Source organism: Nonomuraea phyllanthi (assembly GCF_006334985.2).
GTDB classification, from domain to species: Bacteria; Actinomycetota; Actinomycetes; order Streptosporangiales; family Streptosporangiaceae; genus Nonomuraea; species Nonomuraea phyllanthi.
On sequence record NZ_VDLX02000009.1, the window covers coordinates 169,229 to 282,198 of the forward strand.

Genomic DNA, 112,970 nt, shown 5'->3' on the forward strand with positions numbered 1-112,970 from the left:
CGGTGTCGAGGTGCAGGTGCGCTGGCTGGGCGACCGGCGCCCGCTTCCCCCGGAGATCGACGTGTCCGCCTACCGCATCATCCAGGAGGCCCTCACCAACGTGGTCCGTCACTCGAGCATCCCCTCCTGCCAGGTTTCCGTCGACTTCGCCGGTGACGAGGTGATCGTCGAAGTGCTCGATCCTGCCCCTGGGCCCGCGTCCGATCCCGCCTCTACGTCGGACCTCGCCTCCGCGTCCGACCACGCACCCATGCTCCAGTCCGGCTCCATGCCCGACCACGCCCTCATGCCCGACCGCGCGCCCATGCCCGACCACGCTCCTCGCCCCATGGCCGCCTCCGCCGCTGCGTATGGCGCCGGGGGTGATCGGGGCATCGGTCATGGCTCCAGGTCCTCGGGTCGGCGGCGTGGGGGAGGCCGTAAGGCGGCGGATCACACGGCCAGGGCTGGATATGGGCTGGCCGGGATGGGGGAGCGGGTCGCGCTCTTGAACGGTGCCTTCTCCGCAGGGCCGCGCCGGGGAGGCGGCTTTCGCGTGCTGGCCCGCCTGCCCGTGCCGGGACCGGTGCCATGACGGTCCGCGTGCTGCTGGCCGACGACCAGCCGCTGATCCGCACCGCTCTGCAACTGGTCATCACCGACGCCTCGGATCTCGAGCTCGTCGGGGAGGCGGGAACGGGTGCGGAGGCGGCCCGCCTGACCGAGGAGCTGCGCCCCGACGTCGTGGTGATGGACATCCGCATGCCCGGCACCGACGGCATCGAGGCCACCCGCCTGATCAACCAGGGCTCCACCGGCGCCCGCGTCATCGTGCTGACCACGTTCGACGAGGACGACTACGTCTACGGCGCGCTGCGTGCCGGCGCGTCCGGGTTCCTGGTCAAGGACATGGCCCTCGACGACATTCTCGCGGCGATCCGGGTCGTGGCCGCCGGGGACGCGCTGATCGCGCCGAGCGTGACCCGGCGCCTCATCGAGGAGTTCGCCGCCCGCCCGGGGCCTTCCGTCCCGCGCCGGCGCCCGCTCGACGGGATCACCGGCCGCGAGCGCGAGGTGCTGACCCTCATCGCCCGCGGCCTGTCCAATGCGGAGATCGCCGCCGACCTGGTCCTCAGTGTCGCCACCGTCAAGGCGTACGTGACGAGGCTGCTGACGAAGCTGCAGGCCCGTGACCGGGTCCAGCTGGTGATCATCGCCTACGAGGCGGGCCTGGCCTCACCCGGTCAGCAGCCCCCGGACTCGTAGCCGGCGCTGGAGCGCGCCGTCCGCGAGGGTTCGGCACGCGCGAACCGCGCCCGAGCGCCGAACGTGGTCACTGGTCGGTGGGTTCGCGCCACCGGTTGGTGATGGGCAGGCGGCGGTCGCGGCCGAAGTTCTTCGGCGTGATCTTGGGGCCGGGCGGATACTGGCGGCGCTTGTACTCGGCCAGGTCCACGAGCCGGATGATCCTCGTGACCAGCGCCGGATCGTGCCCCGCCGCGATGAGCTCGCGCGAGCCCATGTCCTTCTCCACGTAGTCGTCCAGCAGCCGGTCGAGGATCTCGTACGGCGGCAGCGAGTCGGTGTCGCGCTGGCCGGGCCGCAGCTCGGCGCTCGGCTCCTTGGCGATGGAGTTCTCCGGGATGGGGGCCTTGGCGTCGAGCAGGAACCAGGGCAGCGAGTGGGCGTTGCGCCACTTCGACAGCTCCCACACCATGGTCTTCGGCACGTCCTTGATGGGCGCGAAGCCGCCGGCCGAGTCGCCGTAGAGGGTGGAGTAGCCGGTCGCGAGCTCGCTCTTGTTGCCGGTGGTCAGCACCAGGTGGCCGTGCTGGTTGGACAGGCCCATGAGCATCATGCCGCGGACCCTCGCCTGGAGGTTCTCGGCGGCCAGGCCGGACAGCTCGATCTCCTTTTCGAAGGCGTCGACGACGTTGGCGATGGGCACCATCCGGGCGTTGACGCCCTGCCTGCGCACCAGCTCCTCGGCGTCGGTCACCGAGTGGTCGGAGGAGTAGCGCGACGGCATGAGCACGACGTGCACCCGGGAGGGGCCGATCGCGTCGGAGGCGATGGTGGCGGTCAGCGCCGAGTCGATCCCGCCCGACAGGGCCAGGATGATCGACTGGAAGCCGTTCTTGGCGACGTAGTCGCGCACGGCCAGGACCAGGGCCGCGTACACCTCGGCGTGCGGGTCGAGGCGCTCGGCGATGGTGGCGGGAAGCGGCGGGCGGGGCTCGGCGGGGGTGACGGAGAGCACCTGGCGCTCCACCGTGATGGTGGTGCCGTCACCCGCGTCGTACGGGAACGCGCCCGTCTCTGCGTCCGAGACCGGCAAGTCGAGGTCGACGACCAGCAGCTCCTCCTCGAACTGCCCCGCCCGCGCCACCAGCGCGCCCGAGCCGTCGACCACGATCGAGTCGCCGTCGAAGACCAGCTCGTCCTGCCCGCCGACCTGGTTGGCGTAGGCCAGTGCGCAGCCGGCCTCGCGGGCCCGGCGCGCGCACAGCTCCAGGCGGACGTCGTCCTTCTCCTTCTCGTACGGCGACGCGTTCGGCACGACGAGCAGCCCGGCGCCGGCCTGCCCCACGACGGACACGGGACCGCCCTCCTGCCACAGGTCCTCGCACACCGCGATCGCCACGTCCACGCCGTGCAGCCGGAAGATCGGCAGCCGGTCGCCGCGCACGAAGTAGCGGTATTCGTCGAACACGCCGTAGTTGGGCAGGTGGTGCTTGGCCGTGCGGGCGATCACCTCACCGCCGTGGAGCAGGGCGGCCGCGTCCAGAGGGGCGCCCTTGGGCTGCCCGACCCTGGGCGCCAGCCCCGCCCGGTCGACGTAGCCGGCCACCACCGGCAGCTCGCCCAGGCCCTCCTCCTGGAGCCTGCGCGCCACCTCTTCCAGGGTCCGGATGCTCGCGTCCACGAAGGACGTGCGCAGCACCAGGTCCTCGACGGGGTAGCCGGTGAGGAACATCTCGGTGAAGACCACGAGATCGGCACCGCGCTCGGCGGCGTCGCGGGTCCACTTGACCAGCCGGTCGGCGTTGCCGTCGAGGTCGCCGACGGCCGGGTTGGTCTGTGCGAGGGCGATGCGGAGGTGTGCCACGCCGCCAAGCCTAGTACGGCCGGATCTTTATCCTCAAAGCGACGAAAAGGCTGCCCCATGAATCAGGGGTGGGACCCGCCCCCGGAGGCACGCCTCAGCGGCGCCTGATCGCCGGCCCGAGCAGCAGCATGCCCGCCGCCGAGACCATCCCCACCCCGCCGATCGTGAACCACAGCGGCCCCATCCCGATCGCCAGCAGCGGCCCGCCGAGCAGCGGCGCCAGCACCGCCGCCAGCGACCACGCGAACCCGAACAGCCCGGAGTAGCGCCCGCGCAGCTCCGGCGGCGCCAGCGCGGCCACGATCGTGCCGGCGATGCCCGCCTGGATCACCTCGCCGACCGTCCAGACCGCGACCGTCGCCGCCAGCCCGAACGTGTCGTGCACGAACGCGGTCATGGCGAACCCGAGCGCCATCACCGCCACGCCCAGCGCGAACGTGCGGGACGGGTCGAGGCGCCCCAGCCGGCCGGACACCAGCGGCTGGACGACGACGATCAGCACTCCGTTGAGCGCCATGGCGAGGCCGAACTGCCCCGTCGACAGCCCCACGACGTTGGTCATCGCCACCGGCAGCATGGACATCGTCTGGGAGTAGACCAGCGCCTGGGCCAGCGTCACCAGCGTGAAGCCCACCATCACCCGGTCGCGCAGCACCACGCCGAACCCGCCGGCGGACTCCCGGGCCGGCGGCCTGGTCTCCGGCACGGCCCGCCACACCAGGACGGCGAAGACCACGCTCGTCAGCGCGTCGATCCAGAACAGCCAGACGAACCCGAGCCCCGCCAGCCGCCCGCCGGCCGTCATGCCCACCGCGTAGCCGAGGTTGATCCCCCAGAACAGCAGCCCGTACGCCCGGGGCCGCTCCTCGGGCGAGACCAGGTCGGCGACCAGGGCGTTGGAGGCGGGCCGGTAGATGTCGAGCACGAGCCCCAGCACGAACATGGAGGCCACGATCGACGGCAGCGAGGTGCTGTAGCCGAGCGCCAGCATGGTCGCGGCCGTGGCCAGCATGCCGCCCGCCAGCGTGGCCCGGCGCCCGATCCGGTCGGTGAGCACGCCCGCGAGCAGCTGCGACAGCAGCGAGCCCGCCCCGAACACCCCCATGACCAGGCCCGCGGCCGTCACCGACAGGCCGCGGCTCTGTGTCAGGTAGACGCCGGTGAAGGGCATGACCATGGTGCCCAGGCGGTTCACCAGCGTGCCGCCCCACAGGGCCCAGAACGGGCGGGGCAGCCCGGCGAACTTCGAGCGCAGGAAGGAGGAGCGCTCGGCGGTTGTGCTCGTCACCTGACACAGCTTGAAGGTTCGGCTTGGCGACCGCGAACGATTTAGTGCACGCTAAAAGCATGTCGCTGGCATGGGTGCTGAAACCGGAGGACGTCGCCCGGATCCGATTCGCGTTCTCCCCGATGTGGGAGCTGGTCGCCAGCCTGCGCACGCTGCAGGGGCCGGCCAGGCAGTCCATCCACCTGCCCTGGCTCAAGGCCGTGCGCCCGCGCCTCGCGGAGCTCGACCTGGCGGAGCTGTTCGCGCTCGTGCCCCCGACCGGCTACATCGCCGACTTCGTCACACCGCCGCCCGACACGCCCATGCCGGAGTTCGCCGCCGAGCTCGAACGGGTCAGGAGCGCCGATCCCCGGCAGGCCCGCGCGGAGGCGGCGCGGGTCGCGGGGCCCGGCCGCGGCGGGCTGGAGCGGTTCCTCGCCGACCCCGAGGCGGGGGTGGCCAGGGTCGCGGACGCGCTGGAGACGTACTGGGAGGCGTGCTTCGCGGAGTTCTGGCCGCGCGTGTACGCGCTGCTGGAGCGCGACGTGCTGCGCCGGTCGCGGCAGCTCGCCCAGGGCGGCGCGCGCGAGCTGTTCGCCGGGCTCGCCCCGGCCGTGGAGTGGACGGGGGAGCGGCTGCTCGTCGACAAGCCGTGCCTGCCGGGCGAGCTGCACGGCGACGGGCTGCTCCTGGTGCCGAGCGCCTTCTGGTGGCCGTCCGTGGCCGTGATGGGCGAACCGTACCAGTCGATGCTGGTCTATCCCGTGCTCGGCGTGGGCACGTTGTGGGAGCAGGGGCCGCCGCCCGCGCCCGGCGCGCTCGCCGCGCTGATAGGCCGCAGCAGGGCGCAGATCCTGCTGGCGCTCGCCGAGCCCGCCACCACCTCCGCCCTGGCCACGCGCATGGCGCTCACGCCCGGCGCGGTCAGCCAGCACCTCGGGGTGCTCAGCGGCGGCGGGCTCGCGGTCGGGATGCGCGTCGGCAAGCAGGTCGTCTACCGCCGCACCGCCACCGGCGACACGCTCGCCGGCCAGGCGTGACCCAGACCGGCCACCCGTGATCCAGACCGGCCACCCGTGACCCGAATGGGCCACCCGTGACTCACACAAGCCACTCCTGACTCACACCGGCGGCGCCGGTCAGGCGTAGCGTTTCGACTCCAGCAGCCAGTCGAGGTGGGCGCGCGGCGCCGCGAGGTACGCGCACGCGACCTTGCTGACGTCGCGCGCCTCCTTCGGCGCCAGGTCCTCCAGCGGCAGCCGCCTGGCGGCCTTGTGCATGTCCTGGCAGCGCCCCGTGATCCGGTCGAGCACCCAGGCCGTCGCCTCCCGCTCGCCCAGCCCCAGCTGCCGCATCGCCAGCACCACGAAGTTGTGCACGTCGCCGCGCTCCTTCGGCCGCGAGGCCACGTCGTTGCACCAGGCCGTGACGTCGCTGCAGGCGTCCACGAGCTGCTGCCACGGCTCGCACTCGTGCACCCACGCCGGCACCTCCACCCGCAGGCACGGCTCGACCAGGTCGTAGAGGTACGGCCCCACCGTGCCCCTGCGCAGCGCCGGGTACTCCTCCAGCGTCGGCATCCGGCCCGCCGCCCGGTTGTCGGCCTCGGTGCGGCAGGCGTCGTGCTGGCGCTGCAGCCCGACCGCGAACCTCGCCCGCCACCGGTCGCTCATCCGCGCGCTCGTCACCCGCCACAGGTCCGCGAACGCGGCCTCCAGCGGGTGCCGCGCCGCGCCCCTGAGCATGCCGTCGAAGATGTCCAGCGGGCACGAGCCCTCGTCCAGCTCGTCGTCCAGGTGGAACAGCCACGTCAGCCACTGCGCGAACAGCGCCGCAGCGGCCGCGTCGAACTCGGCGAACGCGCGGCCCGCCATCCGGTGGTAGCCCACGCCCGGGGCGGCGCGCAGCCCGGTCCTCCTGGCCCAGTCGATGACCGCGGCCTCGATCGCGTACACGGCCGGGTGCATCCTGCACGGGGCCGCCATCGCGGGCACCCGCTCGGTGAGCGGGAGCAGCGCCATCGCGGCCGAGCCGCCCCTGCGCGGCAGCGGCAGCAGCGAGGTCAGGGCGGAGCGCAGCCGGGTGCGCACCGTGGCGAACACGGTGCCGCCGGTGGCGGCGTTCAAGGCGGCGGAGGTCTCCGCGGCGGTCTTCACGGCGTTCTTCACGTCGCTTTTCACGTCGCTGCTCACAGCGGGCCGAAGAGCCAGTTGCCCGCGGCGTTGGGGTCGTCGCTGCGGTAGTAGTCGGCGGCGGCCAGGACCAGCTCGTCCACCGTCAGCGCGCCCCGGCCCGTCCGGTCGAGCCGGTCGAACGCCTCGTCCACGTCGTCGTAGGCCACGCCGAACGCGCTCAGCATCGTACGGAACTCGCCCGGCCCGATTCGGCCGTCCCCGTCGCCGTCGCACAGCTCGGCCACCGCCATCGTCGCCGGCCTGAACACCGCGTCGTACTGGTCGCCCGTGACGAACGCCGTCACCATCCCGGTGCGGAAGTCCTGGCGCGCGATGCTGAAGTCGGCGTCGCGCTCCAGCGCCCGCGACAGGGCCGACCAGATCTCGTCGAAGCCGTCGACGAGGCTCGCCCCGGTGACCGAGGTGGGGGACTCCCCGAAGCCCACCAGGATGCGGGCGCCCAGACCCAGCAGGTCCTCACGCTCGACGACGCCGTTGCCGCTCGCGTCGATGTGGTCGAACGCCCGATCGAGTTTGTGATTGAGCAGGTCGATAGCCACCAATGCCTCCCCCGAGACTGACTGCGTGATCACATTAAGTCGGGGCGGGGGGCTTTGTCAGCGAGGCTCGCACCGGCGCACCCCGTAACGTGTGCGAAACACGGGCACGGCATCCTGGTAGAAAGAGCCGTACTGTCGATAGAGGGGACACCGTGGACCGCCAGCAGGAGTTCGTGCTCCGCACGCTCGAGGAACGCGACATCCGGTTCATCCGGCTGTGGTTCACTGACGTGCTCGGCTTCCTCAAGTCCGTCGCGATCGCCCCCGCCGAGCTGGAGGGCGCGTTCGCGGAGGGCATCGGGTTCGACGGCTCGGCCATCGAGGGCTTCGCCCGCGTCTACGAGTCCGACATGCTCGCCAAGCCCGACCCGGCCACGTTCCAGATCCTGCCCTGGCGCAGCGAGACGCCGGGCGCGGGGCGCATCTTCTGCGACATCCTCATGCCCGACGGCTCCCCCTCGCACGCCGACCCGCGCTGGGTGCTCAAGCGCACGCTCGCCAAGTGCGCCGACATGGGCTTCACCTTCTACACCCACCCGGAGATCGAGTTCTTCCTGCTGAAGAACCGCCCCGAGGCGGGCCGCCGCCCTGAGCCGATCGACTCCGGCGGCTACTTCGACCACACGCCCCACAGCGCCGGCCACGACTTCAGGCGCCAGGCGGTGCTGATGCTGGAGTCGATGGGCATCTCCGTCGAGTTCAGCCACCACGAGGGCGCGCCCGGCCAGCAGGAGATCGACCTGCGCTACGCCGACGCGCTCACCACGGCCGACAACATCATGACCTTCCGCCATGTCATGAAGGAGGTCGCGCTGGAGCAGGGCATCTGGGCCTCGTTCATGCCCAAGCCGTTCACCGAGCACCCGGGCTCCGGCATGCACACGCACATGTCGCTGTTCGAGGGCGACAGGAACGCCTTCTACGAGGCCGGGGCCGACTACCGGCTGTCCAAGATCGGGCGCTCGTTCATCGCCGGGCTGCTGCGGCACGCCGCCGAGATCACCGCCATCACCAACCAGTGGATCAACTCCTACAAGCGGCTCTGGGGCGGGGCCGAGGCCATCGCCGGCCAGGGCGGCGAGGCGCCCTCCTACGTCTGCTGGGGCCACAACAACCGCTCGGCCCTGGTCCGGGTGCCGATGTACAAACCGCACAAGGGCGGCTCGACGCGCATCGAGTTCAGGTCGCTCGACTCGGCCTGCAACCCGTACCTCGCCTTCGCGCTCATCCTGGCGGCCGGGCTGAAGGGCATCGAGGAGAGCTACGAGCTGCCCGCCGCGGCCGAGGACAACGTCTGGACGCTGACCAGCGCCGAGCGGCGCGCCCTCGGCATCCAGCCGCTGCCCGGCTCGCTCAACGACGCCATCTCGGTCATGGAGCAGAGCGAGCTGGTCGCCGAGACGCTCGGCGAGCACGTCTTCGACTTCTTCATGCGCAACAAGCGGGCCGAGTGGCGCGAATACCAGCGGCACGTCACCGAGTTCGAGCTGGGGCGCTACCTGCCGGTGCTCTGAGCGTCGCGCAGGTCGCCCGCGTCGAACACGATCTCCCGCAGCAGGTCGGCGCCCGCCCGGTCCACCACGTACGCGCCCGCGGCGGGGGCGGGATCGCCGCTCTTCACCCTGCCCACCAGGCCGTCCCAGTTGCGCCGGTGGCGGGCGAACGTCGCCGGCGCGACCACCCTGCCCCTGGCCCGCTGCCCCGCCAGCGCCACCTCCGGCGGCGCGTCGAGTAAGAGCAGGTGCAGGCTCGCCCGCTGCCCGCGAGCCAGCCAGGCGAAGCCGCGCAGCACGTACGGGCCGCAGCCCCGGTTGTGCGCGACGACCGCGTGGCCGCGGGCCAGCGCCGCTCGGATGCGGCTGAGATGAGTGACGAAGATCACGCCGCGCCGCAGGGGGCGCGGGAGCCAGCCGAGCCGGCCGTACCAGTGCCGCTTGGCCTGGAACGTGTCGATCACCGTGACCGCGCCCACGGTGACGGGCAGGCTCTCCGTGCCGCGCAGCCCGTACAGGCGCCGCAGCAGCGTGGTCTTGCCCGCGCCGGGAAGCCCCGTCAGGACCACCAGGGACCCCGGCGGATACCGCAGTCTCGCCCCCTGCACACCCTCACCCCCGCCTCGTTCTCCTGCTCGTTTTCTACAGCCTCCGCGCGGTGGGCGAGCACGGACGCGGGCCGTGCGCGGGCAGTATCGGCGGATTGGTCGCGGGCCGTGGGAAGGCGGGATAGGGTACGTCCCGACGCCTTGATCGGCCTCACTCCACGCGCGCGTCCGGAGTGAGGCCGATTTTCGTTGCCGCGGCAGGGGGTGCGGGAAGTTCCTGATCCCTTCGAGGCGTTATGACGAGTGCCGATCAGCGTCAGGACCCCCAAGATCTGGCGAAACCGGGAGTCCAGTAAAATCGGTCCGCTCCTATTGACATTTATGGACTTCTCGCCGTATGCGGCGATATTGGAGGATGTGGCATGACGACGGCTGCCCTGCAGACCGTGTTGACCGTTCCCCAGCGCTTCCGGGGGCCCGCGGGCATCGCCAACGGCGGCTGGATCGCCGGCACCATGGCGGAGGCGCTGAACGGTGGCCGATCAGCCGTCGAGGTCACGCTGCACGCCCCCACCCCTTTGGAAACCGAGCTGCGCCTGGAGCACGTCGCCAACACCGTCTCCCTCTCCGACGGCGACAAGCTGCTGGTCGAGGCCATCCCCGTGGCCGAGGACCTGGAGGGTCCGGGCTTCGTGCCGTTCAACGACGCCGCCCGCGCCGAGGCGGGGTTCGTGGGCCTGAAGGCACACCCGTTCGCCGAGTGCTTCGCCTGCGGCCTGCGCGAGCCGGGCGACGGCCTGCGCATCTTCCCCGGCCCGGTGGAGGGCACCGACCTGGTGGCGGCCGGGTGGCGGGTGCCGTTCACGGTGACGGGCGAGGACGGCGTGCCCGCCTCGATCGTCGGCGCGGTGCTCGACTGCATCACCGGCTGGGCCCACTTCGGCCCCGGCGAGACCGCGCTGCTCGGCCGCATCGCCGTGCAGATCCACCGCCCGGTCACCCCCGGCGGCCGCTACTCCGTGGTGGCCCGCCCGACCGGCCGCGACGGGCGCAAGATGTACGGCCAGAGCGCCATCTACGAGATGGACGGCACGCTCGTCGCCGCCGCCCGCGCGACCTGGATCGCTCCACGCTGAATGCGCTTCGTCCGGCGGTGACGCGGGTGGCGACGGCCGAGACGGAGCGGTCGTCGAGCAGGATCGTCCTCCGGCACCGCGTCCGCGCCGACTCTCCAGTGACGGATAATTTGCCTGATATGCGTATTACCGTGATCGAGCACGAGGCCGAAGCCGGCCTCGGATACCTCGCCGGGTGGCTGGGGCTGCCCTGTGACGTCGTGCGGCCGTACCTCGGCGAGGAGATCCCCGCGCGCCCGGCGGACGGGCTCATCGTGCTCGGGGGCGCGGCGGCGGCCTGGGAGGACGAGCGCAGCCCCTGGCAGCCCGCCACCCGCGACCTGCTGCGCCTGGCGGTCGCCGAGAGCGTCCCCACGCTGGCCGTCTGCCTCGGGGCGCAGCTGCTGACCATGGCCTGCGGCGGCACGGTCGAGCGGGGCGCGAACGGGCTGGAGGTGGGCGCGTGCGAGGTGGTCCCGCTGCCCGCCGCCGCCTCCGACCCGCTGCTGGCGGGCGTCGGCACGGCCGTGGCCGTCCAGTATCACCAGGACGCCATGACGCGGCTGCCGGACGGCGCGGTGCCGCTGATGACCGGCTCCCGGTACGCGAACCAGGCCTATCGGCTCGGGTCGGCTGCCTGGGCGGTCCAGTTCCATCCGGAGGCCACGCCGGAGATCTTCGCCTCCTGGACCGCCGGCTCGGGCCTGGAGGGGGCCTCGGAGCTCAACGCCGGGGTCAAGGCGGCGGAGGGCGCGCTGGTCGCGACCTGGCGGCCGGTGGCGCAGGCGTTCGCCGCGGTGATCGCGGCCCGCGCCCGCACCTGAACCCGCGCCCGCGAGGCCGTACTACGGCCGGCTCCCGCCGGGTGGGGGAACCTGCCTGGAGGCGCGCGCACGGGGGCGGGTGAGGCAGCGGGCCAGGAGGTGCACGCCGCCCGCCACCGCCGGGAACGCCGCGAGCCCCGCCCAGCCCGACTCGCCGGCCCGCACCGGCACCCCGGCGGTGCGCAGGCGCCGCCAGGCCCACGCCGTGAACGGGAGGACGACGAGGGGCGAGGTCACCAGCCCGGGCGTGTACCGCCGTGCCGCCGCGGCCTGCGCCAGGTGCACCACCCCGTGCGCCCCGAACCCCAGCAGCGCGGCCTGGAAGACGGGACTGCGCCCGCCCGTACGCGCCCCCAGCGCCGAGGCCCCCGCCATCACCCCGCCCATGAGCCCGATGGCCACGGTGGCGTGCCGTTGCGACACCTCGGGGAACCAGGGCCACCGCTCGTGGGCCTGGCGCGTCCAGCGCGCCATGGTCGCCAGTTCCTCCGCGTCGTGCACCGCCCACGCGGCGAGCAGGCCCCACGTGACACCGGGTGAAACCATCCGAAAGCACCTCCTCCGAAACACAACGCAACGTTGCGTTCCTATTGTACGCCGGAAGTGGCTGTCAAGATGGAGGGGTGCCCAGGATCGAATCCACCGCCGCGAGACTCGCCAAGCTCGGCTTCGCCGACGGCGCGAGAGCGGCGCAGCTCGTCCGCCAGGCGGGAGCCGAGATGGACGACCTCCTGGAGCTGCTGGTCGACGTGGCCGACCCGGACCAGGCGCTGGTCTCGCTGACCCGCCTGGCCGAGCGCGACCCCGCAGTGCTCGGCGCCGTTCGCGAGGACGAGCGGCTGCGCGCCCGGCTGCCGGCCGTGCTGGGGGTCAGCGCCGCCCTCGGCGAACATCTGGTGCGCCACCCCGGCCACGTCGCGCTCCTCGCCCGGCCGCGACTGGGCGACGCGCGAGCCGAGCTGCTGCGCGCCGTCGGCGCCGTGCCCGGAGAGGCTCTCGCGCCCGAAGCCGCCGCAGGCGCCGCGCCAGGTGACGACCTCGTGCCCGGAGACGCGTCCGGGGCCGTGCCCGGAGACGCGTCCGGGGCCGTGCCCGGGGACGGCATCGCGCCGGGAGAGGCCGCCGGAGCCGCCCCCGCGCCCGGGGAGCCGCGCTGGGTCGCCACCGCCGACGACCCGCTCAACGCCCTCCGCGTGGCCTACCGGGGCCGGTTGATGCATCTGGCCGCGCGCGACCTCACGGGCGAGGCCTCGCTGTCGGAGGTCATGGCCGAGCTGTCCGACCTGGCGGGCGCCGCCCTGGAGGCCGCGCTCGCCATCGCGCGGGCCGAGGTGGACGAGGCCGACGTACGCCTGGCCGTCATCGGCATGGGCAAGTGCGGCGCCCGCGAGCTCAACTACATCAGCGACGTGGACGTCATCTTCGTGGCCGAGCCGCGCGAGGGCGCCGACGAGGCCAAGGCGCTGCGTACGGCGACCCGGCTGGCCCAGGCCATGATGCGGGCCTGCTCCACCACCACCTCCGAGGGCTCCCTGTGGGAGGTCGACGCGGGCCTGCGGCCGGAGGGCAGGTCGGGGCCGCTGGTGCGCACGCTCGGCAGCCACCTGGCCTACTACCGGCGCTGGGCCAAGACGTGGGAGTTCCAGGCGCTGCTCAAGGCCCGGCCGGTCGCGGGCGACGCCGAGCTGGGCGCGGCCTACGTCGAGGCGGCCAACGACCTCGTGTGGTCGGCCGCCACCCGCGACAACTTCGTCGAGGACGTGCAGGCCATGCGCCGCCGCGTCGAGGCGCACGCGCGCTCGGAGGGCGACCGCCAGCTCAAGCTGGGCCCGGGCGGCCTGCGCGACATCGAGTTCGCGGTGCAGCTGCTCCAGCTCGTGCACGGCAGGCTCGACCCGCTGCTGCGGCGCAGGGCCACGCTGCCCGCGCTGGCCGCGCTGTCCAGGGGCGGCTACGTCGGCCGCGACGACTCGCGCGGCCTGGCGGAGGCGTACTCGTTCCTGCGCCAGGTCGAGCACCTGCTCCAGCTGCACCGGCTGCGGCGCACCCACATCGTGCCCACCGGCGAGGAGGACCTGCGCCGGCTCGGCCGGGCGCTCGGCATGCAGGCCGACCCGGTGGGGGAGTTCACGGCGAGGTGGCGGCGGCACGCGATGGAGGCGCGGCGGCTGCACGAGAAGCTGTTCTACCGGCCGCTGCTGCAGGCCGTGTCGCGGCTGCAGGAGGCCGAGGCGCGGCTGCCGGCGACGGCGGCCCAGGCGCGGCTGGAGGCGCTCGGCTACGTCGATCCCGCCGGCGCGCTGCGCCACATCGCCGCGCTGGCCTCCGGCGTGTCCAGGCGGGCGGCCATCCAGCGCACGCTGCTGCCCGTCATGCTCGGCTGGTTCGCCGACACGCCCGACCCGGACGGCGCGCTGCTGGGCTTCAGGCAGGTGAGCGACAAGCTGGGCACCACGCCGTGGTATCTGCGGCTGCTGCGCGACGAGACGGCCGTGGCCGCCCGGATGTCGCGCGTGCTCGGCACCAGCCGCTACGCGACCGGCCTGATCCTGCACGCGCCCGACGCGGTCGCGATGCTCGGCTCCGACGCGGAGCTGGCCGTGCGCTCGCGCGAGTCGCTGGCCAACGAGGCTTCGGCGGCGGTCTCCCGGCACGGGGGCGACCCGGAGAGCGCCGTCGCGGCCGTGCGGGCGCTGCGGCGCAAGGAGCTGTTCCGTACGGCGGTGGCCGACATCTCCGGGCTCATCGACATCGAGACGGTCGGCGGCGCCCTGTCGGCGCTCAACGACGTGACCCTGCAGGCCGCGCTCGACGTCGCCCTCGCCAAGGCCCCTGACGTCACCGGGTTCGCCGTCATCGCGATGGGCCGGCTCGGCGGCATGGAGTGCTCCTACGCCAGCGACGCCGACGTCATGTTCGTGCACTCGCCGCTGCCCGGGGTGGCCGAGCGGGAGGCCACCGACGCCGCCTTCGCCGTGGCCAACGAGGTGCGCCGGCTGCTCGCGCTGCCCGCCCCCGACCCGCCGCTGGTCATCGACCCCGACCTGCGCCCCGAAGGGCGGCAGGGGCCGCTGGTGCGCACGCTGGCCTCCTACCGCGCCTACTACGCGCGCTGGTCGTCGCCGTGGGAGTCGCAGGCGCTGCTGCGGGCCAGGTTCTCGGCGGGCGACCGGGAGCTCGGCGCGCGGTTCGTGTCGATGGTCGACGAGCTGCGCTACCCGGCGGGCGGGCTGCACGACGACGCGGTGAGGGAGATCCGGCGGCTCAAGGCCCGCATGGAGGCCGAGCGCCTGCCGCGCGGCGCCGACCCGGCCCTGCACACCAAGCTGGGCCCCGGCGGGCTGTCCGACGTGGAGTGGGTGGCCCAGCTGCTCCAGCTGCGCCACGCGGGGGAGCTGCCGTCGCTGCGCACCACCCGTACGCTGGAGGCCCTGCGCGCGGCCGTGGGAGAGGGCCTGCTCGCCCCGGCCGACGAGGCCGTGCTGGCCGAGGCGTGGCGCTTCGCCTCCCGCATCCGTGACGCGATCATGCTGGTCAAGGGCCGGCCGGGCGACAGCGTCCCGCGCGACTCCGGCGAGCGCAAGCTGATCGCCCGCACGCTCGGCTACCCCCCGGACGGCTCCGAGGACTTCCTCGACGATTACCGCCGCGTGACCCGCCGCGCACGCCAGGTGGTGGAACGGGTCTTCTACGGGGCTTGATCCGGCACCGCCCGCGGGTGTATCAAGGCCCGCGTGTTATCCGTATACGTGGATCTGGCGCTCGGCCTGACGGTGTCGTTCCTGCTGCTGTCGCTGCTGGTGAGCGGGCTCAACGAGGCGGTCGTGCGGCTGCTGTCCATCCGCAGCAAGTTCCTGTGGGCCTACCTCAGGGACACCATGGACGGCTCCGACGCCCAGGGCAGGTCATGGCTGCCGGCGAACCCGGGCGAGGTCTTCGCGGCGCTGCCCTTCACCCGCGACCCGCGCCCACAGCACAGCGACCAGCCCTCCCCGGCCCAGCCGGGCGAGCTGCCGGAGCGCGAGGACAAGGCCGAGGACGCCATGGTCAAGCTGCTCTACCAGCGCGTCCAGGAGATCGACCACCCGAAGTCCGGCCGTACGAGCATCGCGAACATCCCCCCAGGGCGGTTCGCGGTGGCGCTGATGGAGCTGGCCGCGAGCGAGCCGGACGGCGTCGAGGGGTTCCTGGGCAAGCTCAGATCCATGGGCAGCCCTCTCTACGGCCACCTCAAGGGCGTGTGGGAGACGGCGCAGCGCGACCTCGACCGGTTCAGGCAGGGGGTGGAGACCTGGTTCGACGGGGAGATGCAGCGGCTGTCCATGCTCTACAAGCGCTACGTCAAGTGGGTGGTCGCCGTGCTCGGCCTGCTCGTGACGCTGGTGTTCACGATGGACGGGCTGGAGTACGCCAAGACCCTGCTGCGCGACAACGCCCTGCGCGCCTCGGTGACGGCCGTCGCGGGGGCCGGGCCCGGCGCGTACGAGGAGCTGAAGGCCCGCTGCGGCGGGGACGACCCCGTGCGGTGCGTCACCGAGACGCTCAGCCAGCCGGCGCTCGTCACGATGGTCGACCACGCGCTGGTCAGCGTGTCGTTCCCGGCGGAGGGCGATCCCGTCGTGCGCTGGAACGGCGGCGCCTGGTGGGACCGGATCACCACGCCGAGCCACTGGCCGGGCTTCCTGCTGACGTACGTGGCGCTGCTGTTCGGTGCGCCGTTCTGGTGGGACGTGCTGCGGCGCGTCACCGGCCTCAGGTCCCGGCGCTGAGCCGCGCCCGGGTACGGAGGAAAGCCCTATCGTGGGTCGGATGGAGACGCAGCGTTTGATCATGCGCAGATGGCGCGAGGAGGACAGGGAGCCCTTCGCCGCCATGAACGCCGACCCGGAGGTCATGGAGCACTTCCCGGCGCCGCTCACCCGCGCGGAGAGCGACCACTTCGTCGACAGGATCGAGGAGGAGTTCGGCAAGCACGGCTTCGGGCTGTGGGCGCTGGAGGTGCGTGAGAGCGGCGAGTTCATCGGCTTCACCGGCCTGATCCGGCAGACGTTCGACGCGCCGTTCCTGCCCGCGTGGGAGATCGGGTGGCGGCTCGCGCGGCCCGCCTGGGGGCAGGGGTACGCGACCGAGGCGGCCAGGCAGGCCGTCGGGTACGCCTTCGGGGAGGCGGGGCTGGACGAGATCATCTCCATGACGGCCGAGCGGAACACGCGCTCGCAGGCCGTGATGAAGCGCCTCGGAATGACGCACCTGGCGGACTTCGAGCACCCGCGGCTCCCCAAGGACAGCCCCCTGCTGCCCCACGTGGTCTACCACCTCGAGCGCCCCTAGCCGTACCGCTCTCAGGTGCTCATCGCGTAGAGGACGTCCCGCAGGGCCGGCTCGCGGCCCCGCAGCCAGACCAGCCGCAGCGCCAGGGGCGGCGCGTCGGAGTCGAGCGTCACGAGCGCGCCGGAGGCGAGGTCCGGCTCCAGGACGAAGTCCGGCAGCAGCGCGCTGCCGAGCCCCTGCCTCGCCCACTCGCGGGCGGTGGCGATGCTGGTCAGTTCCCTGCGCGGCACCTCCGCGCCGAACGTCCGGTCGGCGGCCAGCCGGATCGAGCAGCCGGGCGCGCTGACCAGCAGCGGCTCACGATCGCCGTCCGGGGCCGCGACCAGCGACAGCTTGACCTCGCCCACGTCCACGAAGTCCAGGTGGCCGGGCTCCACGGCGGAACCACCGCCCCCAACTCCCGTCCCCGCACCGGTCCTTGTCTCCGCACCGGTCCTTGTCCCCGCACCGGCTCCCGTCCCCGCGCCGGCCCGGGCTCCGGCCGCGGCTCCCGCTCTGGTTGGGCCTTCGGAGGTGGAGCTCTGGGTGGGGGCGGGCGGCAGGGGGAAGCCCAGGCCGCCGATCCGCAGGCCCGTGTCCAGCAGCAGCGCCGCGTCCAGCTCGCCGCTCGCCAGCCCCGCCAGCAGCGGCTGCCGGGTCAGCGAGCACACGTCCACGTCCAGGTCGGGGCGGCGCTCCGCCAGGCGGCGGATCACGGCCGGCAGCCGGGCCGCGGCCAGCATCTCCAGCGCGCCGATCCGCACCCGGCGCCGCTGCCCCGTGACGGCACGGCGTACCTCGTCGGCGTGGTCGAGCAGCCCCTGCGCCCGGGCCAGCAGCGCCGCGCCCGGCCCGGTCAGGCGCATCCCCTGGGGCGTGCGCTCGAACAGCGCCACCCCTAGGCTGCGCTCCAGCCTGCGCACCTGCTCCGACACCGACGCGGGCGCGAGGCCCAGGCTGTTGGCCGCGCCGGTGACGGTGCCCGCCCCCGCCACGGCAACGAACCCCCGCAACTGCCGCAAATCCATAAATGTCAGCATACGGTTTTCCCGAACGCCCCCTGAGGCCGCGCCTGTTGAGCGGACATGCGGCGTTTCAGCAGGCTGAGCCGCATGATGTTCGGATTCTCCCTCGCCTACTTCCTCGTGATCCTCGACACGACCGTGCTGACGATCGCGCTGCCCGACCTGCGCGACTCGCTCGGCGGCTCGCTGGCCGGGCAGCAGTGGGCGGTGAACGCGTACACGGTCGCCTTCGCCGCCTCGCTGCTCGTCGGGGGAGCGGTGGCCGACCGGTACGGCGCGGCCCGGATCTTCAAGGCCGGCGTGGCGGCGTTCGGGGTGATCTCCCTGCTGAGCGCCGCGGCGCCGCACCTCGGCGTGCTCATCGGGCTGCGTGCCCTGCTCGGCGTCGCGGGGGCGCTGTGCACCGGCGGCTCGCTCGGCCTGCTCGGCCAGCTCTTCCCCGACCCGGCCGCCCGCGCCCGCGCCACCGGCCTGTGGGCGGCCATCACCGGCAGCGCTCTCGCCGCCGGACCGCTGCTCGGCGGCCTCCTCGTGGACTTGTCCGGCTGGCGGGCCGTCTTCCTGCTCAACCCGCCCATCGCGTTGATCAGCCTGCTCGTCATGCGCCGCGTCGGCTCGCCGCGCGGCCACCGCGAGATCGACTGGCGGGTGCAGGCGCTGGCCTGCGCGTTCCTGGGCCTGGTCGCGGAGGCGTTGATCGACGCGTCGGCGGTGGCGGGCGTGCTGGGGGTGGCCGCCCTCGCGGCGCTGGTGCTGGCGGAGCGCCGCAGCCACGCGCCCGCCCTGCCCGGCGGCCTGCTCGCGGCCACCTGGCCGGAACTGCTCGCGGGCGCCGCGGCCAACTTCGCCTTCTCCGGCGCGCTGTTCGTGCTGACCCTGCTCCTCCAGGACACCCGCCACCTGGCGCCGATGGCGGCCGGGCTGGCGTTCCTGCCGATGACGATCCCCATGACCGTGAACCCGCTGCTCACCGGACGCCTGGTGGCCCGCTACGGCCCCCGCCCGCCGATCGTGGCCGGTCTCGCCCTGCTCGCGGCCGGCCTGACCGGCGTCGCGCTCACGGACGCGCTGACGCTGTGGCTGCTGGTGACGGGCTTCGGGCTGTCGTTCGTGCTGCCCGCGCTGATGGCCGGCATGGTCAACAGCGCGCCGCCCGGCACGGCGGGCACGGCGGGCGGCGTCCTGAACGCCTTCCGCCAGGTCGGCGCCACCCTCGGCGTGGCGGTCATGGGCGTCGTCGGCCGGCCCCTGCTGGTGGCCGCGCTCCTGACGGCGCTGACGCTCGCCGCCTACGCCCTGGCCGCCCGGCGCGCCCGCACCCCCATCCCGGCCTGAGGCGACCGGACGGGCTCGGGGCGACCGGACGGGCTCGGGGGGACCGGACGGGCTCGGGGCGGCCGGGCGGGCTCGGGGCGGCCGGGCGGGCTTGAGGGCGGCCGTGACGGGCCTGAGGCGGCCGGAGGGGCCTGAGACGGCCACACGGGGGCGCGGCGTCCCGCCATCCCGGGCTTGAGGCGGCCCGAGGGGAGTACCGTGGGCCGGTACCGACGCCCAGGCCACGACGACGAGGTGACCGTGCACTTCCAGCATGCGAGCGACATCTGGCGAGACTTCCCCGGGCTCGCGCCGGGGGCGATCTTCGCGGCCGGTCTCACCGGGGACGTCTCGGCCGATGAGCAGGTCGCCCGCTTCGGCGAGCTCGCCGCCAAGCGGCTCGCCACCGCCTCGGAGGGCGAGCTGCCCGAGGTCCAGGCGTGGCGGCGGGCGTTCTCGGCGATGGGCCTCAAACCGACGCAGTACCGCTGCGCGTCGGAGTCGCTGCTGCGCCGCTTCAGGAAGGAGGGCGCGCTGCCGCGCCTGCACCCCCTGATCGACCTGTGCAACGCGGTCTCCCTCGCGTACGCGATCCCGGTGGCGGTCTTCGACGTCTCCCGGATCTCCGGGTACGTCGAGGTCAGGCGCGCGGCGGGCGACGAGACGTACCTGACCTTCGCCGGCGGGACCGAGCACCCGCCGCCCGGCGAGGTGATCTTCGCCGACGCGGACGGACGGGCGCACGCCCGCCGCTGGACCAACCGCCAGAGCGGCCACTCGGCCGTCCGCGACACGACCACGGACGTGCTGATCGTCGCCGAGGCCCTGCACGACACGGCGGGGAAGGACGTCGAGTCCCTCACGGCCGCGCTCGCGGCCGAGCTGAGCGCCCTCTGGCCGGTGACGCCGCGCTCCGCCCTGCTCACCCCGGCCGAGCCCCGCTTCACGTTCGCGACCTGACACCCGCCGGAGCGACCGGCCGCCTCGATACGTGATCCGCCTGAGCGGTCACGCCAGGGACTTGCGCATCGCGGTGCAGATCGTCTCATGACGCCTGATCACACCGTCCGGCCCCTCTTCGTCCCATGCTTCCGGTTTCCGGCCATGGGCGACGTAACCGAGTCGCTCGTACAGGGCGCGGGCGCGAGGGTTGCTCTCCTCGACGCTCAACTCCGCCCGATGCAACCCTCTGGCAAGAATGCGCTGCTCCGCCGCACGAATCAGGAGAGTGCCGATGCCGCAGGACTGCAACGCGGGATGCACGGCCAGCTGCCACAAGGTTCCCGCTCCGGGATTCGCCTGATAGTCGACCCCGCCGATCGCCACCGGCATGCCGGACGGAGGGCACACGGCCAGGTAGTCCACATCACCGCGCCGCGCGCGTTCCAGCTCCTGTGCGACCTGCGCCAGGTGCAGGCTCGTCCCCGACCACGAACACCATTCGAGGTCCTCCTGGGTCAGATCACGCACCGACAGCCTCACGACGACCTCGGCCACTCCAGCACCTCCTGCCGCTCAGCGTGACCGGCCCATGGGGCGCGGGCAACAGGATTTCCAGGAGGGGGCTCCGATGCTTCCCGTACGTGTCGACCGGCCCCGCGCCGGCGCGCACCTACTTCCAGCGCGAGCTGCGGCAGCCGGGGGTGGTCAACCGGCTGTCGCCGGCTGGTGCAGCATGCCGACGCGCTGCGGGCGGCGGCCGTCGGACACGCCGGTCGTCTGCCGCGGGGACCGCCGTCGAGAGCCTGAAGACCGAGATGGCCATGTGGGGGCTGCTGGAGGTCCGCAAGGGCGGCTCTCCCGGGAATGCGTCGCGGTCTGCGGGCGGCTGCGGGAGCTGCGCGACAGGGCGGCCGGGGTGGACGAGCGGCATCACCTGACCGCCGGTTCCTCGTACGGGATGCGGTTGAGGTGGAGCACCTCGCCCAGCGTGCCCCACTCGTCGCCGCCCAGCTTGGTCAGCGGCCGCAGCCGCCCGGAGTCGGGCCGGCCGTTGACGAGGTACTCCTCGTGCACCGACGCGAGGAAGACCCTGCCGAACACCAGGGTGGAGTTGCCCATGCGCAGCGTGGTGTGGGAACGGCACTCCAGGACCACGGGGGAGGCGGCCACGCGGGGCGGCCGGACATGGCGGCTGGGCTCGCCTTCGATCCCGGCGAACTCGAACTCGCTCACGGTTCGTGGGAAATCGGTGGCGGTGTCGCGGACCAGGCGCAGCAGCGGCTCGGAGGCGAAGTTGACGACGAACTCCCCGGTGTCCTCGACGTTGCGCAGCGAATCCTTGCGGCCGATCGAGGTGAACTGCAGGATCGGCGGATCGGTGCTGGCGATGCTGAAGAAGGAGTGGGGGGCGAGGTTCGTCACCATTCCGTCGGGTGTGACCGTGGAGACCCATGCGATGGGACGCGGAACGACGACCGAGGTGAGGAACCGGTAGAAACTCGCCCCGCCCAGGGCCTCGGGATCGAAGTCGACGCGCATGCCGTTCAGTATTCATCGCGCTCACAGCGTGTAGTGGGTGCCACGCGGAGCCATGGGCCGCACGGCGAACGGCCGGCACCGCAGCAGGCGACGTTTGCCTTGGTCAAGGTCGAACCCCGATGCTGAGCCACAAGCGATGCCAGGATCGTGTCGCCGGAGGCGCAGGTGTTTCTCGAGGAAGGACGAGGCCGGGATGCGGATCGGCGTGCGGAAGGGAAAGTGGCCGCTGCCGGGCACGGACGCGCCCAGGCCGGCGGCAGAATGGGACGCTCTGGTGCTGGGCGCCGACGAGTTCGGTACGTGGCTGTTCAGCGGGGAAGGCGAGGTCCATCGCAAGGCCGACGGCACGTCGGTGGTGCTGCCCAGCGATGGCGTGCAGTTACTTCCACGCACTGGCTGGTGGGCGGCGTGGTGGTGGCGTGACGACCGCTGGATCAGCGTCGACATCTGCACGCCGCCGACTCTGGGCGAGTCGGGGTGGAGTTACACAGACCTCGAACTGGACCTGGCGCGGCTCGCGGATGGCACCGTCCTGCTGGTCGATGAGGAGGAGTTCGAGCAGACCGTGGCCGAGTGCATGGTGCCTCAAGCCGTCGTCACCGCGGCCCGAGCTGCGGCATCCGATCTCCAGACCAGGCTGGCGTCTGCTACCGAGCCCGTTGTCCTCGCGGGGTGGGAGTGGCTGGAGCGGGCTTGATGAGCCGGGTCCCCGGACCGTATGGGGCCGCGGGAAGACGTCATCGCCCCCACCAGCGCAGGCGGCCCGGCACCGATTCACGGTGCCGGGCCGTTCTGTTCCGGCTGACATTGCTCGGCAACGACAACTGACGAGAGGCTTTCCTCCGCTCAGCGCCCGTTTCCCGGAAGATCGCCGAGCCCGGGGAACCGCGCCGTCACACGTCGTAGTACATCTCGAACTCGTGCGGGTGCGGGCGCAGCCGGATCGGGTCGACCTCGTTCTCCCGCTTGTACGACACCCACGTCTCGATCAGGTCGGGCGTGAAGACGCCGCCCTCGAGGAGGTAGTCGTGGTCGGCTTCCAGGGCGTTGAGCACGTCGGTGAGCGAGCCGGGCACCTGCGGGATGTTGCGGGCCTCCTCCGGCGGCAGCTCGTAGAGGTCCTTGTCGACCGGCTCCGGCGGCTCGATCTTGTTGCGGATGCCGTCGATGCCCGCCATCAGCATGGCCGAGAACGCGAAGTACGGGTTGCACGACGGGTCGGGCACCCGGAACTCGATGCGCTTGGCCTTCGGGTTGGAGCCCGTGATCGGGATGCGGACGCAGGCCGAGCGGTTGCGCTGGGAGTAGACCAGGTTGACCGGGGCCTCGTAGCCGGGGACCAGGCGGTGGTAGGAGTTGACCGTCGGGTTGGTGAAGGCCAGCAGCGACGGCGCGTGCTTGAGCAGGCCGCCGATGTAGTAGCGGGCCGTGTCGGACAGGCCCGCGTAGCCGACCTCGTCGTAGAAGAGCGGCGAGCCGTCCTTCCACAGCGACTGGTGGCAGTGCATGCCCGAGCCGTTGTCGCCGAAGATCGGCTTGGGCATGAACGTGACCGTGTGGCCGTATTCGAGCGCCGTGCTCTTGATCACGTACTTGTAGAGCATGAGCTGGTCGGCGGTCTTGAGCAGCGTGCCGAACTTGAAGTCGATCTCCGCCTGGCCCGCCGTGCCGACCTCGTGGTGCTGCATCTCGACGTCGATGCCGCACTCGATGAGGTTGCGCACCATCTCCGAGCGCAGGTCGGTGAAGTGGTCCATCGGCGGGACCGGGAAGTAGCCGCCCTTGTAGCGCGGCTTGTAGCCGAGGTTGCCGCCCTCGGTGGCCTTGCCGGTGTTCCAGGCGCCCTCGATGGAGTCGATGTAGTAGTAGCCGGCGTTCTGCCTGGTCTCGAAGCGCACGTCGTCGAAGATGTAGAACTCGGCCTCGGGGCCGAAGTAGACCGTGTCGGCGATGCCCGTGCCCCGGAGGTATTCCTCGGCCTTGCGGGCGACGTTGCGCGGGTCGCGGCTGTAGGCCTCGCCGGTCAGCGGGTCGTGCACGAAGAAGTTGAGATTGAGCGTCTTGTGCTGCCGGAACGGGTCGACCACGGCGCTGGTCGGGTCGGGCAGCAGAAGCATGTCGGACTCGTGGATCGCCTGGAATCCGCGGATCGAGGATCCGTCGAACATGAGCCCGTCGGTGAAGACGCTCGCGCTGAAGTTCTCAACCGGGAAGGTGAAGTGGTGAGTCGTCCCCGGCAGGTCGGTGAACCTGACATCGACGAACTGCACCCCTTCGTCACTGATGAACTTCAGGACGTCGTCGGCGGAGTTGAACACTCTCGAACCTCCCTGGGGACTGGCCATCATGCCGACGCTAGGGCTCGGCCGTTTCCGTCCGGTGTCTCGATTGTTTCGCACGTGTTACGCAGGGTTAGGTCGGCTCGGTCCAGGTGCAATCGCGGCCGTCGTCCTCTTCCTCGAGCGCGTACGGATCGACCGGCGGCCCGCTGGGCTGCACCTTCTCCGGCGGCGAGTCGTCGTAGACCGGGTGCACGAACCCGTCATGGACGTCGCAGCTCGCGGGAGCATGGCTCGTGCCCCAGTCCGTCGGCCAGACGACCAGCCGGCCTGACTCGCGATAGAGCAGCACGCTGCCGGTGCTGTGGGCGACGAAACGGATGGGGGAACCGGGCGATCGCGGCCGGCGCAGCGCGTAGACGACGAGGTGGTTGAGCTTCACCTCGACGGCGCGCATGCCGTCCTCCTTGTACGTGCCGAGCGTGGCCGTCCCGTGCACCTTGATCACGTCGGTGGCGAGCTCGGCCGTGCCCGGCGCGAAGCGCAGGACGTATCCCGGGCCGTACTTCTTGTCGTGCTCGAGGTCGTGCAGGAATGCCTTGCGCAGGTCGGGGTGGAGCAGCTCGGCGAAGGCGTCGGGCCGGCCGTCGATGAGCGTCCGCCTGTCGAGGAAGGCCGCCGCGAGCAGCTCGCGCGTCCGTTCCAGGCCCTTGGCCACGTCCTTCTTGGACAGCCCGGCCATCGCCTTCGGCTCGGGCATCACGAAACCGCCGATCCCCTCGGCGTAGTCGTCGGCGGGGGACCCGGCGAACGGGTTCACCAGCTCCATCGGGGCCGCCTCCACGGGCGCGAGCCCCTCGGCCACCACGCTCGACGGCGTCAGCAGATCGGGCCGGTAGGTCACGAGCACGCCCGCGCCGGCGATCAGCCCGGTGATCACGGCCATCGCGATCCAGGCCCGCCCGGCCCGCCGCCTGGGGCGGGGGCGGGGCTCCGTCTCGTATAAGCGGTCGGGTAAGCGCTTGTCAGGGCGCCTTTCCACCCGGTCCGTACGGCGTTGCTCCTTCGCCCCCTTGGCGGCCGCGGCCCGCATCCTGCGCCGCTCGTCGGTGTCGATCTGCGCGACCAGTTCGTTGAAGCGCGCGTCAAGGTCATCCCCGTGTGGCATGGCGTACATCATGGCGCTTCCGGGACGCGGCCGGGTCACGAGGCCGACCGGCCTGCCGGGCGGATACCGTTGAAGGCATGAGCGGCAAGGAGCCTCGGTGGACGCAGACCTGGCTGGGCGGCATCAGGTCCGCCGGGGTCGATCTCGGATACCCGGGGGAGCGCCTGGGCCTGCCCGGGGAGGGCAGCGGGTCGATCGCCGGCTGGGGCCGCAGGATCGCCGCACTCCTCATCGACTGGATGATCTGCACGTGGTTCGTCGTGCAGCTGCTGCTGAGAATGAACCCGGCCGAGCAGCCGTGGGCGCCCGTGGCGGTCTTCGCCCTGCAGTACGTGATCCTGGTCGGCTTCATGGGGCAGACGTTCGGGCACCGGCTGGCGGGCATCAGGGTCGCGGCGATGGACGGCGGAGACCCCCGCTGGCTGCCCGTGCTGGTGCGCACCGTGCTGCTGTGCCTGGCCGTGCCCGCCCTGATCTGGGATCGCGACCACCGGGGGGTGCACGACCGCGTGTCCAACACGATGGTCGTCCGCATGTAGCCCGGCGATAAAAAGCATACCGGGTTCAAAAACGTACCTGGTTTGCTTTATGCTGTCCGCATGATGATGGCAGGGCTCCGGGAGCGGAAGAAGGAGCAGACGCGGCGGCGCATCGCGGAGGTCGCGCTGCGGCTGTTCGACGAGCGCGGCTACGACGCGGTGACGGTCAACGAGATCGCCGAGGCCGCCGGGGTCGCCAAGGTGACCCTGTTCAACTACTTCCCGACGAAGGACTGCCTCGTCACGGAGGGGGTCAAGGACGACCTGGCCGCGATCGTGTCCGGGCGCCCGGAGGGCTGCGCGCCCCTGGAGGCGCTGCGCCGCGCGTACCTGGCCATGGCGGCCGAGAGCACGGGCGGCATGGACGTGGAGTCGCTGCTGGCCAGGATCCGCGTCATCTCGTCGAGCCCCGCGCTGATGGGCGCGATGCACGCCGTGCGCATGGGCGAGCGGTACGAGCTCGCCACGGCGCTCAGGGACGCCGATCCCGGCGGCGACGACCTGAGGGCACAGCTCATGGCCGGGCAGATCACCGCCGCCGTCACCACCCTCCAGGAGGTCTTCTTCCATCGCATCGCCGCGGGGGAGCCCCTGGAGGAGGCCGGCAGGCGGCTGGCGCACGACGTGGAGCTGGCCTTCGACCTCCTGGAACACGGGTTCGCACCACGAGAGGACACGCCATGAAGAAGGGCATCAACTACGACGTCGGGTTCCTGCCGGGCGACGACCTGAGCCGCACGTCGTTCCACATCGAGGACGTCCGGCGCGACATGCGGACGATCGCGGAGGACCTGCGCTGCGCGTCCGTCCGCATCTCCGGCCGCGACCCCGAGCGGATCGAGGCGGCGGCCAGGGAGGCCGCCGCGGCCGGGCTGGAGATCTGGTTCACGCCGTTCCCCGTGGACCTCACCGAGGACGAGATGCTGGAGCTCTTCGCCGACGCCGCCCGGCGCGCCGAGTCGGTACGCCGCGACGGCGCCGAGGTCGTGCTGGTGACCGGCTGCGAGATCACCGCCTTCGGCCACGGCTTCATCGAGGGCGACGGCTACGGCGACCGGCTCGGCGCCATGATGGCCGGCGACGTCGAGTGGTGGACGACCCTGATGCAGGTCATGCCGCGCTTCAACGTCTACCTCGCGAAGGTGGCCCAGGCCGTGCGGCCGCTGTTCGGGGGGAGGCTCAGCTACGCCGCCGGGCCGTGGGAGCCGGTCGACTGGGCGCCGTTCGACGTGGCGGGCGTGGACGCCTACCGCGCCTCCTACAACGCCCACGACTTCGCCGACGAGCTGCGCGCCCACTTCAAGCACGGCAAGCCGGTCGCGGTCACCGAGTTCGGCACCTGCCCGTACGCCGGGGCGGGGGAGCGCGGCGGCTCGGCCTGGGTCGTGCCCGAGGGCGCGGTGCGGGACGAGGGCGAGCAGGTGCGCTACTTCACCGAGCTCATGGACGTCTTCGAGCGGGAGGGCGTGGAGACCGCGCTGTGGTTCACCTTCGCCGCCTTCAACAGGCCCGGCGAGGACGACATCGGCTCGTACGGGGTGGTGAAGATGCTCGACGAGCGGCACTGGGTGCCCAAGGAGGTCTTCCACGCCCTGGCCGCCAGAAACTAGGCCTTCGAGCAGGTGAAGATGGCCGTGCCGGGGAGGTGGCGGCCGCGCAGCGGGCTCCAGCCGCCCCACACCTCGTCGTGCCCCTCCGGCCACTCGGGCTCCAGCAGGCCGTCCAGGCGCAGCCCGGAGGCCACGATCAAGGAGACCCAGTCGCCCATCGTGCGATGGTGCTCGACGTAGGTGATCTCCGCGCCGTCGCGCTCGACGTACGGGCTGCGGTCGAAGTAGGAGCGGTCGGAGGTCAGGCCGCGCTCGGACGGGTCGTCGGGGAAGGCCCACCGGATCGGGTGGCTGACCGAGAACACGAACCGGCCGCCCGTCCCGAGCACCCGCCGCACCTCCCGCAGCACGGCGAGCGGGTCGGCCACGAACGGCAGCGCGCCGAACGCCGAGCACGCCAGGTCGAAGGCGGCGTCGGCGAACGGCAGCGACTCGGCGTCGGCCTGCGCCGCCGGCACGCTCAACCCGGTCTCCTCGTCGATGCGCCGGGCGTGGAGGAGCTGCCGGTGCGAGATGTCGAACGCGGCCACCCGCGCTCCGCGGGAGACCAGCCACCGCGCGCACTGCGCCGCGCCGCAGCCGATCTCCAGCACGCTGCGCCCCGAGACCTCGCCGAGCAGCCCGGCGGCGGCCTCGTCGAGGCCCTCGGGGCACCAGACGAACGAGACGTCACCCAGGAACGCGCCGTGCTCGGCCTGGTAGTCGTCGGCGTTGCCGTCCCACCAGTGCCGGTTGGCGGCGCTGGAGGAGCGCACTAGCGCATCTTGGGGCCGCGCGGCATGCGCGTGCCCTTGGGCATGGGGCCCTTGGGCATCGGCATGTTCTTCGGCAGCGAGCGCAGGCGGTCTTTCACCTCGTTGACCGCGGGCTTCTTCAGGTTGCGCGGCAGCTTCATCAGGTGGCGCTGGAGCTTGCCGAGCGGCACCTGCCCCTCGCCGTCACCGCACTGGATGTCGTAGATCTCGATGCCCAGCACCACCCGCGCGACCCGCTTCTTCTCCGCCGCGAGCATCCTCGCCACCCGGTTGCCCGGCCCCTCGGAGACCAGCACGACACCCGGATGGCCGACCACCAGGTGGATGAGGTCCTGGTCGCGGTTGACCGCGATGGCCGGGGTCACCTGCCAGTTGCCGCGCATGCCCTGGAGCACCGCCGCCGCGGCGCCGGTCTGGCCGTGCAGGATCGAGTATTGGGCCCGCTGGGCGAGCTGGCCGAACACGACCAGCCCGACCGTGAGCGCCGCCAGCACGCCGATGAACACCGAATACCACAGGTAGTCCGTGACCAGGCCGATCACGACGACCACCGCCAGCGTGCCCACCGCCGAGAGGAAGACGATCGGCATCCCCTTGGGGTTGGCCTGCTTGATGATCTGCGCGACCATGCGGAGCTGCTTGATGCGCCCCGGCTTCTCTGGTTCCTCGGACTTTGCCATGCTCTGAAGGATACAAACCAACTGGTGCGGTACGGAAAACGTGCCCCTGCCGTTTCGCCGACGGCTACATTTTCACGATAGCCGACAGCCGGGGATCGCCGGCGTGCCGGCCCGCCTCCACGGTGTACTCGCCGGGGACCGTGCGCCAGCCGCCCTCGTCCCACACCTGGAAGGCCCGCTCGTCCAGGAAGACGGTGGTGAGCACGGTCTCGCCGGGCGCGGCCGCCACGACGTCCCAGCCGGCCAGCGCGCGGCCCGCCCCGCCGGAGACGTAGATCTGCACCACCTCGCGGCCGGGCCGCCCGCCGGTGTTGGCGACGGCCACCGTCACGCTGGTCCCCTCGGCCGCGATCGAGTCGTACGACCAGGTCGTGTAGCCCAGGCCGTGCCCGAACCAGAACGCGGGCGCCCGCCCCGACCGCTCCCACGCGCGGTACCCGATCGACGTGCCCTCCTCGTAGCGCAGCACGCCGTCCACCGGGGTCACGCCGGTCACGGGAGCGTCCTCCAGGCGCCCCGGCCAGGTCGTGGGCAGCCGCCCGCCCGGCTCGGCGTCCCCGAACAGCACGTCCGCCAGCGCCGCCCCCGCCTCCTGCCCCGGGAACCAGGTGACCAGCACGGCCGCCACCTCGTCCACCCACGGCATCTCGACCGGCGAGCCCGCGTTGACGGCCACGACGGTGCGCGGGTTGGCCGCGGCGACCGCGCGGATCAGCTCGTCCTGCCGCCCGGGCAGCCGCAGGTCGGCGCGGTCGAAGCCCTCGCTCTCCACCTCCGGCGTGGTCGCGGCCACCACCACCGCCACGTCGCACTCCGCCGCCGCCCGCACGGCCTCGGCCAGCAGCTCGTCCTCGCCGGGGCACGGGTCCGCGTGGCCGGCGGTGAAGGACACGGCCGCCACCCCGCCGAACCGCCCCGCCGCGTGCGTCACGACCACCTCGTACGGCTCCCCGGCGGCCATGGGCACGCTCACCCGCCGCTCGGGCGGCGACAGCAGCGCCGCGGCCGGGTCGCCGCCGTCCGGCCCGACACGGTCGTCGAAGACGGCCTCGCCGTTCACGGCGATGGTGAAGCCCCCCACGCCGGCGACCGACAGCTGGTGCTCACCCGAGACCTCCGGCGTGTACGTGGTGCGCATCCGGACCGTCGCCAGCCGGTCGCCGTCCACGCCGGGCGGCAACTGGCCGATCCACCGCGCCTCGCCCGTGGCCAGCGGCTGCTCGGCCAGCGTCGCGCCCTGAGCGTCCAGGAACGTGGCGGTGACCGGGCCGGGCAGCGGCGCCAGGCGGATCCGGGGGTCGGTGCCGAGCGCGTACCGGACCTCGGCCCGTTCGGCGAGGCCTTGGAGCGGCGAGACGATCCGGTCGGGGAAGACCTGCGCGCTGCCGCCGCCCATGATCCGGGCGCCCGCGGCCGCGGCCCCGATCAGGGCGACCGTCCTGACCTGGCGGAACGGCAGGACGCCGTCGTTGGTGAGCAGCGTGGACGCGCGGGCGGCCACCTCGCGGGCCAGCGCCACGCCGTCGACGACCTCCCGTCGCCCCTCCCGGCCCGCCGGGTCACGTTCGCCGCGCAGGGCGCCGACGCGCGAGGCCAGGCGCAGGATCCGGCGTACGCGGTCGTCCACCGCCGCCTCGGGCACCCGCCCCTCCCGCACGGCCGCCTCCAGCCGCTCGCCCCAAGGGCCGGACGGGCCCGGCATGGCCACGTCGGTGCCGCCCAGGGCGGCGGCCTCGGTCGTGCGCACCGCCGTCCAGTCCGACACCACGAACCCGTCGAACCCCCACTCGCCCTTCAGCACGCCGTTCACCAGGTCGGAGTGCTCGGTCATGGTGGTGCCGTTCACCGCGTTGTAGGCCGTCATGACGCCCCACGCCCCGGCCTCCACCACCCGCTCGAACGGCCGCAGGTAGAGCTCCCGCAGCGCCCGCTCGCTCACCCGGACGTCGGCCGTGAACCGCTCGGTCTCGAAGTCGTTGGCCACGAAGTGCTTCGGGGTGGTGGCCACCCCGCCGTCCTGCACGCCCTCCACGTAGGCGGCGCCGAGCTCGCCCGTCAGGTACGGGTCCTCGGAGAAGCACTCGAAGTGCCGCCCGCCGAGCGGCGAGCGGTGGAGGTTGATCGTGGGCGCGAGGAGCACGTGCACGCCCTTGCGCCGGGCCTCCTGGGCCAGCAGCGCCCCGGCCCGGCGCACCAGCTCCACGTCCCACGTGGCGGCCAGCGCGGTCGGGCTGGGCAGGGCGATCGAGGGGTCGGCCGCGCTCCACTGCTCGCCGCGCACGCCGATCGGGCCGTCGCTCATGACGATCCGGTCGAGGCCGATCTCGGGCAGCGGCGGGAGTGACCACATGTCGGCCCCGGTGAGCAGGCGGATCCTGGTGCTGAGGTCGAGCCGGGCGATGAGGTCGTCGAAGTCCACGGCCACAGTCTTCACCAGGCGCCGGACGGCCGGAAGGCCGCGACGCGCGGGAACCGACCGGCGTTCCGCCGGGTGCGGCTCAGGCGGTGACGAAGAACTCCAGCAACTCGGGGACCAGCGCCTCGGGGGACACGTCGTGCGCCTGGTCCTCCAGCACCCGGCGTACCGCGCCGGGCACCGCCGCCGCGACCGCGAGGCCCGCGTTCGCCATCCACCGGGGGCTGTCCTCGCCGTTGAGCACGAGCGTCGGCTGGGTGACGGCGGCCAGCCGCGCCGCGGGCAGCGCGTTGCCCGGCCCCAGCACCGCGGCCTCGTAGGCGAGCGTGTGGGCCAGGGCCTCGATCCCAGGCCAGGACGGCTGCGCGCGCATCGCGGCCACCGCCTCCGGCGGCGCCTCGGCGGCCTCGATCATGAACCGGGCCACCGCCTCCCCCCGCCGGTCCGCCCGCACCAGCGCGTCCAGCTGCGCCGCGAAGTCGTCCGGCAGCGGCGGCGCGCTGTCGTCCACGTGGTACGGCGGCTCCCACAGGGCGAGCTTGGTGATCGCCGGATTCCGTACCGCGGCCTCCAGCGCCAGCGCCGCCCCCGACGAGCCGCCGAACACCATGGCAGAACCGCCCGCCGCCCCGATGACGGCCGCCAGGTCCTCGATCTCCCGCGCGACGGCGTACGGCAGGGTGTCCTCGCTCTCGCCGCGCCCCCTGCGGTCGTAGTCGTAGACCGTGAACCACTGGGCCAGGGCGGCCGCCACGCCCGACAGCGTGGGGTGCCCCCTAGCCGTGAAGGCCCCGTGGACCAGGACGACGGCCGGCCCCGAGCCGTACCTGTCGAAGGCGATGGCGGTGCCGTCCGCCGAGATCGCCTCGCCGCTCAGCTGTTCGGCTGCGCGAGGCACAGCGCCTCCCAGTGGTGGCCGTCGAGGTCGGCGAAGCCGCGCTGGTACCGGACGCCGTCCTCCTGCTTGACGCCCGCCGGGGTGGCGCCGGCCGCCAGCGCCTTGTCGACCAGGTCGTCGACCTGGGCCGGGTTCTCCATGCCGACCACCAGGATCGCCTCCGTGCTCTTGCCCGCGTCGGCGATCTCCTTGGTGACGTACGAGGCGAAGACCGGCTCGGCCAGCAGCATGACCTGCGTCTCCTGGTTGATGACCACCGACGCCATGCCCTCGGCCATGCCGAAGAGGGTGAAGCCCAGGTCGGTGAAGAACTTCTTCGACCTGTCCAGGTCCCTGACCGGCAGATTGACGAACAGCTGCATGTCTCGCTCCCATCCTCATGCGCACCGCCTCTTCGATGCGCCGCCCTTTCGGCGTACCGCCAGTCTGCCGATCGGAGGGGGCGCCGGTCTTGGACGTGAGCGCCGGACGGGATTGATGTTCAGCGCACAGCGCTCGCGCGGCGGTACTCGGCGGGCGGCATCCCGTACGCGCGCTTGAACACCCTGCTGAAGTGGGCGGAGTCCGGCAGCCCCCATCGGGAGGCGATCTCGCTCACGGACCGCGTGCCCCCCGCGGCCAGCTCCGCGCGGCAGCGCTCCAGCCGCCGCTGCCTGATCCACGCCGCCACCGTGGTGCTCTCCGACTCGAACAGCCGGTGCAGGTAGCGCACGGAGATGTGGTGCGCGTCCGCGATGGTGGCCGGGTCGAGGTCCGCCTGGCCCAGCCGCTGCTCGATGAAGGCGCGGATCTTCAGCAGCAGCACGCGCTGCCGGGAGTCGGGGGATAACGACCGGACCTGCTCGGCGCGTTCGGCGACGGCCGTGCTGATCAGGTCCGTCACCACCGTGGACAGCCTGGCCGCGCTGTCCGGCCGGTACGTCTCGATGTCCGCGGTCACCCGGTGCAGCAGCGGCACGGCCAGGGCGGCGGTGCCCGACTCGGCCGTGATGGGGACCGCGGTGAGCGCGTCGACCGCGCCGCCCGGCAGGGTCAGCAGGTCGCGCGGCAGGCTGAACACCGCCAACTGCACCGCCGAGTCGTAGGCCAGCTCGTACGGCCGGGAGAAGTCGTAGATCGCGAACTCGCCCCTGCTGAGCTGCGCGGAGCGCCCGTCCTGGGTCAGCCGCGGACTGCCCGCCATCGCCAGCACGACGCGATAGAGCTCGGGGCCGTCGCGGCGGATCAGCCCCCGGGTCCTGTGCACGCTGTGAGGCGTGGACGTGCGCACCCTGCCGACGCCCACGGACCCGAGCTGGCCGGCCTCGATCTCGCCCCGCAGCGGCGCGTCGGGGTCGATCCTGAAGTCGAGCGGGCCGAGCGTGTCGCACACGACGGTCCGCCAGGCATCGAGGCGCCGCTCGGCGGGAAGATCACTCGTACGGATCAGAACGGCCATTCCGTCGCCCCTCCGTCGGCTGCCCTGCCATGTAACGACCCCCGACGACGATGCCGCACTGTCGCCGGGCGCGCAACAGCCCCAGGACCGGGCGGTCCCGGGGCCGACGCGGATCAGGCGGTCTGGCGGGCCTCGATGGCCTGCTTGTAGAGCCGTCCCGCGCGGTAGGAGGAGCGCACGAGCGGCCCGGACAGCACGCCGGCGAACCCGATGGCCTCCGCCTCCGCCTGCAGCTCCACGAACTCCTCGGGCTTGACCCAGCGCTCCACCGGGTGGTGGCGCGGCGTGGGTCGCAGGTATTGGGTGATGGTCAGCAGGTCGGTGCCGGCCGAGTGGAGGTCGCGCATGGCCTCGACGATCTCCTCGCGCGTCTCGCCCATGCCCAGGATCAGGTTGGACTTGGTGACCAGCCCGGCCTCGCGGGCCATCGTGATCACGCCGAGCGAGCGCTCGTAGCGGAACGCCGGACGGATCCGCTTGAAGATCCGCGGCACCGTCTCGACGTTGTGCGCGAACACCTCGGGACGGCTGGAGAAGACCTCCTCCAGCTGGTCGCGGTTGCCGTTGAAGTCGGGCACCAGCAGCTCGACGCCGCACCCGGGCAGCAGCCCGTGGATCTGGCGCGCGGTCTCGGCGTAGAGCCAGGCGCCGCCGTCGGGCAGGTCGTCGCGGGCCACGCCGGTCACGGTCGCGTAGCGCAGGCCCATCTGCTGGACGGACTCGGCCACGCGGCGCGGCTCGTCGCGGTCGTACTCCTTCGGCTTGCCCGTGTCGATCTGGCAGAAGTCGCAGCGGCGCGTGCACTGGTCGCCGCCGATGAGGAAGGTCGCCTCGCGATCTTCCCAGCACTCGTAGATATTGGGACAGCCCGCCTCTTCACAGACCGTGTGCAGGCCCTCCCGGCGCACGAGCGATTTCAGCTCGGTGTATTCGGGGCCCGTCCTCAGCTTGGTCTTGATCCACGGGGGCTTGCGCTCGATAGGGGTTTCGGCGTTGCGCACCTCCAGGCGGAGGAGCTTTCGGCCTTCAGGAGCAACGGTCACGTTCTCAGCTTACGTCCGCCGGGGAAGCGGCCCCGCCCGGGGTGCTCCCGGGGCTTCAGGAGATCAGGCCGAAGCCGCCGATCGCGCGCCGGTAGTGGGCGGACAGCTCCTGGTCGACGCGCTCGGAATCGGGCATGCCGAGCAGGTCGCAGCCCGGGGGAGTGACGAGCACCCCGTCGTCGGCGAGCCGGGATCTGTCCAGCGCGCCCTCCCTGATCGCCGCCACGCTCTCGCCGCGCAGCGCCGCCGCCTGCATCGGTGCCAGGTAGCCGCCGGCCGCCATGGCGTCCAGGTCGGCGAGGTCCCGCTCCGGTGCGGCCCGCAGCGCCAGCGCCCGCCGCCGGGCCAGGATCCGGCTCTCGTCCGCAGCGGCCAGCCGGGTCAGCGCGTACCGCACCAGCAGCACGGGGCCGCCCAGGACCCGGCCGAGCATCCGGCCCACGAACCCCGCCGCCTCGTACGTGGTGCCCGGGTGGTCCATCGCGCCCAGCGACGATGCCGCGATCTTGGCCTGCGCCTCCTCGCGCACCTGCAGCGGCTCGGCCCCCAGCAGGGCGTCACGCCAGGTCTCCAGCGTGCCGAGCGCCCCCTCCACGACCAGCTCGCGGCCGGTCGGCGCCGCGGCGTAGGCCCGGGCCAGCAGGGCCACCCGCTGCCGGGGCGGCAGGGCCAGCCACAGCGGCAGCCCGACCGCCAGCACGGGGGTGCGACGCAGGCCCACGCGGTCGTAGCGGGTCTCGGCCGCCAGGTCCCGCACGGCGACCTTCTCCGGCCGCCGCACGCCCACCCGGTCGGCCACGCGGCCCGCGACACCGTGCAGTTCGGGCGCCGACGCCCGGTCGAGCACCTCGGCGTCGGCGGGCAGGCCGGCCAGGCGTGGCCGCAGCGCCCAGCCGATCGCCAGGCTCACGGCGCCGAACAGCCAGCCGACCAGCGAGTCGAGATGGGCCAGGACGAGCCACCCGCCGAGCACGAAGAAGGCGAGCGTCAGCAGGTGCACCGCGAGCGCGATCAGGAGGGCGAGGAGACGCTTCACACCGTGATCGTAGGCCGCTCGTCACCGCCGGAGAAGGTCCTCCTCGTGGAGATCGTACGGCTCCATGCCCAGCGCCTCCGCCAGCCGCTTCTCGGCGATCGGCATGACCTCCTCGACCACGATGCGGCGGCCCGTCTCCGCCGACAGCGAGGAGACCCCCACGTCGGGGATGCCGCACGGGGCGATGCGGTTGAACCAGCGCGGATCGTTGGCGCAGTTGAGCGCGAAGCCGTGCATGGTGACGCCGCGCGCCACGCGCAGGCCCACCGCGCCGAGCTGGCGGTCGGGCAGGCCGAGGCTGGCGTCGCCGACCGCCCAGACGCCGCCGCGCCCCCGCACGCGCCTCGCCGTGACGCCGAAGTCGGCGCACACCTGGATCATGGTCTCCTCCAGGCGGCAGGCGAAGGTGACCACGTCGGTGACCGCCACGATCGGATAGGCCACCAGCTGCCCGGGACCGTGCCACGTCAGCCGGCCGCCCCGGTCGACGTCGACGACCGGCGTGCCGTCGGCCGGGCGCTCGTGCGGCGCGGTGCGCTTGCCCGCGGTGTAGACCGGGGCGTGTTCGAGGAGGAGGACGGTGTCGGTCAGCTCTCCGGCGGCCCGCTTGCCGTGCACCCAGCGCTGCAGCGACCAGGCCTGCTCGTAGGGGACGTCGACGCCGAGGCGGACGATGGCGAGTGCGTGGGGATCGTCCCCGTCTCTGGGGCGCATGAGCCTATTGTGCCGCTCCCTCACCCTTGAGAGGTAATCAGGGGGTCAAGAGACGCGGCTCGATCCTGAACTCCTTGACCCCGCCCGCGCCGTCGCCCTCGACCCGGTAGGCGTAGCCGCCCGGCTGGACGGACACGGCCTGGATGAACTCCGTGCCGACGTAGTGGAGCCCCACGCCCTCGTCGGCGGCGTAGCCGTCGGGCAGCTCGCCCGCGGCCACCGACTTCTGCAGCAGCGTGCGGCGCTGCGGGTCGGAGTCGTAGTGCACGCCGCATGAGTACGGCAGGAAGCCCAGGCCCTCGGCCCACACGCGCAGGTCGGGCCCGAAGGAGTCGGTGTTGCCGCCGACGTGCCAGCACAGCGCGCCCGCGCTCTGCCCGGACAGCACCACCCCGGACCGCCACGCCTCCTCGAACGCCTCGTCGTAGCCGTGCAGCCGCCACAACGCCATGAGGTTGGCCACGCTGCCGCCGCTGACGTAGATCATGTCCTGTTCGAGCATCCAGGCCCGCGGATCCTCGACGTTGGGCATCGGGAAGACCGTCAGGTGGCTCAGCTCGACGTCCCAGCCCGCGAACGCGCCGTACATCTTCAGCAGCCACTCGTCGGAGTCGCCGCCCGCGGTCGCGACCAGGCCGAGCCTCGGCCGGTCCTGCCCGGTCAGATCCAGGCCGTAGCGCAGCAGCGGGCTGGCCTCGATGAAGCCATAGCGCCTGGTCGGGCGGAAGGACCCGCCACCGATGGCGAGGATGTGTGACTGTCCTGACCGGCTCATGTCAAGATGCTCCCCCCTGTGAAGGACGTACGGCTCACTACAGTACGGCGCGCAGGGCCTCGTCGAGGCTGGTATGGGCGAACCTGTAGCCGCTGTCGAGCAGCTTGCCCGGCCGGATGCGGTGACTGGGCAGCAGCGCGGCGCGCGCGAACTCGCCGAGGCCCGCCGACAGCGCGAACGCGGGGACCGGGATCGGCATCGTGCTCCTGCGCAGGGCCTTGCCGAGCGCGCGGGTGAACCGGGTGTTGGTGACGGGCGAGGGGGAGGTGAAGTTGACCGCTCCCACCACGTCCCGATTTTTCATGACATGTAGTGCTGCCTGGACCCAGTCGTCCACGCTGATCCACGACCAGTACTGCTTGCCCGACCCGAGCGGCGCGCCCAGCCCGATCTTGAAGATCGGCACCACCTGCCCCAGCACCCCGCCCTTGCCGCTCAGCACCAGCCCGGACCGCATCAGCACCGTCCTGACCCCCGCCTCGCCCGCGCGGGCGGCCTCGCCCTCCCACTGCTCGCACATGTCCGACAGGAAGCCGTCACCCTTGCCCTGGCTCTCGTCGATCACCCGGTCGCCGGTGTCGCCGTAGAAGTCGACACCCGAGGCGGACAGGAGCACCTCCGGCGGGGCGGACAGGCCCGCCAGCGCGCCGGCGAGCACCCTGGTGCTCTGGACCCGGCTGTCGAGCAGCTCCCGCTTGTACGCCGCGCTCCAGCGCCTGCCCCCGATCGACGCCCCGGACAGGTGCACCACGGCCCGCGCCCCTTCGAGCGCGGCCCGGTCGATCTCCTGCCGGTCCGGCTGCCAGTACGCCTCGTCGTCGGCGCGCGGCTCCCGGCGTACGAGCTTGACGACGTCCTGGCCCTCGTCCCGCAACGCCCGCACCAGCGCCGACCCGAGCAGCCCGGAGGCGCCCGTCACGATGATCGCCATACCGCCACAGTACGCCCACCACCCTGGCCACCCCGGTGTGCCGCGCCCCCACCGCCGGACGCCCGTACCCACAGAGGAGGAGAGCCCCGGGAAAGCGCGCGGCCGGGCGGCCCCGGGATGGGGGCCGCCCGGCCGTGAACGGCGCGGGTCAGGCGAGGCCGAGCTGGGCCTCGAAGCGGCCCTCCTCCAGACGGCGCTTCACCGTCGTCAGGAAGCGGGCGGCGTCGGCCCCGTCCACCAGGCGGTGGTCGTAGGTCAGCGCCAGGTAGACCATCGACCGCACCGCGATGACCTCGCCCTCAGGCGTGTCGATCACCACCGGCCGCTTCACCACGGCGCCGGTGCCGAGCATGCCGACCTGCGGCTGGTTGAGGATCGGGGTGTCGAACAGGGCCCCGCGGCTGCCGGTGTTGGTCAGCGTGAACGTGCCGCCGGTGATCTCGTCGGGCGTCACCTTGTTGGCGCGCGTGCGCTCGGCCAGGTCGGCCGTCTTGCGGGCGAGCCCGGCGAGGTTGAGGTCGCCGGCGTTCTTGATGACCGCCGCGATCAGGCCGCGCTCGGTGTCGACCGCGATGCCCAGGTGCTCGACGTCGAAGTACGTGACCTCCATGGTCTCGTTGTTGATCGTCGCGTTGAGCTTCGGGTGCTGCTTGAGCGCCTCGATGGCGGCCATCTCGAAGAACGGCATGAACGACAGCTTGACGCCCTCGCGGCGCAGGAAGTCGGCCTTGGCCTGGTCGCGCAGCCGCGCGATCTTGGTGACGTCGACCTCGACGACCGTGGTGAGCTGGGCGGCCGTCTGCAGCGACTCGACGAGCCGCTTCGACATCGTCTGCCGCAGCCGCGTCATCTTCTCCGTGCGGCCGCGCAGCGTCGTGTCGACCTCCACGGGCTCGGGCGCCGCGGTGACCGGGGTCTGGGCGGCCGGGGCGGCGGCAGCGGGCTGGGCAGCGGCGGCGGGGGCCGGAGCCGGGGCGGCCTGCGCCGCGGCGGCCTTCTCGCGCTGCGCCTTGGCCGCCTCGAGGACGTCCTGCTTGCGGATGCGGCCGCCGACGCCGGTGCCGCTGATCGAGTCGAGGTCGACGCCGTGCTCGTTGGCCAGCTTGCGCACCAGCGGCGTGACGTACGGGCTCTCACCCGAGGGCAGCGGCGAGGGCTGCGCGGCCGGAGGAGCGGCCTGCGGGGCGGGCGCGGGGGCCGGCGCGGGAGCGGGCGCCGGGGCCGCCTGCGGCGCGGGGGCGGGCTGCGCGGGAGCCGGCTGCGGGATCGAGGAGGCCGGGGGAGCCGGCGCGGGCTCGGGCTGCGGCTCGGGCTGCGGGGCGGGAGCGGGCGCCTCGGGAGCGGGAGCGGCACCGCCCGCCTCGGCCTTCTCGTCGATGACGGCCAGCTCGGCGCCGACCTCCACCGTCTCGTCCTCAGCAACGACGATCTTGGTCAGGACGCCTGCGGAGGGCGACGGGATCTCGGTGTCGACCTTGTCCGTCGACACCTCGAGGAGCGGCTCGTCCGCTTCGACGCGCTCGCCCTCCTTCTTCAGCCAACGGGTTACGGTGCCCTCGGTCACGCTCTCGCCGAGCTGGGGCATTTGTACGGAGACCGGCATCGTTATTCTTCTCTCGCGTTCTGATCTCGAGGGCTTGGACTAGTTGTGTACGTGCAGCGGCTTGCCGGCCAGGGCCAGCATCGCCTCACCCATGGCCTCGGACTGGGTCGGGTGTGCGTGGATGAGCTGGGCGACCTCTGCGGGCAGCGCCTCCCAGTTGTAGATCAGCTGCCCTTCGGTGACGAGCTCTCCGATGCGCCGGCCCACCATGTGGACACCGACGACCGGGCCGTCCTTCTGGGCGATGACCTTCACGGCGCCTGAGGTGCCGAGGATCTGGCTCTTGGGGTTTCCCGCGAGGTCGTAGACCTGCTCGACGATCTCGATGCCGCGCTCGGCCGCCTGCGCCGAGGTGATGCCGACCGAGGCCACCTCGGGGTCGGAGTAGGTGATGCGCGGCACGCCCGCGTAGTCGATGGGCGGCGGGTTGAGGCCCGCGATGTGCTCGGCCACCATGATGCCCTCGGCGAACCCGGCGTGCGCCAGCTGAAGCGTGGGGATCAGGTCGCCGATGGCGTAGACGCCGGGCACCGAGGTGCGGCAGTGCTCGTCGACCACGACCGCGCCGCGCTCGATGGCGACGCCCTGCTCCTCGAAGCCCATGCCGGCCGACACGGCGCCCCGCCCGACCGCGACGAGCAGCAGCTCGGCGTCGAGGGTCTTGCCGTTGGCCAGCGTGACGACCACGCCCGTCTCGGTGGTCTTGGCGCTGTCGAAGAAGACGCCCAGCTCGTATTTGATGCCGCGGCGGCGGAAGGCCCGCTCCAGCAGCTTGGAGCTGGACTCCTCCTCGGTGGGCAGCAGGTGCGGCAGCGCCTCGACGATCGTGACCTCGGCGCCGAAGGAGCGGTAGACGCTGGCCAGCTCGACGCCGATCACGCCGCCGCCCAGCACGACGACGGACGTGGGCACGCGGTCCATCTTGAGGGTGTGCTCGCTGGTGATGACGCGCTCGCCGTCGATCTCCAGGCCCGGCAGCGACCTGGGCGCCGAGCCGGTGGCCAGGACGAGGTTGCGGCCCTCGTAGACCTCCGAGCCGACCTGGATCCGGCCGGGGCCGACCATGCGGCCCTCGCCCTCGACGATCGTCACGCCCGCGCCCTTGAGCAGGCCCTGAACGCCCTTCCAGGCCCGCGTCACGATCTTGTCCTTGAAGGCGTGCACGCCCTGCACGTCGATGCCGTCGAAGCGCGCCTTGACGCCGAACGACTCGCTCTCGCGGGTCTCGTCGGCGACCTCGGCGGAGTGGAGCAGGGCCTTCGTGGGGATGCATCCCCTGTGGAGGCAGGTGCCGCCGATCTTGTCCTTTTCGATCAGCGCGACCGACTTGCCCAGCTCAGCCGCCCGAAGCGCGCAGGCGTAACCGCCGCTGCCACCACCTAGGACGACGATGTCATAGGCCACAGGAAGGCTCCTTGTCGGGGTGTTCGTGATGCCGTCATCTTTTCATTTGTTTCAGATGCTCGCGTGCCGCTCTGCGAGTCCGATGAGGGTGCGGGTGATGGCGCCGGTGCCGCCCTTCGGGGTGTAACCGTGGGGTTCGCCCTTGTTGTACGCCGGCCCCGCCATGTCGATGTGCGCCCAGCGCACGCCGTCGGGCACGAACTCCTTCAGGAAGATGCCCGCCGTCAGCATGCTGCCCCATCGCTCGGGGTGCAGGTTGGCGATGTCGGCGATCGGCGAGTCGAGGCCCTTGCGCAGCTCCTCGGGCAGCGGCATGCCCCACGCGCCCTCGCCCGCCGCCGTGGCGGTCTCGACGACCAGCTCCCTGACGGCGTCGTCGTTGGCCATGACGCCGGCCGTGCGCCAGCCCAGCGAGACGATCTGGGCGCCGGTGAGGGTCGCCACGTCGACGATGAGGTCGGGCTGGTCCTCGGCGGCCCTGGCGATGCCGTCCATGAGCACCAGGCGGCCCTCGGCATCGGTGTCGAGCACCTCCACGGTCTTGCCGCTGTAGCTGTGGAGGACGTCGGAGGGGCGCTGCGCGGTGCCGCTCGGCAGGTTCTCGGCCAGGCAGAGGTAGCCGACGGCGTTCACCGGCAGGCCGAGCCTGGCGATGCCGATCATGGCGCCGAACACCGCGCCCGCGCCGCCCATGTCGGACTTCATCCAGTCCATGGCGGCCGACGGCTTGAGCGACAGGCCGCCGGAGTCGAACGTGATGCCCTTGCCCACGAACGCCAGCCGCTTGGTGGCCTCCGGGTGGGAGTAGGAGAGGCGGACCAGGCGCGGCGGGTTGGCCGAGCCCTGGCCGACGCCGATGAGGCCGCCGTAGCCGCCGTCCTTGAGCTGCTTGTCGTCGAGCACCTCGACGCTCAGCCCGGCCTTGCCGCCCTCCTGCTCGGCGATCTCGGCGAACTTGGCCGGCCACAGGTCGGAGGGAGGCGTGTTGACCAGGTCGCGGACCAGGCTGACCGAGTCGGCGAGGACGCCGGCGCGCTCGCCGATGGCGTCGGACTCGCCCGAGACCACGGTGAGCTCGGCGACCGGCGCCTTCTGCTCCTCGCCGGTGCGGTAGCGGGAGAAGGAGTACGCGCCCAGCAGCGCGCCCAGCGCGACGGCCTCGGCCTCCTCCGGGGTGCCCGCGGGCAGGGCGAGCGCGGCCCTGGCGGTGCCGGCGAGGGAGCGTACGGCGGCGCCGGCGGCGCGGCGCAGACCCTCGGCGTCGGCGGACTCGCCCAGGCCCACCGCGACCAGCAGCGGGGCGGCGATGGCGCCGAACGTGGGCAGCTTGGCCAGCTCACCCGCCTTGCCGGAGAAGGCGACGGCCTTGAGGGACTCGCCGAGCTTGCCGCCGAAGGCCGCGTCGAGCGACTCGGCGCCCGCGGTGGCCCTCGGGCCGTCCTGGCCTGACCTGAAGCCGACGATCAAGGCGTCGGTGTCGATGGAGACTGGATCTGCTGAGTTCAGCCGCACAGTGGTCACGTAAACCGATGCTATCCAGGTCTTCTACGTATTCACAAACAGGGGTTCATCCTACGAATCACGCTGCTCGCGAAATAGTGCTAGTGTCATTAGCACCATGTTGCTGACGCTGGATCTCAATGACGCCCGGCCCCTGCACGAGCAGGTGGCGGGCGCCATTCGCCGGGCCATCGGAGAGGGCTCCTACCAGCCGGGCGACCGCCTGCCCCCGGCCCGCGACCTGGCCATGGCGCTCGGCATCAACCCCAACACCGTGCTGCGCGCGCTGCGCGACCTGCGCGACGAGGGGCTGCTCGAGTTCCGGAGGGGCCGGGGGGTCAGCGTGGCGGGGCGGGCCGACGGCCGCGCCCTGCTCGCGCAGCGGGCGCGCGAGCTGCTGGAAGAGGCGAGAAGGCGCGGCTACAGCCGCGACGACCTCATCACCATCCTGGAGGAGCTGCCATGAACCCCCGAGCCATCTCCGTGATCTGGGGACTGGCCGTGACTGCCGTGCAGATCGCGCTGCCGCTGTCCCTGCGGGACCGGCTGCCCGATCCGCTGGCCACGCACTGGGGGACCGGCGGCACGGCGAACGGGTCCATGTCCTTCACCGCGTACGTCGCCGTGCAGGCGCTGGTGTGGGCGGTGCCCTGGCTGGTCGCGCTGGCCATGAACGAGCGGGTGCGGGCCCGGCGGCACGGCCGGATGACGTGGTGGGGCGCGCAGTTCGGGCTCGGCCTGTTCCTGCCCGGACTGAACGTGACGACCCTGCTCGCCAACCTCGACGCGCCGGACTGGACCGCGGCCCGGCTGCCCGGCTGGCAGGTCGTCGCCGTCGTCGTCGCGGGGTTCGGGGTCGCCGCCCTGGCCGGCTACCTGGGCCGGGGCGGGCACGACGACCCCGCGCCTCCCGGGCGGGTCCCGCCCCGCCTGCGGCTCAGGGCCGGGCAGCGGACGGTGTGGATCGGCCACGTCACCAACCGGACGGTGTCCCTCCTCACCGCCGTCGCGGTGGCCGCGCTCGCCGTGCTCGGCCTGCTGGGCCTCGCGGGCCTGGCGCCGGGCGAGCAGGCGGCGGCGCTGGTGCCCGGCCTCGCCATCGTGCTGGTGGTCGGCCTGCTGACCTCGTCGCTGTCCGTGCAGGTCGGCGACGGCCACGTGGTCGTGCGGCTCGGACCCCTGGGCCTGCCGGCACGCAGGATCTCCCTGTCACGGATCGAGTCGGCCTGGTCGGAGACCCGCTACCCGAGCCAGGTCGGCGGGTGGGGCTTCCGCGGGCTGCCCGGAGGCACCACGATCATGCTGCGCGGCGGCGAGTGCCTGGTCATCGGCTACCGCTCCGGCGGCCGGCTCGCGATCAGCGTCGACGACGCCACGCGCGGAGCATCCCTCATCAACGCCCTCATCACGGAGCGAGTGGAGCCATGAAACGACCCCTCCTCATCTTCATCGTCCTGGCCTTCGGGCTGTCCTGGGCGGCGGCGCTGCCCCTCTGGCTCGGCGGCGGGCTGAACTCGCCGCAGATGGTCTGGGCGGGCACGCTCATGATGTTCACCCCCACGATCGGCGTGCTGGGCGCGTGGGCCGTCTCCCGGACGCCGTTCCGCGAATGGGCCCGGCAGACCGGGCTCACGCTGGGCGAGCGCAAGGGGCGCACGGGCGTCCTCGTGCTGGTCGCCTGGCTCGGGGTGCCGCTGGTGACGTTCCTGGCGATGGGCCTCAGCGCCGCCGTGGGGCTGGTCTCGCTGGACCTCGATCGGCTGAGCCTGTTCAGGAACATGCTCGAGGCGCAGGGCGCCCAGGTGCCCGCCGACCTCGGCCCGGTGGCCGTGCTGCAGATCGCGATCGCGGTGGTCGCCGGGCCCGTGCTGAACGCCATCCCCGCCCTGGGCGAGGAGTGGGGCTGGCGCGGATGGCTGCTGCCCCGGCTCGTCTCCACGAACGGCACCTTCGTCGGGCTGCTCTACTCGGGTGTCATCTGGGGCGTCTGGCACGCGCCCCTCACCCTGCTGGGCTACAACTACCCGCGGCTCGGCTCCTGGGCCGCGCTGTACTTCATCGGCTTCTGCGTGCTGTTCGGGATGCTGATCGGATGGATGCGGCTGCGCACGGGCAGCGTGTGGCCCGCCGTCGTCGCCCACGGCGCGCTGAACGCCATCGCGGGGGTCGCGCTGCTGTTCGGCGATGCCGCCGCGCCGCCGAACGAGGCACTGGTCGGCATCACCGGCCTGGTGGGCTGGGTGCTCCTCGCGCTCGCCGCCGCGGTCCTGCTCCGCCTCCGTCCGGCACGGGCGCCGCAGCCGGTCTCCTGACGAGGCCGGCCACGAGACGCGGGCCGGCCACAGGGGGCGGGCCGGCCCCGGGGCGCTCAGCCGAGGACCGCGCAGACGGCCAGCGAGGTGGCCGTGGCGGCTTCCACGAGCGCCCCCAGCACGTCGCCGGTGATCCCGCCGAGCCGGCGCCGCGCGTGCCGGAGCAGCAGGAGGGCGGCGCCCAGCCCGGCCAGCAGGCCCAGCGGCAGGACGGCCGCGCCGGGCGGCGTCCTCGCCGTTGCGGCGCCCACGGCGATGCCGGCCAGCAGGGCGAGCGCGGTGACGAGCCACGGCAGCGGGCCGCGTACGGTGCCCGCGACCATCGCGCCCAGCCCGCCCGGCCGTGCGGCCGGGACGCCCGCCCGGCAGGCCCACGTCAGGGCCAGCCGCCCGGCCACGCACGCCGTCACCAGCGCCGCGAACCCGGCCCCCGCCAGCGCGACGACCTGGACGAGCAGCGTCAGGACCAGCGTCATCACGCCAAACGGCCCGATGTCCGACTTTTTCATGATGTCGAGCGCCTCGGCGGCGGGCTTGCCGCTGCCCAGCCCGTCCGCCAGATCGGCGAGCCCGTCCAGGTGCAGGCCCCGGGTCAGCACGGCCAGCGCGCCGACCGCCAGCGCCGCGCCCAGCAGCGGCGGCCCCGGCAGGAGCAAGGGCAGCCCCGCGACCAGGCCGAGCACGAGCCCGACGGCCGGGGCGAGCGCCATCGCGCGGCCCGCGACCTCCCGATCCACCCGCTCGACGCGTACCGGAAAGACGCTGAGCGTGCCGATCGCGAGCCGCAGCCCGTGCCGAAGCCGCATAACCGACGATCCTAGGCCCACTAGTGTGGCGGGATGCACGTGGTTGAACTCGAAGGCGTAGGTGTCCGGGTCGTCGGCAAGTCGCTGCTGGACGGCGTCGACTGGCAGGTGGACTACGGCGACCACTGGGTGATCCTCGGTCCCAACGGCGCGGGCAAGACGACGCTGCTCTCGCTGGCGGCCGCCGTGCGCCACCCCAGCGACGGCACGGTCAAGGTGCTCGGCCACACGCTCGGCCGGGTGGACATGCGGGAGCTGCGCCGCCACATCGGCCTGGTCGCGGCCAGCCAGCGGCTGATCGACGAGGAGCTGATGGAGGAGGAGGGCGCCACCGCGCACACCGTGGTGCTCACCGGTCACACGGGGACGAGCGTCCCGCTGTGGGACAAGTACGGCGACGTCGAGCGGGAGCGGGCCAACCGGCTCCTGGCCGACCTGGGCTGCAAGGACCTGGCGGACCGGCCGTTCCGCGTCTGCTCGCAGGGGGAGCGGGCGAGGATCAGGGTGGCCAGGTCGCTCATGGCCGACCCGGCGGTGCTGCTGCTCGACGAGCCGTTCGCCGGGCTCGACCTGCCCGCCAGGGAGGACCTCATCACCGCCGTCGAGGACCTGGCCTCCACCCGGCCCGTCCTGACCACCGTGACGGTCACCCACCACCTGGAGGAGGTGCCCGCGACCACCACCCACGCCATGCTCATGCGCGACGCCCGCGTGCTGGCGTCCGGCCCGGTGGGCGACGTGCTCACCCCGGAGAACCTCTCCGACTGCTTCGGACGCCCCCTGCACGTGGACCGCCTCGACGGCCGCTGGTACGCCCGCGCCGTCCGCCCGTGACAATCAACCGATGCTGACCGGGTGCGCCCCCGAAGGGGTCCGCTCCTGACGCCGGACGGGGTCCGCTCCGTACGGGGTCAGAGCTCCAGCGGACGCCCCGCGACCACCAGCGCCACGTACTCCGACTCGGCGGCCAGGCGTTCGTTGAGCCGCCCGAGCGCGTCCCTGAACGCCCGCCCGCTCGCTGTGGCGGGCACCACGCCCATCCCCACCTCGTCCGAGACCGCCACGATCGGCGCGCGCGCCTGCCGCCAGGCCGCCACCAGCGCGTCGCAGCGCTCCCCGACGGGCGCGCGGTCGCCCTCCCAGGCACCGTGCTCGTCGAACACCGCCGCCAGCCACGTCCCCAGCCCGTCGACCAGCAGCGGCGCGGTGGCCTCCGCGATGACTGAGACCAGGTCGGTGGTCTCCACGGTCTCCCAGTGCGCGGGCCGCCGCTCCCGGTGCGCCCGCACCCGCGCCGCCCACTCGCCGTCACCCGCGCCTTCGGGCCCGGTGGCGACATAGCTCACGTACGGCTCCGCCGCCAGCCGCAACTCCGCCTCGGCCGACTTGCCCGACCGCGACCCGCCCAGCAGCAGCGCCCGCCGCGGCGTCTCGCGCCGCGCCGGCCGGGGCGTCTCGTGCGGCATCCGCCGGGGCGTCTCGTGCCGCGCCCGCGGGACGCCGGCGTCCAGTTCCGTGCCGTCGGGGACGGTGACCGCACCCCACCACCGCAGCCGCCTGGCCAGCTCCTCCTCCGAGCGCACCCGGTGGTCCAGCCAGGCCGCCACCACCAGGGTCCGCTCGTCCGCGAGCCCGGCCCGCCGCAACTCCCCGAGCCGTTCCGGCCGGTCGAGCAGGTCGATGAGCACGATGTCGTACGGGGGTCCGCCTCCCTCCGGCACCTCCTGGCCCCGGGGCAGGAGCAGCAGCCGGGAGCCGCCGGGGCCGGCCAGCCCCAGCCCACCGGCGCGGGACCGGTAGCCGTCCGGCAGGTCACGGAAGGGGGCGTGGACCACGCCGTCCACGACCACCTCGAACGGGCGCCGGTGACCGTGCGGGAGCCCGGAGCACGAGGCGCACCGGCAGCCGGGCTCCGGCCAGCCGGCGGCGCCCGCGGTGCCGGTGAGAAGGACCTTCACCGCGCCGAGCGTACAAGCCCGGCCCGTCCCCGGGGCCCGGCGGTCCGGCACCGGGCTGTCCGGGCACGCGGCGGCCCGGTACGGCGGTGGCGCGGGCGCGACACGGTGCCCGTACGGCGTCGATCAACCTTCATGCGCGGGAGTAGGGTTCCAGTGGCTGCTCAGGGTGCGCGGGCGAACCCGCGGAAAAGGAGCGTATGGCATGACATGGCGGTGGCGTTTTGAGAACGCGCGTGGTGGTGAGGTGACGGATCGCCCTTTGCCGCGCGAGGTTTTCCCGAGCCAGGCGGACGCGGAGTCCTGGCTCGGCGAGAACTGGCGTGACCTGCTCGATTCCGGAGTGGAGCAGGTGGCGCTGCTCGACGAGGACCGCGTGGAGTACACGGGATTGTCATTGCGCCCCGAGTGAGTGCCCGTAACGGAAAACCCCTTGAGCGGCTGACGCGGCTCAAGGGGTTCTGATCGTCCGGGGCTGATTACGGGCGGGTGCGGGGGCTCTGCGTCTTGGCCGGGTCACGCTCCACGACCGAGCCGAGCACCTCGTCGATCCGCTTGAGCACGTCGGCGTCCAGCTTGACGCCCGCGGCCTTCACGTTGTCGCGCACCTGGTCCGGCCGGCTGGCGCCGACGATGGCGCTGGAGACGTTCGGGTTCTGCAGGACCCAGGCGATGGCCAGCTGCGCCATGCTGAGCCCGAGGTCGGCGGCGATCGGCTTGAGGTCCTGGACGCGGGTGAGCACGTCGTCGTTCATGAACCGGGCGATCATGGCGCTGCCGCCGCTGCCGTCCGTGGCGCGCGAACCCTCGGGGGGCGGCTGGCCGGGCAGGTACTTGCCCGTGAGCACGCCCTGGCCTATCGGTGACCAGACGATCTGGCCCACGCCCTCCTTCTCGCTCAACGGCACGATCTCGGGCTCGATGACCCGCCACAGCATGGAGTACTGCGGCTGGTTCGACACGATCCGGTCGAACCCCATCTCGTCGGCGATCTTGAGGGCCTGGGCGATCTGGCCGGCCGTCCACTCGCTGACGCCGATGTAGAGGACCTTGCCCTGGCGTACGAGGTCGTCGAACGCCTTGAGCGTCTCCTCCAGCGGCGTCTCGTGGTCGAACCGGTGCGCCTGGTAGAGGTCCACGTAGTCGGTCTGGAGGCGGCGGAGGGAGCCGTTGATCGATTCGGTGATGTGCTTGCGTGACAGGCCGCGGTCGTTCTGGCCCGGCCCGGTGGGCCAGTAGACCTTCGTGAAGATCTCCAGAGACTCCCTGCGTTCGCCCTTGAGCGCCCGGCCGAGGACCTCCTCGGCCTTCGTCCCCGCGTATACGTCGGCGGTGTCGAACGTGGTGATGCCCTCGTCGAGCGCCGCCCGCACACACTCCTTGGCGGCGTCCTCCTCGACCTGGGAGCCATGGGTCAGCCAGTTTCCGTAACTGATCTCGCTTACTTTGAGACCGCTGCGACCGAGGTGTCGGAATTCCATACGTCCGACCTTAGTGCCGGTCCATGGGGTGATTCGTTTCGGGATAGGGTGCGCGACGTGCTGAAGCTCGTACGGCTCGCGCTGACGGCGGCCGTCCTGACCGCGATCGCCTTACGGCTGCGCCGCCGCGCCCGGATGCCCGCCGAGCCGCTCCCGCCGCCCCAGGCGCCGCCGCGCCGGTCCGCCGGCACGGGGATCGGCCTGATGTGGGCGGCCATCGCGGCGATCGTGGCGGTGGCGCTGGGGATCGCCGTGGTGCCCACGGAGTTCCAGAAGGCCGAGGAGGTGCGGTACCGGGCGTACCAGGCCGAACAGGCGGCCTTCGCGGCCGAGATGGACGCCGCGACGGATGCCCCCGCGACGACGCCCGTGGCCCCTACGGCGACGCCCGTGCCGACGTACGGCTCCGAGGTCCCGGTGCGCGTCTCCACGACGCCCGGTGTGACCGCGTCCGGCGTCCCGGACCCGGGTGTGACCGCGTCCGGCGTCCCGGCCCCGAGCACGACGGGGCTGCCGGCCGCGTGCATGCCCCGCGGCCCGGTGCGGGTGCGGCCGATCAGGCCCGAGGTGCGGGCCGCGGTGAACCGGCAGTGGCGGCGCATCGAGCGGTGGCTGCGGGCGAACGCGCCCGGGACGTACGCCGGCCTGGCCGCCCCCGGCAGGGCGCGCACCATCGCGGTCGCCGAGGCCCAGATGGGCCTGGAGTTCCCCGACGACCTGCGGGCCTCGCTGCTGCGCCACAACGGCGTGTCAGGCCCGCTCCCGGCCCGTTTCACGCTCGCAGGCGAGGAGCCGAGCGGCGTGCGCGAGATCCGCGACCGCTGGCGCCAGGACTGCGCGGCGCGCGTGAGCCACGGCGATCCCGCGGGACGGCTGATCCACGTCGGCACCCTCACGGAGGTCGACGCGGACACCGGTCACGTGGTGGCCTCGGCGGTGCGGCCGGACCCGATCTGGCCGTCGTACCACGCGATGCTCCGCGACGTCGCGGACGCCCTGGAGGAGGGCCGTCCCGTGCTGGGCGCGCGGCCCACGGTCGAGCAGGGCCTGCTCCACTGGTCCGGCACACCCGTGGTCTCCGGTACGCCCGGAGACCCGGCGAAATCCTGAGGCTCAGGAGTGGCCCGCGGGATCGTCCGAGCGACGAGAGGAACACGGGGGACATCGCGGTGAGACGTGGCCTCACAGGAAGGCCGTCTTCGCGGAGCGGCTACCTCTTGGGCGGCACCGGCTTGCCGCCCGGCAGCACCGTCGGCGGCGGGAAGCGCAGCCTGCGGATCTGCAGGGCCCGCATGGCCGCGTAGAAGCCCACGCCCTTGAGGCTCTCGTTGGGCAGCTTCGCCGCCACCTCCTTCTTCACCTTCCAGGCCACGTAGACGGAGGTGAACAGGACGCCGATCATCATGATCGGCCACCCGATGGTGACCACGTAGCCCAGCACCTGGGCCCGGACCGCCATCGGCCACGGGATCCACGTCGCGAGCAGGATGAGTAGCGAGAACGGCAGGAAATACTGACTGGGCAGCCGCCGCGCGTCGACCCAGTCGCGCGCGAACTTGCGCGCCGGGCCTTTGTCACGGACCGGGAGATATTTCTCGTCACCTGCGAGCATGCCCTTGCGGGCCCTATCGCGCTCGGCGGCCTGCTTGGCCCGCATCTGGCGATAGGCCTCTTTGCGGTCCTTGGGCGCGTGAACCGGCTGTCGCCGCTTGCTCTCCTGATCACGGCGCTTGGGTGTGGGACGTCCTTTACCCTGGGGCTTAGGATCGTCAACGGGGACGGGGGTGTCGTCCACGGAGGTCTGGGAACGGCGTCGCAACACGACGTCAACCCTACCTGGAGTGCAACTTAGTGACGCCCTCGTGCGTTATGCGTAGGGTAATCCCAAGGCGGCTGCGCTGCATTGGGATTAACACCAGCACGACCTAGAAGGGGACGGCCGACGCGCATGAGCGTGATGAAGAGACTGTCGATGATCTTCAAGTCCAAGGCCAACAAGGCCTTGGACAAGATGGAAGATCCGCGCGAGACCCTCGACTACTCCTACCAGCGGCAGCTGGAGCTGCTGCAGAAGGTGCGGAGGGGCGTGGCCGACGTCGCCACGTCGCGCAAGAGGGTGGAGCTCCAGATAACGGGCCTTGAGAATCAGGCCCGGCGCTACGAGGAACAGGGTCGGAAGGCGCTGTCCGTGGGCCGCGAGGACCTCGCCCGCGAGGCGTTGCAGCGTCGTTCCAATCTGCAGTCGCAGATGGCCGACCTCAAGGTGCAACATGACAACCTGCAGGCCGAGGAGGAGAAGCTCACCACGGCTTCCCAGCGGTTGCAGGCCAAGGTCGACTCCTTCCGTACGAAGAAGGAGACGATCAAGGCCACCTACACCGCGGCCGAGGCGCAGACCCGCATCAACGAGGCGTTCTCCGGCATCTCCGAGGAGATGGGCGACGTCGGCCTGGCCATCCAGCGCGCCGAGGACAAGACGGCGCAGATGCAGGCCCGCGCGGGGGCGATCGACGAGCTGCTGGCCAGCGGCGCGCTCGACGACTTCAGCGGCACCCGCGGCGACGACATCCAGGCCGAGCTCGACCGCATGGGCGGCGGCATGGACGTCGAGCTGGAGCTCGCCAGGATGAAGGCCGAGCTGGGCCAGGGTCCGGCGCCGCAGAGCGCCATCGAGCAGGGCCAGCCGCAGCAGCAGCCCCAGTCACAGCCGCAGCAGCAGGGCCAGGGTCAGACCCAGCAGCTTCGCCAGCCTGGGGAGGGCGCATGATTGTCAGGATCATGGGCGAGGGCCAGGTGGAGATCTCCGCCGACGACATCTCGGTGCTCAACGAGCTCGACGGCGAGCTCGAGGCGGCCATCGAGGTGGGCGATGAGAAGGCCTTCCGCGTGAAGCTGCACGCGCTGCTCGACAAGGTGCGCCAGGTGGGCAAGGCGCTTCCCGACGACAGCCTTGAGCCGTCAGAGCTGATCCTTCCCCCCGCGGACGCCTCTATCGAGGAGGTCCGGGAGATGCTGGGCGACCAGGGCCTCATCCCGGGCTGATCCCGTGAGCACGCGGTACGCGTCCGACCGCGGCCTGACCAGCCGCATGGTCGTGACGATGTTCCTGCTCGGGCTGCTCTACGTCGTGTTCGTCGGCGTCCTGATCGCCCTTGGCGTGCGGGCGCTCACCGTGCTGGTGGTGGCCGGGGGTCTGCTGCTCGTGCAGTACTTCCTGTCCGACCGCATCGCGCTGTTCGCGATGCACGGGCGGGAGGTCTCCCGGCAGGAGGCCCCCGAGCTGCACGGCCTGATCGACCGGCTGTGCGCGCTCGCCGACATGCCCAAACCGAGGGTGGCGATCGCCGATTCCGACGTCCCCAACGCGTTCGCCACCGGCCGAAATCAGAAGAACGCCGTCGTCTGCGTGACGACCGGCATCCTGCGCCGCCTGGAGCCACAGGAGCTCGAAGGGGTGCTCTCGCACGAGTTGTCGCACGTCGCCCATCGCGACGTGGCCGTCATGACGATCGCCTCGTTCCTCGGCATCGTGGCGGGGCTGATGACCAGATTCGCCCTGTACTCCGGCCTCGGCGGCCGCCGGAGCAACGGACAGGGCGGGATACCCGTCGGGCTGATCATCCTGCTCGCCTCCGTCATCGTGTACGCCATCAGCTTCCTGCTCACCCGCGCCCTGTCGCGCTACCGCGAGCTGTCGGCCGACCGCGCCGGCGCCCTGCTCACGCAGCGCCCGTCCGCCCTGGCCAGCGCGCTGGTCAAGATCAGCGGGGACATGGCCCGGATCCCGACGCAGGACCTGCGCGAGGCGGCGCCGTTCAACGCCTTCTACTTCGCCCCGGCGGCGGCGCCGGGCCAGTCGCTGGCGAACCTGTTCTCCACGCACCCGTCGCTCGAACGGCGGCTTGAGCAGCTGACGAACATCTCGCGCCAGCTCGGGAGGGGGTGAGGCCGCATGGGCTGGCTCGACGCGCTGCTCGGCCGGTCGAAACCGGTCAGGCCCAACCTCGACGCGCTGTTCGCGCTGCCGTCCGCCGCGGTGACGTTGCAGGCCGCGACCGGGCTGAAGCCCACCGGCCTCGGCTCCGTGGCGTTCAGGGCCGCGGAGGGCGGCGCGTTCGCGACGCTCGAACGCGACATCAAGGCACTGCTCGGCCAGCGCGTCGAGGAGTCGCACGACGACTACGGCTACACCTGGCTGCTGGTGCGCCGCCCGCCCGACGCGCTCGCCGACCTGGTCACCGAGCTGCACGCGGTCAACTCGTCGCTGGAGTCGGCCGGGTTCGGGCCCTCGCTGCTGTGCTCGCTGGTGTCGTTCACCGAGGAGGATCACGGCAGGCGGCTGGCCGTCGTGTACCTGTACAAACGCGGCACCTTCTATCCGTTCTCCCCGCTCGCCGGGCAGAGGCGGGACAACGCACTGGAGCTCCAGGTCAGAGGGGTGCTGGAGGGGGAGCTGCCGCTGGAGCAGGACCTCGGCCGCTGGTTCCCGGTCTGGGGCGCGCCCGGCGTCTGACCAGGCATTAGTCACTTTAAGTGATCTAATGCTCACGTGGAGCGAAGGTTGTACGTCCTCGCGGCCTCCGCGTTCATCGTGGCGGCCGTCCTGGGCAGCGCGTGGATCACCGGCCAGTTCACCACCCCGGAGGTCGACAGGACCGACGGGTACGTCGGCGAGCTGGCCGCCCGCGACCAGCCGTGGACGGGGCTGTTCCGGGTCAGCGACGCCCTGTCCGGCCTGGCGTGCGCGGGCGGGGTGGCGCTCGTGCCCAGGGTGGCGCGCGAGTGGCGGGGCTGGCTCGCGCTGGCCGCGTTCGGGCTGCTCACCCTCGCGGCCGCGATCTTCCCGCTGGACTGCGCCACGCTGAGCGACCCGTCCTGCGGGCGGCGGGCTCTGTCGTCCGCCCATTACGTGCATCTGGCGACGGGCGCGCTGGGCACGGCCGCCGTGCTGGCCGCGATGGCGCTGCTGAGCGCGCGGTGGCGGTCGTGGGTGTCGTGGCTGTTCACGTCGCTGGGGCTGCTGGCGACGGTGCTCGTGGTGGGAGCGTACCTGTACCGGCACGGGGTGGGGCTCGCGCACCGGGCGCAGCTGACGGTGTTCGCGGTGTGGCTGGTGTACGCGGCGCTCCGGCTGCTGGTGTCGGACGACGTGCCCGGCTGCGAGCCGCCGTGCGGGAACGGCACGTCGGGCGGCCCCTCACCCGGGCTCCCGCCGCCGGCCGGGAACGGAGGCTCCACCAGGGACGGGCGACCCGAGGGGGATCCCGGTCCTGCCGGGAACGGGCGATCCGGTGAGGGTTCCGGGCCCGGCGGGAACCGTGGATCCGAGATGGGTCCCGGATCCGGCGGGACCTGCGGATGCGACGGGGGGCCGCACGTGGTCGAGCAGGGCAGCGGGCCTGCCGTGCTCATCGCGGCCGGACTCGGCGGCGCCTGGTTCCACTGGGACGCGGTGGCCGGGCGACTGGCGACCAGCCACCGCGTCATCCGCTTCGACCGCCCGGGTCTCGGCCTCAGCCCGTGCTCGCCCGACCCGCCCAGCCTGTACCGCGAGGCCGCCCGCCTGGCCGCGCTCGCACCCGCGCACCCCGAACAGGTGATCGTCGTCGCCCAGGGCATGGGCTGCTGGTACGCGGAGGCGTTCGCGAGGCTGCACCCGCTGTGCGTGGCCGGGCTCGTCCTGGTGGACCCGGCGCGCGTCCCGGAGCGCGGGCCGCTCGCCCTGGCCGCGAGCGCCGGCCGGTGGCTGCCCTCGGTCGGCTGTACGTGGGGTGCGACCGCCCTGGCCCGCCTCGTGGGGCCTTCGGCACACCGGCTCCTCACCGGCCTGTCCGATCCGTACGGCGTCTACCGCGCGGGCCGGGTGCACGTGGCGGTGGCGGGGGAGTGGGTGGCCCGGCGTGACATGGCCGCGGAGCTGCTCCGGATGCGCGCCGACCGGCCGCTCCCCGAGGTGCCGGTCACGGTGGTCGGGACGGGCACGCGGAAGGCGCCCGGGGCGGCGGACTTCGGGACCGCCCGCTTCGTGCGCCTGCCCGGCTCCCGGCGCCGGACCCACCTCCGGCACGCCGAGACGATCGCCGTGCTCGTCCTGGACACGCCCCCGCCCGCCCGCGACGGCTGACGGCCTCCTGGACGCTCCCGCCCGAGATGGCCCTCTGGACGCCCGGGCCCGGCGGGTGCCGGTGATGTGCTGGAGGGGCACCCCTGTGGACGGAACGACGTCACGGAGCGCGGGCGAGATCGGCGGTGGCGCACGGGGTGGGGGCCGGGAGGCGATCGATGTTCGGGCCGGACATACCGGGGCCGGGCGTCTAATATCGAGGCGAGACCCGTCCCGAGGGGGTTGGCGTGGACATCACCGTCGTCGGCGAGGGCGCCGTCCTGGCCGCACCCGACGTCCTGCGGCTGCACGCGGGAGTGGAGGTCCGCAGGGGATCGGCGGCGGAGGCGTTCACCGCCGTCAGGTCCGCCGCCGCGAGGCTGGCCGAGGCGCTGGCCGGGGCGGGCATCGCCGCGGAGGACGTCCGCACGGTGGAGCTGTCGCTGGGCCCCGAGTACGAGGCGTACCCCAAGGTGGCCGCCTACCGGGCCGCGCAGGGCGTGGAGGTGGTGGTGCGCGACCTGGGCAGGGCCGACCACGTCATCGACACGGTGGCCGGCGTGGGCGAGGAGGCCCGGCTGAACGGGGTCGCGTTCGAGGTGTCCGACCCGTCGCGCTTCCTGCGGGTGGCGAGGGTCAGGGCGTTCAGGGACGCCGCCGCCAAGGCGGCCCAGTACGCCGAGCTGGCCGGCCGCCCGCTGGGCCGCGTGGTCTCGGTGAACGAGGAGGTCAGGGGCGGCCCTCAGCCGATGAGGCTGGCCGCCGCGGCGGCGGAGAGCGGCGCCTCGATCAGTCCCGGGCGGGAGACGCTCACGGTCACCGTCCAGGTCGGCTACGACTTCGGATAGGAGCACCGCGGGGCAGGACCGCTGCCGGGCCCGCCCCGCGAGGCAGGGCGGGCCGCTGCCGGACCCGCCCCGGTTCTCACATCGGGTGGCGCTTGAGGAACGTGTAGGCCGCCTCTCCCACGGCCACCGGGTTCATGCTCTGCAACCCGTGCGTGGCGTTGGGGATGCCGCACCGCTCGGCCTGCGGCAGCCAGTTCATGAGGAAGCGCTGCGTCTCGCGGAACCCCGGCATGACCGACTCGCTGTCCAGCCCCATGACCGCCAGCACCGGCATGCCGGGCTTGCGCGCCACCAGCCGGTCGGCCTCGGACGGCTTGAAGGCCCACCGCGAGATCGCCGGGAAGTCGACGGTGAACGTCGTGTCGACGCACTCCTCGACGCGGTCCCACACGTCGAGCGGGCCCGTCATCTCCACCGCGGGCAGGAAGCTCGGCCCGCACACCGCCTCCATGTACAGCTGGGCCGCGCCGAGCTTGTCGCCCGTCTCGTACAGCTTCATCGCGTTCATGAAGGCGTCGACGTTGGCGGTGATCGCGTCGGGCTCCTCGCGCGGCAGGTACGGCTCCAGCAGGATCGCGCTGTGCGCCCGCTCGGGGTAGGACAGCAGGAACTGGAACGCGATCACGCCGCCGAACGAGAAGGCCATGATGTGCGCCTTCTCGATACCCAGGTGGTCGAGCAGCTCGCGGGCGTGCCGCGCGCCGTCCTCGATGCTCACCTCGGGCTTGTCCATGGTGCTGCCGTTGTACCCGGCCCGGTAGTAGCTGATGAGCTGGTACTCGCGCAGCAGCGGCGGATAGAAGCGCATGGGGGTGATGAGGCTGTCGGCGATGCTGGTGCCGTGGATGCACAGCACGGGCTCGCCCTCGCCGAGCACGGCGTACCTCAGCTCGGCGTCGCCGATGCGCGCCCGCCGGTCGTGCTCGACGTTCCATTCGCGCCCGATGTACAGGGCGTTTCGCATCATGGCGTGGGCTCCAATCCGGCCAGCAGGCCGGTCTCGTCGAGGCTGGGCACGAGGTCGTGGACGAGGAACTCCAGGTAGTAGCGTCCCCACAGCAGGTTCCAGAGCGGGAAGCGCGCGTCGAACTCCTCGCCGCGCTCGTGCGCCAGCCGCTCCTCCAGCTCCCAGATGAGCGTGTCGAACTCCTGCGCGGTGAACGGCCGCCCGGCCTCGGCGGCGGCCGCGATGACCTCGTCCTTGGGCTTGTCCTTGAGCCGGTCGCACAGCTCGGGCCGCTCGGCCAGGCCGCGCAGGAAGGCGACGAGGTTGGCGGCGCTCATGACGGCCCCTCCCCGTCGTAACGGGCGACCACGTGCTCCACCAGGTAGTCGAGGTAGCGGGTGCCCCACATGTGGCGCCACAGGGTGCTGCCGCCGTCGAACGGCTCCTTGTCCTTGTCGATGACGACCTCGGCCTCCAGCCGGCCGATGACCCGGCTCGCGTCGGCCTCGGTGAAGGCGAACCCGTCGTTGCGGGCGTGGAAGAGCACCCTGGGCAGGTCCATGGAGGAGTAGCGGGCCAGCAGCCCGGGATCCGACCTGGCCGTCTTGAGGAATCTGAGGAACTCCGACTCGGACACGGCTAGCTCTCCAGCGCGTGCCTGATCACGTCGTCGACGGCCTTCACGTCCGGCTCGGCGAGCCCGAACGTGGCCAGGTGGCCGTAGACGCTGTCGATCTGCCGGAACGTCGCGCCGGGGATCCACTCGGCGTACTGCCTGAGCTCGTCCGGCGGGAACAGGGCGTCGCCGGTGAACGCGGCGATCGTGGTCCTCGGCTTGATCCGGCCGAGGAGGTCACGCAGCGACTCGCCCTCGGCGCCCGGCCAGGCGGCGCGGGCCTTGCGGGCCTGGACGACCACGTCGTTGGGGTCCTGCGGGAGCCAGAAGCCCTCCCAGAAGCCCTTGACGAACGCGTCCACGCTGTCGAAGCCCAGGGTGCGCCACACGTCGGCGCCCTCGAAGTAGAAGGAGCGGGGCGGCGCGGTCAGGGCCGAGCCGTGGGCGACCCCGGTCAGGCCGCCGCTGACGCTCGCCGCGTCCGTGTAGGCGCCGCCGGCGTAGTTCGCGTCGGAGGTGATGGGCTCCTCCACCACCGTCTTCAGCCAGAGCTTGGTCCACGGCGGCGGGGTCGGCGCCCCGGCGATGGGGGCGATGTTCCGCACGTCGTCGCCGAAGCGCAGCGCCCACTCGTACACCTGGAGCGACCCGACCGACCAGCCGAGCGCCAGCCGCACCTCGCGCACGCCGAACACCTCGTCCAGCAGCCGGCGCTGGGCGATCACGTCGTCCGCGATCGACACGGCGGGGAAGGGGCGGCGCGCGGTGTTGCTCGGCGCGGAGGACGGCGGGAGGCCGAAGTGGCCGGGCAGCACGATGAAGTGGTTGCGGGGGTCGAGCGCCCGGTTCTCGCCGATCCAGCCGTTGAGCACCTCGGCGGGGGCGCCGAGAATGGTCGGGAACACGACCACGTTGTCCTTGGCCTGGTTGAGCTCACCGAAGGTCTGGTAGGCCAGCCGGGCGCCCGGCAGGGTGGCGCCGGAGGTGAGCGTGAAGTCGCCGAGCTCGAAGGTGTTCATTCCTGGCTCCAAGGGTCGTCAGGTGTCGAACCGCAGGATCGTCTTGATGTTCTTGCCGGACCTGAAGTCGTCCGCCGCCGCCTGGATGTCGGCGAAGTCGTACTCCTTGATGAGCGGCTGCACGGGCAGCCGGCCGCTGCGGATCAGCCGGGCCAGCAGCGGGATGAGCCGGTCCGGGTCGCTGTCGCCCTCGCACACGCCGAGGATCCGCCGTCCCGGCAAAAGCCGGTGCACGTCCACGGAGACCTCCACCCCGTACGGGGGAGCGCCGACGACGGCGACCGCGCCGCGCGGGGCGAGCGCCTCGATGCCGGCGCGCAGCACCTCGGGGTTGCCGACCGCCTCGACCACGTAGTCGACGCCCGCTCCGCCGGTGGCCTTGCGCAGCTCGGCGGCCAGGTCGAGGCCGGTCGAGTCGATGGTGCGGGTGGCGCCGATCTTGGCGGCCAGCTCAAGCTGCGCCGCCTGCCGGCCGACGGCGATGATCTCGTTGACCGGGGTGAGCGCCGCGCCCATGACGGCGGCCAGGCCCACCGCGCCGGTGCCGATCACGGCGATGGTGGTGCCGGGCTCGGGGCGCAGCGTGTTCCAGACCGCGCCGGTGCCGGTCTGGACGCTGCACGCCAGCGGCGCCAGCAGCTCGAACGGCAGGTCGGGGTCGACCTTGACCACGCTGCGCTCGTCGGCGACGGCGTGCCGGGCGAACGACGACTGGCCGAAGAACCGGCCGCCGAGCGGGGCGCCGCCCCTGCTGATCGGCGAGCTGCCGTCGGCCCGCTTGCCGCCGATGAGGTTCTGCGGGATCCACGTGGTGCAGTAGGCCGGGTGGCCGATCCGGCAGGACGGGCAGCTCCCGCACGAGGTGAACGTGAGCACGACGTGGTCGCCCGGCCTGACCTTGGTCACGCCCGGGCCGGTCTCCTCCACGACGCCCGCCCCCTCGTGGCCGAGCACGCCCGGCAGCGGGAACGGGATGTGGCCCGCGGCCACCGTGAGATCGGTGTGGCAGATCCCGGCGGCCTTCATCCTGACGAGGATCTCGCCGTGGCGGGGGGCGTCCAGCTCGACGTCGCGCAGCGTGAAGGCCGCTCCCGGCGATTCGACTACCGCGGCTTGGGTGGTGGTCACGAGTGCCTCCGATCGTCCGGGGTGGGGGTGGCCGGGGTGAGGGTGTACGTGCTCGTGACGTGGGTCCACTCCGCGGGCCCCCACTCCGCGCCGTCGCCCACCCGGGGCGGCTCGCCGGTCACGCGGACGACGTAGTAGTCCAGCAGGCCGGGGGAGCGGCGGGTCCAGATCGAGCCGTCCTCGTCGTGGTCGCGCCGGCCGAAGTGGAGCCGATCCTCGCCCCGGTCGTGCGAGCGGGCCAGGCCGAGCAGGTCGTACTCCAGCGGGCACTCGTCCACGCCGGGCACGTCGAGGATGGAGCAGCCGCCGTGGGAGACGTCCTGCCACTCGCCGGCCCGCCAGTGCCCGTCGCCCGCCCTCACCTCGTCGGCGCCGGCGATCAGCCCGGTGTCGAACACTCGCAGGCACGCCTTGACCCGGGAGAAGTTCGCGTCACGCGCCCCGGGCGTGCGCCGGCTCGGCTCCAGCAGCTCGAACATGCCCATGGTGACGAGCTCGAAGAGCCGGCCGTCGCAGCCGGGGTCCTTGTAGGCGTTGAAATGAATGGCCCAGAACGGGCTGTGCAGCCAGAAGTCGTCCACCCCGAATATTCCCGGGAATACTTCGGAGGCTTCCGGGCTGCGCCATCGGCCGGACAGTTCGCCGACCGTGAATTCGGCGCTGATTTCCATGACACCTCGCATGGGTCAATTCTTTTTCCGCGGGTCCGGCCGGCGTCAAAGAGGCGACGCGCACATTGGCAAGTCGGCCGGGCGGCGCGAGGTATTTCGTGAGGTCCTACGACGGGAGCAGCGAGGGCGGCACGTGCGCGCGTACCCGCTCGGCCAGCTCGGCCACCCGGGTCCCGGCCGCCGCGGCGACCCCGGCAGCCCGGCCGCCGGCCGCCTCGGCGGCGCGGCAGCGCTCCACCAGCACCCGCATCCGCTCGTGCAGCAGCGCCCACGACGGCTCGCGCCAGGGCACGAAGTTGCTCATGGCGTAGTACATCTCGAAGGCGAACCCCGCCGTGCGGCCGGGATGCTCGGGGCCGAGCGGCATCGTCGCCATCGTCGCGGCCAGCGGCCGCAGCACGTCCGCCATCATGCTGATCGACGTGCCGACGAGCAGGCCGAGCTGCTCCTCGGTCTCGTCGGTGTGGGTGAAGAAGCGGGTCAGCAGGTGCAGGACCAGCTCGTACGCCACCGCCGCCAGTTCGGCGGCCCGCCGCGTGTCAGGATCGGTGATCAGCGGCTGGGCCTCGGCGATGTTGTACGGCTGCCGCAGGTAGCCGGCCAGCGCGGGCCGGGCCGGCTCGAAGTTCGGGTCGCGCTCGCGCAGCCGCCCGTACTCCCGCCACATCGCCAGGAACCGCCCGTAGTGGGCCTGCTCCCAGTCGCCGCGGGCGCCCTCGCCCTGCTCGATGATCAGCTCGATCGCGGTGAGCGCGGACCTCAGGTCCGTGACCGCGACGATCTGCGGCCAGCGGAACAGCTCAGGCGTGGCCTGGGCGCGCGGTGACCCCACGAACACCGCGCGCTCCCCGAGCCGGGCGCAGAGCGCGCGCAGCCCCTCCTCCAGCCCGCGGTACAGGTGGCCGATGGTCGCGTACTCCTGCCCGCTGGGCATGAGCTCGCCGGGGTCGAGCCGGGAGCGGGTGGGCGGCACCGGCTCGAACTCCTCCGCGTCCTGCAGCTCCATGCCCTCGGGCCGCTCCAGGTACAGGAAGTGGCGCAGCGCCTGCTCGCCGAACGGCAGCAGGTCGAGCTGGATGCCGGCCGGGAAGTACCCCGAGCGCTGCGGGAAGTTGGGACGGCCGAAGGTCGGGGCCGCGCCGATCGCGGCCAGCAGGTTGGCCACCAGCGCCAGGTGCAGCATCTCCTCGACCGCGATGGACTGCAGCACCTTGCGCCAGCCGGCGACCGCGTCCGCCTGCTCGTGCGTCAGGCCCTCCTCCGTCCCGCTCTTGAGGCTCGCCTCCGCGAAGAGGTACTGGCACAGGATCATGTGCTCCAGCTGCGAGGCCTCGTTGAGCAGCCACCACAGGTGCTCCCGGTTCGCGACCACGATCGGGGGCTCGGACATGTGCGGTCCTCCTCGGTTGGGGGTGGGTCAGTTGGGGGTGAGTACGGCGCGGTAGCGCACCTGGCCGGCCTCCACGCGCTTGAGCACCTCGTTGATCTCGCTGAACGGGTACGTCTCCACGCGCGGCCTGACCTTGCCCGCGGCCATGAGCGTGAGCACCTCGACCAGGTCGGAGCGGTTGTTGTGGGTGCTGCCCTTGATCGAACACTGCTTGAACAGCAGCGTCGTCATGTCGTCGATCCGCAGCGGGCCGGTGACGCCCATCGTGACGAGTCGCCCGCCGTAGCGCAGGCCCGACAGCACGCGGGCGACGAGGTCCGCGGAGGTGGTCGTGGCCAGGATGATGTCCGCGCCACCGGCGTCGGCCAGCGCCTTGCCCGGGTCGTCGCCCACGACGACGCCCTCGGCCGCGCCCAGCTCCCTGGCGTACTCCGCCTTGTCGGGCGAGGTGGTGAGCACCACGGTCTCCAGGCCGATCGCGGCGGCCAGCTGCACCGCCATGTGCCCGAGCCCGCCGACGCCGAGCACGCAGACCCGCTCGCCCGGCCGCGGCTCGGCGTTGCGCAGGCCGCTCATCGAGGTGAACCCGGCGCAGAAGGCGACCGCGGCGTCGGTGTAGTCCAGGCCGTCGGGCAGCAGCGTGCACCCGGTCTCCCAGGCCACCATGAGGTCGGCGTAGCCGCCGCCGAGGTCCATCCAGGTCGTGGTGTGCGGGCAGGCCACCGGGTGCCAGCTCTGGCAGGCGGCGCAGCGGCCCTCGCCGCGCTGCATCCACGAGACGCCCACCCGGTCGCCCACCCGCAGCGTGGTGGTGCCTGGCCCGAGCGCCACGACCTCGCCGACCGGCTCGTGCCCCGGCACGATCGGCAGCCGCACGGGCCAGTGCCCGCGGTGGACCAGCACGTCGCTGTAGCACATGCCGCACGCGTGGATGCGGACGACGACCTGGCCGGGCCCCGGCTCGGGGTCGGCGAGGTCCTGGAATTCCCATGCCGAATTGAGTCGCGTGATGACGGCTGCGCGCATGGCGTCCTCCTTCGCGGACGGGTCACGGACGCCCACGATAAATATCCGGCGCGGCCGCACGGCACCCCGACTTAACGGAGCCATAACGTCTTTGTCAGAGACGGACCTGACGAAATCCCGGCCGTCGGAGGCCGAAACAGGCCGCATTCCGGTAGTGAATGGTACGAATGATTCACCGCACCGTCCCTGGAGATTTCATGCCGTCGATTTCCGCCATCGCGCTGGCCGGCGGCCGCGGCCTGCGCGCCCGGCCGCTCACCCTGGAGGGTTCCGGTCACATCAGGAGCAAGGCGGCCGTGCCGTTCCTCGGCCGGCCGCTCGTCGAATGGCTCGTGGCCGCCTTCCGCGACCAGGGGGTGACGAGCTTCCACGTGGCCGCCAACGGGCGGGAGAACCGCTACCAGGTCAAGGAGGCGCTCGGGTACGGCGAGCGGCTCGGGGTCTCGGTGCGCTACTCGCGGCCCCGTACGGACCGGCACAACACCGGCTCCGGGCAGGCGACGCTCGGCGTGATCGAGGAGCACGGCCTGCGCGGCCACGCCCTGGTCTTTCCGACCGACTCGCTCTTCGAGCTCGACCTGGCCGGGCTCGTCCGCGACCACCTGGCGAGCGGCGCGGTCGTGACCGTCGGCCTGGCCCACCGGCCGGCGGCGGAGGTGGCGGGCACGTACGGCACGCTGATCGCCGACGGCGCCGGCCGGATCGAGCGGTTCATCGAGAAGCCGTCGATGCGGACCATCGAGGCGCTGGCCGCCGACCCGGACCGGGTGCCGATCAACGCCGGCCTCTACCTGGTCGACTGCGCCCGGCTGCGGCGGCTCGCCGCCACCGACGAGCTGGCGGCGCTGGCCCGGCGGGGGCTCGACTGGGGCGGCGACCTGCTGCCCTGGCTGGTCTCGCGGGGCCACCCCGTCTCGTGCTCGCCCCTGGACAAGGTGGGCGACCTGGGCAATCCCCGCGGCTACCTGCTCACCATGGCCGAGGCGCTGGCCGGTGGCTACCCGAGCCTGCGGCTCCCGCGCGGTCCCGTGATCCACCCCGCCTCGCTGGCGCGCCGCGACGAGGTCAGCGGGCTGACGCTCGCCGAGAAGCTGGCCGCCGGGCTCGTGCACATCGGGCCTGGCGCGTGGATCGGACGGGACGTCGAGATCGGGCCCGGGGTCGTGCTGCGGGACTCGTACGTCGGCGACGAGGCCGACCTGCACCCGTGGTGCCGGCTGGAGCGGGTGGCCTGCATGGACGGCGCGATCATCGGGCCGGGCGCGCGGCTCAGCGACGCCTACGTGGGCGTGATGGCGCGCGTGGAGTCGTCGCCCGAGCGGCCGGCCGTCGTCTCGGGCTTCACGGCGCTCGGGCACGAGGTGCGGGTCCCGGAGGGCAGCCGCCTGAGCGGCGTCATCGCGTTCCCCGGCCAGACGGCGGACGGAACGCGCCCCGCGGCGGCCGGGTCGGCCGGGGAGCGTCAGTCCCCGACCTCGTCCGGCTCCTCGACCCGGTCGTAGCGCAGCCGCGTCTCGATGGCGTAGGCGTGCGGCGCGTACCCGGTGCGCAGGTCCTGGAAGACGTCCCACGCCTCCACCGGGTCGCGTTCGGCCGGCAGCCCCGCCTCGCCCGCCAGCGTCAGCGTGTCGGAGAAGTTGCGCTCCTCCCGCCCCTGCAGGCTCACCGGGATGGGCGGCAGCGTGATGCACAGCCCGTGGGCCAGCCGGTGCATGCAGCGCGTCCCGGTCGCGAGCAGCGCCCGGGTGTGCGCGGGCGCCCAGCTCGGCGCGAGCGCCTCGATGAGCGCCGCCACGTCCAGCACGATCACCGCCGCCTTGAGCCAGTCGAGATCACCCGCCGGGCGCCGGAACGTGAGTGCCGGATGGGCGAGATGCGAGTGCTCCACCTCGGCCATCCACCCCGTCCACTCGGCGAACATGCTGTCGAGGTGGTCGCGCGAGCCGGTCCTGAGGTAGACCGCGAGCATGGTGTCGGCGTCGCGCGGGTTGCACACGCTGCCCGCCAGCCTCGCGACCAGCCGCTCGCGCCGGCCGTACGCGGCCGAGAACTGCACCAGGTACGTCGCGATGACCGCGACCAGCAGCAGCCCAGACGCCCATTCGGCCTCGCCCAGCGGCGTCCCCTCCAGCAGCGCGAACCCGGCCGAGGACACGCCGACCCAGATCCCGGCCACCGTGCACACGGCCAGCGGCCCGCACAGGTCGAGCAGGGGCTCGCGGGCGGCGGCCGGCACCCGGCCGGCCACCGCGAGGAGCGGCCCGGCGAACGCCCGCACGACGCCCCGGACGAGCCGGGTCGGCCGGCCCCGGGGGGTGAACACGGTCAGCACGACGCTCGACCACACCGCCACCACGAGCGCGGCGCCGGCCAGCGTTCCCACCACGGCTGTCACCATGCCCCGTATCCTTCCGGCACTTGACACGAATACCCAAGAATCAGTTGGTGCTGGTAGTCGGAATGCCATGCTCAAATGAGCGGGACGAGGCTCCGAAATTCCGGAGCCTCGTCCGCGATATCGCTTTCCGGGCGCGTTTCTCTCACGCGTTTCTCTCAAGCGGCTCTCTCATACGGTGGCCGCCGAACGCAATTCGGTGGTGAGGTCGAGCAGCGTGCCCGGGCCGAGCAGGTGGCCGGCCGGCACGCTGACGCCCAGCTCGCGCCGCATCCGCTCGCTGAACCGGGTGGCCAGCACGGAGTCCAGGCCGAGCAGCGTGAGCGGCACGTCCATGCCGATCTCGTGCCCGGGCACCGCCAGGACCTGCGACGCCAGGTCGGCCACCAGCTTGGTGAGTTCGGACGTGGACAATGCGGCCACGTCCGGCACCTCCCGCCGCGCCGGACCCGGCTCCTGACCGGCACCGTGAGGCCCGGAGCCGGAAAGGGCCGGGCCATAGGACCCCGGACCGGAAAGGTCGGGACCGTACCGCACGGGACCGGAAAGGTCGGGACCGTACGGCACAGGGCCGGAAAGGTCGAGACCGTGGGGCACCGGGCCGGCGAGTGCCGGATCGGAGGCCACCGGGCTGGAGAGAGCCTGAGCGAAAGCGGTGGGGCCGGCAGAGGCGAGACCGGGAGACGTGGCGCCGGGAGACGTGCGGCCAGGAGGCGAGAGGCCCGGAGACGTGGGGCTCGGAGGGGTGGGGGACGCGGCCGGCTGGGGCCAGAAGTGGCGGCGCTGCCAGGCGTAGCCGGGGAGCCGGACGTACCGCCCGCCGGGATTAACCCGGTCCCAGCGGGGACGGCAGCCCAGCACGTACGCCTGGCCGAGCGCGGCGCCCAGGGCGGCGGCGTCCGGCACGTCCCGCCGCAGGCAGGGCAGCACGGCGGCGTTCGCGCCTGCCGCCCCGGCCTCCTCCTCCAGCGCCTGCTGCAGCACCGGGTGCGGGCTCATCTCGACGAACAGCGTCGGCCGGGCGTCGGCGAGCGCGGCCCGGGTGGCGGCGGCGAAGCGGACGGGCCGGCGCAGGTTCTCGAACCAGTACCCCGCGTCCAGATCCGTGCCCTCGACGATCCGGTCGTGCGCGCTGGAGTGGAGGGGCACGGCGCAGGAGTTCGGCTTGATGGCGGACAGCGCCTCCAGCAGCGCCTCACGTACGGGCTCCACCTGCGGCGCGTGCGAGGCGTAGTCCACGTCCACCCGGCGGCAGAAGACGCCGGCGCGGCGCAGCGGCTCGACGATCCGCTCCAGCTCCGCGGGGTCGCCGGACAGCACCGTCGAGCGCAGGCTGTTGATCACGCCCACGCAGACCTGCCCGGCGTGTTCACCGATGCCTTCCCCGACGGCCTGCCCGATGCCTTCCCCGACTGCCTCGCCGACGGCCTGCGCGATTGCCTGCTGGGCGGCCTCCTCGCCGAGCCCCACGGCCCACATCGCGCCGGGTGTGCGCAGGTCCCGCAGCAGCCGGCTCCTCCTGGCGACCACGGCCGCGCCGTCGGCCACGCTCAGCGCCCCGGCGGTGACGGCGGCGGCGATCTCGCCCATGCTGTGCCCGATGACCAGGTCGGGCTCGACGCCCCACTCGCGCCAGACGGCCGCCAGCGCCACCTGCATCGCCCACAGGGTCGGCTGGATCTCGTCCACGCGCGACAGCGGCACCCCGCGCCGGAGCACGTCCACGGGCGACCAGCCCAGCTCGGGGGCCAGCGCGCTAGAGCACTCGCCGAGATGGCGGGCGAAGACCGGGTCGGCGGCCAGCAGTTGCCTGCCCATGCCCGCCCACTGGCCGCCCTGGCCGGGGAAGACGTACACGACCTTCGGCGGCGAGGTCACGCGGCGCTCGCCGACGAGCAGCGACCGCCCGTCGCCCTGCCCGCCCGCGCGGAACTCCCGCAGCGCGGCGGCCAGCGCCCGCGCGTCCCCGCCGACCGCGGCCAGCCGGTACTCGAGGTGCGAGCGCCTGGCGCCCGCGCTGAAGCACACGTCGCCGAGATCCGCCCCTGGACGATCCGGTTCTGCCCGCCCGAGCTCCTGCCCGAACTCCGCCTCCCCGAGTTCTGGCCGGTCCTGGTGCGGGGAGTCCGGGTGCGAAGGGTCGGGAGGGGCGGGAGGGTCGAGGAGGTCGGCGTACGCGCCGGCGAGCGCGTGCAGCGCCTGCGGGTCCCGTGCCGACAGCGGCAGCACGTAGGCGGGCCGCGCCGGAGCCCGCGACGCCGGCGCGGGCCGCGGCGTCTCCGAGAGCACGAGATGGATGTTGGTGCCCGACATGCCGAAGGAGCTGACCCCCGCCAGCGCCGGGGTGCCGCGCCGCGGCCAGTCCTGCGTGCACAGCGCGAGCTCGACGGCCGCCGCCGGATCGAGCAGCATCGGGTGCGGCTCGGACACGTGCAGGGTGGCCGGTATGGTCAGGTGCCGGAGCGCGAGGGCCGTCTTGAGCAGCCCCGCCAGCCCCGACACGAACTCGGTGTGCCCGATGTTGGACTTGAGCGACCCGACCCGGCAGCGCCGTCCCTCCTCCCGGCCCTCCCGCAGCACCAGGTCGAGCGCGGCCAGCTCGGTCGGGTCCCCGGCGCGGGTGCCGGGCCCGTGCGCCTCGACGTAGTCGACGTCGCCGGGGGAGACCCCGGCGTCGAGATAGGCCGTACGCAGCATCGTCTCGTGCCCTTCGAGGCCCGGGGCGACGAGCGAGCCGCCCGTGCGGCCGTCGTGGGTGGCGGCGCTGCCCAGGATCGTCGCGTACGGGAGGTCGCCGCCCTCCAGGGCCCGCGAGAGCGGCTTGAGGATCAGCGCCACCACGCCCTCGCTGCGCACGTAGCCGTCGCCCGACACGTCGCCGAACCGGCACCGCCCCGAGCTGGACAGCACCCCGGCGTCGGCGAGCGCGAAGTACAGGTCGGGCACGATCTGCAGGTTGGCGCCCCCGACGATGGCCAGGTCGGCCTCGCCCGACCACAGCGCCCGGCAGGCCACGTGCACCGCCAGCAGCGACGTCGCGCACGCCGCCTCCACGCCCATGCTGGGGCCGCGCAGGTCGAGCCGGGTGGAGACGCGGCCGGGGAAGATGCCGCTGACGGCTGCCCCCAGGGCGGCGTGCATGTCGTACATCCCGGCGCGGCGCAGCAGGTCCCAGTAGCCCGACGGCAGGAGGCTCGTGTAGACGCCGGTGCGGCTCCCGGCCAGGCTCTCGGCCGGGATGCCCGCGTCGTCGAGCGCCTCCCAGATCACCTCCATCAGGACCCGCTGCTGCGGGTCCATCCGCAGCGCCTCGAACGGCGTGACCCCGAAGAAGCGCGCGTCGAAGCCCGCGATGTCGTCCAGGTAGCCGCCCGCGCCCTCCAGCACGTCGGGGCGGCGGCGGCCGGAGGCGGTGCCGAGGTCGAACCGATCCCGCGGGATCACCCCGACCACGTCCCGGCCCCCGCTGACGATCCGCCAGAGGTCGGCCGGGGTGCGCGCGCCGGGCAGCCGGCAGGCGCCGCCGACGATGGCGATGGGATCTCGCCCCCTGTTCACGTCCATGGGGTTCACGTCCATGGGCCCGTTCCCGTCCGCGCCCGGCCCGCCGGGAATCCGCCGGCGCCCGGGCGCCCTTGTTGGTTGGCCGAACGACATCACCTAAGGTCCGGCGCGCCCCCGCGGGTGTCAATCAACAGATGACGAAATACCGGGAGCGGGAGAACCGGGTCACCCGGCGGCGGGCACCGGGAAGTGGATCACCAGCCCGACCAGCGGCTCGTCCGGGGTGATCATGAGTGCCATGCGCAGCGTCTGCAGGCCCAGCCGGGGGTGCCGGAACCGGCGCGTGAGGCTGCGGTGCTCCTGCACCTCGTGCCGGTGCCACAGCCCGGCGAACAGCGGGCTCAGCCGCGAGAACTCGTCGACCCTGGCCGTCAGCAGGTCGTCCTGCGGCCACCTGGCCAGCTCCGAGCGCCAGCGGGCGATGACGTCGCACGTGACGCGCTCCCAGTCGGGCAGCCGCTCCTTCGCCTTCGGCGCGACCAGCAGCCAGCGCAGCATGTTGCGGTGCTCGGGGGCGTGGCTGCCCCAGTCGTCGTACCATTCGGCGGCGGCGTCGTTCCAGGCGGTCAGGTTGCAGTGGATGTCGGTGGCGTACACCGGGTATTCGCTGCCGTTCATGAGGCCGACCAGCGGCCGCATCACGCCGCCCGCCCACGTCGGCCCGTCGAGCGGCTGCGGGTTGGCGACCTGGCCGTGCACCAGGGTGTGCATGTAGCGGCGCTCGTCCTCGCTCAGGTCGAGCACCCTGGCCAGGCTGTCGAGCACCTGGATCGAGGGCTTGATGTCGCGCCCCTGTTCGAGGTACGTGTACCAGGTCGGGCTGAGCCCGGCCAGCACCGCCACCTCCTCGCGCCGCAGCCCCTTCGTCCGGCGGCCGCCGCCCTCGGGCAGGCCGACCTGCTTGGGCATGACCCGGGCACGCCTGCTGCGCAGGAATCGGGCGAGCTCTTGCCTACTCCAGCTGTCGCCTGTCACAGAATCCTCCGTGCGTCCCCCGCGCCAGCAGATCAGGATGGCCATCCCGAGTCTAGGAGTCCCACGGGATATTTGTCACCACGGGCCGATTTCGTCATATCAGTATTGACGTTACGGCATTGTTCCCAAAGCATGAATTCGCCGATTCAATACGAGGGATTAACGCAATGAAGTGGCATTTCATCGGGCGGGGCGAGCAACTCACCATGATTCGGACAGCCCTTGGGGACGCCTCCGCGGGCCCCATCGTCGTCACGGGGGAGCCCGGCGTCGGGCGCAGCCGGCTGGCGGAGCACGTGCTGGAATCACCCGAGGCGGCGCGTTACGAGATCGTGCGGCTGCGTGCGGGGGACGACGCGGCCGAGGTCGCCGCCCGCGTGGAGGCGATCGCAGGGGACCGCCCGGTGCTGCTGTTCATGGACGACGCGCAGGCCGGCGACGACGGGAGCCTGCTGGCGCTGCGTGCCGCCGCCCGCCGCCACGCGCACGTCAGGGTGCTGGTCACGACGCTGTCCGGGCCCGCGGCGCGGCGGCCCGACCCGGTGGACTGCCTGCGGTTCGAGCCGGGCGCGCGGACCGTCGAGCTGGCGCCGCTCACCGCCGAGGAGGTGGCCGCCCTGCTGGCCGCGGTGGCCGGCGGGCACGTGCGCCAGGCCACCGCCGACGCCCTGCGCGCGGCGAGCGGCGGCAACCCCCGCCTGCTGCACGACTTCCTGGTCGGGCGCCGCCTCACCGAGCGCCTGACCAGGGGCGCCGCCGGCTGGGAGTTCCAGTGCGCCACCGAGTGGCTGCCGCCGGTGGACCCGGCCGCGGCCACCCCGCACCTGGTGGACGCGGTGTGGGAGGCGTGGGCGGCGCCGGCCTTCGACCGGGCGTTCGAGCTGTGCAAGGCGGCGGCGTGGTGCGGCGAGGGACACACCGTCTCCGTGCCGCTCGCCCACCTGCTCCTGCTGCGCGGCAGGGGGCGCGACAGCATGTCGTTCCTGGACTCCCTGCCCGGCGAGATCGTGGACGGCACGCCGCACCTGGCGCTGGCCCGCGCGGTCAACCTCGCCTGCGGGCAGGGCAGGCCCGAGGAGGCCGCCGACTTCCTGCTGCGGCTCGCGCTCGCCGCCGAGGGCGGGCGGCGGCCGCTGCTGCTCGCCTACCGGGCCTGGATCATGGCGCTGAGCGGCCGGCCCGCCGGGGACGTCGGCGAGATCCCGCGTACGGACCGCGAGACCGCCCTGTTCGTGCACGCGGCCAAGGCCATGGCCGGGCTGCGGACCCGGCCCGACGAGGCGGTCTTCCACCTGCGGCGCGCGCTCGCGCTCACCGCCGGCGGGATGGGGGCCGGACCGCCCTGGCTGCCGGCGCACCTGACCGCATACCTGATCGACGCGCTGCTGCTGGCGGGCCGGGCGGGCGAGGCGACGCTGCTGGCGTCCGGCTTCCACGGGGGCGAGCCCGCCTCGGGCTGGGACGTCGCCGCCGCCATGTCGATGGTCGCCGCCTGAGCCCCCCGCACCCGCCCCCTGGCACCCCGCGCTGACAGCCGGCCGTCAGCGCGGATCCGGGGCCTGATTCGGGAGCGGATTACGGGCTGAATTCCGGGCCGTGTTCCGGGGCGAGTGCCGGCGCTGGGTCCGGGACGGATTCCTGGTGAGCGCCAGCGTGGTGATGTCGTCGGACTGCTCGGCCGCCCCCACGAAGGTCCGCACCGCCCCGTCGACCGCCGCGAGCAGGCCCTCGGCGTGCGCCCCCGACGCTCCCAGCACCTCCTGCAGCCGCGGGGTGCCGAACAGGCCGTGGGCGGCGTTCCTGGCCTCGACCACCCCGTCGGTGTAGGCGAACAGCGCGTCGCCCGGCCCGAGCTGCACGTGCCCGAGCGTGTACGAGCTGTCGGCCAGGATCCCGACCGCGGGCCCGGTCGGCGGCAGCAGCGTCTGGCGGCCGTCGGCGCGGACCACGATGGGCGGATTGTGCCCGCCGTTGATGTAGACCAGATCCCCCGAGCACGGGTCCAGCACCCCGAAGAACATCGTCGCGAAATACGCCTGCTTCAGGTGGTTGCGGGCCATGTACCGGTTGGTCCCGACCACGGCCTGGATGAGCGGCCCCGCGCCCAGTGACAGCAGCGGCAGCGCCGACTCGCCCATCGGTCCGTCCAGCGCCCTGTCCAGCGATGCGGCGGCGTCGTCGCCGACGTCCTGGACGTACCCGGTGTGCTCGGCCGTGTGCCGCAGCAGGGTCCTGATCAGCGCCATGAACAGCGCCGCCCCCACGCCCTTGTCGCACACGTCGGCCACCACCAGCGCCAGCCGGCGCCCGTTGACGATGGTGAACACGTCGTAGAAGTCGCCGGCCACCTGCCGGGCCGGGCGGAAGCTGGCCGCGATCTCCCAGCCGTCCAGCCGGGGCAGCGACTCCGGCAGGAACCCGGCCTGGATGTCGCGGGCGATGCGCAGCTCCCGCTCGTACTCGCGCAGGCTGGCCAGCGCCGCCATCTCCTCGACCGCGGTGCTGAGCTGCCAGCGCTCCCAGCAGGAGTTCGCCCGGCTGCGCAGCAGGCCGGGCAGGAAGGGCCGGGTCACGTAGTCGAACCCGGCGCGTACGCACTCCTCCAGCGCGCCGAGGTCGTCGTCGGGGAAGGCCACGATGGTCGGCATCCGCCCGTCGACCAGGAACCGCTGGCTGACCAGCGCCATCCGCTGCAGCCCGAGCGCCGCCGAGATCAGCAGCAGGTCGGGGTGCGGATGGGACAGCACCAGGTCGTCCGGGACGACGAGCTCGACCTCGAAGCCCTCCGCGCGCAGCGCCCCGTCGAGTTCGAGCACCGCCGGGGAGGTGGGGTCAGCCGGTTCGGTGACCACCAGGGCCGTCGGCATTCGCGCCTCCAAGCAGTCGCATGATCAGGGTGTTGCGGTTGCGGCCGCCGACGTACTCGTAGTGGAACTCGTCGACCTTCCCCATGGCCAGGAGCAGCCCGTAACCGCCTTCGTCGCGCTGGGCGGGCGGCACCGCCAGCCGGGGCGCGGGGTCGTAGCAGCCGGGGTCGAACGGCGGCGCGTCGTCCTCGATGCTGACCCGCAGCCGGTCGGGCTCGATCTCCCCCGACAGGTCCACCACCCCGCCCTCGCCCCGGTAGCCGTGGTGGGCGATGTTGGTGGTGATCTCGTCGGCGGCCAGGCGCAGCCAGTACGCCTGGCGGGAGGTCAGCCCCGCCTCGCCCGCCAGCGCCTCGATGAAATCGGCCACGACCCCCGGCAGGGACACGTGCCGGACGTCGATCCTCAGCCGGCAGGCGAGCATCACCGCATCACGATGCTGCGGTCGAAGCCGGTGAGCCGGATCGTCTCGGCCACCTCGGGCTTGGTGCCCACCAGGGTGATCTGCGAGCCGCGCGGCAGCTTCTGGTGCGCGAACACCAGGCAGCGCACGCCCGCCGACGACATGTACGTCAGCTCGTCGAGCAGCAGCACCAGCCGGCCCACCTGCCGCCCCACGGCCTGCGTCACCAGGTCGTTGAGGTCGGGGGCGGAGCTGCCGTCGAGCTCGCCGGCCAGCCGGATCGTGGCGGTGTCACCCTCCACGTTCATCTTCATCGTGAACGACATGGCTTGCTTCCTTTCGTCAATGCGTGACCAGGATCGCGACGCTTCGTGGGCCGACGGTCAGTTGTGACTGGTTGGCGAGCGGCGGCTCCGAGCCCGGCTCGAAGGCGTCCATCGGCGGGGCGGCGGCGGTGTCGGCGAACAGGTGCCAGGTCTGCCCGCGCGGCGGTTCGGGCAGTTCGAGCGTGTGCGACTCCCAGTGGGAGTTGGTGGCGACGTACACGCAGTCGTCCCCGCCGCCGTCGAACGTCGCGGCCAGCACGCGCGAGTGCGCCGACCAGTCCGGCGACCAGGCGCGCACGCCGTGCCAGTGGACCGAGCCGGGCGAGCCGCCCCGCAGCACGGGGTGCGCCCGGCGGAAGGCGATGGCGCGCCGGGTGAAGCGGAACAGGTCGGCGTTCTCCTCCCGCAGCCGCCAGTCGAGCCAGGTCAGCGGGCCGTCGTGGCAGTAGGCGTTGTTGTTGCCGAGCTGCGTGCGCCCGATCTCGTCGCCGGCCAGCAGCATCGGCACGCCCCGGCTGGCCAGCAGGATCAGCAGCGCGTTGCGCTGCTGCCGGGCGCGCAGGGCCAGCACCGCCGGGTCGTCCGTCTCGCCCTCCTGCCCGCAGTTCCAGGAGTTGCCGTTGTCGTCGCCGTCCCGGTTGCCCTCGCCGTTGGCCTCGTTGTGCTTGTGGTCGTACGAGACCAGGTCCCGCAGCGTGAACCCGTCGTGCGAGGTGACGAAGTTGACCGTGGCGGCCGTGCCCCTGCGGCTGTACATGTCGGGCGAGCCGACCATGCGCGTGGCCAGCTCGCCGGTGACGCCGAGGTCGCCCTTGAGGTGGCGGCGCACGGTGTCGCGGTAGCGGCCGTTCCACTCCGACCAGCGGCTGTAGTGGGGGAAGCTGCCCACCTGGTAGAGCCCGGCCGCGTCCCACGCCTCCGCGATCAGCTTGCGGTCGCGCAGGATCGGGTCGTAGGCCAGCGACTCCAGCAGCGGCGGGTTGTGCAGCGGCCCGCCGTCGGCCCCGCGCCCGAGTATCGCGGCCAGGTCGAACCTGAACCCGTCGACGTGGCACTCTGCGGCCCAGTAGCGCAGGCAGTCGAGCACGAACCCGCGGACCACCGGATGGTTGCAGTTGAGCGTGTTGCCGGTGCCGCTGAAGTTGTAGTAGTGCCCGTCGGGGGTGAGCATGTAGTAGGTGGCGTTGTCCAGCCCCTTGAAGCTGATCGACGGCCCGCGCTCGTCGCCTTCGGCGGTGTGGTTGAACACCACGTCGAGCAGCACCTCGATGCCCGCCTTGTGCAGCTCCTTGACCAGGTGCTTGAACTCGTCGACCTGCATGTGCTCGCGCCCGGTGGCCGCGTAGGACGCCTTGGGGGCGAAGAACCCGACCGGGCTGTAGCCCCAGTAGTTGACGCCGGTGAACACGTTGTCCGTCTCGTCGAACTCCGACACCGGCATCAGCTCGACGCAGTTGACCCCCAGCTCCCGCAGGTACGGGATCTTCTCCACGAGCCCCGCGTACGTGCCGGGCGCCGAGACCCCCGAGGACGGGTGCCTGGTGAACCCGCGCACGTGCAGCTCGTAGATCACCAGGTCCTCGTGCGGCAGGTGCGGCGCGCGGTCCTCCTCCCAGTCGAAGTCGTCCAGCGCGACCCGCGAGCGGTGCCGGTACGGGCCGTGGCCGGTCAGCATCCTGGCGTACGGGTCGCTGAGCACGGCGTCCGGGTCGAAGCGGTGCCCCTGCCAGGGCAGGCGCGGGCCGTCCACGCGGTAGCCGTACTCCAGGCGCTCCACGTCGAGGCCGAACACGGTCATCGCGTGCACGCTGCCCACCCGGAACGACTCCGGGAAGGGCAGCTCGGCCATCGGCTCGGCCTCCCCCTCCCGGTAGAGCACGAGCGTCACCGACGTGGCGTGGTTGGAGTAGACCGAGAAGTTCACGCCCCCGGGCACCCGGGTGGCGCCGAACGGCAGCGACCGCCCCGCGCGCACCGGATAGCCGGCGATCCGCCGCGTGGGGTAGGCGTCGATCGGCTCCAGGATCGTCATACGGTCAACGCCTCCACCCCTTCCTCGACCGACTCCACCACGGTGAAGAAGCCGAGGAACCCCGTCGCCTCCATGATCGCGCGCACGTCGGGGGCCAGCCCGGTCAGCGCCAGGCGGACCTCGCCGCGCTGCGCCTGCCGGTAGACCAGCAGCAGCACGCGCAGCCCGGCGCTGGACATGTACCTGGTCTCGGACAGGTCCAGCACGACCAGGCCGTCCTCGGGGAAGAGGCCCTGCAAATCCTGCTGCACGCCCGGCGCGGTCTCGCTGTCCAGCCGGCCGTCCAGGCTGATGACGGTGACCCCGCCGCGCAGCTCCTTCCGCAGTCGCATGGTCACCTCAGTCCTCCACCGGCGCGAGGTGGGCGCGTACGGTCACCGGCGAGGCGGAGTCGGGCAGCTTCACCGTCATCGCCTCGGCGTCGAACAGCTGGTACGGCGAGCCGTCCAGCTCCACCCACGCCAGCCGCACCCGCCCCGGCGGCAGCGCGTCGGGCGCGACCCGCAGCACCCGGTCGGCGAACCCGTCGGGCCGCGGCCGGAACCACAGGGTCAGCGGTTCCCTGTCGAGCAGCAGCCGCTGGTAGACGGTCGCGAGGAAGCACAGCTCGGCCGCGTGGCACATGCTCATGGAGTGGCTGCCCTTGAACCGCTCGGTGCCGAGCAGGTACGGGTGGCCGTCGGCGAGCACGTTGAAGTAGATGCCGCCCTCGTCGTGGTCGAGGAAGAAGGCGCTGTAGAAGGCCGCCGACTCCCGCGCCCTGCGCAGGAACTCCTCCCCGCCGCCGAGCCCGGCCAGGATCTGGTAGGCGAGGATCGCCTGCTCCTGCTGCCACCAGGCCTTCCTGTCGTGCCAGACGAACCGGTGGACGTGCTGGCCGGGCGCGAGCCTGCGCTCGACGACGTCGTACCAGCCGCCGCGCTGCGGGTCGCTGCCGAGCGCCGGCATCTTCTCGCCGATCTCGGTCGCCAGCGCCCGGTAGCGGTCCTTGGGACGGATGGACATCATCCGCATGAGGTTCCAGGCGATCTTGAGGTTGTGCCCGACGACCGCCCGGTCCTGCTGCCAGTGCCAGGTGGTGTCCGGCGTCCAGTCCGCGTGGAAGCGCTCCTGGACGTACGGGCTGTCCTTCCTGGGCATGTGCCGGACGATGAGGTCGAACGTCTCCTCCAGCATCGCGGCGTGCCGCTCGTCGCCGGTGGCCAGGAACAGGTTGATGAGGTAGGCGGGTGCGTGGTCGCCGACGGAGTTCCAGTTCTTCCTCGACCGGTTGGGGCCCAGCGCCTCGTGGTGCGGGCTGAGCAGGATCGGGTCGATGTGCGAGAAGTAGCCGCCCCGCTCCGGGTCGTGGAAGAACTTGGCGAACAGCCGCAGGGTGCCCTCGATGTCCGACAGGATGCGCGGGTCCCCGGTCAGCCGGTAGAGCTGGGTGGGGCCGGCCAGGGCGTAGATCTGCTCGTACATCGGGATCGCGTCGTAGTCGTCGCCGAACTCCGAGGTGAACAGCTTGCGCTCGCCCCCGTCGCGCACGTCGATGCCGTGGTACCAGTAGACGACGTCCTCGTCGCGGTCGACGAAGCGCATGTGCCGGCGCAGGTAGGCGGCGCCCTGCTCGGCCACCTCCAGGAAGTCCTCGTCGCCGGTCAGCATGTACGCCGAGGACATGCCGTAGACCATCCGCGAGATCGTGTCGGTCTCCTGCACGTGCTGGTCGGCCTTCTCGCCGCCCAGCCGCAGCATCGTCCGGTACGCGGCGTAGTCGATCGGCCCGTCGTCACCGAACTGCGCCCTGCGGTAGAAGCGGCCCAGCTCGTGGATCTGCTTCACCCACCAGTCGGGCTGCTCGAAGGCGTACTGGCCCGGCTGCCTGCCCAGGAAGGTCAGCGCCTTGGCCTCGACCGTGTACGAGCCGTTCTCGTAGTAGAAGATGCCCTTGACGAACACGTAGTTGCCCGGCGTGAGCAGCTGCTCCAGGTGCGCCGAGGCGTCGAGGTACGGCTCCGACAGGTTGCGCGCGAACTCGGCGGAGGTGGTCGAGGTCAGGCGCACCCGCACCGGCCGGCCGTCGTTGGTCCGCAGGCTGATCTCGCCTCGCTCGAACCCGGTGACGTACCCGGCCACCAGGTCGGAGAAGGTGAAGTCGGGCCGGTAGACGGTCTCGGCCGGCCGCCCGGCGGCCACCAGATCGATGATCATGCGGGCGAAGGCGGCGCAGTGCTCCGCGGTGCGTCCGGTCACCAGGTCCCGGTCCACCACGACGTCCTGGTCGGTGTAGAGCGCGCCCATGTTGTGCACGTCCCCGACCAGGTTGTTGTGGCAGGTCACCCGGCGGCCCTTGACCACCTCGGCGATGGGCGCGGCCAGCCAGAGGCCGTGGCAGATGACGCCCTTGATGATCCGCGGGTCGCCGAAGGCCTCCTTCAGCAGCCGTACGGCGGGGGCGAGCTCGTGGACGTCCTCGCTGTAGCGCAACCGGTCCGACACCATGCCGGACGGCACGATGAGCACGTCGATCGCGCTCAGGTCGGCGCTCTCCAGGTCGCCGGTCACGGTGAACGGTTCCTTGTACTCGTGGCCGTGGAAGGTCAGCGAGTCCTGTCCCCACAGCCTCGTGAGGAACTCGACCCGCGCCCCCTCCTCGGTGAAACGCCGCTGGTAGTAGTGCAGCTCCTGCTCGACGAAGTCGCTCTCCATCAGGATCGCGACGGTGCGCCCGGCCAATCGCTTCTCACGCACTCTGACCTCTCAGTACCTCTCAGGTGGTAATCAGCTCTCAGGTGGTAATCAGATCGACGAGGAACGGCCCCGGCGCCGCCAGCATCCGCTCCACCGCGGCCGCCACCTGGGCGGGCTTGCTCACCTTGACGCCGGGGACTCCCAGGCCCGCGGCCAGCTTCACGAAGTCGATCCGGGGGTGGGACAGGTCGAAGCCCTCGGGATGCGGATGGGCCTCGATGCCGCGCTCGCGCCAGTACTGTTCGAGGTTGTCGTCGAGCAGCTGGTAGCGGCGGTTGTCGCAGATCACGAACCGGGCGGCGACCCCGTACCTGACGGCGGTCCACAGGGCCTGGATGGTGTACATGCTGCCGCCGTCGCCGGTGAAGGCCACCACCTCGGCCTCGGGGCGGGCCAGCTTGATCCCGATCGCGCCGGGGATGCCGACGCCGAGCGAGCCGCCCCTGGTCTGGAAGTACGTGCCGGGCCGGCGCGGCGGGAGCCGCCTGAGCAGGGCCGGCGAGGCGGTCAGGGCCTCGTCGAAGACCACCAGCCCGGCCGGCGCCCTGGCGGCCAGCTCGCCGGCGAACAGGTCCGCCATCGTCTCGCCGTACGGCTCGGCGCTCTCCCGCGCCGGTGCGGGGCGGGCGGGGCCGAGCAGGCCGGCCAGCGCCGCCAGCGTCGGCCGGGGGTCGGCGACGAGCGCCACGTCGGCGGGGAGGTTCTTGGCGATCTCGTAGTCGTCCAGGTCGATGTGGACGATCTTCGTGCCTTCCTCGAAGGGGCTGTCCAGCAGCGGGAACACCTCGGGGAAGAGGTACGTCCCGACCACCAGCACGGCGTCGGCCCCGGCCAGCGCGGCGGCGCTGTGCTCGCCGAACATGTGCCCGAGGTCGCCCCGGTGCAGCGGGTGGGTGGTGTCGATGGTCACCTCGGAGGAGTTCACCGTCCAGACCGGGGCGCCGAGCGCCTCGGCCACCCGGGCCAGCTCCTCCTGCGCGCCGGACACCGCCACCCCGTCGCCGGCCAGCACCACGGGCCGGCGGGCGGCGCGCAGCACGGCCGCGGCCCGCTCCAGCTCGCCGGCCACCGGCACCGTGGCCCGGCTCGGGATCGTGCTCGGCACGGCGGGCTCGGCGGTGAGCTCGTCGAGCACGTCCATGGGCAGCGCCACGAAGGCCGGCCCGCGCGGCGGCGTCATGGCGGCCTTGACCGCGCGGCGCAGCACCCGCAGCACCGAGCCCGGATGGGTCACCCGGGTCGCGTACTTGGTCACCGGCCGCGCCATGGCCACCAGGTCCACCGCCATCTGGCCGTCCAGCGCCTCGTACCGCACCCCGGCCTCGCCGGCGATCACCACCAGCGGCGAGTGGCCGCGCATGGCCTGGTAGAGCAGGCCGACCCCGTTGCCGAGGCCGACCCCGCTGTGCAGCTGGACCAGCGCCGGACCGGCGGTGGCGCGGGCGTACCCGTCCGCGATGCCGAGCACCGCGGACTCCTGCAGGCCCAGCACGTACCTGAAGCCCGGCGTCTCCTCCAGGACGTCCAGGAACCCCTGCTCCACGGTGCCCGGGTTGCCGAACATCACCGAGATGCCGTCGGCCGCGAACTGCTCGAAGATCGCCTTCTTGGCGGGGCGGGCGGCCATGGTCACCAGCCGTAACGCCGCAGGCCGGACTCGAGCACCTCGACCAGCTTCTCCCCGGACAGGTAGGAGTCGGGGGTCGAGCGGCCGGTCACGAACGGGTAGTCCACGATCACCGACGTCTCCTTGCCCACGTTGCCGTGGTAGCGGCCGTCGGGCGCGGTGGCGTCGCGCAGGATGTACTCCAGCGGGTACGGCGGCGGCCCCATGTTGAAGTCGACGCCGAGGAAGCCGGTGCCGTCCTTGTAGTCGTACTCCTTGCAGTGGCCCGTCACGTGCTTGCCCCGCAGGATGCTGGCCCGGTCCTCCCAGTCGCGGGCGAAGGCCAGGCAGGCGATGCCGTAGCACTCGGCCAGCACCGGCTTGTCGGCCCGGACGAAGGCGAGGATCAGGTCGTGCACCCGCCCGTTGTTGGCGAGGTCCACGATCGGGCCGCTGCCGCCGACGAGGACCAGGGCGTCGTACTCCTCGACGTCGCGGTCCAGCCGGCCGAGCTCCCGGTAGTAGGCCTCGACCTTCCTGAGATATCCGTCCGCGCTGTTGTAGGGGCGCTCCGGGATCCACTCCGCCAGGCTGACGGGGGAGTCCAGCCGGTTCGACTCGTCCACCTGCCTGGCGGCCACGGCCACCTCCGGCGTCGTGACCGAGCGGCCGAGCGGCGGATCGACGTACCCCGGGTCGAGGCTGGGCGGCAGCGCCCGCGCCCGCTTGCCGGTCGGGGTGGCGAACACGCTCCGGTAGCCCTGCCGGTCGAAGGCGGCCAGCGGGCCGATCAGCTCCTCTCCCCAATATCCGTACTCGGAGAGAATAATAAGAATGGTGCGCGTCATGCGTGGATTCAAACAATGAGCGGTATTCACGGACAAGTCCGGCGGAGCCATTCCGTCAAGTCCATGAAATTCACCGGCACTTCGTCAGGTTTCCCGGCACGTCGCGAAATAGGCGGCGAAATGGCCGTCAGGGGGAGGGCTGGTCCAGCGGCAGCCGCACCACGAACCGCGTGTCGCCCGGCCGGGAGTCGACCTCCATCGAGCCGCCGTGCCGCCGCGCCACGATGTCCATGCTGACGTGCAACCCGAGACCGGTGCCCTTGCCGAGGTCCTTCGTGGTGAAGAACGGCTGGAACACCATGGGCAGCACCTCGTCGGGGATGCCGGGGCCGTTGTCGCGGATCTCCACCACGGCGTGGCCGCCCTCGCGCCTGGTGCTGATCGTCAGCTCGCCCGTGCCGCCCATGGCGTCCACGGCGTTGCCGATGAGGTTGGTCCAGACCTGGTTGAGCTCGCTGGGGAAGGCCTGGAGGTCGGGGACGCCGCCGTACTCGCGGCGCACGCGGATGTCGCGCAGCCTGGGCGCCATGAGGGCCAGCGTGGCGTCCAGCCCCTCGCGCAGGTCGGCCTCCCGCTGGGGTGCGCGGTCCAGGTTCGTGTAGGCCGACGTGCGCCGTACCAGCTCCACCACCCGCTCGGCGGCCTCGGCGGCGTCGCCCGCGAGCGCCCTGGCCCGCAGCGCCGGAGCCAGGTACGCCAGGGCCGCCGCGAGGGCGTCCGGCCGCAGCCCGGCGGCCAGTTCGTCCAGCGCCGCGCGGTCCACCCCGTGCTCCGCCAGGTCGTCACCCAGATCGTCGAGCAGATGGGTCCTGTCTCCTGCCCCGTCGAGGTCTCCTGTCCCGTCGAGGCCGTGCTCCGCCAGCCAGTCGGCGATGTCGTCGGCCGCCTCGGCCTCGGCCAGCGGGTCCGGCGCGCTCCGCGGGGCGAGCCCGGCCTGGAAGCGCTCCACGAGCCGCAGCTCGGCCTCCTCGCCCGTACGGCCCCACGCGGTCGCGGCGGCCGCCAGCCGGGGCCCGAGCACGCGCAGCTCCCTCGCCGCCCGCAGCGCGGCCGCCGCCGGGTTGTTCAGCTCGTGGGTCAGGCCGGCCGCCAGCATGCCGAGCCCCTCCAGCATGCGGCTGCGGCCCGCCTGGCGCTCCATGGCGTTGATGCGCCGGGCCAGCACGGGCAGGAGCACCCGGCACACCTGCGGGCAGCGTTCCAGCAGGTCGAAGAAGGCGTCCTTGCCGTAAGCGACGACCCGGGCCGGGCCCACGGCCAGCGCGGTGGCGAGGTACTCGTCGCTGGTGAGCAGCGGCAGCTCGCCGACGAACTGGTGCTCCAGCGTGTCGCCGACGTGCCGGGCCAGCACCTGGTCGCGCCCGCCGACCACCTTCGTGACCACGATCTCGCCGTCGAGCAGGACGTAGAAGGCGTCGGCCGGCGCGCCCTCGACGAACAGCACCTCCCCGTCGGCGAGCTCCCTGACCGCGCCGGTGCCCGCGAGCCAGTCCAGCTGCTCGCGTGACAGCTCGGCGAACAGCTCGATCCGCGCGATCCGGTCCCTCAGCCAGGCGGGCGCAGGCACGGCCCCTCCCTCTCCCTCGACGCCGTGCCCCTCAGCCGGGCGGGCGCAGGCACAGATTCTCCGCCATGTTCGGCCTCTCGGCCTCCCGTCCCTCCAGGCCGCGCAGGAGCCGGTAGGCGTGCGCCACGGACACCAGCGTGACGTGGTGGTGCCAGCCCTGGAAGGAGCGGCCCTCGAAGTGCTGCAGCCCCGACTCGGTGGCGACCGAGGCCAGCACGGACGCCGCCCGGTTGCGCAGCCTGACCAGCCCCGCCAGGTCGGGCACCCGGTGGCGGCCCAGGTCGGTCAGCCACATCGCCCGCGCGCCGGAGCGCGGGTACCACCGGTGGCCCTGCCCGTTCTGCGGCGCCTGCCCGTTCTGCTGGCCGGGCTGGGCCGCCTGCAGGACGTGCAGGCGGGGCCTGGCCTGCTCGGGCACCGCGCGCGGGTTCAGCCCGAAGTTGGCGGCCGGCAGGGCCGGCATCGTGCCGGGGGAGACCCGTACGAGGTAGGGCAGCCCGCGCTCGGCGAGCCCCGCGATCAGCGGCTCCACCCCGGGCATCGCCCGGCCGTCCACCACGATCGGCGCCGGCGGCAGCCCCCAGTCGGCCACCATCTCGTCCACGGCCTGGAGCAGATGCCGCCAGTGCGGGCGGCTGTGCTCGTGGGCGGGCACGCGGGTCCTGTTACGCAGCCCGTCGTCGTCGTCCCACGTGCGGGGCAGCAGCAGCCGCCAGTTGACCGGGCACCCGCCGTCGTCCCCCACCATGACGACGGCCAGGCCGAGCTGGCAGTTGACCAGCCGCCCCGCGGAGCGGACGAACTGCCGCGCCACGCCCACCGACTTGGTGCCGTTCTTCGGGAACACCACCTCCTCCAGCACCCACGCCTTCGGCCGGATCGCCTCGACGAGCAGCTGGGCCAGGCGCTGCCGTACGGGCGTCCAGTCCCACGGGCTCTGGTTGATGAACTGCTGGAGGCACTGGTCGACGGGCCGCCCCACCACCTGGGTGGAGATCCGGCGGATCGACTTGCGGCCGGGCACCGAGACCAGGCCCTGGACGTACACCTCGCCCCATCGGCGCTGGTCCGAACGGAGGAACGAGGAGAACAGATCCGCGCAGAAAGGAGAGAGCCAGATCTCCCGCGAATCCAAACCTGCGTAGATGGCCATATGACCAACCCCTAGAAATCAAATGGCTCGCCTTTCTGGCCATTATTGAAATGTTCGGGGCCGGGTGACAGGACGAGGTTGTACTGGCACTCTCGCTTCTACTTTCGACGCTGCTTCCCGGGGCCGGTTCCCGGGGCGGCTTCCGGGCGCTACGTACCGGTCCGGACGAGCTCCGCCGCCCGCTCGCCGATCATCACGACCGTGGCGTGCGGGTGCGCGTTGACCAGCGTGGGCATGACGGAGGCGTCGGCCACCCGCAGCCCTTCGACGCCGCGCACCCGCAGCCGTGGATCGACCACGGCCGACTCGTCGCCGCCCATCCGGCAGGAGCCGGCGAAGTGGTAGTACGACCCGGTGTTGGCCTTCACCCAGGCGCGCAGGTCGCCGCGGCCGCTCACCTCCGGCCCGGGGGCGACCTCGGACAGCCCCCACGTGCCGGTGAACGCCTTGGTGCGGTAGATGTCCCTGGCGATCTCCACGGCGGTGACCGTGCGCTCCAAGTCGACGGGGTCGCCGAAGTAGTTGGCGTTGATCCTCGGGTACGCCGTGGGGTCGGTGGACGCCAGGCGTACCCATCCCCGGGAAACCGGCCCGAGCAGGCCGGTCAGGCTGAGGACCACGTGCGGGTCCACCAGTTCCCGCACCGGCGCGATCGGCCGGCCGGTCTGCGCGCGGCGCACCACGTTGGCGAAGAACTTCTCGCCGAACGGCGCGCGGTGCACCAGCGCGACCTCCAGGTCGGGCACGGGCAGCCCGTCCTGCGACCCGCAGAACAGCGCGACCTCGGTCACGTTGCCTCGGGGGTCGGCGCCGGGCTCGGCGAGGTAGCCGATCGGCCCGATCACCAGCGGGTGGTCGTGGAAGTTGGCCCCGACCCCCGGCAGGTCGGCCACCACGTGGATGCCGAGCCCGGCCAGGTCGGCGGCCGGGCCCAGCCCCGACAGCAGCAGCAGCTTGGGCGACTGGATGGCTCCCGCGCACACCACGACCTCGGCCTCGGCCCGCGCCGTGTACGCGCGGCCCGCGCGCAGGTACTCCACCCCGGTGCAGCGGCTCCCCTCGAACAGCAGCCGGGCCGCCGGCGCCCCGGTCAGCACGGTGAGGTTCGGCCGGGCGAGCGCGGGGTCGAGGTAGGCCTCGCGGGCGCCGCCGCGCCGCCCGTCCCTGATGTTGACGTGGTGCCAGCCCGCGCCGAACAGGCCCGCGTTGAAGTCGTCCAGGCGCGGGTGGCCGAGCTCGGCGCAGGCGTCGATGAACGTCTGGGACACCGGGTTGCCCGTGTCGCCCGCGTCGGCCACGGCCATCGGGCCGTCCTTGCCGGCCGTCGGGTTGTGCCCGTCGTGCTGGTCCTCCAGCCGCTGCAGCCAGGGCAGCACGTCGGCGTACGACCAGCCGGGGCACCCGTGGTAGGCCCAGTCGTCGTAGTCCTGCGGGCGGCCCCTGGTGTGCATCATGTGGTAGATGTTCGACGTGCCGCCCAGGCCGCGGCCGGCGGCCGAGTAGACCCGGGTGCCGTCCAGCCCCGGCTGGGGCTCGCTCATGTACGCCCAGTCCAGCTCGGTCAGCAGCACCTCGTTCCACCGCCACGGCGTCTCGACCGCGTCGGCGAGCGTGTCGCTGATCGCGGGGTCGCCGGCCTCCAGCAGGAGCACGGAGGCGTCGGGGTCCTCGCTGAGCCGGGCCGCGACCACCGATCCGGCCGCGCCCGCGCCGACGACGACGTACCTGTAACTGCCTGACACGCTTGCGTTCACGGCTGCTCCTTCAGGTGAGCAGGTCGGCCGCCCGCTCCCCGATCATGACGGTGGCGGCGGCGGTGTTGCCTGCGGGGATGGACGGCATGATCGAGGCGTCGGCGACCCGCAGCCGGTCGATCCCGCGCACGCGCAGCGCCGGGTCGACCACCGCCCCCTGGTCGCGGCCCATGCGGCAGGTGCCCACGGGATGCCACACGGTGGTCGCCGTGGCGCGCACGTAGGCGGCCAGGTCGGTCCCGCGGCCCGGCGCGCTCTCGCGGTCGTGGAACGAGCAGAGCGCGGCGGTGTGCGCCAGCTCCCTGCACAGCTCGATCCCGCGGACGAGCGCCGCCAGGTCGGCCGGCTCCGCCAGGTAGCGGGGATCGACGAGGGGCGCGTCGGCCGGGTCCGCCGAGCGCAGGGCGAGCGTTCCCCGGCTGCGCGGCCGGGCCAGCACGGGGGCGAAGGTGAAGACCGGCCCGTCCACGCGGTACTCGTCGGCCACGAACTGCACGGGGCCGAACAGCAGCTGCAGGTCGGGGTCGCCGGGCGGGAACAGCCCGACCTCCGCCAGCAGCTCCGGCAGCGGCAGCTCGGACCGGGCGGCGTAGGCCACGCCGAGAATGAGGTGGTCGTGCAGGTTCGCGCCGACGCCCGGCAGGTCGGCGGCCACCGCGAGCCCGTGCTCGCGCAGCGCCGCGGCCGGGCCGATCCCGGACAGCATCAGCAGCTTGGGCGAGGCCAGCGCGCCGCAGGAGACGATCACCTCGGTGCTCGCCTCCGCGCGGTGGACGGCGCCGTCGCGCACGTACTCCACGCCCGTGGCCACCGTGCCGTCCAGCAGCACGCGGGTGGCGGTCGCGCCGGTCAGGACCGTGAGCCGGGGATGGCCGCGCAGGGGGTCGAGGTAGGAGAACGCCGTGCTGGAGCGCTGCTCGTCCTTCGTCCGGGTGGACTGGTAGGCGAACGCCCCCTCCTGGACGGCGCCGTTGTAGTCCCAGTCCTCGCCGCCGGGGAAGCCCAGCTCGGTGGCGGCCCGGAGGAAGGCGCGCGACACCTCGGACATCGCCGACAGCCGGGACACCGTCATCGGCCCGCCCGTCCCGTGGTGCGGGCCCGCGCCGTCGCCGTAGTCCTCGGCCCGCCTGAAGCAGGGCAGGACCTCGTCGTACGACCAGCCGTCGTTGCCCTGGGCGGCCCAGCCGTCGTAGTCGCGGCGGTTGCCCCGGACGTACAGCATGGCGTTGATCGAGCTGCCGCCGCCCAGCACCCTGCCCTGCGGCAGCGGGACCGTCCGCCCGGCCAGCCCGGCCTGCGGGACCGTGACGTACGGCCAGGTGACGGCGGGGTCACCCCAGAGCGCGGCCATGCCGGGGATGCCGGTCTGGCGGATCGCGGGCAGGCCGGCCTCGCCGCCCGCCTCCAGCAGCAGCACCCGCGCGCTCGTCCGCTCGACCAGCCGGGCCGCGACGACCGCCCCGGCCGCGCCGCCGCCCGCGATGACGTAGTCGTAACCCTCGGTGTCGTAACTCTCGGCGTCGTAGACCTCGGCGGACATCAGCGGCTCTCCGGCCCGATGACCCAGTGCTCGGTGACGGCCATGCGGTGCACGTACCGCGGCTCGGCCAGCGCCTCCAGGTCCGCCTCGACCTTGGCGTACTCGGGCGAGCCGAGCGCCGCCGCCAGCGCGTCCGCGTCGTCGAACCAGAGCAGGTGGGCGGCGTCGAGCACGGCCTCGCCTATGGCGTACGCGCCGTCCCTGACGTGGCACTGCAGGTACCGGCGCACGCCCGGCACCTGGCCGACCAGGTCGGCGTGGGCGCCGAGGCTCGCGCTCCTGAAGTCGGCCAGCCGCAGCCCTTCCCGCCGCTTGACCAGCACGATGAGCTTGACACCCGGCGGCGGGGCAAGCTCGGGGCCCGCCACCAGCTCGTGCGCGTCGGTGTCGAGCACGACCGTGCGCCAGAACGCCGCCCAGCGCGGCTCGTCGGCCCGGGCGCCGTCCAGGAACTCCGGCGTCTGCAGCGACTCCAGCTGCTCGCGCTCGTCGCGCAGCCAGATCTCCGCGACGCCGCTCCACAGCGGCTCGCCCTCGTCCGGCCGGAACGGGATCCTGGTGTCGATGAGGTATTTCCGGATCTGCGGGATCTTGGCGGCGTACCGGACGGCGTGCACGTTCAGCCAGTACTGCTGGAACTCCTCCTCCGTCATTCCGGGCTTGGGCGCGGCGAAGATGAGTTGATGGATCACGGTGTTCTCCTCCGTCACTCGGTGCGTTCGACGCTAGGAGCGGGGATCCGCGGCGAGAAGCGGGGGCGGCCGGGTCGCGCTGACAAAGTCAAGTACGGCGGGGCACTTCGCCAGGTGCCGCTACGGCAGCCGCACCGACTGGGCGTGCCGGAAGACGTCCCGGGGGTCGTAGGCCGCCTTGACCTGCTGGAGCCGGGGGTAGTTGCCCTTGTGGTACAGCGTCTGCCAGGGCACGCCCGAGCGGTTGAACGCCGGGTCGGTGATGTCCGGGTCGGGGTTGTTGACGTAGCAGCCGTCGGCCTGCTCGCCGGGCACCGGGTAGCCGCCGGTGGCCGCCCACACCGAGCCGTACAGATCGCGCAGCCAGCCGATGTTGACCGCGTCGTCGGCCGGGTCGCCCCACTGGGTCTCGAACAGCGTCCAGAACGCGGCGTCGCGGTGCGCCAGCGCGGTCCGCGCGGCCGGGACGGCGTTGATCGCGCCGCCGCTGAACCCGGCGAGCGTCACCGCCGCCGCCGGGTTGGCGAAGCCGGGACGGGTGAGCGCGTCGTACATCGCGCCCGCCTGCTCGCCGGTGTACGAGCGCCGCAGGTAGGCCGACTTGGACGCGCCGCGCAGCGTCGGGTTGACGAACGACGGGATGCTGGCCGCGATCAGCTTGACCGCGCGCAGCCACGGGAGCCTGCGCGCCGGCTGGGCCGCCACCACGTCCTCGACGCCGAGCCCGGCGGTCAGGGCGCCCAGGTAGTCGCCGAGGATCCGCTCCGCGCCCGGGGCGCCGGCGTCGGCCTGGGTCAGCAGGAAGACGGCCCCGCTGGAGCGGTGGGCCAGCGATGCGACGCCCGACAGGATCCTCGCGGGCGAGCCGGGCGCGGCGTGCTGCTCGTACCAGGAGCCCCAGTTCGTGACCAGGGTGGTGAACGCCTTCTCGTCCAGCGCGCTCCACGGGATCCCGACGGCGCTGAGGAGCACGTCCTTGGGCGGCCTGACCAGCAGGCGGGCCGGGTCGGGGCCGTTCGCCCCCGGCGTGCGGAACCAGAACTTCGTGACGACGCCGAAGGTGCCGCCACCTCCGCCCGCGCACGCCCACCAGAGGTCGTGGTGCGGATCGTCCGCGTCACGCGAGGCCGTCACGGCGCGGGCGGTGCCGGAACCGTCCACGACGACCACCTCGACCGCCGCCAGGTGGTCGACCACGGCGCCGAACTGCCGGGACAGGAAGCCGTACCCGCCGCCCGACGCGTGGCCGCCGATCCCGACCGTGGGGCACATCCCGCCGGGGATCGTCACGCCCCACTTCTTGAACAGCGTGTCGTAGACGCCCGACAACCGGGCGCCGCCCTCCACCGCGAACGCGTGGCGGCGGGGGTCGAAGGACACCCCGTCCAGCCCTGACAGGTCGATGACGACCTCCACGTCGGGGTTGAACACGAACGGGGCCAGGCAGTGGCCGCCGGAGACCACGGAGATCCGCTTGCCGGCGTCCACCGCCTCCTGCACGGCGGCCACGACCTGCGCGGTCGAGCTGACCACCCGCACGTAGTCGGGCGCGCCGACCCAGCGCTGGTTGTAGCCCACCGTGAGCTCCTGGTAGCGGGGGTCGTCCGGGTACACGGTGACCGGGCCTGTGCGCGCGGTGGGGTGTGCGGGGGAGGCCGCGAGCGTCGCCGCCGGCACGGCACCGCCCAGTGATTCCCCTCTCGACGGACCTTTCATGATCGCTCCTTCCGGGACGCCGACGAGGTCATGGTGTCCCGGGCGGGGCGCGGCGGCGCCGAAAAGGGGCGGAGTCCGTTATCTCGGGCCGCCGGTTTCACGAAGAGCGCGCCCGACCTCACGAAGTACGGTGTGCTGCTTCGTCAGGGACCTTCTTCTGCTTCGTCAGCGACCTTCGCCCGGCGGGGAATCACCTGCCGGCGGACCATCCGTCGCGAGGGGATCGGGCAGGGAGCCGAGCCACCCGAGCAGGCGCTCGCCCTGGCGGGTCATGACGGTGGGGTCGCGAAGGGCGTTGGCCAGCAGGGACATGCCCTGGTAGGCGCCCACCAGCGTCAGGGCGAGCCCCTCGGGGTCGGGCTGCCCGAGCTGCGCGAACTGGCCAGCCACCCAGTCGACCAGCAGCCGGATGACCCGTCCGGCCTCCTCGTCCAGGCCGCCCTCGTCGCGCTTGTCCAGCTCGGAGGCGAGCGTGCCGGTGGGGCAGCCGTAGCGGACCGCGACGTCGCGCTGGCTCACCCAGGTCTCCACCAGGCGCTTGAGCCGCTCCCGCGGGTCGCCGAGGCGGTCGAGCTCGCCGGTGAGGAGCTCCAGCTGGTGGGCGTGCTCGGCGAGAGCGGCCTTGACCAGCTCGTCCTTGGTCTTGAAGTAGTAGTACACGTTGCCCACCGGCACGTCGGCGGCCCGCGCGATGTCGGCGATGGTGGTGCGTTCCGCCCCCTGCCGGTGCACGACCTGGGCGGCGGCGGCCATGAGGCGCCGCCGCTTGGCGGCGGCCGTCCCGGCTCGCGAGCGCGTTGAGTCAGTCACCTGACTAACTATATCGGCGGAACCGTGCTAGGGTCTGGCCTCGTCGGTTGTGAGTCAGCCGACTAACTAACTAGAGGAGATCTTCATCGTGATCGTTGTCACGGGAGCCACCGGGAACGTCGGCCGGACCCTGGTCCGGCTGCTGGCCGAGGCAGGAGAGGAGGTCACGGCCGTGTCGCGGCGCATCACCGGTGCCGACGTGCCGCCGGGCGTCCGCGCCGTCGCCGCCGACCTGTCGGACCCTGCCGGCCTGCCGGACCCTGGCGGCCTGTCGGACCCGGTCGGCCTGGCGGACCCCGCCGGAGCGTCCGGCCCCGGGGACCTGTCCGCCCCTGGGGACCTGCGCCCGGTCCTGGCGGAGGCCGACGCGCTGTTCCTGCTCACGGGCGGCGACCTGTTCGCCACGGAGCCCAAAGAGATCGTCGCCGGGCTGCGCGGGCCAGGACGGGTGGTGCTGCTGTCGTCGCAGGGCGTGGTGACCCGCCCGGACAGCCCGTCCCACGGCCGGTGGGGAGCCGAGCTCGAACGCGCGCTCACCGACTCGGGGGTGCGATGGACGATCCTGCGGCCGGGCGGGTTCGCGTCCAACACCTTCGCGTGGGCCGGGTCGATCCGCGCCCGCCGCACGGTCGCCGCGCCGTTCGGTGACGTCGGGCTGCCGGTCATCGACCCCGACGACATCGCCGAGGTCGCCGCCACCGTGCTGCGCGAGCCGGGGCACGACGGGCGGATCTACGAGCTCACCGGCCCGGAGACGGTGACGCCGCGGCGGCGCGCCGAGATCATCGGCGAGGCGCTGGGGGAGAAGGTCACGTTCGTGGAGCAGAGCCGGGAGGAGGCGCGCGCCGAGATGCTGGCGTTCATGCCGGAGCCGGTGGCGGACACCACGCTGGCCATCCTGGGGGAGCCGAACGAGGCGGAGGTACGGGTCAGCCCGGACGTGGAACGCGTGCTCGGCCGGGCACCCCGCCCGTTCGCCGCCTGGGCCGGGCGCAACGTCGCGGCCTTCCGCTGACACCCACCCGCGGTCCGAGGCCCCCAAGCCACCACCGCGCCACCCGCCCGACCCGCCCATGCGATGGGCCCGCCCATGTGATCGGCTCGCCCATGCGGTCGGCTCGCCCGTCGATCGGCGGGGCCGCATGGGCGGGTCTGTCGCGAAGTCGGGCTCGTCGCCCGGCCGGGCTCTCCAAACGGTGGAACCCGCAGCCAGTCCACCCCTCGGCCTCGTGGCCGCGCCCCCGCACCTGACGCCGCCCTCTCACCAGCCCCGCCTCCTGGGCGTGGTGGCGAGGGGCGTTCTCGGCGCGGAACACGGCGTCCCGCGCCGTGGGTAAAAGGGCGGTGCCGGGGCCCGGCGGTCAGGGGAGGGCGAGCATGCGGTCCAGGGCCACCCGCGCCCAGTGGGCGGTGTCCTCGTCCACCGTGATCTGGTTGACGACCTCGCCCAGCACCAGCGACTCCAGCGCCCACACCAGGTGCGGCAGGTCGATCCGGTTCATGGTGGAGCAGTAGCACACCGTCCGGTCCAGGAACGAGATGCTCTTGTCGGGGAACTGCTGGGCCAGGCGCTTGACCAGGTTGAGCTCGGTGCCGATGGCCCAGCTGGACCCCGCCGGTGCGGCCTCCAGCGTCTTGATGATGTGCTCGGTCGAACCCACGTGATCGGCCTTGAGCACGACCTCGTGACGGCACTCCGGATGGACCAGCACGTTCACGCCCGGGATGCGGGCGCGTACGTCGTCGACCGAGTCCGCCGTGAAGCGGCCGTGCACCGAGCAGTGGCCGCGCCACAGGATCATCCTGGCACCCTCCAGCTGCTCCCGGGTGAGGCCGCCGTTGGGGCGGTGCGGGTTCCAGACGACGCAGTCCTCCAAGGACATGCCCATCTCCAGCACCGCGGTGTTGCGGCCCAGGTGCTGGTCGGGCAGGAAGAGCACCTTCTCGCCGCGCGAGAACGCCCAGTCCAGGGCTCGGCGGGCGTTGGAGGAGGTGCAGACGGCACCGCCGTTCCTGCCGCAGAAGGCCTTGATGTCGGCGCTGGAGTTCATGTACGTGACCGGGATCACCTGGTCGGCCAGGCCGGCGTCCTCCAGGGCCTCCCAGCACTCCTCGACCTGGTCGAACGTGGCCATGTCCGCCATGGAGCACCCGGCCGCCATGTCCGGAAGGATCACTTTCTGCTGGTCGGAGGTCAGGATGTCGGCCGACTCCGCCATGAAGTGCACGCCGCAGAAGACGATGTACTCGGCCTCGGGCCGCGCCGCCGCCTGCCGGGCGAGCTTGAACGAGTCCCCCGTCACGTCGGCGAACTGGATGACCTCGTCGCGTTGGTAGTGGTGCCCCAGCACGAACAGCCGGTCGCCGAGCGCCTCCTTCGCCTTGCGGGCCCGTTCCACGAGGCCGGGGTCGGAGGCGGGCGGCAGCTCGCCCGGGCACTCGACCCCTTTCTCGCTGTGCGGATCGGCGCCCCGGCCGAGGACGAAGAGCGGCAGCCCAGTCTGGGTGGCCATGGCCACACCCCCTTATCGTCTAATTGACGATACTCATCATGGCACATGGACGAACCCACGTGTTCAGGGGGTGGCCGTCCCGGGAATGTGTGGCATGGGCCAGGTGTTGGTAGCGTCATTAGTAGGACGTCGGAAACAGACAGCCGGGTTAGGGAGTCAGCAGATGACGGTTGAGAGCAGCGAGACCACGACGCAGGGCCTGATCCTGACCGACGCGGCCGCCGCCAAGGTCAAGAGCCTGCTGGAGCAGCAGGGCGAGGAAGGCCTGCAGCTGCGGGTCGCCGTGCAGCCGGGTGGTTGCTCCGGCCTGCGCTACCAGCTCTTCTTCGACGACCGCTCGATGGACGGCGACGTGGTGTCGGACTTCGGGGGCGTCAGCGTGGTCACCGACCGCATGAGCGCTCCCTACCTGATGGGCGCCAGCATCGACTTCGTCGACACCATCGAGAAGCAGGGCTTCACGATCGACAACCCCAACGCCACGGGCTCGTGCGCCTGTGGCGACTCGTTCAACTAGCCGGAAACAGCCGGTGGTCGCACGGTCCCGTTCGCCTTTGTGCGGGCGGGACCTTCGCGTATTCTCGTGGGGCTCATAAGGCCTGCTGACAACGAGGAAGAAGAATCCCGTGCGCATCGCCGTCACCGGCTCCATCGCGACAGACCACCTGATGACGTTCCCGGGCAGTTTCGGCGATCAGTTGATCGCCGAGCAGCTCGACAGGGTGTCACTCTCGTTCCTGGTCGACGACCTTCAGATCCGTCGCGGTGGCTGCGCCGCGAACATCGCGTTCGGCATGGCCTGCCTCGGCCTGCGGCCGATCCTCGTGGGAGCCGTCGGCAACGACTTCGCCGACTACCGGTCGTGGCTGGAGCGCCACGGCGTCGACTGTGACTCCGTGCACATCTCGGAGACCCAGCACACCGCTCGTTTCCTGTGCACCACCGACGAGCACCACAACCAGATCGCCTCCTTCTACACCGGCGCCATGGCCGAGGCGCGGCTGATCGAGCTGCAGCCCGTCGCCGACCGGTTGGGCGGCCTGGAGCTCGTGCTGATCAGCCCCAACGACCCCGACGCGATGCTGCGCCACACCGACGAGTGCCGCCAGCGCGGCATCCCGTTCGCCGCCGACATCTCCCAGCAGCTCGCGCGCATGAAGGACGAGCAGATCCGCGACCTCGTCGACGGCGCCGCCTACCTGTTCTCCAACGACTACGAGAAGGGGCTCATCGAGCAGAAGACCGGCTGGTCCGACGAGGAGATCCTGCACCGCGTCGGCGTCCGGGTCACCACGCTCGGCCCCAAGGGCGCCGTCATCGACCGCAGGGGCGAGCCGTCCATCGCCGTCGCGCCCGCTCCCGAGCGGGGCAAGGCCGACCCGACCGGCGTCGGCGACGCCTTCCGCGCCGGGTTCCTGGCGGGGCTGGCGTGGGGGCTGCCGCTGGAGCGCTGCGGGCAGATCGGCAACCTGACCGCGACCCACGTGCTGGAGCGCGTCGGCGGCCAGGAGTACGAGCTCGGCCAGCAGGGCTTCCTCGACCGGTTCGGCGCCGCCTACGGCACGAGCGCCGCCGCGGAGATCGCCGAGCACGTCCGCTGCTACCACCCCTAGACATGCGAAAGGGCCGCTGTGTCGTCGTGCGCGGCGCAGCGGCCCCGGCCGGTGCTCAGTCCCGGGCGTAGACGTGGTGCATGAACTCGGCGAGCTGGGCGTCCGGCAGGTGCTTGGCCAGGTCCGACTCGCTGATCATGCCGACGACGCGGTCGCTCTCGAGCACCGGCAGCCGCTTGATCTGGTTCTCCTCCATCTTGGTGAGCGCCTCGTCGACGCTCGAGTCCGGGGTGACGAAGACGAGCCCGCCGGCCAGCTCGCCCGCCGTCACCTTCGACGGGTCGTGCCCCGCCGCGATGCACTTGATCACGATGTCGCGGTCGGTGATGATGCCCTTCACGCGCTCGTCGGGCCCGCACACGGGCAGCGACCCCACGCTGCTGTTACGCATCATCTGCGCCGCCCGGTCGAGCGTCTCGTGCGTCCCGATGCACTCCGCTCCCGGACTCATCAGGTCGCGGGCGGTGTCGTGCGGATGTCCGCTGGTCATGGGTTTTCCCCCGAAAGTCGGTGACTTCGTACGGGGGCCACCTACCCACTCCGGCAACGGTCAGTAGTTGCGCCTCACGTGGATCGCCCAGCCGCCCTCGGGCCGCTCGTACGAGCCCACGTGCCGGTGCGACTTCAGCCTGCACCACGCCGGCACGTCCGTGAACGCCGCCGGATCGTCGGCCAGCACGGCCACGACGGCGTTGAGCGGGACGTAGTTGATCTGCTCGGCGAGCATGATGATCGGGATCGGGCACTTCTTCCCGAGCGCGTCGATCGTCAGAGCCGGCTGGGTAACCTCGGTCATGCGACTCCCGCGTCCTGCCGGATGCGGCGCACCAGGTCGGGCAGCACGGCGAGGAACCTGTCGACCTCGGCCGCTGACGTGCCCCTGGGCAGCGACACCCGGACGTTGCCATGCGTCAGCACGCCCATCGCTTCGAGGACGTGCGATGGACGAAGCGTACTAGCGGTGCAGGAGCTTCCTGACGAAACGGCGAAACCGGCCTTGTCGAGCTCGGTCAGGAGGGCCTCGCCGTCGACGTACAGGCACGAGAAGGTCACGATGTGGGGCGCCCGCTCGACCGGGTCGCCGATGACCTCCACGTCCGGGACGAGCTTCGGTACCCGCTCCCTGATCCGGCCGACGAGCTCCGACAGCCGCGCCTGCTCCTGCGCCGCCTCCGCGGCCATCGCGCGCAGCGCGGCCGCCGCCGCGACGATGCCCGGGACGTTCTCGAAGCCCGGCACCCGCCGCCGCTCCCGCTCGTCCTCCGGCAGGAACGAGCGGAACCGGGTGCCCTTGCGGACCGCCAGCACGCCCACCCCGGCCGGGCCGCCCCACTTGTGGGCGCTGGCGGCCAGCACCGACCAGCCGGGCGGAACCGGCATCCTGCCCGCCGTCTGGGCCGCGTCCACCAGCAGCGGGACGCCGTGGGCGCGGCACGCCGCGGCGGCCTCGGCCACCGGCTGCGCCGTGCCGACCTCGTGGTTGGCGGTCTGCAGGCAGGCCAGCGCGGTGCCGGGCCGCGAGACCGCCTCGGCGAAGCGGTCGAGGTCGACCCGGCCCGTCAGATCGACTCCGACCGCCTCGACCGTGCCGCCGTCGCGTTCGTGCACGCCGGCGGCGTGCAGCACGCTGGAGTGCTCGACCGCGCTCGTGACCAGGTGGCGCCCGGCCCTGCGCCTCCCGTGTAGGGTGCCGAGCACGCCGAGATGCACGGCCTGCGTGCCCGACGAGGTGAACGACACCTCGTCCGGGCGGGCGCCGAGTGCCTCGGCCACCTCCGTGCGGGCCTGCTCGAGCAGCAGGTGCGCGCGGCGGGCCTGGTTGTACAGTCTCGCGGGGTCGGCCCAGCCGACGTCGATCGCCGCCAGCAGCGCCTCGCGCGCCTGAGGGTGGAGCGGCTCGCTCGAAGCCGCGTCGAAATACGCCACGAGACTCATCGTCCCACTTGCGGCGCCATCGAGGGGTCGCGCGGGAGGGCAAGGCACCTGCACGCTAATGTGTCTGCAATCAGCTGTGCATCTGGAAATACGAGCGCCCAAGGGAAAGACTCTTGGGCTTCATCTGTGGGGTAGGCGATCCGTGAGTCCGACTCGCCGTACGACGCGGCGTTCGTTGGCCCGGCGCAGAGGGCCGCGCGCCGCCGCTTTGGCGTTGCTGCTGGCCACTGCTACGGCGTGTGCTAATGACGTCCCCGAGGCCAAGTGGTCTCAGGGCCTTCTTCCCGACCATGTCACCCAGGAGGGTGACGTGGTCCAGACCCTGTGGAACGGGGCCTGGATCGCCGCACTCGCCACGGGCGCCGTCGTCATCATTCTGATCGTGTGGGCGTCCATCTTCCATCGCAAGCGCAGGGCCAAGGCGGACCTGCCGCCGCAGGTGCGTTACAACCTGCCGATCGAGATGCTCTACACCTTGATCCCGCTGGTCATGGTGTCGGTGTTCTTCTTCTTCACCGCCCGTGACAGCCAGACGCTGACCCGCGTCGACGGCGACGCGCCCGTGCAGGTCAAGGTCGAGGCGTTCCAGTGGAGCTGGCGCTTCACCACGACCGTCAACGGCAAGGAGCTGCAGCCGGTCGCCGGCGTGCCCGTGCACGACTTCCACGAGGGTCCCCAGCTGGTCCTGCCGACGAACACGAAGGTCCAGTTCAACCTGTCGAGCGACGACGTCATCCACTCCTTCTGGGTGCCGGAGTTCCTGTTCAAGCGGGACGTCATCCCCGGCATCAAGCCGGACGACCCGGGCAACCAGTTCCAGATCACGACGCTCGGCCGCACGGGTGTCTTCGCCGGCCGCTGCGCCGAGCTGTGCGGCGTCGACCACAGCCGCATGCTCTTCTCGGTGAAGCTCGTCGAGCCGAACGAGTGGAACCAGTACATCGCTTCACACCAGGCTGGGAGTGCCCAGTGACCGCCATTCAAGAACCCCTCCGCGCGCCGGGCAGGCCCGTCACCAAGGGCCAGGTGATCGCCAGGTGGATGTCGTCCACCGACCACAAGATCATCGGGCACCTCTATCTGATCACGTCGTTCGTCTTCTTCCTGATCGGCGGCGTGATGGCGCTGGTCATGCGGGCCGAGCTGGCGCAGCCCGGCATGCAGTTCACCAGCAACGAGCAGTTCAACCAGCTGTTCACCATGCACGGCACGATCATGCTGCTGATGTTCGCGACGCCGTTGTTCGCCGGCTTCGCCAACGAGCTGATGCCGCTGCAGATCGGCGCCCCCGACGTGGCGTTCCCGCGCCTCAACATGGTCAGCTACTGGCTCTACCTGTTCGGCAGCATCATCGCCGTGTCGGGCTTCTTCACCCCGGGCGGCGCGGCCTCGTTCGGCTGGTTCGCCTACACGCCGCTGTCCAACGCGATCAACTCGCCGGGCATCGGCAGCGACCTGTGGATCATGGGTCTGGCCCTGTCGGGCCTGGGCACGATCCTCGGCTCGGTCAACTTCATCACCACGATCATCTGCATGCGCGCGCCCGGCATGACCATGTTCCGCATGCCGATCTTCACCTGGAACGTGCTGCTGACCAGCATGCTCGTCCTGATGGCCTTCCCCGTGCTGGCCGCCGCGCTGCTCGCCCTGGAGGCCGACCGCAAGCTCGGCACCCACATCTTCAGCACGGAGAACGGCGGGGCGATGCTGTGGCAGCACCTGTTCTGGTTCTTCGGCCATCCCGAGGTCTACATCATCGCGCTGCCGTTCTTCGGCATCGTGACCGAGGTCCTGCCGGTCTTCAGCCGTAAGCCGATCTTCGGCTACATCAGCCTCGTGGCCGCGACGATCTCGATCGCCGGCCTGTCCGTCACGGTCTGGGCGCACCACATGTTCCCGACCGGACAGGTGCTGTTGCCGTTCTTCTCGTTCATGACGTTCCTCATCGCGGTGCCGACGGGCGTGAAGTTCTTCAACTGGGTCGGCACGATGTGGCGAGGGCATCTGTCGTTCGAGTCGCCGATGCTGTTCTCGATCGGCTTCCTCATCACGTTCCTGCTGGGCGGCCTGACGGGCGTCATCCTGGCCTCGCCGCCGCTCGACTTCCACATCAGCGACACGTACTTCGTGGTCGCCCACTTCCACTACGTGGTCTTCGGCACGGTCGTATTCGCCATGTTCGCGGGCTTCTACTTCTGGTGGCCCAAGTTCACCGGCAGGATGCTCGACGACAAGCTCGGCAAGGTGCACTTCTGGCTGCTGTTCATCGGCTTCCACACGACGTTCCTGGTGCAGCACTGGCTCGGCATGGTGGGCTTCCCGCGCCGCTACGCCGACTACAGCGCGGCCGACGGCTTCACCGACCTCAACATGATCTCCTCGGTGGGCGCGTTCATCCTGGGTGCCTCGATGCTCCCGTTCCTCTACAACGTCTGGAAGACCTGGCGCAGCGCGCCCAAGGTGACGGTCGACGACCCGTGGGGCTACGGTGGCTCGCTCGAATGGGCGACCTCCTGCCCGCCGCCGCGGCACAACTTCACCTCGATGCCGCGCATCCGGTCCGAGCGTCCCGCTTTCGACCTGCACTACCCGCACGTGTCCGCCAAGCCGGCGGCGCAGGAGGTTGAGGCCTGATGAGAGTCCAGGGTTGGCTGTTCCTCGCGTGCGGCCTGTTCTTCGCCGGCGTGGACGTCGGCTACTGGTTCTGGACCAAGGCGGCCACGGGCCACGGCGAGCCGGTCGGCACCACCGCCCTGGCCATCTCGGTCGGGTTCGCGTTCATGGTGGGCTACTACCTGATGTTCACCGCGCGGCGCATCGGCGCGCAGCCGGAGGACAACAAGCAGGCCGACATCAGCGACGGCGCGGGCGAGATCGGCTTCTTCAGCCCGAGCAGCTGGTGGCCGCTGTTCCTGTGCCTGGCGGCGGCGTTCGCCTTCGCCGGGTTCGTCATCGGCTTCTGGATGTTCCTGATCGGGATCTTCATGGTCATCATGGCCATGATCGGGTTCGTGTTCCAGTACTACCGGGGCAACTTCTCGCACTGATCTGATCGCCCTTTGCCTGAGCGGACGTCCTCCTTGTGGGGGACGTCCGCTTTTTGGTGTTCCTTGCCAGTACGCGGATGTGCTTAATCGATCACTCAGGGTAATAAAGGAGACAGAAGCGGTTCTATCGTGGACGAGGGAGTCATTCGTGGGGCGCGTAGCGAATCGATCAGCCGCGTTGCTGGCCTTGGCGCTGCTCTCAGCGTGCTCGGCGGGCGGCACGGGCTCGAAACCCGACGGAGTGGCCATGGCCGGAAAGGCCCAGGAGCCCTCTGTGACGTTCTCTCCGCGGGACAAGACGGCGAATGTACCCACGGACCGCCCCGTGGTCGTCGCTGCCCGCACAGGCACGCTCAAGAGCGTCCAGGTGGACGGTGGCGGCTCGGGGCCGCTCAAGGGCGTGCTCAGCGCCGACGGCACCCGTTGGCGCAGCACCGCCACCGCCAGGCCCGGAACGAACTACACCGTCAAGGCCGTCTCCGTGGACAGCGCGGGCAAACAGAGCCAGACCACGAGCACGTTCTCGACGGTCAAGGGCGACAAGACGTTCGACATCAAGACGATCACCCCGAACAAGGACGACACGGGGCTGACGGTCGGCGTCGGCATGCCCATCATGATCACCTTCGACAAGCCCGTCGCCGACCGGGTGGCGGTCGAGCGCAACCTCACCGTCCGCAGCTCCAAGCCCGTCGAGGGCGCCTGGCACTGGTTCGACGACACCCACGTGGACTTCCGGCCGCAGAAGTACTGGCCGGCGCACACGAAGGTGCGCGTCGAGGCCAAGCTGGCCGGCGTGCGCGGCGGACCCGGCCTGTACGGCAAGCGCGACGTGCGGCTCGACTTCAAGATCGGCCGCGAGCAGATCACCAAGGGCAGCACCAACGAGCACGTCCTGGTCGTCCGGCGCGACGGCAAGCGGATCCGCACGATGCCGATGAGCGCGGGGCAGGGCGGGGCGTGGAAGTACTACACGACCTCGGGCATCCACCTGGCGATGTCGCGCGAGCCCGTCACCATCATGACCTCGCCCGGCATCGGACCCGGCCAGGCCGGCTACTACTCGATGACCGTCTACAACACCGTCCGCATCTCCAACAGCGGGGAGTACGTGCACAGCGCGCCGTGGTCGGTCGGCTCGCAGGGCAACTCGAACGTCAGCCACGGCTGCGTCAACATCAGCCCGGCGAACGCGATCTGGTTCCTCAAGAACACGCTGATAGGGGACCCGATCATCATCACGGGCTCCCCCCGCAAGCTGGAACCCACGAACGGCTGGGGCCACTGGCAGGAGAACTGGAAGCAGTGGCTGAAGTGGAGCGTCCTGAAGGCAGGCCCCACCATCGTGTTGTAGTAACAATCAGGGAACAATCAGAGCCCGCGGGGACCCACCCCGCGGGCTCGACCATGCTCGTGGCCGAGGGCGCGCTCGTAACGGCGACCGGCCCGTGAGCCTTCACGACCGGCCATGACGGACGGCAACCGTCGGCGGCGCGTGCGGGTAACCCCGCGAAGCCGTAAAAAATGGGATTTAAGCGGGGTTGCTGGCTTGGACCCAGCGGTCGAGAGTGGCGGCCGCGGCGCCGGAGTCGATCGCCTGGGCGGCGCGCTCGTAGCCCTCGGTCATGGCCGCGTCGAGGTCGTCGCCGGGCCCGTTGAGGGCGACCAGTGCCGCCGCGGCGTTGAGCAGCACCGCGTCGCGCACCGGGCCGGTCTTGCCCTGCACCAGGTCGTGCACGGCCTGCGCGTTGAACGCCACGTCGCCGCCCCGCAGCGCGCCCACGCCGGCGCGCGGGATGCCGAGCACCGCCGGGTCGAACGTGGTCTGCGTGGCCGTGCCGTCGCGGACGACCCAGACGGTCGAGGTGCCGGCGATGGTGAGCTCGTCGAGGCCGTCGTCGCCGCGGAAGACCAGCGCGGTCACGCCGCGCTCGGCGAACACGCCCGCGAGCACCGGCAGCATGCCGGCGTCGTAGACCCCGATGGCCTGGGCGGACGGGCGGGCGGGGTTGGTGAGCGGGCCCAGGAAGTTGAAGATCGTGGGCACCCCGATCTCCTTGCGCGTCGGCCCGGCGTGGCGCAGCGCGGGGTGGTAGACGGGGGCGAAGCAGAACGCGATGCCCGCCTCGCGCGCCACCCGCGCGGTCTGCTCGGGCGTGAGGTCGAGCCTGATGCCCAGGTGCTCCAGGACGTCGGCGGCGCCGCACGAGGACGAGGCCGCGCGGTTGCCGTGCTTGACGACGCGGGCGCCCGCGGCGGCGGCCACGATGGCGGCCATCGTCGAGACGTTGACGGTGTGGGCGCGGTCGCCTCCCGTGCCGACGATGTCGACCACCGGGCCCTCCACGCTCAGCGGCGTGGCCAGCTCCAGCATGGTGCGGGCCAGGCCCACCACCTCGGCCACCGTCTCGCCCTTGGCGCGCAGCGCGATCACGAAACCGGCGATCTGGGACGGCGTCGCGGCGCCGGACATGATCTCCCGCATCGCCCAGGCCGACTCGTCAGAGGTCAGGTGCTCTCCGGCCAGGAGAGCGGACAGCAGCGTGGGCCAGGTCGTCCGGGAGTCCATGGGCACCTACTTAGCGTTGAGTCGGGTGGCGGAGCGGCGGCGCATCAGGTCGGCCACGGTGTCGGCCAGCACCATGGGCTCCAGCGGCTGCGGCACGACGGCGTCGGCCTTGGACCACGCGGCCAGCCAGCGGTCGTCGCGCCTGGCGATGATCAGGCAGATGGGCGGGCAGTCGTAGACCTCGTCCTTGGCCTGGCGGGAGACGCCCATGCCGCCCGCGGGCTGCGTCTCGCCGTCGAGAACGGCCACGTCGATCTCGCCGGAGCCCAGCCACTGGTGGACCTTGGGCTCGGTGGCGCACTCCACGATCTCCACGAGGGGTACGTCGGCCGCGGGGCGCCTGCCGATGGCCTGGATCACCTCAGCCCTGGTGGCGGCGTCGTCGCTGTAGACGAGGACCCTCATCGTGTCGCCGGTGCTCCCAGTGGACGTCACTGTCGCGCTCACTATCACTTGTAGCTGTATGGTCACCTCGGATCGTACCGGTGCCCCGGCGTGCATTCCCAGGCCACCATGCCTGACTGGGGGTTTTGGGGCGAATATCCCAGGTTGGTTCCCGGTTTGTACCTGCTAACGGGGGGTCGTGCGCCGGACCGACCAACGGAGCCGCAATAATGCTGCCCGTGGCGACAGCATCCGCAATAACTTCGACGACAGCACAGACGTACCGCAGACCGAACCTGGTCAGTGTCGGGACGATCGTCTGGCTGTCCTCCGAGCTCATGTTCTTCGCGGCGCTGTTCGCGATGTACTTCACCATCCGGTCGGTGAGCGAGGGCAACGGCTTCGAGTGGGCTCCCCCTCTGCACAAGGCGGGCCTCGAGGTCGCCGAGGGCGCTCACCTGAACATCCCGTTCGCGACGGCCAACACGATCATTCTGGTGCTGTCGAGTGTGACGTGCCAGCTCGGCGTGTGGGCCGCTGAGAAGGGGCAGGTCGGCAGGCTCCGCTTCTGGTACATCGTCAGCTTCATCATGGGCGCGATCTTCGTGGCCGGTCAGCTGTACGAGTACATGGAGCTGGCGTCAGAGGGCGCGACCCTGTCCGCCAACGCCTACACTTCGGTGTTCTACCTGACGACGGGCTTCCACGGCCTGCACGTGACCGGTGGCCTATTCGCGTTCCTGTTCATGCTGGGACGCACGTACGCCGCGAAGCGCTTCACGCATGAGCAGGCCACCAGCGCGATCGTCGTGTCCTACTACTGGCACTTCGTCGACGTCGTCTGGATCGGTCTTTTCGCGACCATCTACATCATTCGTTAAGGAACGGGATCTCTGTGACTAGGATCACCGCTTGGCGGCGGCATCCCCTCGCGAGATATGCCGTCCTGATTTTGGCGTTGGCGCTGGTCGGGATGGTATACGCCGCCTTCTTCCAGGCGGGTAAGCCTGCCGACGCCGCGCTGGCGGCCGGCAAGGTCGACGACGTGGCCGAGGGCAAGAGCCTCTTCGTCCAGCACTGCTCCAGCTGCCACGGGATGAACGCCCAGGGCACCACGACGGCGCCCACGCTCGTCGGCGTCGGCGCCGCGGCCGTCGACTTCCAGATGAGCACCGGCCGCATGCCTGCCGCCAACCCCGGCCCGCAGGCTCCGCGCAAGCCCCAGGCTCCGTGGGTCGACGAGACGAAGATCAGGCAGATCGCCGCCTACGTGCAGTCCCTCGGGGGCGGCCCGCAGGTCCCCGGCCAGGAGTACGTCGACCCCAAGCTCGGCGACGCCGGAAAGGGCGGCGAGCTCTTCCGCGCCAACTGCATCCAGTGCCACAACTGGGCCGGCGCGGGCGGCGCTCTCACGCAGGGCAAGTACGCACCCAACCTCAACTCGGCCACCCCGACGCAGATCTACGAGGCGATGGTCACCGGGCCGCAGGCGATGCCGGTCTTCAACGACACGACGATCACGCCCGAAGAGAAGCGCAGCATGATCGCCTACATCACGCAGGTCCGTGAGCAGAAGGACCCGGGAGGTTTCGGCCTCGGGCGCATTGGCCCGGTCACCGAAGGTCTCGTAGCGTGGGTCGTGGGCCTCAGCGTCCTGGCACTCGCAGCCATCTGGATCACCGCGAAGAAGCGACAGAAGTCATGACTGACAACGAGCACGAGATCGAGCAGGCCGATGAGCGCGTGCCCAAGCGCGTCATCGGCACCCCCGCGCCGGGCACCTCGATGCTCGGCACCGCGGAAGCGGCCGAGGTCGAGAAGGAAGTCCCCGGCGTCGTGCTTCCCGACGAGACCAAGGCCCGCAGGGCGGAGAAGATCGTGGCGCTCTGCTTCACGATCACCTTCATCGCGGCCATCGCCTTCATCATCTCCTACGTGGTCTTCCAGGTCGGCAGCCCCGAGGCGACCGGAGTGTCCAACTTCGCGCTGGGCCTGTCGCTGACGGTGGCCATCCTGGGGCTGGCGGCCGGCATCGTGATCTGGGTGCGCCAGATCATGCCGAAGTACACGCTGGTCCAGGAGCGCCACGCGATGGCGTCGGAGGAGGAGGACCGCGAGGTCGTCGCCGACACCTTCGTCGCGGGGGCCAACGAGAGCGGCTTCGTCAAGCGCAAGCTGCTGCGCCGCACCCTGCTGCTGGCCGCCGCGCCCCTCGGCCTGGTGCCGCTGGTGCTGCTGCGCGACCTCGACAACAGCCGGATGCCCGGTGCGAAGTTCAACCAGATGCTGCGCCACACGGTCTGGGGTGAGAAGACCAAGGAGGGCAAGCCGCTCAGGCTCGTCGTCGAGGGCACCGGCCAGCCGATCAGGGCGGCCGACTTCAACTCGCCCGGCGGCATCCTGTCGGTCGTCCCCGAGGGCTACGAGCACGACCTCAACGCCCTCGCCAAGGCCACGCTGATCCTGATCAAGTTCCGGCCGGAGGAGCTCAAGAGCGGCGTCCGGCAGAACTGGACGCACGACGGCATCGTGGCGTACTCCAAGATCTGCACCCACGTGGGCTGCCCCGCCGCCCTCTACGAGCAGACCACCCACCACATCCTCTGCCCCTGCCACCAGTCGACGTTCGACGCGGCCGACGGCGCGAAGGTCATCTTCGGCCCGGCGGCCAGGCCGCTGCCCCAGCTGCCCATCACCGTCGACGCCGAGGGCTACCTCATCGCCAAGGGAGACTTCGAGGTGCCGGTCGGTCCCAGCTACTGGGAGCGCGGTGACGCCGAGGCCGAGGCCAGGCAGAAGGGAGGCCAGGCATGAGCGACCTGCGGACCGTGCCCAACGCCGTCGCCGGGCCGTCGACGTTCCTTGACGACCGCCTCGGTGGCGCGAACTTCCTCAAGCGCAACCTGCGCAAGATCTTCCCCGACCACTGGTCGTTCCTGCTGGGCGAGATCGCCCTCTACTCGTTCGTCATCCTGCTGCTGACCGGTACGTTCCTGACGTTCTGGTTCAAGCCGAGCATGATGGAGGTCGCCTACGACGGCTCGTACGCGCCGCTCCACGGCGTGATGATGTCCGAGGCGTACGCGTCGTCGCTGGAGATCAGCTTCGACGTCCGGGGCGGCCTGCTCATCCGGCAGATGCACCACTGGTCGGCCCTGCTGTTCGTGGCCGGCATGACGGTCCACATGCTGCGGGTGTTCTTCACCGGCGCCTACCGCAAGCCGCGCGAGATCAACTGGATCATCGGCGTGCTGCTGCTGACGCTGGCGCTGGCCGAGGGCCTGACCGGCTACTCCCTCCCCGACGACCTGCTGTCCGGCGCCGGTCTGCGTATCACCGAGGGCGTGGCGATCTCGCTGCCGCTGGTCGGCACGTACATCACGTTCTTCCTGTTCGGCGGGGAATATCCGGGCGAGGATGTCATCTCCCGGTTCTACTCGCTGCACATCCTGCTCATCCCGGGCATCCTGCTGGCGCTCATCTCGGCCCACATGGTGCTCATGTGGGTGCAGAAGCACACGCAGATGCCTGGCAAGGGCCGCGACAACAAGAACGTGGTGGGCGCGCCGTTCTACCCGGCCTTCATGGCCAAGGCCGGCGCGTACTTCCTGTTCACGCTGGCCACGGTGGCGGGCCTGGCGACGTTCACCCAGATCAACCCGATCTGGCTGTTCGGCCCCTACACGCCCGCCGACGTGTCCGCCGGCTCGCAGCCCGACTTCTACATGGGCTTCCTCGAAGGCGCGCTGCGCATCATGGTGCCGTGGGAGATCAACCTCTTCGGCACCTCCCATGCCGGCACGCTGCCGCTGAGCGTCATCATCCCGGCACTGGTGCCGATGGGCATCATCATGACGGGCCTGGCGCTCTATCCGTTCCTCGAACGCTGGGTGACGGGCGACAACCGCGAGCACCACATCGCGGACCGGCCGCGCAACAACCCGCACCGCACCTCGATCGGCATGTCGGCCATCACGTTCTACGGCGTGCTCTGGCTGCTCGGCGCCAACGACGAGATCTCGGCGAACTTCCACATCAGCCTCAACGTGACGACCTACGCAGGCCGGGTGCTGATCTTCCTGGCTCCGGCGCTGGCGTACCTGATCACCTACCGCATGTGCCTCGGCCTGCAGCGCTCCGACGCGGCGGTCATCTCGCACGGCGTGGAGTCGGGCGTCATCAAGCGGCTGCCGCACGGCGAGTTCATCGAGGTCCACACGCCGCCTGCGGAGGACATCGAGGCCCACGTGCGCGGCAAGGAGCCGGTGGCCATGCTGCCGGTGGCCGAGGACCCGACGGGCATCCCGCCGAAGGGCATGCGCGGGCCGGTCGGCCGGCTGCGCGCCCGCATGTCCAAGGCGTACGGCGGCGAGAAGATCCAGCTCGACGACGGTCATGGTCATGGTCATGGTGATGATCAGGCCGCCCTCGAGCGCTCCGACGATCGGAGCCTGACTCACTGAGTCTCTTCTGGCGCGGGCCTGGGATCTTTTTCTCGGGCCCGCGTCTTTTTATCCTTTACGGCTGCGCCGTGGTTGCCCGCACGCGCCGTAGACGGTCGCCGTCCGTCATGGCCGGTCGTGAAGGCTCACGGGTCGCTCGCCGTTACGGAGCGCCTTCTTGGCCATGACCGTGGTCGGGCGGGACTGTGGTGCGGCCTCAGGCGTGGGCCGGCGGCTCGCTGAAGTGCGCGTCGGCCGTGCGGCCAGATGGGTATGGCCACCCCGCGGATCACCGGTCGATGACGGATCACCGGTCGATATGCGCCTTCATGAGCCGGGGCGCCGCGATGAGCCGGGCGCGGCGATGAGCCGGGCGTCGCCATGAGGCAGGAGTCGCCGCGAGTCGGGTGACGTCGTGAGCCGGGTGTGAAATGCGCCACCGTCGGCTGCCGGGCGCGAGATGCGCCGCGTCGGGCCCAGGGGCGGCCGCCCGGTGCGGGCCGTGTGGCTCGGCGGGGTGGCGGAGGGGGTGTGGGAGGCGGGGCGGTTTTTCGCGGGGTCAGTCGGATTCCGGGAAGCCGATGGAGAAGGCGGCGTCCAGGTCGTGCTTGGAGTAGGCGCGGAAGGCGATGTGGGTCTCCGTGTGGAGGACTCCGGACACCTTGTTGATGCGCCCCGGCACGACCTCGGCGATCTCCTCGTAGGCGGCCACCCGCACCATCGCCAGCAGGTCGTATTCGCCGGTGATGGAGTAGACCTCGCTGACCCCCTTGATCTCGGCGATCGTCTGGGCGACCTCCGGGATCCGGTCTACCTCTGCATTGATGTGGACGATAGCCGTGACCATGCATCAACTCTAGCGTTTCACCTCAAAGGTCGCCCCTCCCGATCACGGCGTTGATCGAAGCGCTGGTAGGCGAGGTCGATGCGGGCCTTGTGGCGGGCGGCCCCGTGGGCCGGCAGGCTCCACTCGCCGTCGACCTCCACCAGCCGCACCCCGGGTGACTCCAGCCAGCGCAGGATGCACTCGGTCTCCTCGGCGCTGGCGGCGTGGACGGGGCCGGGGCCGGGGATGACGGCCTCGGCGGTGGCCGTGAGGGAGGCCACGAAAGGGGTCGGGTGGGCGCCTTTCGGCATGACGCCGGCCGCCGCGAGCCGCCCGTACCGGATGACGTGGATGTCCCAGCCACCGCCGAAGGCCGGGCTGGCGGCCACCAGCTGCGGGATGCGGGTGATGGCGCTCAGCCGCTGCATGCGGGCCGCCGTGCGGACGAAGGACGCCAGCCGGTCGCGGTCGATCGACGCCTCCTCGTAGCGCTGCTCCACCGACAGCCGCTCCATGCGGGCCGAGACGGCGGTGAAGACCGGCGAGGCGTCGAGCGTCATGGCCCGGCGCGCGCTCTCCACGTGCAGCGCGTACTCCTCCGGGCTCTCCCTGCCCTCGCAGGGAGCGCCGCAGCGGCCCATCTCGTGCAGCACGCAGGCCGCCCGCCGGGTGCGCAGCGTGACCGGCTGGGTGCACTGGCGCAGCGGGACCGCCTCGTGGAGCGCGATGCGGGCCTCGTCGGCCAGGCGGGCGCTGGTGAACGGGCCGAGGTAGGTGGCCCCGTCGTCCTTGAGGTCGCGGACGATCGACAGGCGCGGGAACGCCTCGGTGGTGAGCTTGAGCCAGACCACCTTCTCGGGGAAGCGGGAGCGGCGGTTGTAGCGGGGCTTGGCGCCGCCGATCAGGCGCAGCTCCCTGACCTCCGCCTCCAGGGCGGTCGAGCAGACGATGTGGCGCACCCGCTCGGCGATGCCGATCATCTCGCGGATGCGCGGCCGGGTCTCGCCGGCCGTGAAGTAGGAGCGCACCCGGTTGCGCAGGTTGGTGCTCTTGCCGATGTAGAGGACCTCGCCGCGCTCGTCCTCGAAGAAGTAGACCCCCGGGGCGTGCGGGACGGAGTCGGCCAGGTGGCGCTTGCGCTGCTGCTCGGGCGTGGGCGCGCGGACGAACGACTTGAGCTCCTCCAGCGTGTGCACCTGGAACGAGCCGGCCCGCTCGATCAGGCCGTGGAGCACGTCGACCGTGGCCCTGGCGTCCGCCAGGGCGCGGTGGCACGGCTCGGTGGCGCTGCGGAAGAACCTGGCCAGCGTCGAGAGCTTGGCGTTGGGGGTCTCGTCGCGGGTCAGCACGCGGCGGGCCAGGTCGACGGTGTCGACCACCGGGTTGGCCGGTGGGGGATAGCCGTGGGCGGCGCAGGCCGCCTTGACGAAACGGGTGTCGAAACCGGCGTTGTGCGCCACCAGAGTGGCGCCGCGGATGAACTCCAGGAAGCTCGGCAGGACCGCCTCGATCCGCGGCGCGGCCACGACCATGGCGTCGGTGATGCCGGTCAGCACGGAGATGAACGGCGGGATCGGCCCCCCGGGATCGACCAGCGTGGAGAACTCGCCCAGCACCTCGCCCGCCCTGACCTTCACCGCGCCGATCTCGGTGATGGCGTCGTCGGACGGGGCGCCGCCGGTCGTCTCGAGGTCGAACACGACGAACGTGACGTCGCTCAGCGGAGTGCCGAGCTCGTCGAGAGTGCCTTGAACCGCGTCCACGAACCAAGACCATAGAGAGGAAGACCGACAGGAACGAATAACCATCCCTCTTGATCCTTAGTTACCCTTCCCTTTATGTCCTCGGGAAGTCTCGCCGGCCGCTACGCCCTGCTGCGCCCTCTCGGCGCGGGCGGCATGGGCAAGGTCTGGCTGGCCAGGGACGAGATGCTCGACCGCGAGGTCGCGGTCAAGGAGCTCACCCTGCCCGAGGGCATGTCGCCCAAGGAGCGCGCCGCCTCGGTGAAGCGGGCCGTGCGCGAGGCGCAGGCCACCGCCCGGCTGCGCCATCCCGGCATCGTGGCGCTGCACGACGTCGTCGTCGAGCAGGACCGCCCCTGGCTGGTCATGGAGCTGCTGCGGGGCCGCACGCTCGGTGACACCGTGCGCGAGTTCGGGCCCATGCCGGCCGACTACGCCGCGCGGGTCGGCGCCGACGTCCTCGAGGCGCTGATGGTGGCCCACGCGCAGGGGCTGCAGCACCGCGACGTCAAGCCGGGCAACGTGTTCCTGACCGAGAGCGGCCGGGTGGTGCTGACCGACTTCGGCATCGCCAGGCAGGAGGGCCAGGCCACGCTCACCGAGCAGGGCCTGATGATCGGCTCGCCGGGGTTCATCGCGCCCGAGCGGCTGGCGGGCGAGCCCGGCGGCCCGGCCAGCGACCTGTGGTCGCTCGGCGCCACGCTCTACGTCGCGCTGACGGGCACGCCCGCCTACGAGGGGTCGGCCGCCCAGCGGGTGCGGGCCACGATGACGGGGCCCGTGCCCGTCGCCCAGGGGCCGCTCGGTCCGCTGCTGGCCGCCATGATGGCGCACCACCCGGGTGCCCGGCCCGACCCGGGCGCGGTCGTGCAGGCGCTCAGGCAGGTGGCCGCGGGCGGGACGGCGTCGCCGCTGCCGGTCAACCAGGTCGCCACGGTGCCGCGCCAGGTCAGGAGGCGCGGCCCGGCCGCCCTGTGGATCGCGGCCGCGGCGGCGGTCGTGCTCGGCGCGGGCGGCACCACCGCCTTCCTCCTCCTGCGCGACCGGCCCGACGCCGCGCCCACGGCGTACACCGTTCCGAGGGACGTGTGCACGCTGATCAGCTCTCAGGAGGTGGGAAGGCTGCTGCACACGCAGGATCCGCCCAAGGGGCGGCCTAGCGCCGACCAGGTGGGCCCCAAGTGCGGCTGGCCGGTCGCGGGCACCGGGGTGGGCGTGCAGGTGCAGAAGGACTCCGACACCGTCGACCCGTGGTCGATGACCACGGCCTCGGCCCGCGCGCTCTTCCAGAGCCAGAGGCGCTACTGGGGCCGGTACGACAGCCTCGACTGGACCTGGCCGGAGATCGGCGTGAAGAAGTCGCAGAAGGCCGAGCGCACGCCGCTCCACCAGGTCACCGGCGTCGGCGAGGAGGCGTTCGGCTACGAGCTGAAGGGCCCCACGGGCCGGGTCCACTCCGCCCACGTCTTCTACCGCCTGGCCAACCTGGTGGTGGAGGTCGAATACACCGCGCTGGGCGCGTCGCCGACCGACGAGGAGATCCGGCAGGCGGCGCTGAGAGCGGCCCAGGCGAGCGAACAGGCGTTGCGCCATGCCGGATGACCTCTACCTCCTGGCAGGCCGCTACCGTTTGATCGAGCGGCTCGGGCAGGGCGGCGCGGGCACGGTCTGGCGGGCGATCGACGAGATCCTCGACCGCCAGGTCGCGGTCAAGCAGGTGCGCGTGCCCGAGGGGCTGAGCCCGCACCAGCGGGCCGAGTTCGCCGACATGGCCATCCACGAGGCCAGGTCGGCGGGGCGGCTGCGCGACCCGGCGATCGTGCTGGTGCACGACGTCGTCCTGGAGGGCGGCCGGCCCTGGATCATCATGGACCTCGTCACCGGCCGCTCGCTCGACCGGGTGATCAAGGAGCAGGGGCCGCGGCCGCCCGCCCTCGTGGCGGCGATCGGGCTGCGCGTGCTGTCGGCGCTGGAGGTGGCCCACGCCCACGGCATGGTCCACCAGGACGTCAAGCCCGCCAACATCCTGCTCGACCACGACGGCTCCGCCTGCCTCACCGACTTCGGCATCGCGACGCCGATGGGCGGGCAGGGCGACCGGTTCGGCAGCGCCGGCTCGCCCGGCTACATGGCCCCCGAGCGGCTCAACGAGGAGCCTTCCAGCCCGGCGTCCGACCTGTGGTCGCTCGGCGCCAGCCTCTACACCGCGGTGGAGGGGCGGGCGCCGTTCGAGCGCGAGCTGCCCGCCGCGGTGGCGGCGGCGGTGCTGCTGCACGAGCCGCCCTTCCCGGTCAGGGCGGGCCGCGAGCTCGGCGGACTGCTCATGGCGATGCTCGCCAAGGACCCGGCGGCCCGCCCCACCGCGCCGCAGATCCGCCAGGCGCTGAGCGGCCTGGCCGGCCCCGCCCCGGCCCGCCGGCGCCGGTGGTGGCCGGTGGCCGCGGTGCTGGCCGGGGCGGTCGCGCTGGGCGCGGGCGGCTGGTACGCCGCGGGCGCCCTGGCCGTCGAGCCCGAGACGGGCAGGTTCACCGAGGCGCCCGACCCCTGCACCCTGATCACCGAAGCGCAGGCCGCCGAGATCACGAAAGCCCAGCCGGTGCGCACCAGCACCAGGCCGGGCGAGTGCCAGTGGCTCGTCCGCCAGGGCTCGACGATCGGCCGCCGGCTCATCGTCCGCGCCTGGGCCGAGCGTCCCGACGGCGACCTCGGCGGCCCGCAGGTGGCGCAGCGCCGCTTCGCCAGCGAGAAGACGAGCCGCGCCGCCGCGAAGGGCTCGGAGATGCGCGACATCCGCGGCGGCGTCAGCGACGTCAAGGGCGTGGGCGAGGCGGCCATCCTGCAGAACACCTTCAGGCTCTACATCGGCACCACCTCTGAGGGATCGTCCGACAGCACGATCCTTCTCCGCACGAGCAACGTGCTCGCCGAGGTGGTGTGGCATCGTGAGGACGTGCCGGTCTCGGCCGCGGCGGACAAGGGCCCGGCCGTCGCCGCCGCCCGCCTCGTCGCGGCCGGCCTTTCCGGATGAGCCTGCCGCGACGAACGCGCTGCAAGCACCCTGCAAGGGGTGTGACTAGCATGTTCCACCGCAAGTCAGGGCAACCCCAGGAGTCCCAGTGAATCCCGGCAACGAGTGGGAGCGCCCCACCACCCCTCACCACCACGTGCCCGGTGGCAGGTTCGAGCCGCCGACCCAGCCGCCCACGCTGCCCCCCATGCACCCCATGCCCCCGATGCCGCCGGTCCCGCGCCCGCCGCGGCCGCCCTGGCTGCTGCCCACCATCGCCGCCGCCGTCGTCGTGCTGGTCGCCGTGGGCGGGGTGGGCGCGTACCTCGTCGTCGACAGGCTCTCCGGCGGCGGTGGCGCGCCGCCCGTGGCCACGGCCACGCGGGCCTCGCGGACCGCGCCCACCGAGGCGGCGGGTCCCGACGTGTGCGCGATGCTGCCCAAGGAGGAGGCCGAGCGGCTGGTGCCCGACGCGACCGTCTCGGAGTCGTCCAGGGACGGCGACTACACCGTCTCCTTCACCTGCAACTGGAACAACCAACGCATCTCGTTCGGCGAGTTCTGGCGCAAGCGGGAGATCGACGTACGGATCGAGCAGCACAAGGGCGACGGCGCCAAGACCGGCCGGGCCATGGCCCAGAACTCGTACGAGGTCGACTACCGCGGCGGCAAGTTCGGCGAGACCGCCAAGCCCTCGCTCGAACCCGACGAGAAGGAGTACGTCTCCCCGGTCAAGGACATCGAGGGCGTCGGCGACGGCGCGTTCGCACAGTACACCTGGCGCCGCGACGGCAACCTGCTGTGGTACTCCTACGGCGAGGCCCACGCCCGGGTCGGCGACATGACGATCAAGGTCAAGTTCCAGGCGGGGCAGCAGCGCAAGGACGCGGAGATCCTGTCCAACCAGACCGTGCAGTCGATCACGGAGGACAACGCGATCCGCGAGGTCAGCGGCCTGGTCAAGCACTTCGCCGAGGGCGTGCGGACCTGGCAGTCGCAGCACCCCGGCGTGCTGGCCAAGGCGGCGCCGTCGCCCTCGGCGTCCGCCACCGTCTCGCCGAGCGCCCGCCCGACGCCCTCGCCGACGGTCCTCGCCGCCTTCCCCGCCGACTGCGAGGCGGTCGGCGAGGTGGCCACGCGGCTCGTGCCCGAGCCCACCACGCGGGCGCGCGGCGCCCAGGTCGGCGCCGACGTCCAGACCGAGTGCCGCTGGCTCAACCTCGACCTGCCGGGCGAGGGCGCGGAGAACAAGAAGATCCGCAGCGCGCTGATCACCGTGCACCGGTTCACGAACCGGGCGGGCGGCGCCGACGAGACCGCGGCCAGGAGCTACTACGCCAGCGAGCGCGGCGGCGACAAGAACATGTCCGAGTCGTCCATCGGCGGCATCTCCTGGAGCAAGGTCACCGACCTCAAGGAGCTGGGCGACCAGGCGTACCAGGTGTTCGTCAAGAACCGGCACAGCGACGTCTCGGCGTCCTCCGGCACGGTGCTGGTCCGCAAGGGCGCGGTCGTCGTCCAGGTCGACTACTCCGGGCACCAGCGGCCGGAGAAGGAGGCGACCAACTCGCCCAAGGTCAAGCTGATGCCCGAGAAGGAGGCCATGGACGGGGCGCTCA

General features: G+C 72.1%; 106 protein-coding genes (2 of these 106 running past the window's edge). 43 read left to right on the forward strand and 63 right to left on the reverse strand.

Going from position 1 to position 112,970, the window contains the following annotated elements; translation table 11 throughout:
- Both FH608_RS52930 and FH608_RS24605 read left to right on the forward strand, forming a co-directional pair.
- Positions 1-574, forward strand: the 3' portion of a protein-coding gene (locus tag FH608_RS52930; RefSeq protein WP_226899846.1) for a sensor histidine kinase. 1,085 nt of this gene lie to the left of the window's left edge; 574 of the gene's 1,659 nt are visible here — the last part of the coding sequence; the start codon falls outside the window, past its left edge; it ends in the stop codon at positions 572-574.
- Complete coding sequence (locus tag FH608_RS24605) at positions 571-1,245, forward strand: response regulator (protein WP_139632959.1); 675 nt, start codon at positions 571-573, stop codon at positions 1,243-1,245. Before FH608_RS52930 ends, FH608_RS24605 begins: the two co-directional genes overlap by 4 nt.
- Before the next feature lie 67 nt (positions 1,246-1,312).
- Here the strand turns inward: FH608_RS24605 and FH608_RS24610 are convergent, their stop codons facing one another.
- The gene (locus tag FH608_RS24610; protein ID WP_139632960.1) at positions 1,313-3,088 is read right to left on the reverse strand and encodes an NAD+ synthase; all 1,776 of its coding nucleotides are present in this window, start codon (positions 3,086-3,088) and stop codon (positions 1,313-1,315) included.
- Positions 3,089-3,182: 94 nt separating this feature from the next.
- Positions 3,183-4,376 (reverse strand): MDR family MFS transporter, encoded by a 1,194-nt coding sequence (locus FH608_RS24615; RefSeq protein ID WP_139632961.1) that lies wholly within the window; start codon positions 4,374-4,376, stop codon positions 3,183-3,185.
- 59 nt (positions 4,377-4,435) lie between these two features.
- On the opposite strand from FH608_RS24615, the gene FH608_RS24620 reads away from it, so the two are divergent.
- Positions 4,436-5,395, forward strand: coding sequence for a DUF5937 family protein (locus tag FH608_RS24620; protein ID WP_139632962.1), 960 nt, complete (start codon positions 4,436-4,438; stop codon positions 5,393-5,395).
- 99 nt (positions 5,396-5,494) lie between these two features.
- On the opposite strand, the gene FH608_RS24625 is transcribed toward FH608_RS24620, so the two are convergent.
- Entirely contained in the window at positions 5,495-6,535 is a 1,041-nt protein-coding gene (locus FH608_RS24625; RefSeq protein WP_193318602.1) for a terpene synthase family protein, read from the reverse strand.
- 8 nt (positions 6,536-6,543) lie between these two features.
- Positions 6,544-7,089 (reverse strand): EF-hand domain-containing protein, encoded by a 546-nt coding sequence (locus FH608_RS24630; RefSeq protein WP_139632963.1) that lies wholly within the window; start codon positions 7,087-7,089, stop codon positions 6,544-6,546.
- Between the two features lie 152 nt (positions 7,090-7,241).
- Between FH608_RS24630 and glnA (FH608_RS24635) the strand changes: the two genes are divergently transcribed.
- Positions 7,242-8,603 (forward strand): type I glutamate--ammonia ligase, encoded by a 1,362-nt coding sequence (gene glnA / locus FH608_RS24635; protein ID WP_139632964.1) that lies wholly within the window; start codon positions 7,242-7,244, stop codon positions 8,601-8,603.
- Here the strand turns inward: glnA (FH608_RS24635) and FH608_RS24640 are convergent.
- Entirely contained in the window at positions 8,585-9,190 is a 606-nt protein-coding gene (locus FH608_RS24640; RefSeq protein WP_139632965.1) for an AAA family ATPase, read from the reverse strand. The two genes, glnA (FH608_RS24635) and FH608_RS24640, sit on opposite strands and share 19 nt — an antisense overlap.
- Before the next feature lie 362 nt (positions 9,191-9,552).
- Between FH608_RS24640 and FH608_RS24645 the strand changes: the two genes are divergently transcribed.
- The gene (locus FH608_RS24645; protein ID WP_139632966.1) at positions 9,553-10,266 is read left to right on the forward strand and encodes a PaaI family thioesterase; all 714 of its coding nucleotides are present in this window, start codon (positions 9,553-9,555) and stop codon (positions 10,264-10,266) included.
- A 119-nt stretch (positions 10,267-10,385) separates the two neighbouring features.
- On the forward strand, positions 10,386-11,069 hold the full coding sequence (locus FH608_RS24650) for a type 1 glutamine amidotransferase (protein ID WP_139632967.1): 684 nt from the start codon (positions 10,386-10,388) through the stop codon (positions 11,067-11,069).
- A gap of 21 nt (positions 11,070-11,090) precedes the next feature.
- On the opposite strand, the gene FH608_RS24655 is transcribed toward FH608_RS24650, so the two are convergent.
- On the reverse strand, positions 11,091-11,615 hold the full coding sequence (locus tag FH608_RS24655; RefSeq protein ID WP_139632968.1) for an HXXEE domain-containing protein: 525 nt from the start codon (positions 11,613-11,615) through the stop codon (positions 11,091-11,093).
- Between the two features lie 77 nt (positions 11,616-11,692).
- Here FH608_RS24655 and FH608_RS24660 point away from each other — a divergent pair, with 77 nt between their 5' ends.
- From FH608_RS24660 to FH608_RS24670, 3 genes are read left to right on the forward strand one after another with little or no spacing between them, the layout of a single operon-like run.
- Positions 11,693-14,770 (forward strand): bifunctional [glutamine synthetase] adenylyltransferase/[glutamine synthetase]-adenylyl-L-tyrosine phosphorylase, encoded by a 3,078-nt coding sequence (locus tag FH608_RS24660; RefSeq protein ID WP_139632969.1) that lies wholly within the window; start codon positions 11,693-11,695, stop codon positions 14,768-14,770.
- 33 nt (positions 14,771-14,803) lie between these two features.
- A complete protein-coding gene (locus FH608_RS24665) occupies positions 14,804-15,838 on the forward strand; it encodes a hypothetical protein (RefSeq protein WP_139632970.1) in 1,035 nt (344 codons plus the stop codon).
- 40 nt (positions 15,839-15,878) lie between these two features.
- On the forward strand, positions 15,879-16,400 hold the full coding sequence (locus FH608_RS24670) for a GNAT family N-acetyltransferase (protein WP_139632971.1): 522 nt from the start codon (positions 15,879-15,881) through the stop codon (positions 16,398-16,400).
- Positions 16,401-16,411: 11 nt separating this feature from the next.
- Here the strand turns inward: FH608_RS24670 and FH608_RS52935 are convergent, their stop codons facing one another.
- A complete protein-coding gene (locus tag FH608_RS52935) occupies positions 16,412-17,407 on the reverse strand; it encodes a LysR family transcriptional regulator (protein ID WP_226899847.1) in 996 nt (331 codons plus the stop codon).
- 57 nt (positions 17,408-17,464) lie between these two features.
- Between FH608_RS52935 and FH608_RS24685 the strand changes: the two genes are divergently transcribed.
- Positions 17,465-18,739 (forward strand): MFS transporter, encoded by a 1,275-nt coding sequence (locus FH608_RS24685; protein ID WP_226899848.1) that lies wholly within the window; start codon positions 17,465-17,467, stop codon positions 18,737-18,739.
- 198 nt (positions 18,740-18,937) lie between these two features.
- Entirely contained in the window at positions 18,938-19,678 is a 741-nt protein-coding gene (locus FH608_RS24690; protein ID WP_226899849.1) for a B3/B4 domain-containing protein, read from the forward strand.
- 48 nt (positions 19,679-19,726) lie between these two features.
- On the opposite strand, the gene FH608_RS24695 is transcribed toward FH608_RS24690, so the two are convergent.
- Entirely contained in the window at positions 19,727-20,215 is a 489-nt protein-coding gene (locus FH608_RS24695) for a GNAT family N-acetyltransferase (RefSeq protein WP_139632972.1), read from the reverse strand.
- Between the two features lie 375 nt (positions 20,216-20,590).
- A complete protein-coding gene (locus tag FH608_RS24700; RefSeq protein WP_139632973.1) occupies positions 20,591-21,199 on the reverse strand; it encodes a flavin reductase family protein in 609 nt (202 codons plus the stop codon).
- Between the two features lie 193 nt (positions 21,200-21,392).
- Between FH608_RS24700 and FH608_RS24705 the strand changes: the two genes are divergently transcribed.
- Positions 21,393-21,896, forward strand: a complete 504-nt coding sequence (locus FH608_RS24705) for a DUF402 domain-containing protein (RefSeq protein WP_194244273.1) — start codon at positions 21,393-21,395, stop codon at positions 21,894-21,896.
- Positions 21,897-22,092: 196 nt separating this feature from the next.
- Here FH608_RS24705 and glnA (FH608_RS24710) read toward each other — a convergent pair whose 3' ends face one another.
- Both glnA (FH608_RS24710) and FH608_RS24715 read right to left on the reverse strand, forming a co-directional pair.
- Complete coding sequence (gene glnA / locus FH608_RS24710; RefSeq protein WP_139632975.1) at positions 22,093-23,517, reverse strand: type I glutamate--ammonia ligase; 1,425 nt, start codon at positions 23,515-23,517, stop codon at positions 22,093-22,095.
- A gap of 94 nt (positions 23,518-23,611) precedes the next feature.
- Positions 23,612-24,646: a hypothetical protein gene (locus FH608_RS24715; protein WP_139632976.1), complete on the reverse strand. Its 1,035-nt coding sequence runs from the start codon at positions 24,644-24,646 to the stop codon at positions 23,612-23,614.
- A gap of 77 nt (positions 24,647-24,723) precedes the next feature.
- Here FH608_RS24715 and FH608_RS24720 point away from each other — a divergent pair, with 77 nt between their 5' ends.
- The 3 genes from FH608_RS24720 to FH608_RS24730 are packed head-to-tail and all read left to right on the forward strand — an operon-like array spanning position 24,724 to position 26,795.
- Positions 24,724-25,185 (forward strand): RDD family protein, encoded by a 462-nt coding sequence (locus tag FH608_RS24720; RefSeq protein ID WP_139632977.1) that lies wholly within the window; start codon positions 24,724-24,726, stop codon positions 25,183-25,185.
- 60 nt (positions 25,186-25,245) lie between these two features.
- Entirely contained in the window at positions 25,246-25,869 is a 624-nt protein-coding gene (locus FH608_RS24725; protein WP_226899851.1) for a TetR/AcrR family transcriptional regulator, read from the forward strand.
- Complete coding sequence (locus tag FH608_RS24730; protein WP_139632978.1) at positions 25,866-26,795, forward strand: hypothetical protein; 930 nt, start codon at positions 25,866-25,868, stop codon at positions 26,793-26,795. The genes FH608_RS24725 and FH608_RS24730 overlap by 4 nt, the downstream gene beginning before the upstream one ends.
- Here the strand turns inward: FH608_RS24730 and FH608_RS24735 are convergent.
- The 14 genes from FH608_RS24735 to FH608_RS24800 form a co-directional block, all read right to left on the reverse strand.
- Complete coding sequence (locus tag FH608_RS24735; RefSeq protein ID WP_139632979.1) at positions 26,792-27,550, reverse strand: class I SAM-dependent methyltransferase; 759 nt, start codon at positions 27,548-27,550, stop codon at positions 26,792-26,794. The genes FH608_RS24730 and FH608_RS24735 overlap by 4 nt on opposite strands.
- On the reverse strand, positions 27,550-28,230 hold the full coding sequence (locus FH608_RS24740) for a DUF4191 domain-containing protein (RefSeq protein ID WP_139632980.1): 681 nt from the start codon (positions 28,228-28,230) through the stop codon (positions 27,550-27,552). Before FH608_RS24740 ends, FH608_RS24735 begins: the two co-directional genes overlap by 1 nt.
- Positions 28,231-28,294: 64 nt before the next feature.
- Positions 28,295-30,649, reverse strand: a complete 2,355-nt coding sequence (locus FH608_RS24745; RefSeq protein WP_139632981.1) for a glycoside hydrolase family 3 protein — start codon at positions 30,647-30,649, stop codon at positions 28,295-28,297.
- 79 nt (positions 30,650-30,728) lie between these two features.
- Positions 30,729-31,544: an alpha/beta fold hydrolase gene (locus FH608_RS24750; RefSeq protein WP_139632982.1), complete on the reverse strand. Its 816-nt coding sequence runs from the start codon at positions 31,542-31,544 to the stop codon at positions 30,729-30,731.
- Complete coding sequence (locus FH608_RS52940) at positions 31,520-31,906, reverse strand: VOC family protein (RefSeq protein WP_139632983.1); 387 nt, start codon at positions 31,904-31,906, stop codon at positions 31,520-31,522. Before FH608_RS52940 ends, FH608_RS24750 begins: the two co-directional genes overlap by 25 nt.
- A gap of 119 nt (positions 31,907-32,025) precedes the next feature.
- Complete coding sequence (locus FH608_RS24760) at positions 32,026-32,982, reverse strand: helix-turn-helix domain-containing protein (protein WP_139632984.1); 957 nt, start codon at positions 32,980-32,982, stop codon at positions 32,026-32,028.
- 113 nt (positions 32,983-33,095) lie between these two features.
- A complete protein-coding gene (gene lipA / locus FH608_RS24765; RefSeq protein WP_139632985.1) occupies positions 33,096-34,025 on the reverse strand; it encodes a lipoyl synthase in 930 nt (309 codons plus the stop codon).
- 55 nt (positions 34,026-34,080) lie between these two features.
- A complete protein-coding gene (locus FH608_RS24770; protein WP_139632986.1) occupies positions 34,081-35,061 on the reverse strand; it encodes a M48 family metalloprotease in 981 nt (326 codons plus the stop codon).
- Positions 35,062-35,082: 21 nt separating this feature from the next.
- A complete protein-coding gene (lipB, locus tag FH608_RS24775; protein ID WP_139632987.1) occupies positions 35,083-35,775 on the reverse strand; it encodes a lipoyl(octanoyl) transferase LipB in 693 nt (230 codons plus the stop codon).
- Positions 35,776-35,812: 37 nt separating this feature from the next.
- On the reverse strand, positions 35,813-36,550 hold the full coding sequence (locus FH608_RS24780) for a Type 1 glutamine amidotransferase-like domain-containing protein (RefSeq protein WP_139632988.1): 738 nt from the start codon (positions 36,548-36,550) through the stop codon (positions 35,813-35,815).
- Positions 36,551-36,587: 37 nt separating this feature from the next.
- Positions 36,588-37,481, reverse strand: a complete 894-nt coding sequence (locus FH608_RS24785; RefSeq protein ID WP_139632989.1) for a TIGR01777 family oxidoreductase — start codon at positions 37,479-37,481, stop codon at positions 36,588-36,590.
- 148 nt (positions 37,482-37,629) lie between these two features.
- Positions 37,630-39,084: a 2-oxoglutarate dehydrogenase, E2 component, dihydrolipoamide succinyltransferase gene (sucB, locus tag FH608_RS24790; protein ID WP_139632990.1), complete on the reverse strand. Its 1,455-nt coding sequence runs from the start codon at positions 39,082-39,084 to the stop codon at positions 37,630-37,632.
- A 39-nt stretch (positions 39,085-39,123) separates the two neighbouring features.
- Positions 39,124-40,488 (reverse strand): dihydrolipoyl dehydrogenase, encoded by a 1,365-nt coding sequence (gene lpdA / locus FH608_RS24795; RefSeq protein WP_139632991.1) that lies wholly within the window; start codon positions 40,486-40,488, stop codon positions 39,124-39,126.
- Positions 40,489-40,539: 51 nt separating this feature from the next.
- Positions 40,540-42,009, reverse strand: coding sequence for a leucyl aminopeptidase (locus tag FH608_RS24800; protein WP_139632992.1), 1,470 nt, complete (start codon positions 42,007-42,009; stop codon positions 40,540-40,542).
- Between the two features lie 97 nt (positions 42,010-42,106).
- Between FH608_RS24800 and FH608_RS24805 the strand changes: the two genes are divergently transcribed.
- The 3 genes from FH608_RS24805 to FH608_RS24815 are packed head-to-tail and all read left to right on the forward strand — an operon-like array spanning position 42,107 to position 44,300.
- Positions 42,107-42,454 (forward strand): GntR family transcriptional regulator, encoded by a 348-nt coding sequence (locus FH608_RS24805; RefSeq protein WP_193318604.1) that lies wholly within the window; start codon positions 42,107-42,109, stop codon positions 42,452-42,454.
- Positions 42,451-43,416, forward strand: a complete 966-nt coding sequence (locus tag FH608_RS24810; protein ID WP_139632993.1) for an SdpI family protein — start codon at positions 42,451-42,453, stop codon at positions 43,414-43,416. The genes FH608_RS24805 and FH608_RS24810 overlap by 4 nt, the downstream gene beginning before the upstream one ends.
- The gene (locus FH608_RS24815; protein ID WP_139632994.1) at positions 43,413-44,300 is read left to right on the forward strand and encodes a CPBP family intramembrane glutamic endopeptidase; all 888 of its coding nucleotides are present in this window, start codon (positions 43,413-43,415) and stop codon (positions 44,298-44,300) included. The genes FH608_RS24810 and FH608_RS24815 overlap by 4 nt, the downstream gene beginning before the upstream one ends.
- A gap of 56 nt (positions 44,301-44,356) precedes the next feature.
- On the opposite strand, the gene FH608_RS24820 is transcribed toward FH608_RS24815, so the two are convergent.
- Positions 44,357-45,106 (reverse strand): adenosylcobinamide-GDP ribazoletransferase, encoded by a 750-nt coding sequence (locus tag FH608_RS24820; protein WP_139632995.1) that lies wholly within the window; start codon positions 45,104-45,106, stop codon positions 44,357-44,359.
- A gap of 33 nt (positions 45,107-45,139) precedes the next feature.
- On the opposite strand from FH608_RS24820, the gene FH608_RS24825 reads away from it, so the two are divergent.
- Positions 45,140-45,940 (forward strand): ABC transporter ATP-binding protein, encoded by an 801-nt coding sequence (locus FH608_RS24825; protein WP_139632996.1) that lies wholly within the window; start codon positions 45,140-45,142, stop codon positions 45,938-45,940.
- A 77-nt stretch (positions 45,941-46,017) separates the two neighbouring features.
- Here FH608_RS24825 and FH608_RS24830 read toward each other — a convergent pair whose 3' ends face one another.
- Positions 46,018-47,064, reverse strand: coding sequence for a bifunctional adenosylcobinamide kinase/adenosylcobinamide-phosphate guanylyltransferase (locus FH608_RS24830; protein WP_139632997.1), 1,047 nt, complete (start codon positions 47,062-47,064; stop codon positions 46,018-46,020).
- Between the two features lie 202 nt (positions 47,065-47,266).
- Here FH608_RS24830 and FH608_RS24835 point away from each other — a divergent pair, with 202 nt between their 5' ends.
- Positions 47,267-47,473 (forward strand): hypothetical protein, encoded by a 207-nt coding sequence (locus tag FH608_RS24835; protein ID WP_139632998.1) that lies wholly within the window; start codon positions 47,267-47,269, stop codon positions 47,471-47,473.
- Positions 47,474-47,540: 67 nt separating this feature from the next.
- On the opposite strand, the gene FH608_RS24840 is transcribed toward FH608_RS24835, so the two are convergent.
- Positions 47,541-48,542 (reverse strand): aldo/keto reductase family protein, encoded by a 1,002-nt coding sequence (locus tag FH608_RS24840; protein ID WP_139632999.1) that lies wholly within the window; start codon positions 48,540-48,542, stop codon positions 47,541-47,543.
- Between the two features lie 57 nt (positions 48,543-48,599).
- Here FH608_RS24840 and FH608_RS24845 point away from each other — a divergent pair, with 57 nt between their 5' ends.
- Entirely contained in the window at positions 48,600-49,652 is a 1,053-nt protein-coding gene (locus FH608_RS24845; RefSeq protein ID WP_139633000.1) for an SMI1/KNR4 family protein, read from the forward strand.
- Positions 49,653-49,752: 100 nt separating this feature from the next.
- Here FH608_RS24845 and FH608_RS24850 read toward each other — a convergent pair whose 3' ends face one another.
- The gene (locus tag FH608_RS24850) at positions 49,753-50,364 is read right to left on the reverse strand and encodes a DUF3043 domain-containing protein (RefSeq protein ID WP_317135581.1); all 612 of its coding nucleotides are present in this window, start codon (positions 50,362-50,364) and stop codon (positions 49,753-49,755) included.
- A 126-nt stretch (positions 50,365-50,490) separates the two neighbouring features.
- Here FH608_RS24850 and FH608_RS24855 point away from each other — a divergent pair, with 126 nt between their 5' ends.
- The 6 genes from FH608_RS24855 (at position 50,491) to FH608_RS24880 (ending at position 55,493) form a co-directional block, all read left to right on the forward strand.
- Complete coding sequence (locus tag FH608_RS24855) at positions 50,491-51,309, forward strand: PspA/IM30 family protein (protein WP_193318605.1); 819 nt, start codon at positions 50,491-50,493, stop codon at positions 51,307-51,309.
- Positions 51,306-51,584 carry a PspA-associated protein PspAA gene (gene pspAA, locus FH608_RS24860; RefSeq protein ID WP_139633001.1) on the forward strand — a complete coding sequence of 93 codons (279 nt, stop codon included), beginning with the start codon at positions 51,306-51,308 and terminating at the stop codon, positions 51,582-51,584. The genes FH608_RS24855 and pspAA overlap by 4 nt, the downstream gene beginning before the upstream one ends.
- A gap of 4 nt (positions 51,585-51,588) precedes the next feature.
- Positions 51,589-52,488, forward strand: a complete 900-nt coding sequence (htpX, locus tag FH608_RS24865) for a zinc metalloprotease HtpX (protein ID WP_139633002.1) — start codon at positions 51,589-51,591, stop codon at positions 52,486-52,488.
- Between the two features lie 6 nt (positions 52,489-52,494).
- Positions 52,495-53,055 (forward strand): PspA-associated protein PspAB, encoded by a 561-nt coding sequence (gene pspAB, locus FH608_RS24870; protein WP_139633003.1) that lies wholly within the window; start codon positions 52,495-52,497, stop codon positions 53,053-53,055.
- A gap of 36 nt (positions 53,056-53,091) precedes the next feature.
- Positions 53,092-54,666, forward strand: coding sequence for an alpha/beta fold hydrolase (locus FH608_RS24875; RefSeq protein WP_139633004.1), 1,575 nt, complete (start codon positions 53,092-53,094; stop codon positions 54,664-54,666).
- A gap of 227 nt (positions 54,667-54,893) precedes the next feature.
- Positions 54,894-55,493 carry an SIMPL domain-containing protein gene (locus FH608_RS24880; RefSeq protein WP_139633005.1) on the forward strand — a complete coding sequence of 200 codons (600 nt, stop codon included), beginning with the start codon at positions 54,894-54,896 and terminating at the stop codon, positions 55,491-55,493.
- Positions 55,494-55,569: 76 nt separating this feature from the next.
- Here the strand turns inward: FH608_RS24880 and FH608_RS24885 are convergent, their stop codons facing one another.
- From FH608_RS24885 to FH608_RS24920, 8 genes are all read right to left on the reverse strand, one after another.
- Positions 55,570-56,460, reverse strand: coding sequence for an alpha/beta fold hydrolase (locus FH608_RS24885; RefSeq protein ID WP_226899853.1), 891 nt, complete (start codon positions 56,458-56,460; stop codon positions 55,570-55,572).
- Positions 56,457-56,777, reverse strand: a complete 321-nt coding sequence (locus FH608_RS24890; protein ID WP_139633006.1) for a Nif11-like leader peptide family natural product precursor — start codon at positions 56,775-56,777, stop codon at positions 56,457-56,459. The genes FH608_RS24885 and FH608_RS24890 overlap by 4 nt, the downstream gene beginning before the upstream one ends.
- Positions 56,774-57,076 (reverse strand): Nif11-like leader peptide family natural product precursor, encoded by a 303-nt coding sequence (locus tag FH608_RS24895; protein WP_139633007.1) that lies wholly within the window; start codon positions 57,074-57,076, stop codon positions 56,774-56,776. The genes FH608_RS24890 and FH608_RS24895 overlap by 4 nt, the downstream gene beginning before the upstream one ends.
- Positions 57,077-57,078: 2 nt before the next feature.
- Entirely contained in the window at positions 57,079-58,074 is a 996-nt protein-coding gene (locus FH608_RS24900; protein WP_139633008.1) for an alpha/beta fold hydrolase, read from the reverse strand.
- A gap of 18 nt (positions 58,075-58,092) precedes the next feature.
- Complete coding sequence (locus FH608_RS24905; RefSeq protein ID WP_139633009.1) at positions 58,093-59,202, reverse strand: NAD(P)-dependent alcohol dehydrogenase; 1,110 nt, start codon at positions 59,200-59,202, stop codon at positions 58,093-58,095.
- Positions 59,199-59,873 carry a hypothetical protein gene (locus FH608_RS24910; RefSeq protein ID WP_139633010.1) on the reverse strand — a complete coding sequence of 225 codons (675 nt, stop codon included), beginning with the start codon at positions 59,871-59,873 and terminating at the stop codon, positions 59,199-59,201. The genes FH608_RS24905 and FH608_RS24910 overlap by 4 nt, the downstream gene beginning before the upstream one ends.
- Before the next feature lie 106 nt (positions 59,874-59,979).
- On the reverse strand, positions 59,980-61,263 hold the full coding sequence (locus FH608_RS24915) for a ferritin-like domain-containing protein (protein WP_139633011.1): 1,284 nt from the start codon (positions 61,261-61,263) through the stop codon (positions 59,980-59,982).
- 27 nt (positions 61,264-61,290) lie between these two features.
- Positions 61,291-62,289 (reverse strand): alcohol dehydrogenase catalytic domain-containing protein, encoded by a 999-nt coding sequence (locus FH608_RS24920; RefSeq protein WP_193318606.1) that lies wholly within the window; start codon positions 62,287-62,289, stop codon positions 61,291-61,293.
- A 197-nt stretch (positions 62,290-62,486) separates the two neighbouring features.
- Here FH608_RS24920 and FH608_RS24925 point away from each other — a divergent pair, with 197 nt between their 5' ends.
- Complete coding sequence (locus tag FH608_RS24925; protein ID WP_193318607.1) at positions 62,487-63,791, forward strand: sugar phosphate nucleotidyltransferase; 1,305 nt, start codon at positions 62,487-62,489, stop codon at positions 63,789-63,791.
- Here the strand turns inward: FH608_RS24925 and FH608_RS24930 are convergent.
- From FH608_RS24930 to FH608_RS24940, 3 genes are all read right to left on the reverse strand, one after another.
- Positions 63,752-64,687, reverse strand: a complete 936-nt coding sequence (locus FH608_RS24930) for a hypothetical protein (protein ID WP_139633014.1) — start codon at positions 64,685-64,687, stop codon at positions 63,752-63,754. The genes FH608_RS24925 and FH608_RS24930 overlap by 40 nt on opposite strands.
- Positions 64,688-64,855: 168 nt before the next feature.
- Entirely contained in the window at positions 64,856-68,263 is a 3,408-nt protein-coding gene (locus tag FH608_RS24935; RefSeq protein WP_193318608.1) for a type I polyketide synthase, read from the reverse strand.
- Between the two features lie 150 nt (positions 68,264-68,413).
- On the reverse strand, positions 68,414-69,157 hold the full coding sequence (locus FH608_RS24940; protein ID WP_455430072.1) for a helix-turn-helix transcriptional regulator: 744 nt from the start codon (positions 69,155-69,157) through the stop codon (positions 68,414-68,416).
- Between the two features lie 233 nt (positions 69,158-69,390).
- Here FH608_RS24940 and FH608_RS24945 point away from each other — a divergent pair, with 233 nt between their 5' ends.
- On the forward strand, positions 69,391-70,719 hold the full coding sequence (locus FH608_RS24945) for an ATP-binding protein (protein WP_139633017.1): 1,329 nt from the start codon (positions 69,391-69,393) through the stop codon (positions 70,717-70,719).
- Between the two features lie 45 nt (positions 70,720-70,764).
- Here the strand turns inward: FH608_RS24945 and FH608_RS24950 are convergent, their stop codons facing one another.
- From FH608_RS24950 to FH608_RS25020, 15 genes are all read right to left on the reverse strand, one after another.
- The gene (locus tag FH608_RS24950; protein WP_139633018.1) at positions 70,765-72,090 is read right to left on the reverse strand and encodes a PP2C family protein-serine/threonine phosphatase; all 1,326 of its coding nucleotides are present in this window, start codon (positions 72,088-72,090) and stop codon (positions 70,765-70,767) included.
- On the reverse strand, positions 72,056-72,514 hold the full coding sequence (locus FH608_RS24955) for an ATP-binding protein (protein ID WP_226899887.1): 459 nt from the start codon (positions 72,512-72,514) through the stop codon (positions 72,056-72,058). The genes FH608_RS24950 and FH608_RS24955 overlap by 35 nt, the downstream gene beginning before the upstream one ends.
- The gene (locus tag FH608_RS24960; RefSeq protein ID WP_139633020.1) at positions 72,514-72,819 is read right to left on the reverse strand and encodes an STAS domain-containing protein; all 306 of its coding nucleotides are present in this window, start codon (positions 72,817-72,819) and stop codon (positions 72,514-72,516) included. Before FH608_RS24960 ends, FH608_RS24955 begins: the two co-directional genes overlap by 1 nt.
- A 16-nt stretch (positions 72,820-72,835) precedes the next feature.
- Complete coding sequence (locus FH608_RS24965) at positions 72,836-74,851, reverse strand: glycogen debranching protein (RefSeq protein ID WP_226899854.1); 2,016 nt, start codon at positions 74,849-74,851, stop codon at positions 72,836-72,838.
- Positions 74,848-75,183, reverse strand: coding sequence for an STAS domain-containing protein (locus tag FH608_RS24970; RefSeq protein ID WP_139633174.1), 336 nt, complete (start codon positions 75,181-75,183; stop codon positions 74,848-74,850). Before FH608_RS24970 ends, FH608_RS24965 begins: the two co-directional genes overlap by 4 nt.
- Positions 75,184-75,190: 7 nt before the next feature.
- Entirely contained in the window at positions 75,191-77,587 is a 2,397-nt protein-coding gene (locus FH608_RS24975) for an AGE family epimerase/isomerase (RefSeq protein WP_226899855.1), read from the reverse strand.
- Between the two features lie 37 nt (positions 77,588-77,624).
- Positions 77,625-79,214 (reverse strand): thiamine pyrophosphate-binding protein, encoded by a 1,590-nt coding sequence (locus FH608_RS24980; protein ID WP_139633021.1) that lies wholly within the window; start codon positions 79,212-79,214, stop codon positions 77,625-77,627.
- 2 nt (positions 79,215-79,216) lie between these two features.
- On the reverse strand, positions 79,217-80,041 hold the full coding sequence (locus FH608_RS24985; protein WP_139633022.1) for a type 1 glutamine amidotransferase domain-containing protein: 825 nt from the start codon (positions 80,039-80,041) through the stop codon (positions 79,217-79,219).
- A 127-nt stretch (positions 80,042-80,168) separates the two neighbouring features.
- Positions 80,169-81,608 (reverse strand): ATP-binding protein, encoded by a 1,440-nt coding sequence (locus FH608_RS24990; RefSeq protein ID WP_139633023.1) that lies wholly within the window; start codon positions 81,606-81,608, stop codon positions 80,169-80,171.
- A 31-nt stretch (positions 81,609-81,639) separates the two neighbouring features.
- Positions 81,640-82,761: an IS701 family transposase gene (locus tag FH608_RS24995; protein WP_226899856.1), complete on the reverse strand. Its 1,122-nt coding sequence runs from the start codon at positions 82,759-82,761 to the stop codon at positions 81,640-81,642.
- 149 nt (positions 82,762-82,910) lie between these two features.
- A complete protein-coding gene (locus FH608_RS25000) occupies positions 82,911-84,515 on the reverse strand; it encodes a GMC family oxidoreductase (RefSeq protein WP_226899857.1) in 1,605 nt (534 codons plus the stop codon).
- A gap of 10 nt (positions 84,516-84,525) precedes the next feature.
- On the reverse strand, positions 84,526-86,055 hold the full coding sequence (locus tag FH608_RS25005) for a GMC family oxidoreductase (protein WP_139633024.1): 1,530 nt from the start codon (positions 86,053-86,055) through the stop codon (positions 84,526-84,528).
- Positions 86,055-86,747 carry an EthD domain-containing protein gene (locus FH608_RS25010; protein ID WP_139633025.1) on the reverse strand — a complete coding sequence of 231 codons (693 nt, stop codon included), beginning with the start codon at positions 86,745-86,747 and terminating at the stop codon, positions 86,055-86,057. The genes FH608_RS25005 and FH608_RS25010 overlap by 1 nt, the downstream gene beginning before the upstream one ends.
- Positions 86,748-86,867: 120 nt before the next feature.
- Positions 86,868-88,463 carry an FAD-binding oxidoreductase gene (locus FH608_RS25015; RefSeq protein WP_139633026.1) on the reverse strand — a complete coding sequence of 532 codons (1,596 nt, stop codon included), beginning with the start codon at positions 88,461-88,463 and terminating at the stop codon, positions 86,868-86,870.
- 165 nt (positions 88,464-88,628) lie between these two features.
- Positions 88,629-89,273 carry a TetR/AcrR family transcriptional regulator gene (locus FH608_RS25020; RefSeq protein ID WP_226899858.1) on the reverse strand — a complete coding sequence of 215 codons (645 nt, stop codon included), beginning with the start codon at positions 89,271-89,273 and terminating at the stop codon, positions 88,629-88,631.
- A gap of 88 nt (positions 89,274-89,361) precedes the next feature.
- Here FH608_RS25020 and FH608_RS25025 point away from each other — a divergent pair, with 88 nt between their 5' ends.
- Entirely contained in the window at positions 89,362-90,288 is a 927-nt protein-coding gene (locus FH608_RS25025; RefSeq protein WP_139633027.1) for an NAD(P)H-binding protein, read from the forward strand.
- A 346-nt stretch (positions 90,289-90,634) separates the two neighbouring features.
- Here FH608_RS25025 and nadA read toward each other — a convergent pair whose 3' ends face one another.
- A complete protein-coding gene (nadA, locus tag FH608_RS25030; RefSeq protein WP_139633028.1) occupies positions 90,635-91,786 on the reverse strand; it encodes a quinolinate synthase NadA in 1,152 nt (383 codons plus the stop codon).
- Positions 91,787-91,949: 163 nt separating this feature from the next.
- Between nadA and erpA the strand changes: the two genes are divergently transcribed.
- Both erpA and FH608_RS25040 read left to right on the forward strand, forming a co-directional pair.
- Positions 91,950-92,303, forward strand: coding sequence for an iron-sulfur cluster insertion protein ErpA (gene erpA / locus FH608_RS25035; RefSeq protein ID WP_090930529.1), 354 nt, complete (start codon positions 91,950-91,952; stop codon positions 92,301-92,303).
- Between the two features lie 109 nt (positions 92,304-92,412).
- Positions 92,413-93,399, forward strand: coding sequence for a carbohydrate kinase family protein (locus FH608_RS25040; RefSeq protein WP_139633029.1), 987 nt, complete (start codon positions 92,413-92,415; stop codon positions 93,397-93,399).
- Positions 93,400-93,454: 55 nt separating this feature from the next.
- Here FH608_RS25040 and FH608_RS25045 read toward each other — a convergent pair whose 3' ends face one another.
- Genes FH608_RS25045 through FH608_RS25055 form a run of 3 tightly spaced genes read right to left on the reverse strand, consistent with a single transcriptional unit; the run spans position 93,455 to position 95,334 of the window.
- On the reverse strand, positions 93,455-93,889 hold the full coding sequence (locus FH608_RS25045) for a CBS domain-containing protein (RefSeq protein WP_139633030.1): 435 nt from the start codon (positions 93,887-93,889) through the stop codon (positions 93,455-93,457).
- A 60-nt stretch (positions 93,890-93,949) separates the two neighbouring features.
- On the reverse strand, positions 93,950-94,195 hold the full coding sequence (locus tag FH608_RS25050) for a sulfurtransferase TusA family protein (RefSeq protein WP_139633031.1): 246 nt from the start codon (positions 94,193-94,195) through the stop codon (positions 93,950-93,952).
- A complete protein-coding gene (locus tag FH608_RS25055) occupies positions 94,192-95,334 on the reverse strand; it encodes a cysteine desulfurase family protein (protein ID WP_226899859.1) in 1,143 nt (380 codons plus the stop codon). Before FH608_RS25055 ends, FH608_RS25050 begins: the two co-directional genes overlap by 4 nt.
- Before the next feature lie 142 nt (positions 95,335-95,476).
- Here FH608_RS25055 and ctaC point away from each other — a divergent pair, with 142 nt between their 5' ends.
- From ctaC to FH608_RS25075, 4 genes are all read left to right on the forward strand, one after another.
- Positions 95,477-96,307 (forward strand): aa3-type cytochrome oxidase subunit II, encoded by an 831-nt coding sequence (ctaC, locus tag FH608_RS25060; protein ID WP_139633033.1) that lies wholly within the window; start codon positions 95,477-95,479, stop codon positions 96,305-96,307.
- Positions 96,304-97,968, forward strand: coding sequence for an aa3-type cytochrome oxidase subunit I (ctaD, locus tag FH608_RS25065; protein WP_139633034.1), 1,665 nt, complete (start codon positions 96,304-96,306; stop codon positions 97,966-97,968). Before ctaC ends, ctaD begins: the two co-directional genes overlap by 4 nt.
- Positions 97,968-98,381: a cytochrome c oxidase subunit 4 gene (locus tag FH608_RS25070; RefSeq protein WP_139633035.1), complete on the forward strand. Its 414-nt coding sequence runs from the start codon at positions 97,968-97,970 to the stop codon at positions 98,379-98,381. Before ctaD ends, FH608_RS25070 begins: the two co-directional genes overlap by 1 nt.
- 274 nt (positions 98,382-98,655) lie before the next feature.
- Positions 98,656-99,735: a L,D-transpeptidase gene (locus FH608_RS25075; protein WP_226899861.1), complete on the forward strand. Its 1,080-nt coding sequence runs from the start codon at positions 98,656-98,658 to the stop codon at positions 99,733-99,735.
- Positions 99,736-99,912: 177 nt separating this feature from the next.
- Here the strand turns inward: FH608_RS25075 and trpD are convergent, their stop codons facing one another.
- The gene (trpD, locus tag FH608_RS25080) at positions 99,913-100,950 is read right to left on the reverse strand and encodes an anthranilate phosphoribosyltransferase (RefSeq protein WP_139633037.1); all 1,038 of its coding nucleotides are present in this window, start codon (positions 100,948-100,950) and stop codon (positions 99,913-99,915) included.
- A 6-nt stretch (positions 100,951-100,956) separates the two neighbouring features.
- Entirely contained in the window at positions 100,957-101,355 is a 399-nt protein-coding gene (locus FH608_RS25085; RefSeq protein WP_139633177.1) for a hypothetical protein, read from the reverse strand.
- Between the two features lie 209 nt (positions 101,356-101,564).
- Between FH608_RS25085 and ctaE the strand changes: the two genes are divergently transcribed.
- From ctaE to qcrB, 4 genes are all read left to right on the forward strand, one after another.
- The gene (gene ctaE / locus FH608_RS25090) at positions 101,565-102,215 is read left to right on the forward strand and encodes an aa3-type cytochrome oxidase subunit III (protein ID WP_139633038.1); all 651 of its coding nucleotides are present in this window, start codon (positions 101,565-101,567) and stop codon (positions 102,213-102,215) included.
- A 92-nt stretch (positions 102,216-102,307) separates the two neighbouring features.
- Positions 102,308-103,039, forward strand: coding sequence for a cytochrome bc1 complex diheme cytochrome c subunit (qcrC, locus tag FH608_RS25095; protein ID WP_449867008.1), 732 nt, complete (start codon positions 102,308-102,310; stop codon positions 103,037-103,039).
- Positions 103,036-104,148: a cytochrome bc1 complex Rieske iron-sulfur subunit gene (qcrA, locus tag FH608_RS25100; RefSeq protein ID WP_139633040.1), complete on the forward strand. Its 1,113-nt coding sequence runs from the start codon at positions 103,036-103,038 to the stop codon at positions 104,146-104,148. Before qcrC ends, qcrA begins: the two co-directional genes overlap by 4 nt.
- Positions 104,145-105,797, forward strand: a complete 1,653-nt coding sequence (gene qcrB / locus FH608_RS25105; protein WP_139633041.1) for a cytochrome bc1 complex cytochrome b subunit — start codon at positions 104,145-104,147, stop codon at positions 105,795-105,797. The genes qcrA and qcrB overlap by 4 nt, the downstream gene beginning before the upstream one ends.
- Positions 105,798-106,335: 538 nt before the next feature.
- Here the strand turns inward: qcrB and FH608_RS25110 are convergent.
- Both FH608_RS25110 and FH608_RS25115 read right to left on the reverse strand, forming a co-directional pair.
- Complete coding sequence (locus FH608_RS25110) at positions 106,336-106,623, reverse strand: Lrp/AsnC family transcriptional regulator (protein ID WP_139633042.1); 288 nt, start codon at positions 106,621-106,623, stop codon at positions 106,336-106,338.
- A gap of 17 nt (positions 106,624-106,640) precedes the next feature.
- The gene (locus tag FH608_RS25115; protein WP_139633043.1) at positions 106,641-108,365 is read right to left on the reverse strand and encodes a DEDD exonuclease domain-containing protein; all 1,725 of its coding nucleotides are present in this window, start codon (positions 108,363-108,365) and stop codon (positions 106,641-106,643) included.
- Positions 108,366-108,440: 75 nt separating this feature from the next.
- Here FH608_RS25115 and FH608_RS25120 point away from each other — a divergent pair, with 75 nt between their 5' ends.
- The 3 genes from FH608_RS25120 to FH608_RS25130 form a co-directional block, all read left to right on the forward strand.
- Complete coding sequence (locus FH608_RS25120) at positions 108,441-109,946, forward strand: serine/threonine-protein kinase (protein ID WP_139633044.1); 1,506 nt, start codon at positions 108,441-108,443, stop codon at positions 109,944-109,946.
- Positions 109,936-111,372: a serine/threonine-protein kinase gene (locus tag FH608_RS25125; protein ID WP_139633045.1), complete on the forward strand. Its 1,437-nt coding sequence runs from the start codon at positions 109,936-109,938 to the stop codon at positions 111,370-111,372. The genes FH608_RS25120 and FH608_RS25125 overlap by 11 nt, the downstream gene beginning before the upstream one ends.
- 88 nt (positions 111,373-111,460) lie before the next feature.
- On the forward strand, positions 111,461-112,970 hold the 5' portion of the coding sequence (locus FH608_RS25130; protein WP_139633046.1) for a hypothetical protein. Its footprint extends 53 nt past the window's final position; 1,510 of the gene's 1,563 nt are visible here — the first part of the coding sequence; it begins with the start codon at positions 111,461-111,463; its stop codon lies beyond the right edge, outside the window.

Excerpts from the sequence above, each read along its gene's own strand:
- FH608_RS24855 (WP_193318605.1), top strand. The coding sequence starts at position 50,491 with ATGAGCGTGATGAAGAGACTGTCGATGATCTTCAAGTCCAAGGCCAAC.
- FH608_RS24810 (WP_139632993.1), top strand. The coding sequence starts at position 42,451 with ATGAACCCCCGAGCCATCTCCGTGATCTGGGGACTGGCCGTGACTGCC.
- FH608_RS24655 (WP_139632968.1), bottom strand. The coding sequence starts at position 11,615 with ATGGTTTCACCCGGTGTCACGTGGGGCCTGCTCGCCGCGTGGGCGGTG.
- FH608_RS24725 (WP_226899851.1), top strand. The coding sequence starts at position 25,246 with ATGATGATGGCAGGGCTCCGGGAGCGGAAGAAGGAGCAGACGCGGCGG.
- FH608_RS24930 (WP_139633014.1), bottom strand. The coding sequence starts at position 64,687 with ATGGTGACAGCCGTGGTGGGAACGCTGGCCGGCGCCGCGCTCGTGGTG.
- FH608_RS25125 (WP_139633045.1), top strand. The coding sequence starts at position 109,936 with ATGCCGGATGACCTCTACCTCCTGGCAGGCCGCTACCGTTTGATCGAG.
- FH608_RS24945 (WP_139633017.1), top strand. The coding sequence starts at position 69,391 with ATGAAGTGGCATTTCATCGGGCGGGGCGAGCAACTCACCATGATTCGG.
- FH608_RS24805 (WP_193318604.1), top strand. The coding sequence starts at position 42,107 with ATGTTGCTGACGCTGGATCTCAATGACGCCCGGCCCCTGCACGAGCAG.
- FH608_RS24965 (WP_226899854.1), bottom strand. The coding sequence starts at position 74,851 with ATGACGATCCTGGAGCCGATCGACGCCTACCCCACGCGGCGGATCGCC.
- FH608_RS24925 (WP_193318607.1), top strand. The coding sequence starts at position 62,487 with ATGCCGTCGATTTCCGCCATCGCGCTGGCCGGCGGCCGCGGCCTGCGC.
- ctaE (WP_139633038.1), top strand. The coding sequence starts at position 101,565 with ATGCTGCCCGTGGCGACAGCATCCGCAATAACTTCGACGACAGCACAG.
- FH608_RS24890 (WP_139633006.1), bottom strand. The coding sequence starts at position 56,777 with ATGAGCGCCGCCAACCTCGTCGCCTTCCTGCGCGGCCTGGCCGAGCGG.
- FH608_RS25085 (WP_139633177.1), bottom strand. The coding sequence starts at position 101,355 with ATGAGGGTCCTCGTCTACAGCGACGACGCCGCCACCAGGGCTGAGGTG.
- FH608_RS24815 (WP_139632994.1), top strand. The coding sequence starts at position 43,413 with ATGAAACGACCCCTCCTCATCTTCATCGTCCTGGCCTTCGGGCTGTCC.
- FH608_RS24670 (WP_139632971.1), top strand. The coding sequence starts at position 15,879 with ATGGAGACGCAGCGTTTGATCATGCGCAGATGGCGCGAGGAGGACAGG.
- qcrC (WP_449867008.1), top strand. The coding sequence starts at position 102,308 with ATGGTATACGCCGCCTTCTTCCAGGCGGGTAAGCCTGCCGACGCCGCG.
- FH608_RS24955 (WP_226899887.1), bottom strand. The coding sequence starts at position 72,514 with ATGCTCGCCTGCCGGCTGAGGATCGACGTCCGGCACGTGTCCCTGCCG.
- FH608_RS24960 (WP_139633020.1), bottom strand. The coding sequence starts at position 72,819 with ATGTCGTTCACGATGAAGATGAACGTGGAGGGTGACACCGCCACGATC.
- FH608_RS25050 (WP_139633031.1), bottom strand. The coding sequence starts at position 94,195 with ATGACCGAGGTTACCCAGCCGGCTCTGACGATCGACGCGCTCGGGAAG.
- FH608_RS24700 (WP_139632973.1), bottom strand. The coding sequence starts at position 21,199 with ATGCGCGTCGACTTCGATCCCGAGGCCCTGGGCGGGGCGAGTTTCTAC.
- FH608_RS52935 (WP_226899847.1), bottom strand. The coding sequence starts at position 17,407 with ATGGATTTGCGGCAGTTGCGGGGGTTCGTTGCCGTGGCGGGGGCGGGC.
- FH608_RS25005 (WP_139633024.1), bottom strand. The coding sequence starts at position 86,055 with ATGTCCGCCGAGGTCTACGACGCCGAGAGTTACGACACCGAGGGTTAC.
- FH608_RS24910 (WP_139633010.1), bottom strand. The coding sequence starts at position 59,873 with ATGGAAATCAGCGCCGAATTCACGGTCGGCGAACTGTCCGGCCGATGG.
- erpA (WP_090930529.1), top strand. The coding sequence starts at position 91,950 with ATGACGGTTGAGAGCAGCGAGACCACGACGCAGGGCCTGATCCTGACC.
- FH608_RS24645 (WP_139632966.1), top strand. The coding sequence starts at position 9,553 with ATGACGACGGCTGCCCTGCAGACCGTGTTGACCGTTCCCCAGCGCTTC.
- FH608_RS24620 (WP_139632962.1), top strand. The coding sequence starts at position 4,436 with ATGTCGCTGGCATGGGTGCTGAAACCGGAGGACGTCGCCCGGATCCGA.
- qcrB (WP_139633041.1), top strand. The coding sequence starts at position 104,145 with ATGAGCGACCTGCGGACCGTGCCCAACGCCGTCGCCGGGCCGTCGACG.
- FH608_RS24980 (WP_139633021.1), bottom strand. The coding sequence starts at position 79,214 with ATGGCCGCCCGCCCCGCCAAGAAGGCGATCTTCGAGCAGTTCGCGGCC.
- FH608_RS24885 (WP_226899853.1), bottom strand. The coding sequence starts at position 56,460 with ATGATGCGAAACGCCCTGTACATCGGGCGCGAATGGAACGTCGAGCAC.
- qcrA (WP_139633040.1), top strand. The coding sequence starts at position 103,036 with ATGACTGACAACGAGCACGAGATCGAGCAGGCCGATGAGCGCGTGCCC.
- FH608_RS24935 (WP_193318608.1), bottom strand. The coding sequence starts at position 68,263 with ATGGACGTGAACCCCATGGACGTGAACAGGGGGCGAGATCCCATCGCC.
- FH608_RS24760 (WP_139632984.1), bottom strand. The coding sequence starts at position 32,982 with ATGGCCGTTCTGATCCGTACGAGTGATCTTCCCGCCGAGCGGCGCCTC.
- FH608_RS25045 (WP_139633030.1), bottom strand. The coding sequence starts at position 93,889 with ATGACCAGCGGACATCCGCACGACACCGCCCGCGACCTGATGAGTCCG.
- FH608_RS24970 (WP_139633174.1), bottom strand. The coding sequence starts at position 75,183 with ATGCGACTGCGGAAGGAGCTGCGCGGCGGGGTCACCGTCATCAGCCTG.
- FH608_RS24705 (WP_194244273.1), top strand. The coding sequence starts at position 21,393 with ATGCGGATCGGCGTGCGGAAGGGAAAGTGGCCGCTGCCGGGCACGGAC.
- FH608_RS25120 (WP_139633044.1), top strand. The coding sequence starts at position 108,441 with ATGTCCTCGGGAAGTCTCGCCGGCCGCTACGCCCTGCTGCGCCCTCTC.
- FH608_RS24995 (WP_226899856.1), bottom strand. The coding sequence starts at position 82,761 with ATGGCCATCTACGCAGGTTTGGATTCGCGGGAGATCTGGCTCTCTCCT.
- FH608_RS24715 (WP_139632976.1), bottom strand. The coding sequence starts at position 24,646 with ATGCCACACGGGGATGACCTTGACGCGCGCTTCAACGAACTGGTCGCG.
- FH608_RS25070 (WP_139633035.1), top strand. The coding sequence starts at position 97,968 with ATGAGAGTCCAGGGTTGGCTGTTCCTCGCGTGCGGCCTGTTCTTCGCC.
- FH608_RS24730 (WP_139632978.1), top strand. The coding sequence starts at position 25,866 with ATGAAGAAGGGCATCAACTACGACGTCGGGTTCCTGCCGGGCGACGAC.
- FH608_RS24950 (WP_139633018.1), bottom strand. The coding sequence starts at position 72,090 with ATGCCGACGGCCCTGGTGGTCACCGAACCGGCTGACCCCACCTCCCCG.
- FH608_RS25015 (WP_139633026.1), bottom strand. The coding sequence starts at position 88,463 with ATGAAAGGTCCGTCGAGAGGGGAATCACTGGGCGGTGCCGTGCCGGCG.
- FH608_RS24720 (WP_139632977.1), top strand. The coding sequence starts at position 24,724 with ATGAGCGGCAAGGAGCCTCGGTGGACGCAGACCTGGCTGGGCGGCATC.
- FH608_RS24650 (WP_139632967.1), top strand. The coding sequence starts at position 10,386 with ATGCGTATTACCGTGATCGAGCACGAGGCCGAAGCCGGCCTCGGATAC.
- FH608_RS24915 (WP_139633011.1), bottom strand. The coding sequence starts at position 61,263 with ATGTCCGAGCCCCCGATCGTGGTCGCGAACCGGGAGCACCTGTGGTGG.
- FH608_RS25055 (WP_226899859.1), bottom strand. The coding sequence starts at position 95,334 with ATGAGTCTCGTGGCGTATTTCGACGCGGCTTCGAGCGAGCCGCTCCAC.
- FH608_RS24780 (WP_139632988.1), bottom strand. The coding sequence starts at position 36,550 with ATGAGCCGGTCAGGACAGTCACACATCCTCGCCATCGGTGGCGGGTCC.
- FH608_RS24740 (WP_139632980.1), bottom strand. The coding sequence starts at position 28,230 with ATGGCAAAGTCCGAGGAACCAGAGAAGCCGGGGCGCATCAAGCAGCTC.
- FH608_RS24985 (WP_139633022.1), bottom strand. The coding sequence starts at position 80,041 with ATGACGCGCACCATTCTTATTATTCTCTCCGAGTACGGATATTGGGGA.
- FH608_RS24605 (WP_139632959.1), top strand. The coding sequence starts at position 571 with ATGACGGTCCGCGTGCTGCTGGCCGACGACCAGCCGCTGATCCGCACC.
- pspAA (WP_139633001.1), top strand. The coding sequence starts at position 51,306 with ATGATTGTCAGGATCATGGGCGAGGGCCAGGTGGAGATCTCCGCCGAC.
- FH608_RS24835 (WP_139632998.1), top strand. The coding sequence starts at position 47,267 with ATGACATGGCGGTGGCGTTTTGAGAACGCGCGTGGTGGTGAGGTGACG.
- FH608_RS25110 (WP_139633042.1), bottom strand. The coding sequence starts at position 106,623 with ATGGTCACGGCTATCGTCCACATCAATGCAGAGGTAGACCGGATCCCG.
- FH608_RS24825 (WP_139632996.1), top strand. The coding sequence starts at position 45,140 with ATGCACGTGGTTGAACTCGAAGGCGTAGGTGTCCGGGTCGTCGGCAAG.
- nadA (WP_139633028.1), bottom strand. The coding sequence starts at position 91,786 with ATGGCCACCCAGACTGGGCTGCCGCTCTTCGTCCTCGGCCGGGGCGCC.
- FH608_RS24940 (WP_455430072.1), bottom strand. The coding sequence starts at position 69,157 with ATGCCCAAGCAGGTCGGCCTGCCCGAGGGCGGCGGCCGCCGGACGAAG.
- pspAB (WP_139633003.1), top strand. The coding sequence starts at position 52,495 with ATGGGCTGGCTCGACGCGCTGCTCGGCCGGTCGAAACCGGTCAGGCCC.
- FH608_RS52940 (WP_139632983.1), bottom strand. The coding sequence starts at position 31,906 with ATGCAGCTGTTCGTCAATCTGCCGGTCAGGGACCTGGACAGGTCGAAG.
- FH608_RS24820 (WP_139632995.1), bottom strand. The coding sequence starts at position 45,106 with ATGCGGCTTCGGCACGGGCTGCGGCTCGCGATCGGCACGCTCAGCGTC.
- lipB (WP_139632987.1), bottom strand. The coding sequence starts at position 35,775 with ATGCGCCCCAGAGACGGGGACGATCCCCACGCACTCGCCATCGTCCGC.
- FH608_RS24685 (WP_226899848.1), top strand. The coding sequence starts at position 17,465 with ATGCGGCGTTTCAGCAGGCTGAGCCGCATGATGTTCGGATTCTCCCTC.
- FH608_RS24785 (WP_139632989.1), bottom strand. The coding sequence starts at position 37,481 with ATGGCGATCATCGTGACGGGCGCCTCCGGGCTGCTCGGGTCGGCGCTG.
- FH608_RS24900 (WP_139633008.1), bottom strand. The coding sequence starts at position 58,074 with ATGAACACCTTCGAGCTCGGCGACTTCACGCTCACCTCCGGCGCCACC.
- FH608_RS24840 (WP_139632999.1), bottom strand. The coding sequence starts at position 48,542 with ATGGAATTCCGACACCTCGGTCGCAGCGGTCTCAAAGTAAGCGAGATC.
- sucB (WP_139632990.1), bottom strand. The coding sequence starts at position 39,084 with ATGCCGGTCTCCGTACAAATGCCCCAGCTCGGCGAGAGCGTGACCGAG.
- FH608_RS24920 (WP_193318606.1), bottom strand. The coding sequence starts at position 62,289 with ATGCGCGCAGCCGTCATCACGCGACTCAATTCGGCATGGGAATTCCAG.
- trpD (WP_139633037.1), bottom strand. The coding sequence starts at position 100,950 with ATGGACTCCCGGACGACCTGGCCCACGCTGCTGTCCGCTCTCCTGGCC.